Here is a 114,660-nt window from a genome sequence, read left to right as displayed (position 1 = left end):
GTTCCGGCGCTGATGGGCATCACACAGGCCCCCACGCGGGTGGACGACATGATCCTGCCGCCCGTGGCCTACGGGGTCAAGGTCATCTCCATCGGCATGTTCGTCACCGGGAACCAGCCCGTGGCATGGCGGGGCCCGATGCTGCACCGGGCGCTCGAGCAGTTCCTCACCGACGTCTACTTCGGCGACCTCGACGCCCTCTTCCTGGACCTGCCCCCCGGCACAGGCGACATCGCGATCTCCGTCGCCCAGCTGCTGCCCAAGGCGCAGATCCTCGTCGTGACCACCCCGCAGGCGGCCGCCGCGGATGTTGCCGAGCGGGCGGGTGCGATCGCCACCCAGACGGGCCAGACCGTGGCCGGCGTCGTGGAAAACATGTCCTACCTTGAAATGCCCGACGGCGGCAGGATGGAACTGTTCGGCAGCGGCGGCGGCGCCGTGCTCGCCGAGCGCCTCTCGGCCACCGTGGGTGAGGACGTGCCGCTGCTGGGCCAGATTCCGCTCGAAGTCCTCCTGCGTGAGGGTGGGGATTCCGGAGTGCCGCTGGTGCTGGGCCGTCCGGAGACGCCTGCGGCCGTGGCCTTGGCGGGGATCGCCGGCAGGCTGGCGTCGGTTCCCCGCGGCCTCAAGGGCATGCCGCTGGGTCTGCAGCCCCGCTGACAGGGCCCCGTGCCGGCGGATGCCGACACGGAAGCCCGCTGACAAGGCCCGGCCGCATCCCTGCGAAGGCACTGCGGCAGGTCCGCCGCGGGAAGTCCTAGGTCGCCTCTGAGTCGAAGGGTGCCGGTTCGCCCTCGGGCAGCCGCTCAAGCACCCGCTCGGGGCGGTGCACGGCGACGGCAGTCGCGGCAGCGGCCGCGGAGACCGTTGCGGGTGCCCCGGCGCTCATCGGCTTGGTGTCATCGTCAAGGAGCGCTTCCTTGATGATGCGGCGGGGATCGTACTGCCGCGGATCGTACTTCTTCCAGTCGACCTCATCGATGTCGATGCCGACTTCTTCCTTGATCTGTTCCCGCGCACCGGACGCCATCCGGCGCACTTCCTTGACAATGTTGGCAAGTTTCTGGGTGTATTCGGGCAGCCTGCTGGGACCAATCACCAGAAGGCCGATGATCAGCAGAAGTAAGAACTCCGGTCCATTGATTCCAAGCACTTTAGGAAGGTTACCCTCTCGCTCGGGCTGGCGACGATTCCGCGAAGTCCGTATGCCGGCCATGTCCGGCCCGTCCCTGCCTCACGGTGCCAGGTGCTCCAGGATTCTGCTCAATCCACGCTCGATCCGTTCCGGAATTCCGTTGTGCGAGGCCGGCACGGGAGCGCCACTGCTGACCCGGCTCAGAGCGGCAACGCCGTCGTCCGCCTGCTCGGCCGGCAGGTCCGAAATGTACGTGTATGTCGCCGCCGAGGTCTGGTAGATGGCCCGGTAGGGCGGGGCGGGGTTTACCCAAAGAAAGCCATTCCCGGGTTCGGGGGCGGCCGACGGCGTGCCGGCCTTGGCCGGGATGAAGCCGTCTGCCACGGCGGTGTGTCCGGTCAGCACGTTGATGGGCGAAACTTCGGCCCGTGCCGGTGCGGGGGGCGCCGSGGGCGCCCGCGTCGAGGCATGCTGCTCAAGGACCGTGGCGAAGTGCCGGCCATCCGTGAGGCGAAGTTCCAGGACCTCGTCCCCGGAGATGACGCCGGCACGGGCCCAGATGAGGTGGAATCCGAGCTCGTGCAGCTCCGGACATGTCCATCCCTGCGAGCGGAACGCGGCAAGCTCACCGGTGTTCAGCGTCCCGGAAGGGGTGAAGTCGGGCTCGCCGCCGAGGCCGAACGCGACACGGGGCCCAGTTCCCTCAGCGCCGGGGACGCCGGATCCGCTGGCGTCGAACAGCTCCGTTGCACCGAGCGGCTCACCGCTGGCGGGCAGCCCGGGGGCATCCGGGTGGGCGAGGGTGGCAGTCTCTGCGCCCTCGGCGGGGACCGCGTCGTCGCCGCCCATGACGTACGCGGTGCCGGTCATGAGGGCCAAGGCGGCGACGGCTCCGCCGACGGCAAGCACCGGCAGGCGCGGGCCGCGGCGGCGGGCGCGGTGTGGACCCGCGGCGGCGGCGTGACCGGCGACCGGTGCCGCGGTCCCTGGCCGACCCGGCAGGGGGTGTCCCGGCGGTAACCGGTCTGAGGGCCACGGACGATGGCCGGCCCCGGCGGCGTCCGCCGCGCCCGGCCGTTCCGCTGCGTCCAATACTTCCGCTGCGCCGGCCGGTTCGGGGCGTTCCGCCATGGCCCGTTCCGGCGCTGAAGGTGCCGCAGGTGTAGGAGCTGTAGCTGCTGGCGCCGTAGCTGCCGGGGCTGTTTGTTCCCGCTCCGCTTCGGCGGTCCGTTCCGCCGCCGCCCGTTCCGCGGCCAGCTGACCGGTCCGTGCCAGGAGCCGTGCAGTCAGGTCCTCACTGGCCTCGGGCACGGCGGCGCCGCGGAGCTTCTCGAGGTACTGGCGTTCGCGCTGTTGCCGGGCGCGGCATTCGGCACATGCTTCCACGTGGTCGTGGCGGCCGGCGGCCCATTTCCGGGTAGCCCCGGGCCCGCACCAGAACTTGCAGCCTGGTGCTCCCAGTAAACGTCTCAGCAGACCCATTGACCGGTTCAGAGGAGGCCGGCGATGCGCGGCATCTTGAGCCGCGGCTTGAGGGACTGCTTGGCCGGCTGCGCCGGGCGCGGGTCGCGGTGCGCGAGCTTTTCACGGAGTATTGTCCGGCCGCGGTGAATCCGGGACCGGACGGTCCCGAGTTTGATGTCCAGCGCGGCGGCGACTTCGTCGTAGGAGAGCCCTTCGAGGTCGCACAGCACGACGGCGGCGCGGAAGTCGGGCGGAAGTTCCTCGAGCGCTGCCTGGACATCGACGTCGAGGTTGTTGAATTCGAAGCTTTGCTCCGGCCCGGGCTCCCGGCCCGGCAGCCGCGACTCGGCGTCGTCGGCCAAAGCGTCAAAGCGGATCCGGCTCTTGCGACGGGCCTGGTCCAGGAACAGGTTGGTGGTGATCCGGTGCAGCCAGCCATCGAGCGTGCCGGGCTTGAAGTTCTCGAGTGAACGGAACACCCGGACGAACACCTCTTGGGTGAGATCCTCGGCGTCGTACTTGTTTCCGGTCAGCCGGTACGCAAGGCGGTAGACCTTGGCGGAGTGGTTCGTCACCACTTCCTCCCAGGTCGGCCGGACCCATTCGGCTTCCGCCGCGGTCCGGGACTGGCCGGTTGAATCTGTTGCCTCAGTTGCCGGGACAGGTGCCAGAATCGACATCGTCCACTCCCCTCGTGGATGGTACCTACGCCTGAATTGTGCCTGCTTGCACAGGTTCCTGCACCATTCATTCGACGCCGATCACCACGCGGATGAGCGGATACCCATCATTTCAAAATAAGCTGGGAATTTCCTGATCCACCGCGGTCTTCCGCCGAAGGCAGAACGACCCCCTCCGGCCGGGGCCACGGTGCTGCCGCCTCCGCGTCCCGTCCCGCCGGACACAGTACGCTGTAGGGAACACTCCCCTGCCGCCCAGAAAGCGATATCCCATGAGCGCCGATAAGTCCACGAGCTGGTCCTATGCAGAAGATCTGCCTGCCGAGGATGAGGTCCTGTTGCACGCGCGCGAACGGTCCTTCGAGCTTGGCGTGACCCCGATCGGGCCCGGCGTGGGCGCCGTGCTGACGGTGCTGGCGGCGGCGTCCAAGGCACAGACCGCCGTGGAGATCGGCACCGGCGCGGGCGTGTCCGGCGTGTGCATCCTGCGCGGGCTGGGTCCGCAGGCTGTCCTGACCACTATCGACGTCGACGTCGAACACCTCAAGGCAGCGCGCGAAGCGTTCCAGGAGGCCGGCAGCCCCGCCAACCGCACCCGCACCATTTCTGGCCGGGCCGGGGATGTCCTGCCGCGGCTTACGGACGGCGCCTATGATCTCGTCTTCATTGACGCGGACAAACCGAACTACCCCAGCTACGTCGAACAGGCCGTGCGGCTGCTCAAATCCGGCGGGCTGCTGATCGTCAATGATGCCCTCGACAAGGACCGGGTCGCGAACCCGGCCGCCCGGGAAGCCACCACCGTGGTGTTGCGCCAGATCGGCAAGTCCATCCGCGACGACGACCGTCTCGCCTCCGCCATGCTGCCCACCGGAGACGGCCTGCTGATCGCGGTGAAGAAGTAGCAGCCAGGATTCACTAGCCCGGGTCCAAGGGGCGGGTACTGACAGCAAAGGGCGGGGTCCGCAGCCTAGTGGCCGGGACCCCGCCCTGTTGCGAAGCTCTTGGCGTGACGCTATTCGGTGACGCCGACGAGGCATTCCTTGAGGTTCGTCGCCTCAGCGGCATTGAGTTCGACTACAAGCCGCCCCCCGCCTTCGAGCGGAACACGCATGATCAGGCTTCGTCCCTCTTTCGTCACTTCCATAGGGCCGTCGCCGGTGCGTGGTTTCATTGCCGCCATAAGGAATATCCCCTCCATTAGTCCCTGACATACCAGCCCGGCCGGGCTGCGTCCGCTTGGCCAATCAAGCCGTCCGGCAGCGCTCCAGGAGGCTGCCGTGACCGGCAAACTCACAAATAAACCGCTTACAAACTGTGTGCTTCTTGTCCTTGCTTATCCTCTATTATCGCGTAACAATGCGCCCGTAGCTAATCGTTGGACTTTCCAGCGCGTCCCGCCAGGCCGGGCCGGCGCCGCGAAATGGTGCTGTGCGTCACGGCGGGTAGTCCCCTCCGCCCGGCAGTTGCGCCCACGCCCACAGCCACACAATCCAGACGATCTGCAGCAGCACGAACATGACCACCACGGTGCCCCGGTAGGCGCGGGAACGCGAGAGGAGGGCGGCGCTGAGTGCGAGCGGGAACAGCGGCAGCAGCATCCTGAACGTGCTGGTCTGGGGGTGCAGGAAGACCAGCAGGTAGCCCATATAGCAGCAGCACCAGAGCCTCAGCTCGGTGCCCAGGGCGACGACCGGCCGGGACATCATCAGCAGCGTGAACGCGGCAACGAACACGAAGGGAGCCAGCACGCCGAGCGTCGGCCCGAACAGCATGATGCCGGCGTCGAACCATGGCTTGAACGGCACCAGGTCATCGCCGCGCCATGCGGTTTCGGTCTTGGTGTAGGCGCCCGGATCGCCGGTCGCGGCCCAGGCGATGGCCGGCCACAGCAGGGCACCGATGCCGCTGACGGCGGTGAGCCCGCCCAGTGACCACAGCTTGGCGTTGCCGGGGAGGGCGACGCCGTCCCGGCGTTGCACTGTGACGCCCTGTGTCGCGGGGCTCTGATTCGTGGGGTGTTGTGCCGTGGGATGCTGCACAGCGCGGGTCTGCGCAGTATGGGTTTGCGCAGTGCGGGTTTTCGCAGTGAGTCGCTGCCAGAAACGGTAGAGCAGCAACAGGCCCATCATCGCGGCAAACGGAACCCCCGTGGGCCGGGAAAGGCACATCAGGACCACAACGGGCATCGCCCACAGGTACCGGCGCTCCATGACAAGCAGCAGCGCGGCGCCGAGGAGCAGCAGGTTGAGGGATTCGGCGTAGGGCACCTGCAGCACCGGCGCCACCGGGAAAGCCGCCAGGAACACGGTCCCCCAGAGCGCCGTGCGGTGCGTGGCCCGGTGCCGGAAAATTCTGTACGCCACGAGGGCTGCACCCATTCCGGAGACCAGGGCGATGGCCGTCAGGGACCACGCCGGGCCCATGCCTGTCAGCCCGGACACCACCCGGCCCAGCACGGGAAACAGGGGGTAGAAGGCCCACGTGTTCTCCTGGACGGTGCCGGCGCCGTCGGTCGGCAGAAGCGCTGGGTACCCCGCCTGCAGCGCTTGGGCGTACCAGCGGGCATCCCAGATGTTGATGAAGTTCCAGTAGTCGGGCTTGGCGGGAAACCACGGATTCACGCCCTGGTGCAGGGCGGCGGCCATGAAGATGCAGGCGCTGACCAGCCTCGCGGCGATGTAGAGTCCGGCCACCTGCGCCCACCAGGGCCACCGCGCCATCGCGGCGCCCGCGGCGGCGATGCGGCTCCACAGGGCCGCGTTCAACCCCTGGGGCTTCCGGGCCTCAGGCGCCGCGACGGTCTCCGGGTCTTCCACGCGGCTCACGGACGCTCTTCGGTCGGCGGACGGAGGCGCTCCAGTTCCTCCCCGAGTGCCTCGATCTCCTGGTCCTTGGCGATGATCTGCTCCCGCAGGTCATCCAGGACCTGATCCACCTGGTCCATCCGGTAGCCGCGGAGTCCGACGGCGAAGCGCAGACGGTCAATGTCCGCCGCGGCCGCGCGCTCGGGCAGCAGGACCGGCGGCAGTGATGCGACCGGCTCGTCGAACCCGTCGTCAAAAGAACCGCCCGCACCGCCGTCCCGGCGGCGACGGAAGATTTTCGGTGCCAGGCCGGTGCCCAGGAGGACGGCGACGCCGATCAGCACAATCGCCAGGAAAACCAGGAAGAGACTCACTAGACCATCGTGCCAGAAGCCGGACGCCGGAGCGCTCAGGCGGACGGATCAGCCCCGCGTTCCCTTGATCTCCGCCGTGCCGGTCCCGTTGGTGGAGCCGCCGTTCGGGTTCCGGTGGCGGGCGGCGCCTTCCACGACCAGCTCGACCGCCCGCGCGGGGTCGTCCACCACCTGCACGAGGTCCAGGTCCTCAGCCGAGACCATTCCCTCCGCAACGAGGGTGTCCCGGACCCACTCGAGCATGGGGCTCCAGAAAGCGGTTCCCACCAGGACGATCGGGAAGGAAGTGACCTTGCGGGTTTGGACCAGGACCATGGCTTCGAAGAGCTCATCCAGGGTGCCGAGGCCGCCGGGGAGCACGATGAAGCCCTGGGCGTACTTGACGAACATGGTCTTGCGGGCGAAGAAGTACCGGAAGTTGATGCCCAGGTCCACCCACTGGTTCATGCCCTGCTCGAAGGGCAGTTCGATTCCGAGCCCCACGGAGACGCCGTTGCCCTGCACGGCGCCCATGTTGGCGGCCTCCATCGAGCCGGGGCCGCCGCCCGTAATCACGGCCAGTCCGGCCTCGGCCAGCCGGCGTCCGACCTCGACGCCGAGTTCGTAGTACGGGCTCCCCGGCACGGTGCGGGCAGAACCGAAGACGCTGACTGCCGGACCGAGATCGGCCAGCGCGCCGAATCCTTCCACGAACTCGCTCTGGATCCGCAGCACGCGCCAGGGGTCGGTGTGGACGAACTGTCCCGGCCCTTTGGTGTCCAGCAAGGTCTGGTCGGACATCGTGACCTTGGCGGCCTTGCGGCGCAGCTCCAGCGGACCCTTGTGGCGGATTCCGTTGGGCGCCGGTGTGCTCCGGGCCTCCCGGGCCGGCTTTCCGGCGGGGTTCTGCTCCGGGTTCTGCTCGAGGTTTTGCTTGGGGCCGTGCTGCGGATCGGTACTCATGCCCATAGGCTAGCGCGGAACTCGGCCGCCGCCGCGTCGGCGCGTCGGCGCCGCACGGCCGCAAGCGCCTGCCGACGCCGTTCGCCAAGGTCAACGGCGAATGTCCGACGCAGTCCGGCAAAGGGACCTGACGTGCAGGTATCTCTTGAATCACGATCTGCACCAAAATGAGTGATTGCCGTCATATCTGGTCAATCTTCGCTAGATTCGTACTATGACTACTCAAGTGCCCGGCGATGCCCTCGTCTCCCTGAAGGCCGTGAACAAGCATTACGGCCAGCTGCACGTCCTGAAGGACATCAACCTGAACGTCCGCAAGGGTGAAGTTGTTGTTGTCATCGGCCCCTCGGGTTCCGGCAAGTCGACGCTCTGCCGCGCCATCAACCGCCTCGAGACCATCGACGACGGCGACATCAGGATCGATGGCAAGGAACTGCCCGAGGAGGGCAAGGAACTGGCCAAGCTGCGCGCCGACGTCGGCATGGTCTTCCAGTCGTTCAATCTGTTCGCCCACAAGACCATTCTGGAAAACGTCACCCTCGGCCCCATCAAGGTCAAGGGCGTTGCCAAGTCCGAGGCCGACAAGGACGCCATGGCCCTCCTGGAGCGGGTCGGCGTCGGGCATCAGGCCCCCAAACTTCCGGCCCAGCTCTCCGGCGGCCAACAGCAGCGCGTTGCCATCGCCCGCGCCCTGGCCATGAAGCCCAAGGTGATGCTCTTCGATGAGCCCACCTCGGCTCTTGACCCGGAAATGATCAACGAGGTCCTGGACGTCATGGTCCAGCTCGCCAAGGAGGGGATGACCATGATCGTGGTCACCCACGAGATGGGCTTCGCCCGCAAGGCGGCCGACCGAGTCGTGTTCATGGCCGACGGCCAGATCGTTGAGGACGCGACCCCCGAGGAATTCTTCAACAACCCCAAGAGCAGCCGGGCCAAGGATTTCCTGTCCAAGCTGCTGACACACTGACCGACTACGTTTTCGCACCCTGGCTGCCGGACGGCGGCCGCACAATGAAAGGAATGTCATGATGGCATTTTTGACCCGAAGGAAATCCCTTCTGGTTGCCGCTTCCGCAGCACTGGCACTCAGCCTGAGCGCCTGTGGCGGCAGCTCCTCCACTACCACCAACCCGCCCGTGGCCGAGAAGCCGAGCTTTCCTGCCGATTCCACCATGGCCAAGCTTTCATCCGCGGGCAAGATCACCATCGGCACCAAGTTCGACCAGCCGCTCTTCGGCCAGAAGGGCCTCGACGGCAAGCCCGTCGGCTTCGACGTCGAAATCGGCAAGCTGATGGCTGCCAAGCTGGGAATTCCCGCCGACAAGATCGAATGGGTCGAAACTGTCTCCGCCAACCGCGAGCAGTTCCTCAAGCAGGGCAAGGTGGACATGATCGTCGCCACCTACACCATCAACGACAAGCGCAAGGCCGAAGTCGACTTCGCCGGACCGTACTACGAGGCCGGACAGGCGCTCATGGTGAACAAGGACAACAACTCCATCACCAAGCCCGAAGACGTCAAGGGCAAGAACGTCTGCTCCGTGACCGGCTCCACGCCAGCCTCGACGATCGTGGAGAAGTACGGAGCCGTCCTGGTTCCGGCCGCGACCTACTCAGCCTGCCTGGAACCGCTGCGGAACCACCAGGTTGAAGCCGTCACCACCGACAACGTCATCCTGGCCGGTTTCGTGTCCAAGGAACCGGACGCCTTCAAGCTGGCATCGGATCAGACCTTCACCAAGGAGCCCTACGGCATCGGCCTGAAGAAGGATGACACCGCCTTCCGCACGTGGGTCAATGACCAGCTGGAGGCCTCCGACAAGGACGGGTCCTACAAGAAGGCCTGGGAAGACACCGCCGGCACGGTCATCAAGACCACGCCCGCGCTTCCCACGATCGACCGCTACTAGCCGGCTGTGGCGGCTGCCGGACCGCGGATTTTCCGCGGCCCGACGGCCGCCACTCCCGTCTTTCGCCTGGAATCCCCTCAACGCAGCTGAAGGAACTTATGGACGTCATCATTGAAAACCTCCCCCAGTATTGGGACGGTTTTCTCCGAACCCTTTTCCTGTCCCTGATCTCGGGGATTATCGCCTTGGTCTTCGGCACCATCCTGGCTGCCGCCCGTGTCTCGCCCGTCGCCGCGCTGCGTGGCTTCAGCATGACGTACGTCGAGATCGTCCGGAACACCCCGCTGACCATCGCGTTCTTCTTCGCAGCAGTGGTTCTGCCCCGCCTCGGCGTCACGTTCCAGCAGTTCGAGGTCGCCGCCATCATCGCCCTGAGCGCCTACACCTCGGCCTTCATTGCCGAGGCAGTGCGCTCCGGCGTCAACAGTGTCCCGGTGGGCCAGGCGGAGGCCGCCCGCAGCATCGGCATGCAGTTCACCCAGGTGCTCTCGCTGATCATCCTGCCGCAGGCCCTGCGCACCGTGATCCCGCCGTTGATCAACATTCTGATCGCCCTGGTCAAGAACTCTTCTGTGGCCGGCGCGTTCTATGTGTTGGAACTGTTCGGCCAGGGCAAGCAGCTGGCCAATGCCAACGGCGACGCCGTCATGTGGGTTCTGGTCGGCATCGCATTCTTCTACCTGCTGATAACCATCCCGCTTGGCTACCTCGCCAGCGTCGTTGAACGAAAGGTGGCGATCGCACGATGAGCTCCGTTCTCTATGACGTCCCCGGCCCCAAAGCCCGCCGGGTCTCGCTGATCGGCTCCATCATCGGCGTGATCGTGATCGGCGGCCTCCTCGTCCTGGCAGTCGTGACCCTGGCCCAGCAGGGAATCTTCGACCCCAAACGCTGGGCGGTCTTCCAGCTTCCCGAGGTCTGGGCCCTGATCGCCGCCGGCATCGGCGCCACGCTGGCCGCCGCGCCCGTGTCGGCCGTGATTGCCTTCCCGCTGGGCCTGCTCCTGTGCCTGATGCGCATCTCGGACAACGCCTGGATCAGGGTGCCCACCCGGATCGTGCTTGAATTCCTGCGCGGCATGCCCGTTGTGCTCATGATGCTGTTCGTGCTGCTCGTCTTTGCCACCAGCTCGTTCATCGCCGTCGTGGCCGGCCTGGTCCTTTACAACTCGGCGATTTTCGCCGAGATCATCCGCGCCGGCGTCCAGTCGCTGCCCAAGGGCCAGCGTGAGGCCGGCCTGGCGATCGGCCTGACGAGCTTCCAGTGCCGGCTGACCATCGAGCTGCCGCAGGCCATCCGGCGCATGCTGCCGTCCTTGGTCGCGCAGCTCGTGGTGCTGCTGAAGGACACGTCGCTCGGCTACATCGTCGCCTACGGCGAGCTGCTCCGGGCCGTGCAGGTCATGGCGGACTTCCTGGGTCCGCAGTACCTGTTCCCGGTGTTCTTCGTGGCCGCGGCCATCTACATCGCGATCGACCTGGCGGTCTCCCGCCTGGCCATCTGGCTCGAACGCCGCGGCTCCAAGCGCGCCGCCGGCGGCGTGGCGCACGTGCCGGTCGCCGGTATTCCGGCCGCCAAGTAAGCCGTCCCACCCACAAAGGGTCCGGAACCTCACGGAGGTTCCGGACCCTTTGTGCGTTACTTGTGTCCTGGGCGTTGGTTCCTGGGCGTTGCTTCCTAGGCTTTGCTAGGCGCTCAGCCAGGTCCGCAGCGCCCGCAGGCATTCGCGAATGGCGTCCGCTTCGACGTGTTCGTTGTCCTTGTGCGCCAGCAGAGCATCGCCGGGTCCAAAGTTCACCGCGGGGATGCCCAGTTCACTGAAGCGTGCGACGTCGGTCCAGCCGTACTTGGGCTTCGGCTCCGCGCCGACGGCGGCGACGAAGGACGCCGCCGCGGGGTGGTTCAGGCCCGGCCGCGCGCCGGCCGCGCTGTCGGTGCGCACGACGTCGAATCCGTCCAGCAGTTCGCGCACGACGGCCTCGGCTCCGTCCGGGGTCTTGTCCGGCGCGAAGCGGTAGTTTATTTCCACGACGCACTTGTCCGGGATGACGTTTCCGGCCGTGCCGCCGTGGATCTTCACGGCGTTGAGGCTTTCGCGGTAGTCCAGGCCGTCAACCGTCACGGTCTGCGGCTCATACGCCGCCAGCCGGGCCAGGATCGGGGCCGCGGCGTGGATGGCATTGCTGCCCATCCAGGCCCGGGCCGAATGGGCAGCCTCGCCGTTCGTGGTCACTTCGAAGCGGCTGGTGCCGTTGCAGCCGCCCTCCACCGTCCCGTCGGTCGGCTCGAGCAGGATCGCGAAGTCCCCGCCGAGCAGGGAGCCGTGATTGCGCACCAGACGGCCCAGGCCGCTCTTCACGGCCTCGACCTCCTCGTGGTCGTAGAAGACGAACGTGACGTCCTTGCCTGGTTCCGCCCCGCCGTCGAACATGGTGGCCGCCAGCGCCAGCTGCACGGCGACGCCGCCCTTCATGTCAGTGGCGCCGCGGCCGTAGAGGATCCCGTCTCCCGGGGCCCCGGAGGGCCAATACGCCGGCACGGTCCCCAGCGAGCCCTCGGTGGTGGGCAACGGCACGGTGTCCAGGTGGCCGGCCAGGATGACGCGCTCGGCCCGGCCCAGGTTGGTGCGGGCGATGATCGAATCGCCGTCGCGGACTAGCTCCAGCTGCGGCAGCTGGCGGAGGGCATGCTCCACGGCGTCGGCCAGGACCCCCTCGTTGCCGGAGACGCTGTTGATGTCGATCAGGGCGGCCGTGAGCAGGGCGACGTCCTGGCGGAGGTCCAGATGGACCGGTGTGCGGACAGGGACGCTGGCGGTGGCACTGGCAGGGGTGCGCGGATTCGTGGGGGTCACCGTTCCACCTTATCTGTTTGCCTCCCCGTCCCACCTGAGTCGCTACCGGGGCCGTTTCCAGGCGTCAAGTGGCCCCTGCAGCGTGCCAATCGGGTGTCATGAGTTTCAGCGCCCGAGGGGCCTCTCGTTAGACTTGGGCCATGACTGAAACTGCTGCTTCCGCTGTGCCCGCCGACGCCCGTTCTGACGCCCGCTCTGCCTATGGCTACGGGGTGGCCACCGTGGCTACCCGCAACGGTGACGCCACCGTGCTGGACGTGTGGTTTCCGGCGCCGGCGCTCGGAGTCGCCGCGGAGCACCTGCATGACGTGGAGAACGCGGACCAGTCGCTGATCGACATCGCCGCCAGCGGCACTGACCAGGACCGGGGCACTGAGCAGATAGTTGTCTTTGCCCAGATCAACCTGGATGCGGCACCCGCGGACACGGCGGACGCCTACCTTCGCCTGCACTTGCTCTCCCACCGGCTCGTCCAGCCCAACACCATCAACCTTGAAGGCATCTTCGGCAAGCTTCCCAACGTGGTGTGGACCAACTTCGGCCCCGCAGCCGTAGAGGACTTCGAGTTGACCCGGGCGCGCCTGCGCAAGCGCGGCGCCGTCACGGTGTTCGGCGTGGACAAGTTCCCGCGCATGGTGGACTACGTCGTTCCCTCCGGCGTCCGGATCGCCGACGCCGACCGGGTCCGGCTCGGTGCGCACCTGGCCGAAGGCACCACGGTCATGCACGAGGGCTTCGTGAACTTCAATGCCGGAACCCTGGGTACCTCCATGGTCGAGGGCCGGATCTCGGCCGGCGTCGTCACCGGCGACGGGTCCGACGTCGGCGGCGGGGCCTCGATCATGGGAACCCTCTCCGGCGGCGGCAAGGAAAAGATCTCCCTCGGCGAGCGGGTCCTCCTCGGCGCCAATTCCGGTGTGGGCATCAGCATCGGTGACGACTCGGTGGTGGAGGCAGGCCTCTACGTCACCGCCGGCACCCGTGTGCGCGTGATCGGCCCCAAGGACGCCGACGGCGAAGACACCAGCCGGATCGTCAAGGCCGTGGACCTTTCCGGCGTTCCGAACCTGCTCTTCCGCCGCAATTCCACCACTGGTGAGGTTGAGGTCCTCCCCCGCAAGGGCCAGACGGTGGAGCTCAACGAGGCCCTGCACGCCAACTGACCGAACCGGCTGGTACGGTATGGCGGGCGGCGAAGACCGCGCCGGCGGGGCCGACCCGCCCCGACGAAAAAGCCGATGACGCAGCCCGCAGGGGCCTGAGGGAGTATTTTCGTGGCACGACGAGGGAGCTGGCGGCGCCGGATCGTCCTTCTGCTGACCCTTGCGATGGTCGCGGGCGGCATCTACACCGCGGTGGCGTTCCTGCAGCGGTCGGAGACGTTGATCACCGAACGCTGCACGGCCACGGGCAGCGGAGGCGATGACCTCTCCACCGACCAGGCGGCCAACGCTGCCCTCATCACCGCCGTCGCGGTCCGGAGGGGACTTCCGGCCCGGGCCGCCAGCATAGCGCTGGCCACCTCGATGCAGGAATCCAAACTACGCAACATCGGCCATGGCGACCAGGCCGGTCCCGACTCCCGCGGACTGTTCCAGCAGCGGCCGTCCCAGGGCTGGGGCACCACGGCGCAGGTGATGGACCCGTACCACGCCAGCAATGCGTTCTACGATGCGCTCGTCGAGGTTTCCGGGTACGAGTCGCTCGACATCACCGTTGCCGCCCAGCGCGTCCAGCGCTCCGCGTACCCGGAGGCCTACGCCCAGCATGAGGTGATGGCCCGCGCCTTCGCCTCCGCCCTGAGCGGGCAGACGCCCGCGGGCCTGGACTGCTCGCTGCGCTCCCCCGATGCCGCCGGGAATCCTGCCGCCGTCACCGCAGGGCTGACCGCTGCTCTCGGGGACGTGACGGCATCCACCGACGGCCGGACCTTGCTCGTGGAGGCCGAAGGAACCCAGGCCTGGGCTGTGGGCCAGTGGGCCGTGGCCAACGCCAAGGAGCTCGAAATCACCAGCGTGGAGGTCGACGGCCGCGCTTGGAACCGGCAGTCCCGCGACGGCTGGCAGCCTGCCCAAGTCCCGGCCGGCCAGGTCAGGGTAACCGTCGCAGACGCCCCCGGCACCTGACCGCTACCGGGGGCAGTTGCAACGGGGCAGCCGCTACCGGGGTCAGCCGCGACCGGGCGGGCTCAGACGAGGAGATCGACCACTGGCTGCACGTAGCTGCGGAACAGCTCCGGCTGGGACAACAGCTCGTGGCTCATGATGATTTTATCGGGCTCGAGATACCAGGCCCGCGGCTCCGCAAGCGGGAGCTCGATGATCGTCAGGCCGAAATCCTTTGAAGCCCGTCCCACGTCAAGCAGCCGGTCCTCCACCATGTCGGCCAGCAGCTCGTTGTTGCCGTTGGCTTCGCGCTCCGCCTCAAGGGTCCCGTATTCCGCGAGGCGTTCCCGTGCCCACGTCAAAGCGGCCCCGAAGTGGGCCTGCAGCACGCGCCGGAGGGCCGGCGAATTGCTGAACGCACGGAAGCCCGGAGGGGAGAGCTCGGGGGACATTTCCGGGTGGTCTTTCAGCAGCTGTTCCCACCAGGCCTCCCATTCGGTCTTGAGCGCAGCCGGGCCGCCAACCTCGGCGATCAGGTGGGAGTGGTCCGAGGCGCGGATCTTCGGTGCCGCATGGCAGAGCGCCGGGTGTCCCGCGGTGTCCAAACCGGCGGCGTCACGAACGTAGAGGGCAATGAGCATGGGACCAGAAGTATCCATCGTGATCCGCCAGCCTGGTCCGCCGGTGTGGTGCATCCAATTGCCTCCTTGGCAAGACGTACGATCTCAGTCTATTCCTGTTGTTATGAGGCGTTAACGGCTGGCTGCCCGGCCGCCAGCCGTCGGTTCAGGCCCTCCAGGTGGGCTTCGAGGACATCCCTGCACATCACGGCCGTCATCCACTCGGGCTGCAGGAGGGCGTGCATCGTCAGACCGTCCAGGACTGCCAGCAGCAGTTCCGCTTCGGTGACGAGCACCTGCTGGTCGAGGCCGGCCGCGTGGTCGGCGTCAACGCCTTCAGCCTCGGCCAGGCCCAGGATGAGCCCGCCCACGACGGCGGCCACCGCCCGGTGGCTGCGGTCGGCCTCGGCGGCCAGGAAAGGCCTTGTCCGGGCGGCATTCTTGAAGGCCATCCAGACGCAGGCATCAACCGCCCGTTGCTCGTCCAGCGGAAGAAACTCACCCAGCAGTGCCAGGACGGCCGCATGCTGCTCCCCCGACGCCGCCGGCGCATCGTCCAGCAGGGAGTCCGCGTCGGTGAGGCGGCCGACGATTCGGTCCACCACCACGGCGAACGCGTGGGTCAACAGCTCGTCGCTGCTGGCGAAATAGTGCCGCACCGAGCCGACGGCCAGCTGCGCTTCATCAGCAACCTCCCGCAGCGAGGCCCGCTCGAGGCCATCCGTTGCGATGATCCTGAAGACTGCGTCAACTATTTCCTGGCGCCGGATGACGGCGTCGACAACCTCAGCAAAAGGTGCGCGGCCGGCGTCGTACTATCTATCACGCGCGCCGTGGCCGGCGGGCGGGCTACAGCGAGGGGTAGTTGCGTTCCGGTTCGCCGACGTAGAGCTGGCGCGGGCGGCCGATCTTCGTGTTGGGGTCGCTGATCATCTCGCGCCACTGGGCGATCCAGCCCGGCAGGCGCCCGATGGCGAACAGCACGGTGAACATCTTCTCCGGGAAACCCATGGCCTTGTAGATCAGGCCGGTGTAGAAGTCCACGTTGGGGTAGAGCTTGCGCTGGATGAAGTAGTCATCGCCCAGGGCTTTCTCTTCAAGGCGCATGGCGATGTCGAGCAGCTCGTCGTTTCCGCCGAGCTTGCTCAGGACTTCGTGCGCCGTGGCCTTGATGATCTTGGCGCGCGGGTCGTAGTTCTTGTAGACGCGGTGCCCGAAGCCCATGAGGCGGACGCCGTCTTCCTTGTTCTTGACTTTCTCCATGTAGTCCTCGGGCTTGATGCCGTCGGCCTGGATCTGGCGCAGCATCTTCAGGACGGCCTCGTTGGCACCGCCGTGGGCGGGGCCGAAGAGGGCGTTGATGCCGGCGGAGACGGAGGCGAACAGGTTCGCGTTTGAGGAACCGACCAGGCGGACGGTCGACGTCGAACAGTTCTGCTCATGGTCGGCGTGCAGGATCAGGAGCAGGTCCAGGGCCTTGGCGATGACCGGGTCCACCTCGTACTGCTCGGCCGGCAGGCCAAAGCTCAGGCGCAGGAAGTTCTCCACCAGGTTCATCGAGTTGTCCGGGTACAGCATGGGCTGCCCGATCGACTTCTTGTGGGCGTAGGCGGCGATGACCGGCATCTTGGCCATGAGGCGGATGGTGGACACCTCCACCTGCTCGGCGTTGAACGGATCCAGCGAGTCCTGGTAGAACGTCGACAGCGCCGACACGGCCGAGGACAGCACCGGCATCGGGTGGGCGTCACGGGGGAAGCCGCTGAAGAAGCCCTTGAGCTCCTCGTGCAGCAGGGTGTGGTGGCGGATCCGCTGGTCGAAGGACTCCAGCTCGGTGGGGGTCGGCAGGTTGCCGTAGATCAGCAGGTAGGAGACTTCCAGGAAGCTCGAGTGCTGGGCCAGCTGCTCGATCGGGTAGCCGCGGTAGCGCAGGATGCCGGCGTCACCATCGATGTAGGTGATGGCCGAGGTGGTGGCCGCGGTGTTCATGAAACCGGGGTCGAAGGCGACGGCGCCGGTCTGCTTCAGCAGCTTGGAAACGTCGTAGCCTTCGTTCCCTTCTACAACCTTGATGCGCGGGAGTTCGAGTTCGCCGCCGGCATGGCGCAGGGTTGCGCTGGTGGTTTCAGTCATGGAGTCTCCTCATGAGGCATCGGGGCCTCTGTCGAAAGCTGGTCCAACATCTGGTGAAGCTGCCCGCGGATCCTGTGCGGACAGGATTTCCAAAGGCCGCGCTGCCTTCTTGTGGAAAGCCACCATTGATCGTCAGTTAAAAAGTACCTTCACTTCGCGGGTGGCACTAATCCGGGGGGCCCGCAAAAGGCCAAAAACACGCCACATGTGGTACGCGTCACAGCATTGTTACGCTTCCGGGTCCAGCCGCGAGACGGCGGCGTCGATCCTTTCGTCGCTGGCGGTCAGCGCCACCCGGATGAACCCGTTGCCGGCGTCGCCGTAGAAGACCCCGGGGCCGACGACGACTCCGCGGTCCGCGAGCCGGCCCACGGTGTCCCACGTCGCCTCGCCGGCGGTGGCCCAGAGATAAAGCCCCGCCCTCGATTCATGGATTGTCAGGCCGAAACCCTCCAGCGCGGGCACGATCCGTTCCCGCCGGCCCCGGTACAGGTCCTTCTGGGCCTGGACGTGGGCATCGTTGCCGAGGGCCACGCGCATGGCTTCCTGGACCGGATAGGGCACAATCATCCCGGCGTGCTTGCGGCTGTTGACCAGGTTTGCCATGATCACCGGATCACCGGCGACAAATGCCGCCCGGTAGCCGGCCACGTTGGACTGCTTGCTCAGCGAATAGACGGCGAGCAGGCCATCGTGGGAGCCTTCTGCGACCTGCGGATCCAGGACGCTCGGGACCGGGGCGCCGCCACGCTGGACGTCCCACTCCCCCCAGCCGAGCTCGGCGTAGCATTCATCGGACGCGACGACGGCGCCGAGCTCGCGGGTCTGCCGGACGATCCGCCGCAGCGACGCGATGTCCCGGACGCTGCCGGTGGGGTTGGCCGGTGAATTGACCCAGACCAGGCGCACGCGGGCCCGGGTGCCGGCGTCGAGCTCGTCAAGGTCGTCCGCGGCGACCTGCTCCGCGCCGGCGAAGGTGGCCCCGATGTCATAGGTGGGGTACGCAACCGTGGGCCGGACGACGACGTCGCCCGGCTTCAGGCCGAGCAGGAACGGCAGCCACGCGACGAGTTCCTTGGAACCCACCGTTGGCATCACATTCTGCGGGTCGAGCCCGGGTACGCCGCGCCGGCGCGCAAACCAGCCGGCGATGGCTTCCCGCAGGGCCGGCGTCCCGTGCACTGTGGGATAGCCGGGAGCGTCCGCGGCGGCGCGCAGTGCGTCCTGGATGAGGGCCGGCGTCGCGTCCACCGGGGTTCCGATGGAAAGGTTGACGGCTCCTGCCGGGTGCCGGGCTGCCGTGGCGAGATACGGCGCCATGGCCTCCCACGGGTAATCGGGCAGGCTCAGGCCGAAGGTGCGCACCGCAGATGTCACCGTAGCGCCGTCCTAGTTCTCTTGGTTCTGCGGCGGCAGGGCGGCGATCATGGGGTGGTCGGTGTGGGTGTTCCCAACCTTCGCGGCGCCGCCCGGGGACCCGAGTTCGTCGAAGAACTCGACGTTGGCCTTGTAGTAGTCAGCCCATTCTTCGGGGGTGTCGTCCTCGTAGTAGATCGCCTCCACGGGGCAGACCGGCTCACAGGCACCGCAGTCCACGCACTCGTCGGGGTGGATGTACAGGGAACGCTCACCCTCGTAAATGCAATCGACGGGGCACTCCTCAATACATGCCTTGTCTTTGACATCTACACACGGCTGCGCGATTACGTACGTCACGTCCCTGGCCTCTCCACGTTGGTTCCGGCGACCGGCCGGATGATTTCCAGGCCCTGAGCCGGGCTGCTGACTTCTGAGCCTATTATCTCCCAGCCTGTTCCCGCGAACCTAGCCGGACGTCACACATGCTCCGCGTCTTACGATGATCTGATGAGTTCGCCTTTGCCCTTGCCCCAGCAGTTCCTCTCCTCAGCCCCGCTCGGCACCCGCGTTGTGGTCCGGTACAGGATCGAGGGCGGCCTGACGGATGCCCTCGGCGAGCTCGTGGAACGCGCCGACGGCGTATGCACCGTCCGCACCCGCCGCTCCGACGTCGTCATTGCCCTCCCCCTTGTCGTGGCAGCCAAGGAAGTCCCGCCGCCCCCGCCTCGCCGCGCCCCACGGGTGCAGGAGCCCTGACGGGCGGTCCCGGGGTGGGCGCCTCGGTGGTTGCGCCGAGGGGACATGCCCTCCGCACCACCCGACCARTGGACATGCCCTCCCYTGCTGGCCAACCACGCACATGCCCAGCCCCGCCCACGGCSACCAATGGACATGCCCTCCCCTGCTGGCCAACCACGCACATGCCCAGCCCCRCCCCCGGCCACCAATGGACATTCCCTCTCCTTGCTGCAGGAGATGGACATTTCGGCGCCATGCTCATCGCCGCCACCCAGCGCGGGACATGTCCCGTGGTGAATCGACGGAGCAAGGGACATGTCCAGTGGTAAACCAGCAGAACAAGGGACATGTGCAGGGATAACCAACGGAACAAGGGACATGTCCAGAGGTGCATCGAAAGAGCACGGGACAATTTCCGCGGTGGCTGGGCGCGGTGCAGGATCAGAGTGCAGGATCAGAGTGCAGGACCACAGGGCCGAACCGTATCGCAAGGGCGAACGAAGCTGGACGTGGAGTCTGACTCTAGGCGGCCGCAGACAGCCGGTTCAGGGCGTCGCGGACCATGGTGATGAAATCCTCGGGGTGGTCCCTCAGCAGCGGGTACGTCACAACAAGAGTCGGGATTCCCCGGCGCGTGGTGACGTTCCAACGCCGCCGGTCTTCCTCGAAGCTGGCCCTGTCCATGTGGAATCCCGCCCCGTCGGTCTCGATGCCGAGACGGCCGTCGACCATCAGGTCCAGGTGTCCCATCCCTGGAACGTTGACCTGCGATTCAACATGGAAACCGGCCCGCCGCAGCAGGAACCGGGCCAGGCACTCAATGAGCGACTGTGACTGCGGCACAATCGCCGACACGATCCGGCGCTCCCGGGTGTCGTTCCGGCCATCGAGCCGCTGACGCAACGAACCCAGCGGGAGTCCCTTCAGCACGACGGCGGATTCGGCGATGATCAGCCCGTGAGGTTCGGGTAGGCAGCGCAAGCATTGGATGACCGTGTCCAGGAGGGTCGGGGGCGCGGGCGCCCTGTGGCAGACGAAGCCCTGGTAGCTCCTGCTGTGGGTGAGGGCAACGTGCGGCTGGGCCGGGGCTTCAAGGACCCACAGCCCGCTGAAGTGTGCCGCGGTGATACACGCCGGTTCCGCCGGAAGCGAGCGTATGGCGATCAGCTGCTCGTCTGCACCGGGCAACGCATAGACGCCGCGGGCCACCCGGGACACGGTTCCCGAGGCCATCGCGGACTTGAGCTGAAAATCGGAGACCCCCGCGGCGGCAATGTATTTGGCGCGGGCGACGCCGTCGTAATTCGAGAGCACCTCGATGATGTTGGCCATTCACCCATGGTGGAGCCGCACTCTGCGCCCTGGAAGCCGGATCCTGCACTATGTGGAAAACTGCACCAGCCGGATGGGGGCGGTGCTGGACAGGTACGACCCTGAGGGCGGGGCATGTCCCGCGCACCAACCCAGGGCCGGACATAATGCCATTGCGCCCACTCGAGCGATCGAAAAATGGGCATGTCCCGTGGGGAGCCGGGCAGGGCGGCCCGGTCCTGGCCCGTCGTCACCGGTCCTGGCCGCTCGGCCTCCTGTAGCGCCGGCACCAGGCGAGCATGGCCACGGTGATGCCTGCGATGCCGAAGACCCAGATATTGCCCGCGGCGTCGCCGATGACCAGGCGCTTGCCCGCTTCCAGGGTGGACCACCAGCCAATCAGCGCGTAGCAGAGGACTCCGCAAGCCGCCGTCGGAGTGACAGAACGGAATGCCGCCCCCAGCCACAGCTGGACCGAGCCCAGCAGCACGAGCGCAGCGACGGCGCCCCACGGGACGTCCACTCCGCCCAGGACCAGATCGTGGCGGTGCAGGGCGGTGCCGGCCAGGGCAACAAAAAGAGCTGCCGGCACGGCGGCGGCAATGCCGCCTGCCGTACCGGCAGCTCTCTTAATCACGTTGTGGCTGAAGCCCGGAGACCGGGATCAGACCTTGGCGCGGGCGCGGTTGGCCTTGGCACGCTCGTTGGTGTCCAGGATGACCTTGCGGATGCGGATTGAATCCGGGGTAACCTCAACGCACTCGTCTTCGCGGGCAAATTCGAGGGACTCTTCGAGGGTCAGGTCGCGCGGGGGCGTCAGGTTCTCGAAGGTGTCCGAGGAAGCTGCACGCATGTTGGTGAGCTTCTTTTCCTTCGTGATGTTCACGTCCATGTCGTCGGCGCGGGAGTTCTCGCCCACGATCATGCCCTCGTACACCTCGGAGGTGGGCTTGACGAAGAAGGATCCGCGTTCCTGCAGGTTGATCATGGCGAACGGGGTCACAACACCGGCGCGGTCGGCGATCATCGAACCGTTGGTGCGGTATTCGATGGGGCCGGCCCACGGCTCGTAGCCTTCAGATATGGAGGCGGCGATGCCGGCGCCGCGGGTGTCCGTGAGGAACTTGGTGCGGAACCCGATCAGGCCGCGGGCCGGAACGATGAACTCCATGCGGCACCAGCCGGTGCCGTGGTTGGCCATGTTGGTCATGCGGCCCTTGCGGGCGGCCATCAGCTGGGTGACGGCGCCGAGGTACTCTTCGGGCACGTCGATGGTCATGTGTTCCATCGGCTCGTGGACCTTGCCGTCGACGGTCTTGGTAACCACCTGCGGCTTGCCGACGGTCAGCTCAAAGCCTTCGCGGCGCATCTGCTCGACCAGGATGGCCAGTGCAAGCTCGCCACGGCCCTGGACTTCCCAGGCGTCGGGACGCTCGGTGGGGAGAACCTTGATGGAGACGTTACCGATCAGTTCCTTGTCGAGGCGGTCCTTGACCTGGCGGGCCGTGACCTTGGCGCCCTTGACCTTGCCGGCCAGCGGCGAGGTGTTGATACCGATGGTCATGGAGATGGCCGGGTCGTCAACAGTGATCAGCGGCAGCGGCTGCGGGTTCTCGGCGTCGGTCAGGGTCTCACCGATGGTGATCTCCTCGATGCCGGCGACGGCGACGATCTCGCCCGGGCCAGCGGACTCAGCGGGGACGCGGTCCAGGGCCTTGGTCGCGAGAAGTTCGGTGATCTTGACGTTCTTGAGCTCGCCATTGGCGCGTGCCCAGGCCACGGTCTGGCCCTTGCGCAGGGTGCCGTTGTAGATGCGCAGCAGCGCCAGGCGGCCCAGGAACGGTGAGGCGTCCAGGTTGGTGACGTGTGCCTGCAGGACACCGTTCGGGTTGTAGGTCGGGGCCGGGATGTGCTCGATGATGGCCCGGAAGAGCGGCTCGAGGTCTTCGTTTTCCGGGGCGCTGCCGTCGGCGGGCTGCTCGAGGGAGGCGCGGCCGACCTTAGCGGCGGCGTAAACAACCGGCACGTTCAGGATCTTGTCCAGGTCGAGGTCCGGGACTTCGTCGGCGAGGTCGGAGGCCAGGCCCAGGAGCAGGTCCATGGATTCGTGGACAACTTCTTCGATCCGCGCGTCGGGGCGGTCGGTCTTGTTGACCAGAAGGATCACGGGCAGGTGCGCGGCGAGGGCCTTGCGCAGCACGAAGCGGGTCTGGGGCAGCGGGCCCTCAGAGGCATCGACGAGGAGGACGACGCCGTCGACCATGGACAGGCCGCGCTCGACCTCGCCACCGAAGTCGGCGTGGCCGGGGGTGTCGATGACGTTGATGGTGATGGTTTCGCCGTTGGAGGACGGTCCGTTGTAGGCCACCGTGGTGTTCTTGGCCAGGATGGTGATGCCCTTTTCGCGCTCCAGGTCACCGGAGTCCATGACGCGGTCTTCGAGGTGGTTGTGCTCGGCAAAGGAGTTGGTCTGCTTGAGCATGGCGTCGACCAGCGTGGTCTTGCCGTGGTCAACGTGGGCCACGATCGCGACGTTGCGCAGGTCACTGCGCGATGCAGTGGCTACCGCGGTGTTGGTGGTGGTTTCAGACATGCGTTATTGCTCGATTCAGTGGTGAAGTCAGCTGTGGTATCGCGACATTTCCAACCGGAACGCACGACAGATAAGTCCCTTTGGCACAGGGCACCTACTACCATTCTAAACGCTAGGTCATTTATTGGCCTAAAATGCGGATCGGCGACCAGCGTCCGCGCTGTCGCCAGAGCAGGACGGGCGCACGGAAGTGGTCTATTACGTGTGAGTAAAGTCACTGGATTTTCCAGCGCCCATGCACCATCATTGCTCTGATAGCAGCAAGCAAGCCCGGAGACATTCATGCGAAACGCCTCGGCCCTGTCCCGCTTCGTCGCAATGATGATCGCCACCGGCGTCGTTCTTGGCGGCTGCGGACAGACCTCTTATTCACCTGCCCCCGACGCGGGCTCTTCCGACGCGGGATCATCAGAGGCGGGAGCTGTGGGCACGCCGCTGACCGGCGGCGGGGCCGGAGCGGCCGTCGGCGCGGGAGTGCCGGTCGCGGCCGGGTCCGCGGCGAAGACGCGCATCGGGTCCGCCATCGACCCCGCCGCCCTGCCGAGCGGCTCGACCTACCGCAATCCTGCCAACGGCCGCAACGAGATCATCGTCAAGGACACCAGCAATGTCGCCGTGCTGATTGGCGACTCGCAATCGGAACCTTCCTACGGCTGGCCCAGGCAAGGTCTGGCCGCTGCTGGGTACAAAGTCTTCTTCTGTGGCCGGGGCGGCACCGGTTTCGTGGCGTCCAACGGCAGGACCGGCAACTACATCGACGCGCTTCAGCGCGGCGACTGGAAACTCCCGTACGGCACTCCTCCCCTCGTGGTGATCGAAGGCGGCGGGAACGATGCCGCACGCGGCGCCTCCGACGCGCAGATCGTCTCCAACGCGGAACGGCTGATCGCCAGCATCCAGCAGCGTTACCCCGCGGCCCGGATACTCATGGTCGGCACACTCGGGCGCGGCGCCCACTACGGCGGAGGACGCCGGAGCGAGGTGGACGCGCTTCTGGGGCGGGTGGCGGACCAGCACGGGCTGCCGTTCGTCAGCGCAGGCGACTGGCTCACCCGGTACAACCTGACGGGCTCGATGGCGGACCGGGTCCACCTGAACCGGCAGGGCCACGCGGCCCTGGGCGCCGTTTTCGGCCAGCGGCTGCAGTCACTGGGGTTTGACTACGCTGACCCCGCCATGCTCGCCGGTTTGTCCCACTAACGCAGGTTTGTCCCACCGGCGCACGTCCCACCGGCGCAGGCACCGCCAGCGCAGGACGGCCACAGCACAACAAAGGAGCCGGTGTCCGCCTCGAGGGGAGGACACCGGCTCCTGTACTGCCAGCTGCCAAGCGCTGCTGGCGGCGGGCTTATTCAAGCCCTCAGGAAGCGGCCGCTCAGGCCACGTCCATTTCCGGCGGCAGCATGAGGCCGGCGCCGGGGATGGCGTTGAGCAGCGCCCGGGTGTAGTCCTGCTGCGGCGACTCGAAGACGTCGTCCGTCGAGCCCGTTTCCACCAGCTTGCCCTTCTCCATGACGCACACGCGGTCAGCGATCTGCCGGACCACCGCGAGGTCGTGGGTGATGAACAGGTAGGTCAGGCCGAGCCGGGTCTGCAGTTCGGCGAGCAAGTTCAGCACCTGCGCCTGTACCAGCACATCCAGTGCCGAGACGGCCTCGTCGCAGATGATCACTTCGGGGTCCAGCGCCAGGGCGCGGGCGATCGCGACCCGCTGGCGCTGGCCGCCGGAGAGCTCGTTGGGGTACCGCTGCATGGTGGACTGCGGCAGCGCCACCTGGTCCAGCAGCTCCCGGACCTTCTTCTCGCGGCTGGCCTTGTCCCCGATCTTGTGGGTCCGCAGCGGTTCCTCGATGGTCCGGAAGATGTTGTACATCGGGTCCAGGGAACCGTACGGGTCCTGGAAGATCGGCTGTACCCGGCGCCTGAAGGCGAAGAGCTCCTTGCTGTTCAGCGTGGAGGTGTCCACGCCGTCGAAGATGATCTTGCCGGAGGTCGGCGTCAGGAGGTTCAGGACCATCTGCGCCACCGTGGACTTGCCGGAACCCGACTCCCCCACGATCGCCGTCGTGGTTCCCCGCTTGACGTTGAAGGAGATGTCGTCGACGGCGGTGAAGTCCGTGGACTTGCCCAGGCCAGAACGCAGCTTGAAGACCTTCCTGAGGTTCTGGATCTGCAGGACGTCGTCGGACTTGGCCGGCTCAACCACGCCGGTCTCGCTCGGGGCGAGCATGTCGTCGGTTTCCACGCCGAGTTCCTTGGCCGCCTGGATGCGCCGGGACGCCAGCGACGGCGCCGAGGCAACCAGCCGCTGGGTGTACGGATGCTGCGGGTTCTGCAGCAGCTCCAGCGAGGGCCCGGACTCGACAACCTGGCCGCGGTACATGACCACCACCTGGTCGGCACGCTCGGCGGCGAGGCCGAGGTCGTGCGTGATCAGCAGCACCGCGGTGCCCAGCTCCGTGGTCATCTTGTCCAGGTGATCGAGGATCTGGCGCTGCACGGTCACGTCGAGCGCCGAGGTCGGCTCGTCCGCGATGAGCAGGCGCGGCTGGCAGGCGAGCCCGATCGCGATCAGCGCGCGCTGGCGCATGCCGCCGGAGAACTCGTGGGGGTACTGCTTGGCGCGGCTGCCGGCGTCGGGCAGCCCTGCCTGGGACAGGACCTTGGCGACGTCGTCGGGGCCGCTCGGGAGTCCGTTGGCCTTCAGCGTCTCGCGGACCTGGTCGCCGATCTTCCACACCGGGTTGAGGTTGGACATCGGGTCCTGCGGGACCATTCCGATGCTGTTGCCGCGCAGTTCGATCATCCGCTTTTCGCTGGCGTTGGAGATGTCCTCGCCATCGAACAGGATCTGGCCTGCCGCGACCCGCCCGTTGCCCGGGAGCAGGCCGATAGCAGCCAGCGCGGTGGTGGACTTGCCGGAGCCCGACTCGCCCACAATCGCGACGGTTTCGCCCGGCATGACGGTGAGATGGGCGTTGCGGACGGCGTTGACCTCGCCGTTGCTGGTGGTGAACCCGATGGCCAGGTCCTTGATTTCAAGCAGCGGGCGCTCAGTGGCGTACTCAGCTTCCTGGAAGTCAACAGAGGCGCTCATGGTGTCCCCTTTCATCGCTTGCGGGCTTTGGGATCGAGGGCATCACGCAGGGCGTCGCCCAGCATGATGAAGCTCAGGACGGTGATGGACAGCGCGATGGCCGGGTAGAGCAGCGGCATCGGGTTGGAGCGGAGCGAGGCCTGAGCCGCCTGGATGTCGTTGCCCCAGGACATGACGCTGGGCGGCAGCCCGATGCCCAGGAAGGACAGCGTCGATTCGGCCACGATGAACGTGCCCAGGGAGATGGTGGCCACGACGATGATCGGGGCCAGCGAGTTCGGCATCACGTGACGCATGAGGGCGCCGAACTTCGAGACGCCCAGCGACCGGGCGGCCGTGACGAAGTCGGCGTTCCGGACCTCGATGACGGCGCCGCGGGTAATGCGGGCAATCTGCGGCCAGCCGAAGATGACCAGGATGAGCACTAGGGTCCACACGGTCTTGTTCGTACGGAACATCGGCAGCTGCATCATCACGATCGCGCCCAGGATCAGGGGCAGGGCGAAGAAGATGTCATTGATGCGGGCCAGGACCGAGTCGATCCAGCCGCCGTAATAGCCGGCGACGGCACCCAGGATGCCGCCGATCAGCAGCACTCCGATGGTGGTGAAGAGGCCCACCGTCACCGAGGACCGCGTACCGAAGATGACACGGGCGTAGACGTCGCAGCCCTGCTGGGTGAAGCCCAGCGGGTGGCCCGCGGCGGGGCCCGCGTCGGAGTTGGCCAACTGGCAGGCCTCCGACGTGGGGTCGATCTGCGAGAACATTCCCGGGAAGACGGAGACCGCGACGACCACCAGGATCAGGAACGCGGAGATGAGGAAGAGCGGCTGCTTGCGCAGGTTCTTCCAGGCCTCGCCCCACAGGCTCAGCGGTGCGGCTTCGTCCTTGACCCGGTCCGTTACCTGGAGCGGGGTCTCGGAGACATCGGCCACGAAGTGCTCGGTCCGGCGGGCCGGGCGGCGGGAATCGGCGTGCCGTGCGGTGGTGGTGTAATCAGGAGTCATAACGGATCCTCGGGTCAAGCCAGCCGTAAAGCAGGTCAACGAGCAGGTTGGACAGGCAGTAGATCAGCACCAGGACGGTGACGATCGAGACCACCGTGGGCCCTTCCCCGGACAGCACGGCCCGGTAGAGCCGGTTGCCTACGCCCGGGACGTTGAAGATGCCCTCAGTGACGATTGCGCCGCCCATCAAGGCACCGAGGTCGGCGCCCAGGAACGTAATGACGGGAATCAGGGAGTTGCGCAGGATGTGCACGCGGACCACCTGGAACCGGGAGAGGCCCTTGGCGGTGGCGGTGCGGACGTAGTCGGCGTTCATGTTTTCGATGACGGACGTGCGGGTCAGGCGCAGGACATAGGCGAACGATCCCAGTCCCAGCACGATCGCCGGCAGGATGAGGTCCGGGATGGTCGCCGCGGAGCTGACGGTCGGCTTGGCCCAGCCGAGCTGGACTCCGATGGTGAACTGCAGCAGGAAGCCCAGGACGAAGATCGGGATGCCGATCACGACCAGGGACGCGACCAGGACCGTGGCGTCAAAGAGCTTGCCCTTGCGCAGGCCGGCGATGAGGCCGAAGACGATGCCGAAAAAGGCCTCGAAGATCAGCGCCATGATGGCCAGCCGCGCCGTGACGGGGAAGACCTCGCCGAGCACAGCGGCGATGGGGCGTCCGGAGAAGTCCTGGCCGAGGTCGAACGTGAAGATGCTCTTGAGGTAAAGCAGGTATTGCATCCAGAACGGCTGGTCCAGGTGGTACTGCATGCGCAGCTTGGCTGCGACCGCCTCGTTCACCGGCTTGTCGCCGAACAGGGCCACGATGGGGTCACCGGGCAGGCTGAAGACCAGGAAATAGACCAGCAGTGTTGCGCCCAGGAAGACGGGAATCAGTTGCAGGAAACGCTTGAGGATGTATGTCGACATCAGCGAGTCACACCCTCGTTGGCAGGCATCCTGTCCAGGGATGCGGCGGAGTTGTTCATCAAAGAACCTTTTCACTATGGATGCAGGCCGGCGCCGGTTTGCTCACGGCGGCAGGGCTGCGAAAAGTTCGCCCGAAAGAGCCGGACATCAAGAAAATAAATGGGGGGAAACACGACGACGGCGGAGGCCCCAGTATGGGCGGCCCCCGCCGTCGTTTTGTTGTTACTTACCGGTTACGTTGTAGTACAGCGGGACGCCGTCCCAGCCGTAGTCGACGTTGGTGACCTTGTCGCTCCAGCCGCCCTGGGCAACCTGGTACCACAGGGGGATGGCCGGCAGGTCCGTCAGGAGGATCTCCTGGGCCTTGTTCATGGCCTTGTTGCCGTCGCTGACCGACGCGGCGTTCAGGCCGTCGGAGATGGCCTTGTCGAACGTCGGGTTGGCGTAGCTGGCGTCGTTGGAGCCGGCACCGGTCTTGTAGATCGGGCCGAGGAAGTTGTACAGCGACGGGTAGTCTGCCTGCCAGCCCGCACGGATGGAGCCGGTGAGGGTCTTGGCGGTGGCGTCGTTGCGGGCTTCCTTGAAGGTGGCGTACGGCTTGCCTTCAACCTTGATGCCGAGCGTGTTCTTGAGCTGGTTGACTACTGCCTCAACCCAGGCCTTGTGTCCGCCCTTGTCGGCGTTGTAGGCAATGGTGAACGTCTTGTTCGCGTCCCACTTCTGGATGGCGTCGGCCTTGGCCCAGGCTTCCTTGGCCTTGTCGGCGTTGAAAGTCAGGTTCTCGGCTCCGGCGATCGAGTCGCTGTAGCCGTCAAGCACGGGGGCCGTGAAGTCCTTGGCAGGCTGGCGTGCGCCGTTGAAGATCACCTTGGTGATCTCTTCGCGGTTGATCGCCATGGAGATCGCCTGGCGGCGGAGCTTGCCGGCCTCGCCGCTCCATTCCGGCAGGTATTCCGGGATGGCGATGGTCTGGCTGCCGGCGTACGGCTTGTTGATGGTGCGGTCGCCGAGGTCAGTCTTGAAGTTCTTCAGCGCGCTGGTCGGGATGGTCTGCAGGATGTCCAGGTTGTTGGACATCAGGTCCTGGTACGCGGAGTCGTCGTTCTGGTAGATCTTGAACGTCACGCCGGCGTTCTTGGCCTTGCGCGGGCCGTTGTAGTCCGGGTTCGGAACGAGCTGGATCTGCACGTTGTGCTGCCAGCCGCCGTCCGCGAGCTTGTACGGGCCGTTGCCGACCGGCTTCTCGCCGAAGCCCTTCGGGTCCTTCAGGGCACCGGAGGGAACCGGAACAAACGCGGTGTAGCCAAGGCGAAGCGGCCAGTCAGATTCCGGCTGCTTCAGTTCGACGGTGAACGTCTGGTCGTCAACGACCTTCAGGCCGGACATGGTTTCAACCGTGGAGCCTTCTGCGCTGGCTTCGTCGTAGCCCTTGATGCTTTCGAAGAAGCCACCGCTGAGCTGGGCGTTCTTGGCTGCGGCGCCGAAGTTCCAGGAATCGACGAAGGACTTGGCCGTGATGGCCTCGCCGTTCGTGAACTTCTGGCCCTTCTTGACCTTGATGGTGAAGTGCTGGCCGTCCTTGCCCTCGATGGACTCGGCGAGTTCGTTGACCGGCTTGCCGCTGGGGTCGTAGCTGACCAGACCCGCGAAGATCATGTCGATGACCTTGCCACCGCCGACTTCGTTGGTGTCGGCGGGCATGAGGGGACGCTGGGGTTCGGAGCCGTCGGCGAGGATCACTTTGCTCGTGTCGCCGCCGGTACTGCCGCTACCGGTTGCGGAGCCGCTGGCACCGCATCCGGTCAGGGCGAGGGCGGCGATAGCCACCATGCCCAGTGCTTTGGAAGTGCGCGAAAAACGCATTCCGCCTCCTATGAGTTGTGGGAGTTCGTGAGGGAAAAACTTATGCTTCCCCGTAAGCAGGCACAGGGGTATCCCCTGTGACGTGGCCTACATATGGAAGTAGCCTAGCCCTAAACCGTCCAGATGTTGGAACTCTGTTGCCAAACCGTGATCCGACAATCTCATGACGACTAACGTCAAGTGGAGGGTATTTCAAGTCACACGCTACTGACTGGTAGTATTCGCCCGCAGTGTGACCTGGGTTACTCGCGCTTAACTGGAATCCGCCGGTTTTCGCCCCCGTTCCAGCCCCCTCCGGGTAAGCCTCAGCTGGCCCCTGACAGCAGCTGCGCGCGCAGTTCGCGCCGCTCGCGCTGCTTGTCCGGATCCGGCAGCGGAACCGCCGCCAAAAGCCGCTGGGTGTAGGGCTCCTGGGGATTGCGGAGGATCTGGTCGCGGGTCCCCTGCTCCACGATCCTGCCGCGCTGCATGACACAGATCCGGTCCGCGAGCACGTCCACCACCGCGAGGTCATGGGTGACGAAGAGGCACGCGAACCCCAGTTCCTTCTGCAGGTTCTGGAACAGATCGAGCACCTTGGCCTGGACTGAGACGTCGAGGGCGGAAGTGGGCTCGTCGGCGACCATCAGCTTGGGCTTGAGCGAGAGGGCACGGGCAATCCCCACGCGCTGCTTTTGCCCGCCGGAGAGCTCGTGCGGGTAGCGGTTGCGGTAATCGCGCGGCAGCTCGACCTGGTCCAGCAGCGCCTCAATCCGCCGCTGCAGGTCGGCGCCCTTTGCGGCCCGTGCCAGGAACATCGGCTCCCCGATGCTTTCCCCGATGGGCAGCCGGGGGTTCAGGGACGACGACGGATCCTGGAACACCATGCCGACATGCCGGCGCATCTCGTGGAGCTGGCGGCCGTTCCTCTTGGCGGCGGAAATGTCCTGCCCGACTACCCGCATGGTGCCTGCCGCCACCGGCAGCAGGCCGACGGCGGCCCGGCCGATGGTGGTCTTTCCGGAGCCCGACTCGCCGACGAGACCGACCACCTGTCCGGGATAGATGACCAGGTTGGCCCCTTCCACGGCACGGAACGCCGGCACCCGGCCCTGCTTCGGGTACTCGATGGCGACATCGGTGAGCTCCAGGACCGGCTCGCCCTTCGGCTTGGCCGCCTCGGCCGCGGCGAGGGCGGCGGCGTTTTCGCGCTCGCGCCGGATCAGCTCGTCTTCAGGAATGGAGAGGATCTCGACGTGGGTCGCGGCGGCGAGGGCGGCGGTGACGTCCACGTCCGCCGTGGAATCCGCGCCGCCCTGGCCCAGATGCGGGACCGCAGCCAGCAGCGCCTTGGTGTACTCGTGCTGCGGGTTGTGGAAGATCTGCGCTGCCGTGCCCGTCTCCACGATCAGGCCCTTGCGCATGACGGCGATCCGGTCGGCGAGGTCGGCCACCACTCCCATGTCGTGGGTGATGAGGACAATGGCACTGTCCAGTTTGTTCCGCAGGTTGCGCATGAGGTCAAGGATTTCGGCCTGGACGGTCACGTCGAGGGCCGTGGTCGGCTCATCGGCAATGAGCAGCTTCGGGTCGCAGGAGAGCGACTGAGCGATCATGGCGCGCTGGCGCTGGCCGCCGGAAAGCTGGTGCGGGTAAGACCGGAAGGCTTTCTCCGGATCGGGCAGTTCGACAAGTTCCAGCATGCGCAGGGCACGGAGCCGGGCTTCTTCCGGGGAAACCTCGTTGTGCAGACGCACAGTTTCTACAATCTGCGACCCCACTGTGTACACCGGGTTCAGGGCCGTCATCGGCTCCTGGAAGATCACCGCGACGTCCTTGCCGCGCACCGCGCGGATATTGGCCTCATTGCTCCCCAGCAGCTCACGGCCGGCGAGCTTGACACTTCCTGTCACACGGCTGTTACTCGGCAGCAGGCCCAGCAGCGCCATTGAACTGGCGCTCTTTCCGGAGCCGGACTCCCCCACGATGGCGAGTACTTCGCCGGCCCGGACCTCGTAGTTCAGGCCGATCGCTGCCGGGACCCATTTCTTGTCCACGCCGAAATCCACGCTGAGATCCCGGACCTCCAGGACAGTTTCGCCTTTGCCAGGCACAGGTGACGCCGGCGGATCGAGGGTGATGAAGTCAGTCATGATGGGCTATCCTTCCGCCCGGGCCGCCGGTGCACCGGGGATTAGTGCTGCGGCTCGGAATACTGAATTATTGGGGGCATGAGCTCTACGCCGCACGCCGGAAATGTTGAAGTCTTCAAAGCACGAACCAACAAGTGGTTCGCGTTGCTGTCCTGGGCGGTGGCCGCGTTCGGTGTCGTGGTCACGGTCGTCATGGCGGGTCCGGGGGCGCTGGGCGGCATCGCCCCGCTGGCTTTCATTGCCTTCATGGGCTGGCAACTGTTCTGGATGCCGTCCGTTGTAGTCCACGATGCCGGCGTCACCCTGGAGAATCCGTTCCGCTCGATTGAGGTGCCGTGGGCAGCGCTGGTGCACGTCGATACCCGTTTTGCACTGACGCTGGTCACCGCCCGGAAGAGCTACACCTCCTGGGCCGCGCCCGCCCCCGGTATCTGGGGCGGCCGCCATGCCCGCCCGGAGGACCTCCACGGCCTGCCGGCAACCACCTACGGTCCCGGCAAGTCGGTCCGTCCGGGAGATCTGAAGACCACGGATTCCGGCCAGGCTGCCATGATGGTGCGGGCCCGGTGGCATGACCTCGTGGAAGGCGGGCAGCTCGCCGCAGGCGACGCCGCCAGCACCGCGGCAACGGTGACCGTCCGCTGGGTGGCGATTGGCGCCGTCGTACTGCTCCTGGCGGCAAGCTACCTGGCGATTACCGCCGGTTAGAGCGGTCCTGCAGGGGGCCGGCATCTACTGGCCCCGTGTTCCGTCAGCCGGCCCGTCGTTGCGGGGATCCTCAGGCGCCGGGGCGCCAAGTCCGGTGACGGTACCTGCCTGCACCGCGGCGCCCCCATGATCGGCCGCCTTCTTGGCATTGAACTTCTTCTGCCGCGGGTCAAAGGCGTCCCTCAGGCCGTCGCCGATGAAGTTGATGCTGAGGCAGATGAGCACGATGAACATGCCCGGGAACCAGAAGAGCCAGGGCCGTGTGGCGAAGGCCTGCTGGTTCTGGGAGATGAGCAGGCCCAGTGACGTGTCCGGGGCCTTGACGCCGACGCCGAGGTAGCTCAGCGCCGTCTCGGTGAGGATCGCGGCGGACATGGTCAGGGTCACGTTGACGATCAGCACGCCGACGGCGTTGGGCAGGATGTGCTTGAAGATGATCCTGGCGTTGCTGGCGCCGGAAATCCGGGCCGCATCCACGAACTCGCGTTCGCGCAGGGACAGGAATTCGCCGCGCATCAGGCGGGCCAAGGCGACCCAGCTGATCAGGCCCAGGAAGATCCCGAGGGCCAGGACGCCGTTGGTGCTGGCGAAGGAGGCGAACCAGCTTCCCTGGTCCCGGCGGCCGGCGAGGGCGGCCATGACGGCGGCCAGCAGCAGCGCGGGAATGATGATGATGACGTCGGTCAGGCGCATCAGGATGGCTTCGGACCAGCCGCGGAAGTAGCCGGAGATGGCACCGACCACGACGCCGATCAGGCCGGCGATGAGGCCGATCACGATCATGATGGTGATGGACTGCTGCGCGCCGCGCATGGTCATGGCGAAGAGGTCGCGGCCGATCCGGTCCTGGCCGAACGGATGTTCGCCCCAGGCCAGCGGCCACAGCGAGGAGGTGGGTGCGCCGCCGTTGACCAGTGGCGAGACTTGCGTGTGGTTGTACTTCCACCAGCCGGGGATTCCCAGGTAGCCCACCGAGGTGAAGGCCAGAACGAAAATGAAGGCGAACACCACGAGGCCGATAATGGCGCCGGAGTGTCCGAGGAAACGCTTCCGGACGATCTGGCCCTGGCTGAGGCCCTTGGCCTCAAGGACCGGCTCAACGCCGGCCGCGGCTGATATCCGCGAGGCTTCGTCTTCGGCCATGATTACTTCCTGCTGACTTGGCTGGCTCATGCTTTTACCCTTACGCGCGGATCCAGTGCGGAGTAGGCGAGGTCCGCGATGAGGTTGAAGACCATGGCCGTGATGGCCACGCAGATGAAGACGCCCATGACCGGGTTGGGATCGGTGTGCGCGATCCCGTCCAGGAACAGGAAGCCCATGCCGCGGACCGAGAAGACGGTTTCGGTGATGACGGCACCGCCGATCAGCGCCCCAATGTCGAAGGCCACGATCGTGGCGATCGGGATCAGGGCGTTGCGGAAGGCGTGGCGCATGATGACGGTCCGCTCGCTCAGGCCTTTGGCCCGGGCCGTTCGGATGTAGTCCATGTTCATGATTTCGAGCATCGAAGCCCGGGTGAAGCGGGTGTAGCTGGCCAGTGAAATGAGGATCAGGGCCAGGGTGGGCAGGATCAGGTGGGTAAAGGAGTCAAGGCTCAGGACCCAGAAGTCGCCCTGGATGTTCGGCGTGCTGGCACCGATGGTGGCGATCGGCCGGCCGCGCACACGGCTGTTGTTGAAGTAGCTGGGCCACGCCTGCATGTACCGGTCCAGCAGGATCAGGAATCCGACCAGGAACGAGGTGATGGCTGCCGCCCGCATGGACTGCCCACGGTCGTAGCCGCCCACCAGGTAGCCGATGCCCATGCCGATCAGGACGAAGGCGACCGCCAGGAGCACGATCATCAGGAATGTGGCCTCGTTGAGCAGCGGCTGAAGGAGGAAGTAGAACACGACTCCAACGCCGACGGCGATGAGGGCCGACTGCAGGGCCTTGCGGTTTTTCAGCCCGGCGGAGAGCAGGGTCACGGCGAACGCGATGCCGACACCGGCGATGGCGATGACCACGGGGCCCAGGCCCGGGGTCTTGAACCATTCGGTGGCGGAGAAGTAAATGAGCACCGCGGTGACGAAGCCGAAGGCGACGGCGCCGGCCAGCAGCCGGCGCCGCATGGTCCCGCCCGCCGCGACGGCTGTCACCGCGCCGACGACGACGCCAATCCCGAGGGCCGCGGGCAGCGGCACGTCGGGGTTCCGCAGGAAGTCGTTGAAGCCGATGGCGCCGAATTCCTTGAGCAGGACGGCGACCCAGAAGATCGGCAGGGAGAAGAACAGGAAGGCCATGAACGTCACGCCGTAATCCAAGGTGCTGTACTGCCGCAGGGCGGTGACGATGCCCAGGGTGATGCCGATCAGGATGGCGAGCACCGTTGCCGCGGTGACGAGGGTCAGGGTCTGGACGAGCGCGAAGCCGAGGGCCTCGGTGATGGGCTGACCGGCGATGTTCTTCCCGAGGTCACAGGAGTTGGCGAACGGAACGAGGCACTGGACAGCGCCGCCGAACCATTTGAAGTACCGCAGCGGGGCCGGGGTGTCCAGCTGCAGGAGCTCGGTCCTCGCGTCCATGAGCTGCTGCTTCTGGGGCGTGGGGTTGGCGCGGAATTCCTCGAGGGGATCGCCGGACGCCGCTGTCAGGAGATATACGAGGTAGGACGCACCGAGAAGGATGAGGGCGGCAGTCACGAGCCGCCGGAAGATGTAGGTCACCATTGGAATAGAACCTCGGAATTCGGGCCCAGGGATTGCCCGGACCGGTCGCGGAGTTTGGCCGGTTCCCGCCGATGTGGCGGGACCACGGCATCGTCAGGGATGTCGCCAGAAAGGCGCCGGGACCGAAGAAGCTGTGGTCCCGACGCCTTTCCAGCAGTGTTACTTGGGGTCGCGGGCTACTTCTGCGCCCATTCCCAGAAGTTCCACCAAACGCCGGTCTGGTTCGGCATGTACTTCACACCGGTGATGCGGTCGCTGTACGCGTCCACGCCAACCGACTGGAACAGCGGCAGGCCGTAGGCCGAATCCCAGATCATCTTGTCGATCTGCGCAACGAGGCCGTCCTGCTTGCTCTTGTCGGTGGTGACAATCAGTTCGTCCATCAGCTTGTCGGCTGCGGGGTCGCTGAACTTGTTGAAGTTGGAGTCGTTGCCGGACTTGAAGATCTGCGGAACGCCGGAGACGCCGACACCCGAGTTGCTCCAGCCAAAGATGGTGGCATCGTAGCTGCCGTCACCGAGGGCCTTGCCCCAGTCAGACTTGCCGAGGCCGCCGTCGACGATCTTGAAGCCGGCCTTGGTGGCGGACTCGCTGATCAGGGAGAAAGCGTCAACACGGTTGGGGTTGTCCTTGTTGTACATGATGCGAACTTCGGGGGTGGCGCCGTTGAGGAGCTTCTTGGCACCCTCGATGTCCACACCCTGGTAGGAGGAGGAACCGTTGTTCTTGGCCGAGTCGGCGTACGGGGCCTGGTCCGGAACGAAGAGCTGGGAGTCAAGCGGTGCAGCCTTCGGATCCAGCTTCTTGACGATCTTGTCGACGATGTCCGTACGCGGGACGGCCTTCATGAACGCCTCGCGGACGTTCTTGTCGGCAAACGGGCCCGAGTAGTTCAGGTCGATGTGGTCGTACGCGAGCTGGTTGCCGACGTCGACCGTCACGCCCTGACTTTCGAGTGCCTTGAGCTGCTCCACGGTGTCCGCGGATGCCTGCGGGGCGATGATGTCGGCCTCGCCGTTCTTGAGAGCCTGGACCTGGGCGGGTGCCTCACCGATGTAGCGGACGGTGATTTCGTCCAGATTGGCTTCCGGTCCCCAGTTGTAGTCCTTGTTCTTGACCATGGTCAGGGACTGGTCCTGGTTGATGGTCTTGACGAGGAACGGGCCATTGGAGAGGTACAGGCTCGGATCAGCCGGCAGGGTCTTCGTGTCAAAGCCCGTGTTCCACATGTCCGCCATAGCCTTGAGCTGGGCGTTCGCCGGCTTGGGGGCCTTGGAATCGCCGCGGGGCATGCCCTTCAACAGGTCAATGAACGCCTTGGTGTCCGCCAGGCCTGCCTTCTTGGCCAGGACGTGGGCGGGGATGTCGATGCCGGGGCCGCCGATGGCGATTTCCCAGTCCGCGAAGGGCTTGGAGTACTTCAGCGTCATGCTGCGGCCGTCGTCACCGAGTTCCGGGAAGTCGGTGAGGGCGATACCGGTGGGGTCACCGGCGTAGGAGAAGTAGGACGTTCCTGTCTTACCTTCCGCGTCGGCGTCGTTGTAGTAACCGGAGAAGGCGGCCCACTGCAGCACAAGGTCGGCCGCGGTAACAGGAGTGCCGTCGGACCACTTCACGCCGTCGTTGATGGTGTACTTCACCGTCAGCGGATCGTCAGAGACCTTTTCCATCTTGCCGAACTTCTCATTGCGGACAACGTTGAGCTTGTTGTCGATGTAGAAGAAGCCCGAGTGCGTGGCGTAGCTGACCTTTGAGTTGATGTCAGTGTTTCCATCGGCCGTGTTCGGGTTGAACGTGTTAAACGCGTTGACCTCTACTACGGTTGCCGATCCGCCTTGCTTGCTTGCTGCCGCCGCAGTGGTCGGGGTTGTCCCGCCGCTGTTGCCCGCGCAGGCGCTGAGGGCGATGGCAGCTGCTGCCGCCACGCCCACTGCTTTGGAAATACGACCCAAGCGCATTCCGCCTCCTTGTTTCTGTGGTGTGGGTGAGACCGGCGCCGAAGGCGCCAGACAGACGTCCACACTCCCCCAGCGGCAGTGTGGCCCGTCTCACATGGCATGAAGCGTAACCCCAAAGGCCGTTCGGAGCCACCAAAGTTGACTCACCGTAAAGTTCGTTATGGAGCTGCAACATTGGGCAGGTTCCGCAGGCCCAGCTTTCCAACAAAACGTTGACGGCGGCGTAACAAAAGGATAAAAGCGCCGCACACAGGAAAAGCCCCGATCCGAGAATCGGGGCTCCTCCAGTTAATCCTTAATTACTTGGCAGAATTACCGCGCTGCCGGGCGGCGAAGAGCCTCCTTCTCATCAGTTGACCATCGCGACAGGTCGTTGGCTTGAACTTGGGACGGCGGCGGCTCGTGTCCTCACGTCCCTCAGCTGCCATCAGCCGGTTTCGAGGACAAAGAAGATAAAGGACAGGAATGCTGTCTTCTCACCGGTGAGGATGCGCGGCGGAAGGATTTCGTGCGGCGTGTCTGGAGATGGCCCTGGTTCGCTCACGGTGGCTACGCGGTATCCCGCCGACGTGAAGGCGTTGATCATCGCGTGAAGTGGTCGGTGCCAGAAAGTCAGAACCGCAGGCTCGCCATCGAACTCGTAATCCTCCGAGTACTGCCGGATGGCGAAGTAGTCCTCGGCTGGTTGGGTGATCACGCTGACCGTGGGGTGGTTGACCGACAGGATCAGACGACCGCCCGGCTTCAGCACGCGCCGCAGTTCGGCAAGCGGCGCTGACCAGTCCTCCAGGTAGTGCAGGACCAAGGACGAGACAACGTCGTCGAAGGAACCATCCGCGAAAGGGAGCGGCTTGCTGAGGTCGGCCAAGTAGAGATCTGCGGTTGCGCCCAGTCGCTGTCTTGCAAATTCGAGCATCGCAGGACTGGAATCGAAGCCGGTCATGATCGCGCCCTTCGCGCTCAGTGCCGCGGACAGGGGCCCGGAGCCGCACCCTGCATCCAGGACCCGGTGGCCGTCGACGTCGCCGGCGAGGCCAATCATCGCCGGCCGCTCGTAGTAGGCGTTGAGGAGGCTGGACTCGTTTTCCGCCGAGTAGCTCCCGGCAAAACTGTCATAATGGTCGGCTTTCACGGATCCTCGCTCTCGGGTAAACGCTCATGGTCAGTATGGTCGGCCCGATCCTAACAACCTGGCCGTAAAGCCCGTAAGCATCGCCCGTTGATAACAGATTCGGTTTCGTTCGTTGGATCAACGCGGTTGGTCTGTTCTGACGGTCGAAATGATTACCGTGAGCCAGAACGCCTGCGTCGATAGTTTATTGTCGGCGGGTGCAGCAAGACTGAGAACGTGAAGATTGTCCTGATACCGCCTCTGCTCTGCTCTTCTCTTGCGAGAACGTCGGCGACATTGCTGTTCTCGGAACAAGCATGGGAGGGTACGTCGCCCTTGAAGTCATCCGACAAGCGCCAGATCGCGTCACCGCTCTCGCACTCGTAAGCACGTCCGCGCGAGCCGACTCCGCGGAGCAGCTCCAAGCGCGGGCGCGCCAGTCCGTGCGCGTTGAAGGCGGCCATTTCGACGCTGTTGTCGACGCCGCCTTCCCCGGCGTCGTCGCAGCAGACAACGAATCCGACGATGCACTCCTAGCCGCCTGGCGCGCCATGACCAGCCCAGTCGGTGCACAAGCCTTTCTCCGACAGCAGCAGGCAGTCGTGCAGCGCGCCGATCTCCGCTCGATTCTGCCGTCCAGCGCCTGCCCGACTGCGATCATCCACGGAGCCCAGGACCGCCTCATCCCTCTGAACGCTGCCGAAGAAAGGGCAGAAGCGCTGCCCACGTCCCGGTTCACCGTCGTCGAGGGTGCCGGCCACTCCCTGTTCCACGAGCAGCCCGCCGCGCACGGGACGCCGTTAGCTCCTGGCTTGAGTCCGCCTCATAACCAACCGTCCGTGAAGCCCTCACCCGCTCGCAAAAGCGATAGCCGCCAAGAACACGTGTTCTTAGCGGCTATCGCTTTTGGCCTCAAGCAGATCAGAAACTAGACGTTGAAGCGGAACTCCACGACGTTCCGTAACGAATAAACGTCTCCGCCACCAGCGGTGCACGGTCGAGGACCTGTGGATTCAGGCCGCCGTTGGCAACCGCTGGCCCGCGATCTTTCCGCAACCCGCCCGCAGCATAGAACACAAGTCTGCTTTGAACTCCCTGCGCGGCCCTCGTCACACCGCTGCGCAGGTGGTCGGCCAGACGGGTGAACGACTCGGATGTGTTCGGGTGACCCAGCTGGCGCAGCTAGTCCGCGACAACGCCGGCATGCTCAGCGGCGCGGCGATCCTAGCTCGACGGCTTCCTTGGACGGGGCCTGGATGCGTCGGGCCACCACCAGCGATGTCGCGATCGGCGCTCAGCCCTGCGTTGGGCCTCGTCCAGATAGTCCTCGCGCGCCGCATCAAAGACCTCGTGAGGAAGACTCAGCGTTGCACGGCTCAACTGGCGTCCTACCAGCAGATCGCTGATTGCCCCCGGGATCTCCCGCATCCCCCGAGCACCTTTCACGGACCGCCTGAGCTGCACGCCCTGCTCCGTGAGCCGCATCCCCCACGATGAGTCGACCTCAGCAAGGCCGGAACCGACCAGGACCGCTATTGCCGTCTCTACCTGTTCCCGGGAAGGGACGTCGGCCTGCAGCATGTCCCACCCCGGCAGCAGCGCACGGAGCGACGAGGAGCGCCTCCCATCATGCAGCAGGGTCACGAGCGTTGCAGCGTCATCCATGTCTATGCGGTCCACGCCGTTCAGGCTAGCGCACTCCGAGCCGCCACCGCCTCGGGAACAATCACCGTCTCGGAAGAACGTTAAGTTCCCCAACACTTCGGCCGAGGATTCCCGGGAGGTACCGGAGCTGACTCAGACGTTAAAGCGGAACTCCACCACGTTCCGTCGCAGAATAACCTCTTCTCCAAGCGGCGGGGAGCCAGCGGGCAGCTGAGCTTGCTGCCTTAGCTGACTCTCCCTCCAGGGGTGCGGGCCCGCAGGGTCGTCCTGTGTCGGTTGGATGCACGGGCAGACTGGACGATCACGACGGTGGCCGCGGCCACAACTCCTACGAACGCCAGGCCCGCAGCGATTCTCGTCGCCCGCCGGGACATGGTGGCCGGGTTGACAGGCTCGGGGGCACCCGCGGGAGCTTCGATGACGGGCACGTCCCAATCGTTCCCGGAGGGGAAGATTCCGGGCGGAAGGTCTTCCGCCCGAAGGTCGCGGCGGGCCGCGAGGCGGTTCCGGACTTCCTGATTCGGAGCGGGCACGACGGCGTCTGCTGCGATCGCAGTGGGGAAATCAAGGAGGTAGGGCTCACCATAGAACGCTGAAGAGGCGACGGATTCTAACCACGTGGCCGGCGGTTCCGCAACGCCGCGCGCGGCGAAGGCGGACCGCAGGCTTTCTAGGATCTCGGCGAGGCTTTTGCCTTCGGAGTCCTTGCTGGCCTCGAAAATAGCAAGTTGAAGCTGCAGCTTCACATCCGCAGCAGGGTCCTTAACGGTGGGGTCCTGCCAGGTGGGGTCCTGCCCGGTAGGGTCCACGGTGAGTGGCTCAGCATTCACGGCGCCGGCCTTGCTTGGGTCAGTGTTCATGGGCTTCCTTTCATCGTGGTTTCCCGTCCCTGGTCCCGGGTGGCAGCTACCAGAAATTCTAAAGCGGTGTGGCGGTCAGCGTTATCCGCAGTCGCACTCGTTGCGTCCTCCGAGCGGCATTCTCTGTCTGCATTCCCAATAATCGACATAACAAACGGGAAGAAGCTGGCAGGGGGTCTGTTGCGGAAACCATGACACTCGTTCCTCCACAGTCAGTACCCGCCCCTGTTCCCCGGGGCCCTGATTGGGTAGGCTCCTTTCATGGCACGACGCAGTTTTCTTCAGTGGCCGGTTGTCCGGCAGTTGAGTACGGGCGACCTCTTGGGCCGCGGTCCGGCGGTGACATCCCCGCAGACCAGGGCCATTACTCCACGGACGGTCACCGCTGACCGCGTGGTGCAGAGCGTGTGCCCGTATTGCGCCGTGGGCTGCGGACAACTGGTCTACGTCAAGGACGAAAAGGTCGTTCAAATCGAGGGCGATCCGGATTCGCCAATATCCCGCGGCCGCTTGTGCCCCAAGGGCTCTGCCAGTGAACAGTTGGTCAACTCGCCAGGCCGTCAAACCGGTGTGCTTTACCGTGCGCCGCGCTCCACCCAGTGGCAGCACCTGGACCTGGCCACCGCCGTCGACATGGTGGCGGACCGCTTCATCGAGACCCGCCGCAGGACGTGGCAGCAAGAAGACGAGGAAGGCAGGCTGCTTCGCCGCACGATGGGGATTGCTTCGCTGGGCGGGGCAACACTCGATAACGAAGAGAACTACCTGATCAAGAAACTCTTCACGGCTGCCGGTGCGGTACAGATCGAGAACCAAGCCCGCATTTGACACTCCTCCACGGTTCCCAGTTTGGGAGCCTCGTTTGGGCGCGGTGGTGCGACGCAATCACTGCAAGACATGGCCAATGCCGACTGCATCGTCATTCAGGGCTCCAACATGGCCGAATGCCACCCGGTGGGATACCAGTGGGTTGCGGAGGCTAAGGCACGCGGAGCTAAGGTCATCCACGTCGATCCCCGCTTCACGCGTACCTCCGCCGTCGCGGACAAGCACATTCCGATCCGGGCCGGCTCTGACGTCGTCCTTCTGGGTGCCCTGATTAACTACGTCATCACCAATGACCTCTGGTTCAAGGAGTACGTCGGCGCGTACACCAATGCGGCGACGCTGGTGCATGCGGACTACCGCGATGCCGAGGACCTGGGCGGCCTGTTCTCCGGTTTCGATCCGGAAAAAAGGGCGTACGACACGTCGTCCTGGGCGTACGCGGAACAAGGTGAGGGCGCGATTCATGAGCCCGGGCCCAGCCGCGAACACGGCGCCGAAGCGTCCGCCCGTGCTGCCGCCGACACCTTCGGCAGTGGCGGGCCGCCGCTGGAGCATGCCGAAGTTCAGCGGGACGACACACTGCAAGACCCCCGGACGGTCTTCCAGATCGTCAAGCGGCATTATGCCCGGTACACCCCGGAGATGGTCCGGGACATGTGCGGCATCAAAGTGGCGGATTTCGAGTATCTTGCCCGCAGCATCACGGAAAACTCGGGACGCGACCGGACTACCTGCTTTGCCTACGCGGTGGGTTGGACTCAGCACTCCTTGGGAGCGCAGTTCATCCGGGCCGCGGCGATCCTTCAGCTATTGCTGGGAAACGTGGGGCGCCCCGGCGGCGGGATCATGGCCCTTCGCGGCCATGCCAGCATCCAGGGGTCCACCGACATCCCCACACTGTTCAACCTGCTACCCGGCTACCTGCCGATGCCCAGTGCCGGCCGCCACGACAGCCTCAGTGAATATCTGGCAGCCGTCGGGTCAAAACAGCAAAAGGGCTTTTGGGCCGACGCCGACGCCTACACCGTCAGCCTGCTGAAGGCCTGGTGGGGTGAAGCCGCGACCGCGGACAACGACTGGGCCTATGATTACCTTCCGCGGCTGACGGGGGCGCACGGCACATATGAGACCACTATGAGCATGCTCAAGGACGAGGTGGAGGGCTACTTCATCCTTGGACAGAACCCCGCAGTGGGCTCGGCCAACGGCCGGCTGCAACGGCTTGGCATGTCCCATCTGAAGTGGCTGGTGGTGCGTGACCTGAACATGATCGAGTCGGCCACCTGGTGGAAGGACGGCCCGGAGATCGAATCCGGCGAACTGCGCACCGAGGACATCGAGACCGAAGTCTTCTTCCTGCCCGCAGCCACCCATGTGGAGAAAGCGGGCTCGTTCACGCAAACCCAGCGTCTGCTGCAGTGGCGGCACCAGGCGGTGGCACCGCCCGGGGAGTGCCAGAGCGAACTGCAGTTCTTCTTCGAGCTAGGCCAACGGATCCGGGCGAAGCTGGCTGGCTCCGAGGACGAGCGGGACCGTCCGCTGCTCGACCTGACCTGGGACTATCCCACGGATGAGCACGGCGATCCGGATGCCGAGGCTGTGCTTGCGGAGATCAACGGCCGCCAACTGGCTGGACCGGACGCCGGTAAGCCCCTCTCCGCCTACACCGAACTTCGCGCCGACGGTTCCACGGCCGCTGGCTGTTGGATCTACACCGGTGTTTACGCTGGTGGCTCCAACCACGCTGCCAACCGTAAGCCTGGTCAGGAACAAGGGCCCGTGGCTTCGGAATGGGGCTGGGCATGGCCGGCCAACCGCCGGGTCCTCTACAACCGTGCGTCCGCGGATCCCGCCGGTAAGCCGTGGAGCGAGCGGAAGAAATACATCTGGTGGGACCAGGAGCAAGGAAAGTGGGTCGGCGACGACGTTCCCGATTTCCCGGTGGACCGGGCTCCGGGAAGCCAGCCCGACCCGGCCCTCGGCGGCCCTGCAGCCCTTAGCGGAGATGACCCCTTCATCATGCAGGCCGACGGCAAGGGCTGGCTGTTCGCCCCGAAGGGCCTTGTGGATGGGCCCCTTCCCACCCACTACGAGGCTCAGGAATCCCCCGTGGCCAACGCGCTCTACCCGCAGCAGCAGAGTCCGGCGCGGTTGGTGTTCCCGCACGCGGGCAACTTCAGTGCGCCAAGTGCCGGTACTCCCGGCGCCGACGTGTACCCGTACGTCTTCACCACGTACCGGCTTACTGAGCATCACACCGCCGGCGGGATGAGCCGCTGGCTTCCTTACTTGTCCGAATTGCAGCCGGAGATGTTCTGTGAGGTTTCGCCTGAACTGGCTGCCGAGCGGGGGCTTGAGCCCTACGGGTGGGCCACCATTATTTCGCCCCGCTCGGCCATAGAGGCGAAGGTGCTCATCACTGACCGGCTGAAACCCCTGGCCGTGGGCGGTCACACCGTGCACCAGATCGGGCTGCCCTACCACTGGGGCGTGGGCAGTAACGCCGTCGTCAGTGGCGACGCCGCCAATGACCTGCTTGGCGTGACGCTGGACCCCAACGTCCAGATCCAGGAGTCCAAGGTCGCCTCCTGCGATATCCGCCCGGGCCGCCGGCCGCGCGGGCAGGAACTGCGGGCAATGGTCGCCGCCTATCAGGCGCGGGCGGGACTGACCGCCGAGACCGGCAACCGCGCCATTACCAATCCGATGTTGGAGGACTAGATGGGCCAGCTGTCCGGACCGACCGACCCCACCGCCGATGCCCACTGGGAGCACAGCCATCCGCGGAAGGGCTTTTTCACCGACACCTCGATCTGCATCGGGTGCAAGGCCTGCGAGGTTGCCTGCAAGGAGTGGAACCATAACCCGCAGGACGGCAATCTGGAGCTGCTCGGGTCGTCCTACGACAACACCGGGGCGCTGGGCGCCAGCACTTGGCGTCATGTGGCGTTCATCGAGCAAGGTCAGGACCGCATTGTGGAGGCGCGGGAATCAGGCCGCGCCCTGGTGAGCCTGGGCATGCCGCGTATTGGTCCGCCGGCCACGGCATCGCCAGCTGCGACGGACCTGGCCGAGGCCGACACCACGCCCCCGGACACGGCAGACTTCAGGTGGTTGATGTCCTCCGACGTTTGCAAGCACTGCACGCACGCCGGGTGCCTCGATGTGTGCCCCACCGGAGCGCTTTTCCGCACCGAATTCGGCACCGTGGTGGTACAGGATGACGTCTGCAACGGCTGTGGAACCTGCGTCGCCGGATGTCCTTTCGGCGTCATCGAGCGCCGCGCCGATGGCTCGGTCAAGGTGGCCACCAGCAGGAACGACCAGCACGCCAAGCATCCCGCCGTCCCCAATGCGGGCATCGCTCAGAAGTGCACGCTGTGCTACGACCGGCTTGTCGCGGATGAGACCCCCGCGTGCGCCAAAGCGTGCCCTACGACGTCTATCAAGTTCGGCGACCATGACGACATGGTGGAGACGGCCAGGGAACGCGTTTCCAGCCTGCACGCGCAAGGTCTGACGGAGGCAAGGCTCTACGGTGCGAACGAAAACGACGGCGTCGGCGGAACCGGATCAGTCTTCCTGCTCCTCGACGAACCCGAGGTCTACGGACTTCCGCCGGACCCACGGGTACCCACGGCCGACCTTCCGCAGATGTACCGAAGGGCCGGCATGGCAGTAGCGGGCATGGCCGCGGCAGTTGCAGTGGCATTCCTGGGAGGGCGTGCATGACCCTCTCAGAGTTCGACAGCTTCCGGCCATCGGAACCCGCCCGCCGTCGCCGGCGGGAGGGCAAACGAGGACCGGGCCGCCGCCCGGCCAATGGCGACGGCTCCCGGGAAATGCCTATGGTTCCCGAGCCGGAATTCAGCTCGTATTACGGCCGTCCGGTTGTAAAGCCGGCACCCTGGGGTAATGATGTGGCCGCGTACCTGTTCCTGGGCGGCGTTGCCGCCGGCTCGGCTTTGCTCGGACTCGGCGGCCAGTTGAGCGGGCGGCCGACGCTGCGCCGTAACGCGCGTTTGAGCGCTTTGGCAGCGGTAAGTGCCGGGGCTGTTGCGCTTGTGAAGGACCTCGGCAGGCCGGAGCGCTTTCTGCATATGCTGCGGACCTTCAAGGTCACTTCGCCGATGAGTGTGGGCTCGTGGATCCTCAGCGCCTTCAGCGCAGGTGCGGGGGTCTCGGCGGTGGCGGAGATCGACCGGATGAGCGGATCCCGGCTTCCGCTGGGCCCGTTGCGGAGCGTGCTGCGGGCTGTCGAGGGACCGGCCGGCTTCGAGGCCGCCGTCTTTGCCGGACCTCTGGCGGCTTACACGGCAGTGCTGCTCGGAGACACCGCCACACCGACGTGGAACGCTGCCCACGAGGAACTGCCGTTCGTCTTCGTAAGTTCGGCAGCCCTCGCTTCTGCCGGGCTCGCCATGGTCACCACGCCGGTGCGCGAAACGGGGCCGGCCCGGAAGCTCGCCGTGCTCGGCGTCTTAGGTGAGGTGGTTGCCATGAAAGTCATGAAACAACGGATGGACCCGGTGGCGGCGGAACCCCTACACCAGGGCAAGGCGGGCGCCATGCTGAAATGGAGCGAGCGTTTGGCGGTCGCCGGCGGGCTGGGAACACTGCTGGGCGGCCGACACCGCGGAGCGGCTGCGGCCTCCGGACTCGCGTTGCTGACCGCGTCCGCCCTGACGCGTTTTGGTGTATTTGAGGCGGGCCTCACCTCGGCCAGAGATCCGCGGTACACCATCGAACCGCAGAAGACGCGGCTCGCCGCCCGCCGTGCGGCCGGAATCACCGACGACGCGATCACCACCGGCGGCTGAAGACGAATGGCCGGGTTTCAGCGGATCTCGATGCCCTGGCCCGCGATGGTGTGTCCGATGACTGGATGGCCCGGCAATTCACCGACGACGAGTAGCCCGCCGGAGGTCTGTGCATCGGCGAGCAGGAGAAGATCGTCCTCCGTGACGCCCGCGGCGGCACGCAGGTAGGGCCGCACCCAGTCCAGGTTGCGCCGCGTTCCGCCGGAGACAAACCCATCGCGCAACGCTTCCCGGGCGCCGTCGACGTGCGGCACCGCTTTCCGGTCCACCACTGCCCCGACCCCGGAGGCCCGGCACATCTTGTACAGGTGTCCGAGCAAGCCAAAGCCCGTCACGTCCGTGGCTGCCCGCACACCGGCCGCCACCGCATCCTCGGCGGCGTCGCGGTTCAGGCGCGTCATCGTCTTTACTGCTTCGGTGAACACTTCGCCGGTCTGCTTGTGACGGTTGTTGAGCAGTCCGACGCCGATCGGTTTGGTGAGCGTGATGGGCAGCCCGGGCCGGGCGGCGTCGTTCCGCAGCAATCGGTCGGGGTGGACGACGCCGGTGACCGCCATGCCGTACTTCGGTTCCGGATCGTCGATAGTGTGTCCGCCTATGACCGGGCACCCTGCCTCGGCGGCCACGCTCAGGCCACCGCGGAGTACCTCGGTCATCAATTCCAGCGGCAGTACGCCACGGGGCCAGCCGACGAGGTTAATCGCCATAATCGGGCGCCCGCCCATCGCGTAAATGTCGGAGAGCGCATTGGCGGCGGCGATCCGGCCCCAATCGAAGGCGTCGTCTACCACGGGGGTGAAAAAGTCAGCGGTGGACAATACGGCCAGGTCCCCACGGACCAGAACGGCGGCTGCGTCGTCGCCGCTGTCAAGCCCGACCAGCACATCGGCGCCGGGCTGGCCGGTGAGTCCGCGTACCGCTTCTTCGAGTTCTCCGGGCGGAATCTTGCACGCGCAGCCGCCACCGTGGGCATAGCCGGTGAGCCGGAGAGTTCCGGCAGCACCGGTACCGAGTTGCTGGACTGGCGTCTGGGCCTCGTTCACCCGCCTAGCGTACTCCTTCAGGCAACCCTGCTATATTGAGCCCCGGTGGCGTCCGGGTCCTGGTGGGCCCCCCGGTCTTCAAAACCGGTGCGGCCGAGCATCTCGGCCTGGCGGGTTCGATTCCCGTCCGCCACCGCCAACTTCCGGCCCGAGCGCCGCGAGCAGAGGAGGGCTGTGGACCCGGTCGATCCCCGGCGCCTGATTCCGCGCACCGATGACCTGCTGGCTCTGCCGGCCGTCTCCAAGGCCCGGAGCAGGCTGAACGAGCGCGTCATCCGCAACCTCGTTCGTCAAATCCAGGATCAGGCACGGCGTGGTGAGCTCCCGCCCGGACAAGTGGAAGGAACACTGATCGCCGCCGTAGCCGACCGCACGGCGACGACCCTTCGTCCGGTGCTCAACGCAACCGGCGTCATCGTCCATACCAACCTCGGCCGTGCTCCACTTTCTGAAGACGCGGTGGAAGCTGTTATCGCGGCCAGCGGCTACGTTGACGTGGAGCTCGACTTGGCAACCGGCAGCCGGAGCGGGCGCGGCGCCGGGGCGCGCGCTGCATTACTCGCCGCCTGTCCCGCGGCTGAGGATGCGCTGGTGGTGAACAACGGCGCCGCAGCGCTGGTGTTGGCCACGACTGCCTTGGCCGCCGGCCGGGAGGTGGTGGTGAGCCGCGGGGAACTGGTCGAGATCGGTGCCGGCTTCAGGCTGACCGACTTAATGGAGTCGACGGGGGCGAAGCTACGCGAGGTAGGTACGACCAACCGCACCCACCTACACGACTACGCCGGTGCTCTGGGGTCGAACACCGGGTGCGTACTCAAGGTCCATCCCAGCAACTTCCGGGTCGATGGATTTACCTCCACTGTCCCGTTGCACGAAATCAGCCCGCTGACCGTCGCCCACGGGGTACCTCTGGTGGCCGACCTGGGCAGCGGGCTCTTGTCGCCCGACCCTTTCCTGCCGGAGGAGCCGGACGCCGCCTCCGCCTTGGTGAGCGGAGCCGACGTCGTGATCGCCAGCGGTGACAAGCTACTCGGCGGCCCACAGGCTGGCTTGCTGCTGGGCCGCAAGGAAATCATCACGCGGTTGGCCCGCCACCCGCTCGCCCGTGCGGTCCGGGCTGACAAACTCGCCCTTGCCGCCTTGGAAGCCACGCTGGCGGGCGGCCCGCCGCCGGTTGTCCGGGCCCTGCACGCCGACGCCGGGCACTTGCAGCGCCGCACGGACCGGCTCGCCCGGGAACTCGACGTGCCCGTGGTGTCCCATGACGGTCGGGTAGGTGGCGGCGGCGCTCCGGGAGTGCCTCTGCCGGGATGGGCACTACGGCTCCCAGAGGGACTCGCAGGACTTTTGCGCACCGGTGATCCGGCTGTGCTGCCACGCGTCAACGATGGCTCGTGCCTGATCGATCTGCGCTGCATCGCCCCGGCGGATGACGACAGGATTCTCGACGCGATACGGAAAGCGCTGGCAGCCTTCAAGGCCGCGGACGCAGGCGGGGTGGGCTGAGGAGTGTACGTCGTAGCCACCGCCGGGCACGTCGATTCCGGCAAAAGCACCCTAGTTCGCGCCCTCACCGGCATGGAGCCGGACCGTTGGGAGGAAGAACGGCGCCGCGGGCTGACCATCGACCTAGGTTACGCCTGGACCACGTTCCCGTCCGGACAGAATGTAGCGTTCGTCGACGTACCGGGCCACGAACGCTTCCTGGGAAACATGCTTGCCGGAATCGGACCGGCCCCGGTGGTCTGCTTCGTCGTCGCCGCGGACGAGGGTTGGCAGGCACAGTCAAGTGATCACCGGGATGCCGTCGCTGCGCTTGGAATAGAACACGGCGTGGTCGTGCTAAGCCGTGCGGACCGGGCGTCCAGCCGTCGGATCGCGGACGTGCTCTCGCGGACCCGCACGGAGCTGGCCGGCACGGGCCTGAGGGAAGCCCCCGCAGTTGCCGTATCCGCTATTGACGGTACCGGTCTGGCCGACCTGCGTTCAGCACTCGACGGCGTCCTGGCCCGCGTGCCCGCCCCCGCCACCTCAGGGCGGGTCCGGTTGTGGGTTGACCGCTCGTTCACGATTTCCGGTTCGGGAACGGTAGTGACCGGAACGCTGGCGGCAGGAACACTCGAACGGGGTGACCGGCTCCAGCTGCTCAGCCACGACGGTTCCCGGGCCGTGGTGGTCCGCGGTTTGCAAAGCAGGGACACGGCCTTTGCGTCCGTGCAGCCCGTCAGCCGGGTGGCGTTGAACCTACGGGACGTTGCCGCCACGGACATCCGCCGGGGAGATGCGCTGCTGACCCCGGATGCGTGGCCCACGACCGGCGTCGTCGGTATTCAGCGCACGACAGGGTTGGCCTATACGGCTGTGCCCGAACAGCTCATGGTGCACGTTGGCACCGCGTCCGTGCCTGCCCGTTTACGGCCATTCGGCGCGGATCACGCCCGGCTCGTCCTTGACAGGCAACTGCCCCTCGTTCTCGGCGACCGGCTGGTGCTGCGCGACCCCGGAAGCCGGTCAGTGCTGGGTGGGGCGCGTATCCTCGACGCCGATCCGCCTGCCCTGCGGCGGCGGGGAGACGGCGCCCGCTGGGCGGAGCGGCTTTCCGGCCTCGACCCCGCCGGCGACGTGCTCGGTGAAGTCGCCGCCCGCGGAGCAGTTCGGGCAGAACACCTTCACCGGCTGGGGCTGTTGCCCGGTCCCGAGACGGCCGCGCCCCCGGAGGTCCAGGTCATCGGTGATTGGTGGGTGCATGCGCCTGTCCTCGAGGCATGGCAGGAACGGCTGCGCGCCGCGGTCCAGGCATTGCAGGAACGTGACCCGCTGGCCGCCGGAATGTCCTTGGGCGCGGCGCGGGACCTACTGCAGTTGCCCGAGGAGAGGCTGCTGTCCCACGTCATCCGCGGCGCACGGCTGGAAGCGGAGGGCGGCCACGTCCGGCTGCCTGGCAGCCGAGATTCTCTCGGCGCCGCAGAGCCAGCGATCGCCGAGGTGGAGCGCACCCTGACCGCACATCCGTTTCACGCCCCCGAAGCCCAGGAGTTGGCCGCACTGGGCTTGGGCGCCCGCGAGCTCGCGGCGGCGGAGCGCACCGGGCGTCTGCTGCGGTTGCGCGATGGGGTGGTTCTACTGCCGACGGCCCCCGCCCTAGCGATGCGCCTACTGGCCGGTCTGGAGCAGCCCTTCACCACGAGCCAAGCACGCCAGACTCTGGGCACGACCCGTCGAGTCGCAGTCCCGTTGCTTGAACATCTGGACTCTCGCGGCTGGACCCGGCGCCTTGATGCCGGTCACCGGACCGTGGCGCGTTGAGCCGCACTTTCTGGCCCCGCGCCTCTAAGGCCTCAGAGAGGTCAGGAACTAGACGTTGAAGCGGAATTCAACGACGTCGCCGTCGGCCATGATGTATTCCTTGCCTTCGATCCGGACCTTGCCACGGGCCTTCGCCTCGGCCATGGAACCGGCCTCGATCAGGTCATCGAAGGAGACGACCTCGGCCTTGATGAAACCGCGCTGGAAATCGGAGTGGATCACGCCGGCCGCCTGCGGGGCGGTGTCGCCCTGGCGGATGGTCCACGCGCGGGTTTCCTTGGGGCCGGCCGTCAGGTAGGTCTGCAGTCCGAGGGTGTGGAAGCCGACGCGGGCCAGCTGGTCCAGCCCGGATTCATCCTGGCCGTTCATTTCCAGCATCTCGCGGGCTTCTGCCTCGTCGAGCTCCACCAGATCGGACTCGAGCTTGGCGTCCAGGAAGATGGCGTCGGCAGGGGCCACGAGGGCACGCAGTTCCGCCTGCTTCTCCGGGCTGCCGAGGATTCCCTCGTCGGAGTTGAAGACATAGATGAAAGGCTTGGCCGTGAGCAGGCCGAGTTCCTTGAGGTGCTCCATCTCCAGCTTGTCGCTCTTGATGGAAGAGAAGATGGTGTCGCCGCGTTCCAGCACTGCCTGCGCCGCCAGGATGGCCGCCAGCTCGGCCGCCTCCCGCTTCTTGATCTTGACTTCTTTTTCGATCCGCGGGATGGCCTTTTCGATGGTCTGCAGATCGGCCAGGATCAGCTCGGTGTTGATCGTCTCCATATCAGAGCTGGGATCGACCTTGCCGTCGACGTGGATGACGTCCGGGTCATCGAACACGCGGACAACCTGTGCGATGGCCTCGGCCTCGCGGATGTTGGCGAGGAACTGGTTGCCGAGGCCCTCGCCCTCGGAGGCGCCCTTGACGATGCCGGCGATGTCCACGAAGGACACGGCTGCGGGCAGCAGGCGCGCGGAGCCGAAGATGCCGGCCAGCTTTTCAAGCCGGGCATCCGGCAGGTTCACGACGCCGATGTTGGGCTCGATCGTGGCGAACGGATAGTTCGCCGCGAGGACCTGGTTTCGGGTCAGTGCGTTGAAAAGGGTTGATTTGCCGACGTTGGGCAGTCCGACGATGCCAATAGTAAGAGCCACGAGCATATATTCTACCCGCACCAGCGGCCAGCCGTTGCTGCGGGCCCGTGGCTACACCTGTGGGGCGGCAGGGTGCCGGCGCGGGCGCGGGGCGGTGTGGGGGCGGTCGCGGGGCGATGTCGGGGTGTTGCGGCGGGTACATCCCACGGTGTCCCGGGATGTTCCGGGTGTTCCGGGCGTCGAAACCAAAACTGTCACAGGGGCATGCCACAGTGAAGGCATGGAAGCTTTTTCACTGATTCTCGCCCTGCTCATGCTGCTTACGGGCGCCGTCACGGGCGCCGCCGTCGTCTATGTCCTGCTGCGCCGGCGCTACCTGGCCGTGGAACAGGACTTCGACGGCGTGTCAGCCCGGCTGTCCGACGTCAGCGCCCAGTTCGCCGCCGCCGACGCCGAGAGGCGCCTGCTCGCGGCCCAGAACCGCGAGCTCGGCGAGTCCCGGAACCATGACGGCAGTTTGCTCCGTGCGCTGGCGCCCGTGGCGGAAAAGCTCACCGCCGTGCAGCAGCAGGTATCCCTGCTCGAACGCGACCGGCTGGAGCAGTACGGCCAGCTGGCCCAGCAACTGCAGGAGGCCCGCCTGTCCGATGAGCAGCTGCTTCGGTCCACGCATGCGCTGGAGTCCGCCCTGCGCTCCAACAGCGCCCGCGGCCAGTGGGGCGAGGTCCAGCTGCGCCGGGTGGTCGAGGCGGCAGGCATGCTGCGGCACGTGGACTTCCACGAACAGCTCCACAGCGGGCAGGCCCACAGCTCCGGCACGGACGGCAGCCTCCGGCCCGACCTCGTGGTGCAGCTGCCCGGCGACAAGCAGCTGGTGGTCGACGCAAAGGTCCCTCTGGCGTCGTACCTTGCCGCCCAGGACCTCGGCGCCGCCCAGGCAGGCCAGCAGTCCTCGCAGCTGCCCGGCAGCCAGCAGGCGCACCTCGCCGCCCATGCCAAGGCCCTAAAGGCCCATGTGGACGCGCTGGGCAGCAAGAAGTACTGGGACATCCCAGGCAACTCTCCGGAGCTGGTGGTCTGCTTCCTGCCGGCGGAATCGATCCTGGCCGCCGCCCTCACAGCCGACCCGGCCCTGCTGGACTACGCACTGGCCAAGAACGTCGTCCTGGCCTCCCCCGGGACCCTGCTGGCGGTGCTGAAGTCGGTGGCGTTCACGTGGCGGCAGGACGTGTTGACGGACAGCGCCCGGGAACTCTTCGAGCTCGCCCGGCAGCTCTACGACCGGATGGGCACGCTCGGCGAGAACGTCACCAAGCTGGGGTCCTCGCTGAAGACCTCGGTTGAGCGGTACAACTCCATGGTCGGGACCCTTGAGGCCCGCGTCCTGCCCACCGCGAGGAAACTCAACGCCCTGGAAACCGCCGGACTGGCCACTCCCCCCGCCGTCGAAGTCACACCGCGGGCAGTCGCAGCCCCGGAACTTCAGTCCCGCGACGAGTCAGAAGAGTCCGCGGCCTAGGTGCACTGCGCCATGGGTCTCAGCGCCCAAGGACTGTCCAGTACCAAGGACTGTCCAGTGCCTAGGACTGTTCGGGGCGGGTGCCGCGGCCCCCGAGGGCGCGGGTGACGTCGCCGGCCTGCTTCAGGGTGGCCCGGAGCTCCTTCGGCAGGGAGAACAGGAGGTCTTCCTCGGCCGTGACGACTTCCTCGACCGATCCGTAGCCGTAGTCGGCGAGGAGCCGCAGCACGTCCTTGACGAGGACTTCCGGGACGGAGGCCCCCGACGTCACGCCCACCGTGGCGACGCCCTCGAACCACGTCTCGTCAACCTCATTGGCGAAGTCGACCCGGTAGGAGGCCTTGGCGCCGTATTCCAGTGCCACCTCCACGAGGCGGACGGAGTTTGAGGAGTTGGCGGAGCCCACCACGATCACCAGATCCGCCTGGGGCGAAATCTTCTTGATGGCCACCTGGCGGTTGGTGGTGGCGTAGCAGATGTCGTCGCTGGGCGGGTCCTGCAGGGTGGGGAACCGCTGCTTGAGCAGGCGTACGGTCTCCATGGTTTCGTCCACGCTGAGGGTGGTCTGCGAGAGCCAGATGACCTTTTCCGGGTCGCGGACCGTGACCTTGTCGACCTCGTGCGGGCCGTTGATGATCTGGATGTGTTCGGGGGCCTCGCCGGCGGTGCCTTCGACTTCCTCATGGCCGTCGTGGCCGATCAGCAGGATGTCGAAGTCATCCTTGGCGAACCGGACGGCTTCGCGGTGCACCTTGGTGACCAGCGGGCAGGTCGCGTCAATGGTGCGCAGGCCGCGGTCCTCGGCGGACTGGACGACGGCGGGCGAGACTCCGTGCGCGGAAAAGATGACGAGGGCGCCTTCCGGGACCTCGTCGGTTTCATCGACGAAGATGGCGCCCTTTTCCTCCAGGGAGCTGACCACGTGGACGTTGTGCACGATCTGCTTGCGGACGTAGACCGGCGGGCCGTAGTGTTCCAGGGCTTTTTCCACCGCGATGACTGCACGGTCCACGCCGGCACAGTAGCCGCGCGGGGCTGCCAGAAGGACCTTTTTGGGACCGGCGACCGGGGCCGCGGCCAGGACGTCTTCCGGTGAACGCCGCCTGCGCGGAACGGATGGCATCGGAACGGAGACAGCGGTGGTGGTCATGCTCCCATGCTACCGGTGTTCAATCCTGCCCCGTTTGCGCGCGCCGGCGACCCGGACAGCCACTCCCGTGGCTACCAGTGCTGCTCCCGCGACGGCAGCAGCGACGATCCACTGGCCGAAGCTGGCAGAGCACGCCGCGACGAACTCGTTCTTGAACAGCTCCGCCACATCGTTGCCGCTCGAGGTCCCGGCGACCGCGGCGCCGGCGGCATCGCTGGCCAGCTTCCATACCCCCGCGAGCACCAGCGTTCCAACGCCCATTCCGACCAGCACGGTCCACCGGCGTCGGGCCGCAACGAACGCCAGAATGAAGGCGATGGCCGAGCCGACGGCAACGGCGTAGCCCATCGGGGCGTAGACGGTAACGCGTTCGATCATCTGGCGCTGGTCGGACTGCCCGATATGGATCAGCACCTGGCCGGGCGCCTCCAGCGGAAGGGTGGTCGCCGCAGTGACCTGCTTGGCCACCAGCCCGGCAAGCGGCGCGACATCCAGGGTGAGCGAGGACGTGCCGACAACCTCCGGCGGCAGCGTGCTGGGGTCCGCGAGCGTGAGGCGGTGGCTCCTGCGCAGGGTTTCAGCCCAGGCGTCGGGGTAGCCGGGCAGTCCCGTCAGCGAGCGCGCCGCGCTGTCCAGGACCGGCCGGGCCAGCTCCGTGAAGGCTTCGGGAATGCCGGCGCTGGCGGCCAGTCCGTCGACGGCGGCCGCGGCCAGCCGCTGCTGGAACGCCGGGTCCTTGCCCAGCGGCGCGGTCAGGGCGACGAAGCCCTCTTCCTGGACGATGTTCTGGTCCACCCACATGGCTGGAACGGCGACGGCTGCCATCAGGAGCCCGATGAGGACGGCGACGGCAGAGACAAAAGTGCGCAAGGGATTCCTAGGAGGTTGATGGCATCCCTCCCATCCTAGGGCGGGGCCGGGCGCGGCCATAAAGTCGGACCCCGGTGGTAGAGCTATGGATAGAGTTGACAGAGACAACTTCCGGCTGCCGGCCGGCCCACCCGCCGGGAAGCGGGCCGCCGGCAGTCCCGGTGTAAGGACATGCAGTAACCGGCACGCAGCAAAGGAACGCACACATATGCACAAGGCACTCCACCAGGCACTTCCGGCCATGGAGCCCACGCATGCCTGAGGACGCGGCGGCAGCAACCACGCTACCGGCCACCGCGGCCGAAACCAGTCCGGACAACCCCTGGCCGCTGCAGTTGCTGTCCCAGAAGCTCAAGATGCATATCGACCGCGCGCCCTCGGCGTGGGTTGAGGGGCAGGTAATCGAGCTCAACCGGCGTGGCAGCAACGCCTACCTGACACTGCGGGACATCGACGCCGAAATCTCGCTGCCGGCATCGGTCTGGACCACAGTGCTGGACCGCCAGGCCGCCCCGCTCGAACGCGGTTCCCGGGTTGTAGCCCTGATCAAGGCAGAATTTTGGCTCAAGACGGGCCGGCTGAACATGTCCGTGAAGGACATCCGGCCCGTGGGCCTCGGCGACCTCCTGGCCAGGATCGAGCGGCTGCGCCAGGCCCTCGCCGCCGAAGGACTCTTTGCCGATTCCCGCAAAAAGCGGCTTCCCCTGCTCCCGCACCGGATCGGCCTGATCACCGGCCGCGACTCTGACGCCAAGAAGGATGTGCTGCGCAATGCCGCCCTGCGCTGGCCGGCCGTCGAATTCGAGATCCGCGAAGTAGCGGTCCAGGGGAACACCGCCGTAGCCCAGATGATCGCGGCCTTGCGGGAACTCGACGCCCACCCCGTGGTCGACGTCATCGTCATCGCCCGCGGCGGGGGCGCCCTCGAGGACCTGTTGCCGTTCAGCAGCGAGGAGCTCATCCGGGCCGTCGCTGACGCGTCCACCCCTGTGGTGAGCGCGATCGGGCACGAAGCGGACCGGCCTATCCTCGATGACGTCGCAGACCTCAGGGCATCAACGCCCACCGACGCCGCGAAGAGGATAGTTCCCGACGTCGCCGAGGAGCTTGTCAGGGTCCGGCAGGCACGGGACCAGCTCCGTCGCGGAGTCACCCGGCTCGTTGAACGCGAGGGCGACCGGCTGGCCTCCCTGCGTTCGCGCCCCGTGCTGCTCTCCCCCGACGTCATGATCAGCCAGCGCCACGAGGACGTCGAACGGCTCAAGATCCGCTCGCACTCGGCGATCAGCGCCGCCGTCGTGCGGGCAGCGGACCAACTGGTCCACCTCAAGGCGCAGGTGCGTGCACTCTCGCCGCAAAAGACACTGGATCGCGGCTACGCAGTGGTCCAGCTCGCCGGCGCCGGGAACGCCCCCGCAGCGCACCGGGACGTTGTGCGCCATCCGTCCCAGGCGCCCGCCGGCACGGACCTCACGGTTCGGGTGGCCGGCGGCCGGTTCACCGCCCAATCCACCGGCGGCCGGGAACCGGCCGAGGAATAACCCAGGCGGACGGTCGTGGCCACACGGCCACCCGTCAGCGCCAACACGGCCACCCGTCAGCGCCCCAAACAGGCACCACGGTCAGCACCACAGACAGCATCACCGCGGCACAAACCGCGACAACCAAGGAGCACCCACATGGCAGTAGAATCCAGCCCGAACGCCGACGTCGAGGCCCTCAGCTACGAGGACGCCCGCGAGCAGCTGGTCGCAGTGGTGGGCAAGCTGGAGGCCGGCGGCGCCAGCCTGGAGGAATCGCTCGCGCTGTGGGAGCGCGGCGAGGCACTGGCCAAGCGCTGCGAACAGTGGCTGGAAGGCGCCCGCAAGCGTCTCGCCGCCGCCCGGGACCAGGCCGCGGACAAGAACTAGGAACCGGCACGCCGCGGCGCGCCGGTTCCCTCCGAACTAGGAGCGCTCGACCAGATCCCGTTCCATATCGACGTCGAACTCCGGATCCGGCCACTGCAGCTTCAGCCCTTCCAGGGCGTCCAGCATCAGCTGCTGGACAGCGATGCGGGCGTACCACTTCTTGTTGGCCGGCACGACGTACCAGGGCGCGATGTCAGTGGCCGTCTTCTCGAACGCCTCCTGGTACGCATCCATGTAGTCGCTCCAGAAGGCGCGCTCCTTGAGGTCGGTGCTGCTGTACTTCCACACCTTGGACTCGTCATCTAGCCTGGCGAGCAGCCGGTCCTTCTGCTCGTCCCGGCTGATGTTGAGCATGACCTTGACCACCGTGGTCCCGGCTGCCGCCTGCCTTGCCTCGAATTCGTTAATGGCCTTGTAGCGCCGCTCCAGTTCCTCGGGACTTGCCCAGCGGTGGACCCGGTGAATCAGGACGTCCTCGTAATGCGAGCGGTCAAAAACGCCCACCATCCCGGCCGCCGGCACTGCCTTCTCGATCCGCCAGAGGAAATCGTAGGATTTCTCCTCCGGGGTCGGCGCCTTGAAGGACTTGAGCTGGACACCCTGCGGGTCCATCTGGCCCATGACATGGTTGACGATCCCGCCCTTGCCTGCGGTATCCATCGCCTGCAGGACCAGCAGGACGCGCTTGGTGCCGCCGAACCGGGATTCGGCGAAAAGCTGCTCCTGCAGGGTGGTCAGCTTGCCATCGAGCTCTGCCAGGAGCGCCTCGCCGTCGGATTTCCCGCCCGGGTAGCCCGGGGTGGAGTCCGGGTCGCAGTCCTTCAGCTTGAATTTTTTTCCGACCAGCAGCGTCTCGGCGGGGTGCCGCTCGAACATCACAGCATCTGTCATGGAAAGCCTCTTTCCAGTTTCGTGCAGCCGCTGCGCGGGCGAGTCCCCGAACTCCGCTGCTGACCGAAGCCTAGTTCCCCTTGTACCGGCTCAGGAAGTCCGCCATGCGGTTGATTGCTTCTTCGAGGTCCTTGACGTTAGGCAGCGTCACCATCCGGAAGTGGTCCGGACGGACCCAGTTGAACGCCCTGCCGTGGGACAGAAGAATTTTCTGCTCGCGGAGCAGGTCCAGGACAAATTTCTCGTCGTCGCGGATGTGGTAGACCTCGGGGTCCAGCTTCGGGAACAGATACATGGCCCCGCGGGCCTGCTGGGTGCTGACGCCCGGGATGGCGTTGAGCATGTCATAGGCCTTGTTCCGCTGTTCCAGGAGGCGCCCGCCGGGCAGGATCAGGTCGTTGATGCTCTGGTAACCGCCGAGGGCGGTCTGGATGGCGTGCTGGGCCGGCACATTGGCGCACAGGCGCATGTTGGCCAGCAGGTTGATGCCCTCGAGGTAGTCCGCGGCGGCCTTTTTCGGCCCGGAGATGGCCATCCAGCCGGCCCGGAAGCCGCAGACCCGGTAGGCCTTGGAGAGCCCGCTGAAGGTCAGGCACAGGACATCGTCGCCGGTGAGCGAGGCGAGGTTTACGTGTACCGCGTCTTCGTAGAGGATTTTCTCGTAGATTTCGTCGGCGAAGAGCACCAGGCCGTGTTTTTCCGCGAGGCCGACGATCTTCTTCAGCGTCGCCTTCGGGTACACCGCACCTGTCGGGTTGTTCGGGTTGATGACCACGATGCCCTTGGTGCGCGGGGTGATCTTCGCTTCCATGTCCTCGAGGTCGGGCTGCCAGCCGGATTCCTCGTCGCAGAGGTAGTGCACGGGCTTCCCGCCGGCCAGGGCAACCGAGGCCGTCCACAGCGGGTAGTCCGGGGTGGGGATGAGGACCTCGTCGCCGTCGTCGAGCAGGGCCATGAGCGACATTGTGATCAGTTCGCTGACGCCGTTGCCGAGGTAGATGTCATCCACGTGGATGTTCTGGATCCCGCGGGTCTGGTAGTACTGCGAGACGGCGGTGCGGGCCGAAAAAATGCCGCGCGAGTCGCTGTAGCCCTGGGCATGCGGCAGGTGGCGGATCATGTCCACCAGGATCGCGTCCGGCGCTTCAAACCCGAAGGGGGCCGGGTTTCCGATGTTCAGTTTGAGGATGCGATGACCCTCCGCCTCCATCTGCTGGGCGGCCTGAAGAATCGGTCCACGGATGTCGTAAAGGACATTATGAAGCTTGGTGGACTGCTTGAATTCTGCCATTCATCAAATATGCCATATGGAGGATGTTCTTCCGCTGAGACATGACTCACACGCGGGCGCCGCAGTAACAACAACGACGCCGGTGCCCGGGCTGTAAGCCCGGACACCGGCGTCGCAGGGTCGCCAGTGGTCTACTGCTGGGCGAGGCCCTTTTCCTTCAGCCACGCGTCGGCGGCATCTTTCGGGTTCTGTTTCTGGCTGCCGCTGACGGCACGGTTGAGGTTGATGAGGTCTTCCGTGGTGAGGACCTTGGACACGTTGTTGAGGGCTTCCTTCGCCTTGTCCGTCATCTTGGCCGTGTTGTAGAGCGGCAGCACCTGCTGGGCGATGAAGTTGTTCTTCGGATCCTCCAGCACCACGAGGTCGTTGTCCGGGATGGACGGGGTGGTGGTGTAGATGTCCGCGACCTGGACCTGGTCCGAGAGCAGCGCCTTGAGCGTGACGGCGCCGCCGCCGTCGCTGAACGGCTCGAGTTTCTTGGGCACGCAGTTGTAGTTCTTCGCCAGGCCCGGCAGGCCGTAGGCGCGCTCGGCGAAGGTCGCCGGGGCGCCGATGACCAGATCGCCGCAGACCTTCGCCATGTCTTCGATGGACTTCAGCTGGTGCTTCTCGGCCGTGGCCTTGGTGACCACCATGGCGTCCTTGTCCTCAGCCTTGGAGGCATCGAGCACGGCCAGGCCCTGCGGGAGCTTGGTCGGGAGTGCCTTCGCGATGTCCTCGGCGGAGACCTCGGTGGCGTCCTTGTTTACATACAGCAGCAGGTTGCCGCTGTAGTCGGGAACGACGTCCACCGAGCCGTCCTGGACTGCTTTGATGTAGACCTCGCGCGAGCCGATGTTCGGCTTGGTGCTGGCGGTGACGCCCGCGGCGTTCAGGGCGCCGGCGTAGACCTCGGCGAGGATCTGGCTCTCGGGGAAATCAGCCGACCCGATCACCAGGGCACCGCCGGAACCGGAGGCGGCACCGCTGCTGGCCGGGGCCGAGCTCAGCGGGTTTGATGAGCCTCCGCAGGCGGACAGGGCCATGGCCAGGCCGACGCCGACGGCCAGGCCGCCGAATGCGCGCCGGCCAAGGCCTCGTTGGCGGGATTCCTTCATGACGTACCTCCTTGAACAACAGTCTCCGCGATCACGGGGTCTGTGAGATCAACCGCAGCCTGCTGGCTGCGGTTCGGCTTGGATGAGGCGCCCCGTGACAGGAACAGCCTCTGAATAAGGGCAAGGATCAGGTCGACGCTGATGGCAAGGGCGGCGATCAGCAGCGAGCCTCCCAGCATTTGCGGGAAGTCGGAGAGCACGAGCCCGTCGAACAGGTAACGGCCCAGGCCGCCCAGGTTGATGTAGGCGACCACGGAAACGGTGGCGATCACCTGGAGCACCCCGGTCCGGAACCCGCCGTACATCACCGGCAGCGCGTTCGGGAATTCCGCCCGGAACAGGACCTGCCACTCGGTCATGCCCATGGCGCGGGCGGCATCCACCACGTTGCGGTCGACGCTGGAGATTCCGGCATAGGTGCCGGCGAGCAGCGGCGGCACGGTCAGGATCACGAGCGCCCAGATCGGCGGCATCAGCCCGATACCGGCGAGCAGGACGAACAGCGTGAGCAAGCCGAGGGTGGGCAGGGCGCGCAGCGCGCCCGCGACTGACACGATCGCAACCCGCCCGCGGCCGGTATGCCCGACGAACAGGCCGATCGGGACGGCGATGGCGATGGCGATCACCATCACCAGGCCCGTGTAGAACAGGTGTTCGGCCAGGCGCACCGGGATTCCGGCGCTGCCGGACCAGTTCTCCGGATCGCTGAGCCAGGCAAAGGTGTCCGTGACGACGTTATTCACGCGTTTCCCCCTCTGGTCTTGGGACGCGAAAACCGCATCGCCGCCGCGGCGGGGCCAGTCTTGTCCGGGCCTGCGCCCGAACCGGTGCCGCCACCCGTGGCCGCCGCGGCCCGGGTCCAGGGCGTCAGCAGCCGTTCAAGCAGCACGAGGACGGCGTCCATCAGCAGCGCCAGGAGAAGGATGGCGATGATGCCCACCACCACTTCGGTGACGAAGTCACGCTGGAGGCCGGAGGTGAAGAGCATTCCGAGGTTGCCGATGCCGAGCAGTGCCGCGACGCTGACCAGCGAGATATTGCTGACCGAGACCACGCGCAGCCCGGCGAACAGCACCGGCAAGGACAGCGGCAGGTCGATCTGCATGAAGCGGGCGAAGGGTTTGAACCCCATGGCGACGGCGGCCTGCCGTAGGTCCTCGTCCACCGAGTCGAAGGCATCCAGCGTGGCGCGCACCAGCAGGGCGATGGCGTAGATGGTCAGGGCCACCACCACGTTGACCGGATCCAGGATCCGGGTCCCGAGGATGGTCGGCAGGATGATGAAAAGCGCCAGCGAGGGGATCGTGTACAGCAGCGAGGACCCGGTGAGCACGACGGATCGGAGCCCGCGGCTCTGCCGGGCGAGCTGGGCCAGCGGAACGGCTATGAGGACCCCGAACACCATCGGCAGGATGGCCAGGATGAGGTGCTGGCCGGCGAGGCTGAAGACTTCCGCTCTGTTGGCCAGGAACCACTCCATCAGAGCCCTCCGTGCCGGACGTTGCGGTCTGACTCGATGACGGCGAGGACTTCGGCGGCTCCGATGACTCCGGCCACCCGGCCGTCGTCGTCCACGGCGACGCCAAGGCCCGAGGGTGAGGACAGGGCCGCGTCCAGTGCCCGGCGGAGCGTGTCCCCCTTCCGGAACAGGGAGCCGCCGGGAACCATCGTCGGGGCGGTTCCGGTGGCGCTGCGGGGCCCGGCCCAGCCCAGGGGCCGGAGAGCTTCATCGACCACCAGCTGCCATTCATCGGAGCTGCCCTCAGCCCTGAGCTGATCGGGCGTGAGAGTGGGGACGGGGTGGATGGTGACACCGTCGGAGGGGCTGAACGCAAGGTGCCGGAAGCCGCGGTCACGGCCCACGAAGGAGGCCACGAACTCGTTCGCCGGGGCCCGCAGGATCTCCGCCGGGGCCGCGTACTGCGCCAGCTTGCCGCCGACGGCGAACACGGCCACTTTGTCGCCCAGGACGGTGGCCTCGTCGATGTCGTGGGTGACGAATACGATCGTCTTGGCCAGGTCATGCTGGAGCCGGAGGAGCTCCTTCTGGAGTTCATCGCGGACCACCGGGTCCACGGCGCTGAAGGGCTCGTCCATGAGCAGCACCGGAGGATCGGCCGCGAGTGCCCGGGCCACGCCTACGCGCTGCTGCTGTCCGCCCGAGAGCTGGGACGGGTACCGCTTGCCGAGCGAAGAGGCCAGCCCGACGACGTCGAGCAGTTCCTGGGCGCGCTTGCGGGCGTCGGCTTTGGACACGCCGTTGAGCCGGGGAACGGTGGCGATGTTGTCCAGCACGGAGCGGTGCGGCATCAACCCGGAGGACTGCATGACGTACCCCATGGACCGCCGCAGCTGCGCGGCAGGGATTGAAGTGACATCGGCCCCGTCCACGGTGATGACGCCGGACGTGGGCTCCACCATGCGGTTGATCATCCGCAGGGACGTGGTCTTACCGCAGCCGGAGGGTCCGACGAAGACAGTGATGGCGCCCTTATCGATGGACATGGTCAGCCCGTCAACGGCGGCCTGACCGCCCTGGTACTGCTTGGTGACGTTCTGGAACTCGATCATGGCTTCGGCCATTTCCGGGCTTACCTAACTGTTGGCGGCAACATTGGTCGGGCCAGCGCAGTGTTCGTCAGTGTGCTGGCCATAAAGCAGTTAGCTCATAGACTAACCAGCACCCCGGACTATGTCAGCGGCGCGGGGCTCCCATAAGGCTTCGGAAGCACAACGATTTTGGATGGGTGGCGCGCCGGAAATCCTTCCGGCGCACCACCGCCGCCCTTGGCCCACCCGGCGGTGTGCTTCAGCGGGGCCGCCGCGCACCCTTCGCGCCGCTGTTTTTTCTGCCGTGACCGCCCTTTCCGCCGCCGCCGCCGTGCGCGTTCTCGTGGTTGTCCCGTTCGGCCGACCGCTGGCTCTTGCCCGCTACGGCGATCTTCTGGTGCCATTCGCGCTGGTAGGCGCGCCGCGCGGCCGCGTCGTGGCGGCGCGCCAGGGCGGCGAGTTCGCGTTGCAGCTTCAGGTAGCTGGCCCACCGGCGGTCCTCCAGGACGCCGTCGGCGAGCGCCGCCTGCACGGCACAGCCGGGCTCCCGGCCGTGCGCGCAGTCCGAGAAGCGGCAGTGCTCGAAGAGCTCTTCGAGGTCGCCGAACATCTCCTCCATTCCTCCCTCGGCGTCGAAGACCCCGAAGCCGCGCACCCCCGGCGTGTCCATCAGGACGGCGCCGCCGGGCAGGGGAACGAGCGCGCGGGACGTGGTGGTGTGCCTGCCCTTGCCGTCGCCCGCCCGCACTGCCCCCGTCTCCTGGGCCGGGACGCCGGCGAGGGCATTGATGAGCGTGGATTTTCCGGCGCCAGAGGGCCCCAGCAGCACCAGCGTGCCGCCGGGCGGCAGATGGCCCAGCACTTCGTCGAGGCCGTCGCCGTTCTCGGCAGAGGTGGTGACGACGTCGACGCCGGCTGCCTGGCGCACGACCGTCGCCACGACGTCGTCCGCGAGGTCCGCGATGTCCGCCTTCGTGATGATCACGAGCGGTGTGGCACCGGAGTCCCACGCCGCAACCAGGGTCCGTTCGAGCCGGTTGTGCGTGAGCGGACGATCCACCGGAACGACGATCCCGACGACGTCCATGTTGGCGCCAAGGACCTGCGCCTCGGACGAGGCCTCGAAGGCACGCTTGCGGCTCAGCTCCGAGTGGCGGGGCAGGATGCCCACAATGGCGGGCTCCCCCGCCGCGTTCGGACCCAGCCAAACCCAGTCCCCGGTGGCGGGAAGCTCCCCGCCGCGCGGGTAGGGCAGGTGGGCGGTTCCGCCGCCCTCAGCCACCAGGACGAGGTTGCGGTCCACCCGGATGACGCGGCCCGGGCGGTCGCCTCCCGGCACCGGCTGGGCCGCGAACCGCTCGGCGACGCCGGCCGTGTAGCCGTAAAGGACAGGACCTTCGGGGCCAGCCTCATCGGAGGGCCCGGACGTATGAGGCACAGATGAATGAGGTTCGGATGAATTAGTAATGATGGCGCTGCCGGCGCCCCGGGATGCAGGATAAATGGTCAACGAAAACCCTTTGGTGGGGCCCCGTGGTGCGGCGCATTGCAGCTGCGGCGGTTTGGATGCCGCGCGCGGAGACTAGCGCTCGATGGCTAGGCTGCGCCGTGGGACGGGGCAGGAATAATGACATGGCGTGTATCGGTGCGCTGCGCGCTCAGAAATATCGCATTCATTGCTTCCACCTCCCCGTCGATTGCCGGCCTGCTGCGGCCGGCGGTTTCTACAGGATAGCCATGGTGCCCGTGCCTGGCCAGCGGTTTAGCCGGAAAGTTTTCCGTTCAGCGGCCGCTCACGGTACAGACGCAGCCCGGCATCCACGAGCGAGACCCGGTTCAGCTGCGCCACCTCATCCAGCGGAATCCAGGCCGCGTGGGTGGTGCTGCCGTTCACTTCGTGACGCAGTTCCCCGCCCGTGATCGTCGCCTCGTAGACCAGCCGGAGCGACTGGAAGTCCCGCACGCCGCCGTCGAGCCGGACTTCGGACGGCCAGTGCCCGACGTCGATCCCCAGCATGGCGCCGACCTCGGCGTCGTAACCGGTTTCCTCGTGGATCTCGCGGCGGCACCCGTCCACCGGGTGTTCGGCCAGGTCCAGGCCGCCGCCGGGCAGCGTCCAGCCCTCGCGGCCGTCCTGCTTCCAGTACGCCAGGAGGATCCCGGCGTCACGGATGATGACGGCGTAGGCCGCGGGCCGGGTGTCGAATTGCATGCTCATCCCCCCAGCGTAGTGGCCGGCGGATCGCCCCCGACTACTCCTGTTCCGCCACCAGCTGCAGCACCCCGAAGACCGGCTCCTGCGCCAGGACCCGGACATCGGTGATCCCCGCGGCGGCCAGGGCCGTGCGGAACGACTCCTGCAGCCCCGGCACGTTCATGCCGAGTCCGCCGCCCAGGATGACGGGGCCCCCGATGCCGAGCTGCCGGACGGTCTGCGCGGCGAGGTCGGCGAGGTCGCGCCCGGCCTGTTCCATGAGGGCCCGGCTTGGCGCATGCCCGGCGTCTGCAGCCTCCACCACGAGCCGCGCCCGCTGGGCCCAGAACCGGCGCCCGGTCTCGGGCGAGTGGAACATGGCGATCAGCTTGTTCGGGTCATCCACCCCGCAGGATGCCAGCAGGGCCGTGCTGAGTTCGTCCGGTTCCAGCCCCTGATTCATCCGGCGCAGGCTGTGGCGGACGGCCTCCCGGCCCAGCCAGTAGCCGCTGCCTTCGTCGCCGAGCAGGTAGCCCCAGCCACCGGCCCGGGCCTCCTCGCCGCGGCCATTCTTGCCCCACGCGGCCGATCCGGTGCCGGCGATGACGGCGACGCCGGTGCTGGCGCCGCCTGCGGCGAGCAGCAGCCGGGAGTCGTGGACCACCGTGATCCGGGCGCCGGGTACGTGCGGGGCAATCAGTGCCGCGAGCGCCGCGGCGTCATCATCGGTGTCGATGCCGCCGGCTCCGGCGTAGACCTGGGCGACGTCTCCCCCGCCGATCCTGGCGAAGAGTTCCGCCAGGTTCAAGGCGGCTTCCTCGGGGCTGACGTTCTGGACATTGGAGCTGCCCACCGATTCATCGGCCACGGGCGCGCCGCCTTCGAACCTGACGCCCCGGGTTTTGGTGCCGCCGATGTCCAGGCCGATCACGGCACCCGTCGTCGCCGTGGCAGATGGCGTGGTGGAAGATGGAACGGAGTCCGCCGCCGGCGGCGTGTCAGTGTTAGTCACTGGAACAGGTTACTGAATCGCTGCAAGGAGCCCGCAATGCCCCACGATCTTTTCGGCACACCCGTCATCGCGGCGCCCATGGCCGGAGGCACCTCCACAGCGGCCTTCGTCGAGGCCGTGCACCGCGCCGGCGGGCTCGGCTTCCTCGCGGCAGGCTACAAGAGCGTGGCGGCCATGCAGGCGGAAATCAGCACCCTCCGGGAGTCCGGCGCCCGGTTCGGCATGAATGTATTTGTCCCGGATCCGGCCGAACTGCCGCCCTCCGCGGCGATGCTGGCGGAGCTCGAGGAATACCGGCTTCAGCTGCGCACCGACGCCCGGCGCTACGGCGTGGAGCTTCCGCAGTTGCGGCTCGACGACGACGACGAATGGCAGGGAAAGATCGATGCCCTGCTCTCAGACCCGGTGGAGCTGGTCAGTTTCGCTTTCGGGCTGCCCGGCCCGGACGTCGTTCGGGCCCTGCAGCGGGCGGGATCGGCGGTGCTGGCCACTGTCACCACCGCGGCCGAGGCCGTGCAGGCGGCAGGGCAAGGCGTGGACGCCCTCGTCGTGCAGCACACGAGCGCCGGCGGACACAGCGCGGCGTTCCTCCCGGCCCCGGAGCCGCGACCGGCTTACGCGGCGCGGCCGGGCGGCACAACGGCGCAGCTGCTCGCCGAGGTGCGGTCCGCCGTCGACCTCCCGCTGGTGGCTGCGGGCGGCATCATGGATGCGGCCGGGCTGGACGCCGTGCTGCGTGCCGGGGCCGTCGCAGCCCAGCTCGGCACCGCGTTTCTCCGCACTGACCAAAGCGGCGCCAAGCAGTTGCACAAAGATGCCCTGGCCGATCCGCATTTCATCCGGACCCGGCTGACGCGCGCCTTCACCGGCCGGCAGGCACGGGCCCTGGAGAACGAATTCGTCCGCGACCACGCCGAGGCGCCGGAGGCCTACCCTGCCGTCCACCACCTCACGGCGCCCATCCGGGCCGCGGCCACCGCAGCCGGCGACGCGGAACGCCTGAACCTGTGGGCGGGCACGGGCTGGCAGAAGGCACACGCCGGACCCGTGGCCGCCGTCGTGCACGGGCTGCTCGCCGGCCGCTGACCGCAGCCGACCCCCGTCAGGACCCCGAAGTCGCCGGAAACGTTCCAAACCGCCGTCACCTTACGGCGACCTCGGTGCCAACCGGCGACCTGAGCGCACCAGCCCCGGCACCGGCGACCTGAGCGCACCAGCTCCAGCCCCGGCGCACCTGCCCCGGCGCTCCGGCACCGGCCCGGCTCAGCCCGCCGAGCGTTCGCGCACGAAGCCTGCCAGGAGCGCCGGACCGTCGCGGAGCACGAATTCGCGGAACAAGCGCACGGGATCGGACTCGGCATCGGCCACGGCATTCCGCGAAACCGGCTCCCGCCACGCGAGGCCGATCTCGCGGAACGCCAGGTCAGAATCCAGGGGAATCTCCACCCAGCCGGGCCCGCCGTCGTCGGCTTCGGCGCCCCGCGACGGATGGTGGCTGTTTTGTGCAACTCTGCCGGGTGCGGAGCCGCCGGGCGGCAGGATGCTGACGCCGAGCCCGGCCGAGACGAGGCCGCGGACGGTGTGCGAGTCCTGGCTCTCGAAGGCAATGCGCGGACGGAACCCCGCCTCGCGGAACAACGCGTCGGTCAGCGAGCGCATGCCGTAGCCGGACCCCATCGCCACGAAGGGCTCCTGCCGGATCTCGGCAACCTTGGCCCTGCGGCGGCCGGCCAGGGCATGCCGGTGGTGGACCACCAGGCGCAACGGTTCGCGGTACAGCGCGGCCGAACCGATTCGCTTGCTGGGTGTGGCAACGGGTGCCGTGAGCGCCACGTCGGCGGAGCCCGCGGCCAGTTCCGCGAGGCAGCCGTCCCGTGCACCCTGGCTGAGGTCAAAGGCAGTCTGCGGGTGCCTGCTCCGGAACGCACTGATGAGCAGCGGCAGCATTGCCTCGCCGAAGGTGTGCTGGAACGACACGGCGATCCGGCCGCGGACCACCTCCGATTCGTGCCTGACGCTGTCCAGCCCCGTCTGGAATTCGGCCAGGGCGGCCTCGATGTGGGGCATGAGCGCCTTCGCCGCTGGCGTCAACCGCACGCCCCGGCCGTCCCGGATCAGCAGCTCCGTCCCCACGATGGCGCTCGCCCGCGCAATGGCACGGCTCACGGTCGACTGCGGCAGGCCCAGGAGCTCGGCCGTCTCGGTGATGTGCTCCGTCCGCCCCAGTTCCGCCAGCAGCGGCAGCAGGGGCAGCAGCTGCACGAGCTGCCTGTGTTCGACGTCCATGTTCCCCTCCGGCACTGATCCATATTTGCTATCTATTCTATGGAAATCATGCATTGGAAGCATCCCTCGGGCAGGCTTTAGCCTAAAGACATGCCACGCATTTCCGCACCCACCGGCACCAGCCCACGCCCCGCGGCCAGGAACGCGGCCAAGGACGCAGCCAATCCTGCAGCTGATCCTGCAGCTAACGCTGCCGCATGGGCGGGCCATCCGAAAGGCTCCACGGCCTACCGCCGGATCCTCGCCGGGCTTGCCTTTGCCGGCGTCGCAACCTTCGCGCAGCTTTACTCCACCCAGGCGGTGCTCCCGCTGCTGGCGGCGGATCTTCGCGTCTCGGCCGCCGAGGCCGCGCTGACCATCTCCCTGGCTACGGTGGGGCTGGCCTTGACGGTGCTCCCGTGGTCCTTCCTGGCCGACCGGATCGGCCGCGTCCGGGCAATGATGTGGGGCATCTCCGCGGCCACCGCCCTGGGCCTGCTGGTCCCCCTGGCCCCCAGCTTCCCAGTACTGCTGTGCCTGCGGATGCTGGAGGGAATGGCCCTCGGCGGCATCCCGGCGATCGCGATCGCGTATCTCAACGAGGAAGTCAACAAGGCCCACGCCGCCCTCGCCGCCGGGAGCTATGTCGCCGGGACCACCCTGGGCGGCCTGGCCGGCCGGCTGGTCGCCGGGCCCGCGGGCGAACTGTGGGGCTGGCGGGCCGCGGCCCTGGCGGTCTCCGTTCTGGCCACCGGAGCGGCAGTCCTGTTCCTGGTTCTGGTGCCCCGGGCCAAGGGCTTCACCGCCGCGGCCGCGGGCGGCTTCCGCGGAGCCCTTCGCACGCTGGCCGGCCATGGCCGCAATCCCCGGCTCCTGGCCCTGTACGTCCAGGCATTCCTGCTCATGGGCGGTTTCGTGGCCGTCTACAACTACCTCGGATTCCGGCTCTCAGGGGAACCGTTCAGCCTGCCCGCCACCGCGATCAGCCTGATCTTCCTGGCCTACCTCTCCGGAACCGTCTCGGCGCGCTGGGCAGCGGGCCTGACGTCGCGGTTCGGCCGGCGCACCGTCCTGATCGCCGGCACCGCACTCATGGCAGGCGGCCTGGCCCTGACGCTCACGGAACAGCTGGCCGCGATCCTGGCGGGATTGCTGCTGTTCACGGGCGGCTTCTTCGCGGCACACAGCATCGGCTCCGGCTGGACCGGACTGATCGCCACGACGGGCCGGGCGCAGGCCGCCTCGCTGTACAACCTGGCCTATTACCTCGGCTGTCGCGCATCCCGCGCCGGCACCCGCAACCGGCACCGCTGCCGCCGGCAGGGTCACGGCATCGGGCTAGGCACCGGACCCCCGGGCTACCGCGTTGCCTCGATCGCCTGCACGAGGTCGGCGACGATGTCGGCCGGGTCCTCCAGCCCCACCGAGATCCGCAGCAGGTTCGCGTGTGGCTTGGCCGCGGCTTCGACCGGCCGGTGGGTCAGGCCCGCCGGGTGCTGGATGAGGGTATCGATCCCGCCGAGGGACACGGCGTGGGTGATCATGCCGACGGCGGCCGGGATCCGCTCGGCGTGCTCGGCGCTGGCGAGCTCGAAGGCCATGAGCGATCCCGGCCCGGACATCTGTGTGCCCACGAGGCCCTGCGGGTCGCATTCGGCCAGTCCCGGGTAGTAAACCCGCCTCACGAGCCCGTGCCCTGCCAGCGCAACAGCGACTTTTTCGGCGCCGGCCTGCTGGGCGCGGACCCGGACCGGGAGCGTTGCCAGCCCGCGGTGCAGCAGGTACGCCGGCCACGGGGTCAGGATCCCGCCGGTCACGGCCCGGATCTGGCGCAGGCGCATCGCCCATTCAGAGCCTGCGGCCACCACGCCGCCCATGGCGTCCCCGTGGCCGCCCAAGAACTTCGTGGCGCTGTGCAGCACCATGGCCGCGCCGTGCTTGAAGGGTTGCTGCAGTACCGGGCTGGCGAACGTGTTGTCCACCAGGAGCGGCACACCGTCGGCGGCGGCTGCCACGCGGGCGATGTCCACCAGCTCGAGGGTCGGGTTGGCCGGCGTCTCGAGGATCACCAGGCCGGTGTCCGGCCGGAGTGCGGCGCCGACGCCCTCCGGCGTCGTGAAGGTGACCTCGTTGCCTAGGACGCCGGAGGCCAAGAGGTAGTCGCTGCCGCCGTACAGCGGACGCACGGCGACAACGTGCTTCTTGCCCGCGGCCACAACCGCGAGGAGCACCGCGCTCAGCGCCGCCATTCCGGTGGCAAAGGCGACAGACTCGGGCGTGCCTTCCAGGACAGCGACGCCTTCTTCGAAGCGAGCCACCGTGGGGTTCCACAGCCGCTGGTAGACCGTGCTTTGCCCCTCCACATGTGAGCCGCCGGTGGCCATGTGCTCGTAGGCAAGGCCTCCGTCGTGCACGGACGGCAGGGGCGCCGTCGTGGACAGATCGATGGGCACCGCGTGGACGCCCAGTTCCGTGAGCCCGCTCCGGCCTGCGTGGACCGCCAATGAATCTTGAGAAAGCACCCTAGCTCCTTACGAATATTCACCATTGAATTCGGCAAGTATCTGGCAATAATTCGCGCTTTTGTAGGGGTTCTGAATGGAACTGTCGGATAACGCCGTTTATGATGAACGGAGAACACTACTAGGAGGATCCGTGAGCAGCACTGCGAAGAATGTTCGGCCGGGAGCCAGCGAACCGCTGGACGCGATCGACGAGCGCCTGCTCGCTGCCCTCGTCGCGGACGCCCGCATCTCGAACAAACAGCTGGCAGAGCTCGTGGGGATCGCGCCGTCGACCGCGCTGATGCGCACCCGCGCGCTGTCCGAGCGCGGCATCATCGAGGGCTTCGAGGCCAATCTGAGCCTGTCCGCGATCGGGCGTTCGGTCCAGGCCCTCATTGCGGTCCGGCTCCGGGCCCATGACCGCGAGCAGATCGACCGTTTCACTGCCCGGGTGCCCAAACTGCCGGCAGTGCTCTCGACGTTCCACACGTCCGGGTCGGTGGACTACCTGCTGCATATCGCCGTCGCCACCACCGAGGACCTCCGGGACTGGGTTCTGGACAACCTGGCCACCGACCCCGTGGTGGGCCACACCGAAACCACGCTGGTCTTCGACCACATCCAGGGCAACCACGGCCCGCTGCCCTAACGGGCCCGGCCGACGCAGTTAGACCCAGCGCAGTTAGACCCGGCGCAGGGCGCTTCGCAGCGTTACGGCCGCCAGCGTCAGTGCGGCGGCGGCGCACACCGTGACGAAACCGGCGACCGCGCTCTGCAGCCCGACGATCCCGGCTGCAAGCCCCAACCCGATCACCGGGAAGGCGCTGCCAAGGTACGTGATCACATAGACGGTGCTGATGATCTGGGCGTGCCGGGCGGCCTCCACCCTTCCGGCAACGTCGTTGAACACGGTCCGGAAGGCCACGCCCTGCCCCACGCCGGCAGTGATGCTGGCCAGAATCAGCAGCCACGGGCTGCTCCAGGCGGCGGCCGCGGCGATCAGCAGGACGGAGACGCCCAGGACGGCCAGGCCGGCGGACACGGCAAACCGTCCCCGGATGGCCAGCAGCTGGCTCAGGGCTGAGGACCCCAGCGTCAGCCCAGCCAGCAGGCCGATCAGCGGCCGCGAATCGGCGTGGACAATCTGGGCGAAATAGCCGGGGGCCAGCGAGAGGCAGAAGCCAAAAACGGTGAAGCTCAGAAAGCCCACGGACGACGCCAGCCAGAAGGCGCCGCGCGCGTCGCTGGAAACCGAAGGCCGCCGCGGTGCCAGGACCCGCAGGGTCTGGGGACCGGCGTGCAGGCTGATGGCGGGCCGCGCCTTGAGCAGGTACAGGGGCACCAGCACGGCGGCGAGGACGATGGAGTGCAGGTAGTACGGCGTCGACGTCGGGCCCGGCAGGAGGGACAGCATCCCGCCGATTGCGGGGCCGGCCGCCACCCCGCCGGCGGAGGCCAGGAGCGTGAACCGTGAGGCCCACTCCGGCCGGCTGGGCAGCAGCTCGCGCAGGGCAGCCGAGCTGGCCCCGGTGGCGAGCGCGACGGCGACGCCCTGCAGGGCGCGCCCGGCGGAGAGCGCCACGAGGTTGCCCGCGGTGGCGAAGACAAAGCCGCCGGCCAGGCCCACCAGCACTGCCAGCACGAGGGCGGCGCGGCGGCCGATGTGGTCGGACCAGTGGCCGGCGAGGACGAGGGTGGCCACGAGCGCCAGGACGTAGGCCGAGAACGCCACCGTGACATCGAGCGCCGTGATTCCGAGTTTTGCCTGCAACAGCGGGTACAGCGGCGTCGCAAGATTTGCGCCGACGAGCAGCGTGAAGATCACAACCCCGGCCATCACGAGCCGTGCGGTGGTGGAGGCGTCCCAGCCCCAGCGGTCAGCTGTGGCCGGGCGCATGCGGAGTTCGCTAAAGACTGTCATGGCCGTGCCCTTGCAAAGTGCAGGCCGGGCTTTCCCTGTTGTGGGGGAACCGCCCGGCCCGGTTGAAAGTTTGGTATGTACAGAATGCAATACCAGTGATCTGCATGGCCAAAATTTGTGTCAAAATTGAGCAAAACAGTCATTCTCTGGCTGTCCAAGTGAACCGGAGTGATGATTTGAACAGTCTGGACCCCACCGACCTGAAGATCCTGCTGGAGCTGATCCGGGATCCGCGGATCCAGATCGGCGAGCTCAGTGACGCCCTGGGCATCGCCCGGAACACTGCCCAGTCGCGCGTGCGGCGTATGCTGCGCTCCGGTGTGCTGCACGACGGCGGCCGTGAAATCGATCTGGAGGCGGTGGGGTACGACGTCGTCGCGTTCGTGACGATCGAGGTCAACCACCGGGAACTCGACGGCGTCGTGGGGGCTTTGCGGCTGATCGCCCAGGTCCTGGAAGTCCACGAGATCTCCGGTCGCGGCGACGTCTGGTGCCGGGTGGTGGCGACGGATACGCACAATCTCCAGGCGGCCCTCCGGTCGATCCTTCGGGTCAAGGGGGTCATCCGCACCGAGACCGTCCTGGCGCTGCACACCCATATCCCGTACCGGACCGAACCGCTGATCAGCCGGCTCGCCCAAGGCAGCGCGCTGGCTCCCGGCCGGTCCGCCTCGCGGCGGGCCGGGTCCGCCGAATTCCAGGTGGACAAAGGATAATGTCCCGGTGACTATCATCGACAACGCCGTCTACGTTGACGGTATCCGCAGCGCCGAGCCGCGGAACCTCGAGCAGACTTTCGAGACCCTGACCGAGCACGGGGGCATGGCCTGGATCGGCCTGTACCGGCCGACCACTGAGGAAATGGCGGCCGTGGCGGCCGAATTCAACCTGCACGGGTTGGCGGTGGAGGACGCGATCTCCGCCCATCAGCGCCCCAAACTGGAACGCTACGACGACAACCTGTTCACTGTGCTCCGGCCCGCCCGGTACCTGGACGAGACCGAAACCGTGGAGTTCGGCGAGCTCCACGTCTTCACGGGGCGCAACTTCGTGGTCACCGTCCGGCACGCCGAGACGAAAGTCGCGGGCCAGGTCCGGCGCCGGATGGAGGGCCGGCCCGATCTGCTGCGCCACGGGCCCGAGGCCGTCCTGTACGCACTCATGGACCAGGTGGTGGATGACTACGGTCCCGTGGTGGCCGGGCTGGAAAACGACATCGACGAGATCGAGGACCAGCTCTTCAGCGGCGACCCCCTGGTGTCCCGGAGGATCTACGAGCTCGCCCGGGAAGTCATCCATTTCCAGCGCGCCATCCATCCGCTCCCGGCTATGATGCAACAGCTCCGCCGGGGCTTCGAGAAGTACCGGGTGGACATTGAACTGCAGCACAGCCTGCGCGACGTCGAGGACCACGTGGAGCGGCTGATTTCCCGCGCCGATTCGTTCCGTGACCTGCTGCAGAATGCGCTCACCCTGGACGGAACCCTGACCGCCAACCGCCAGAACGAGGCCAGCGCGGAACAAAACGAACAGGTCAAGAAGATCTCGTCGTGGGCCGCGATCTTCTTCGCTCCGACATTTGTGGCCGGACTGTATGGCATGAACTTCGACAACATGCCGGAACTGCACTGGACGCTTGGCTACCCGATGGCAATCGCGCTCATGGCCGGCACGGCGGCGCTGATGTACGCCATCTTCAAGAAGAAGGGCTGGCTCTAGCCGGAGGCGCGGCGGTGCCGGACCTGGACCATGAGCCGTCGGAACGCCAGGACGAAGACGACCTCGATGAGCACCATCAGCCCGAGCAGCAGCCACTTCCCGCTGCCGATGAAAACGATGGCCCCGGTGAGGACCAGAATGCTCCCCAGCGCCAGGGAGTAGACGGCAAATCCGAGGGCTACCCTGGCGCTGCGGACGCCGGTGCGGAAGCCGAAGCCCTGCGGTTCCCCACCGGGGTACCCCGCAACCCGGTCCGGACCGGCGGGCTGGAGCTTGTCGAACTCCTCCCACGGGTCGCGGTCCTGCTGCTGATTGGTCATGTTTCCATTATCCCGCGGACCCGAAGCGCCGCACCTCTGAGACCGAACCGTTGGACACTTTCGCGCTGAAACATTTTCGTGCCGAAGCATTTTCGTGCCGTCACGACGACGGGGCCCGGACCAGTGGTCCGGGCCCCGTCATTGCATGCCTTTTGGGCTACTTGCTGTGGCCGTGCCCGCCCGAGTCGCCGCGCTTGCTGGTCTTGGCGGCGTGATCGCTTTCAAGACCGGCCGGCGCGGCACGGTGTTCGGCGGCCTTGGCCTGGCTGGCCGCGCGGTGCTCGGCGGCGTTGGCCTGGCCGGCCGCACGGTGTTCAGCGGCGTTCTGGTGTGCCCATCCGCTGTTGCCGTTCGAAGCGTGGGACGCGTCGGCTTCCGGCGCGTCGGCCGAATCCTTCGCATCGTCTTCGGCGGGTGCCGGGGCCGGAGCAGCGGGGGCCGGGGCTGCAGGCTCCTGCGCGTCCGCGACGTCTTCCGCGCCCTGGTCGTCCGCGCCCTGGTCGTCCGCGTTCTGGTCGTCCGCGTCCACCTCTGTGCCCTGGTCGTCCGCCTCCTGGTCATCCGACTCAGCCGGATCCCCGGTTCAGACGAATCAGACGATTCGTGATCGGCGGCTTCCTCGGCGGCGGCTTCCTGGTCGCCCGCTACCGGAGTCTCCGAACCGGCCGGCTCGGCCGGTTCAGAGGTTTCGGTGCCGGTCGCCGTCATGGTTGACGTCGGGTCAGCCGGGAGATTGGTGGTCGCGGTGGCCGCCGCTGCGCCGGCGCCGCCAGTGACGACGACGGAGGCCACTACTACTGCCTTGCCTGTGGTGCCCAGAGCACTGAGCCAGGCGATGATTCCTGCCACGGGAGATTTTTTTCAAAGCGGATATGAGACCGCTGCCGTCCCCCGGTCGGCAGCCAGCGCCACAGTACCGCTCGAAAACGACGAATTGTCGGCCCTTTAGCCGCTCATGCCACATCCTGAGCCAATGCTGAGCAAACACTGAGGCTCGGGGCCATCACCACGCCCTTAGGCCGCGCGTACGTCGACCTCGCCGGGTTCTGCGCCGTCGGTGCCGAAGACCAGCTGACGGGTGGCGATCTTCTCGGTGAAGAAGCGGTCGTGGCTGACCACGACGACCGCGCCGGGGAAGTGGAGCAGTGCCCGCTCCATCACCTGGGTGCTGGACATGTCCAGGTGGTTGGTGGGCTCGTCCAAGAGCAGCGCCGAGGCCCCGGACAGCAGGCACTGGGCCATGGCGACGCGGGCTTTCTGTCCGCCGGAGAGGTTCCCGATCTTCTGTTTGAGGTCGGCCTCGGAGAACTGGAACATGGCGAGGAACCTGTTGACGGACTTCTTCGTGGCGCTGAAGGCCAGGCTGTCCGGCAGCGCGTTGACCGCGTGCGAAACGGTGTCGGCGTCGTCGAGCTCTTCCAGCATTTTGTTGTAGGAAACAAAAGCCGGCCCCTTCGCCCAGACCACTTCACCGGAATCCGCCGGTTCCTCCCCGGTCAGCACTTTCAGCAGCGTGGACTTGCCGCTGCCGTTGGAGCCCAGGACCACAATCCTGTTGCCGCGGCGGATCTCAAAGCTCAGGTCTTCGAACAAGACCTTGTCGCCATAGGACTTGCCCAGTCCTTCGACCCGGCAGAGGACATCCTTCACGTGCAGGCCGCCGTAGATCTCGGTGACGATCTGGTCCACGGGACGTGGTGTCCGCGCTTTCTTGATCTTGGCCAGCTGGTTCCCCAACCCGCGGCTGGCGGCCTTGGCGGCCTCCCGGCGGTCGGCAATGCCCTCCGCTTCAAAAGCCAGGAGCTCGGACTCATGGACGAACTGCGCCTCGAGCGTCTTGAGCCGGAACTGCTTCTGGACCACGTACTCGGCGAAGTTTCCGGGGTACTCGTGCAGGTGGAAGTTTTCCACCTCGATGATGCGGGTGACCACCGCATCGAGGAACTTCCTGTCGTGCGAGACGATGATCGCGGCGCCGCGGTAGTCGCGGAACCAGTTTTCGAGCCATTCGACACCGGCCACGTCGAGGTAGTTGGTGGGTTCATCCAGCAGCAGGACGTCCGGGCCCTCCAACAGGATCTTGGCCAGGGCGGCGCGGTTGCGCCACCCGCCGGAGAGTTCGTCAATCGCGCACGTGCGGTGGGCGTCGCTGAACCCCAGCGTGGTCAGGACTGTGTCGATGCGCCGCTGGTAATCCCATCCGTCGAGGCGGTCCATGGCCTCGAACAGCTCGGCCTGGCGCCGGATCAGCCGGTCCAGCTCCGCCTCGGCGGGGTCAGCCGCAATGGCGGCGTCGATGGCTGCCAGCTCGGCCTCGGCAGCCTTGATTTCGACAAACAGTCCGTCAAGGACCGCAAGGATGGTTGCCTCGCCGTCGAGCTCGGAAAACTGGGAGAAGTACCCCACCCTGGTTCCCTGATCCACGGTGACCGTTCCCGTATCCGGGGAGACCTGGTCCAGGACGAGCTTGAGGATGGAGGTCTTCCCGGAGCCGTTCTTGCCGATCAGGCCCACCCGGTCCCCGGGCTCCAGACGGAAGTACGCCTCGCGGAGGATCTGTGTGTTGTCGAAGCGGACGCTGACGTCGTGCAGCCGGACCAGGCTCACTGCTGCGCGAGACGGTTGCGGACGATTTCGCTGACGGTCTTGCCGTCAAAACGCCCGGCCACCGTGGCGGTGACGGGCTTCATCACTGCCCCCAACTGACGCATGGACAGCTCGACGCCGTCGGCCTTGAGCGCCGCGATGGCCTCGTCCACGATCGTCTCGACTTCCGCCGCGGTCAGTGGCTTGGGCAGGTAGGCCTCGATCACCTCGGCCTCGGCGATCTCGGCCGCGGCGCGCTCGGCTTCGCCGGCCTCGGTGTAGATGCGGGCCGTGTCGCGGCGTTTGGCGGCTTCCTTTTGCAGGAGTGCGGTCACCTGTGCGTCGTCCAGCACGATTGGCGTCTTGCCCGATTTCTCCCGGGTTTCGATCTCGCCCAGGACGTTGCGCACAGTGGTCAGGGCAACCTTGTTGCGGTCCTTCATGTGGCTCACGACGTCGGCGTGCAGGCGTTCTTTCAGGGTGGTCATAGTTCTCCTCGTGTTGTTAACAAGGCTAGCGGCAGAACCCGTTGGCCCCGATCGCCGAGATGATCCGCTGGGCGTCGTCGTCCGGGAGGGCGGGGACGTCCCCGCTGAACTCAGTCTTTGCGGCAGCGATGAGTTGGTCCGCGGTCGATTGCCCCAGCAGTCGGCCGCACAGGCGGCGGGCCTTGTCGATTGCCTGGTCGTCTGGCAGGCGGGGGTTGATCTTGGCCAGCGCGGCCAGCAGGGCTTCCTGCTGGGCAGGGTCAGGCTTGGGCAGCGACGCCGGCAGGCCCGCCGCAGGGGTCCCGGCGGACGGTTCGGGGCTCGGGGAGGCGGAACAGGCCGCGGTCAGCAGAACAGACAGCAGGGCCAGGGCGATCGGGGTGGTGTTCTTCATCGGTGGTGGCCTTGTCTGCGCTGGATGTCTATCTTGGATGCCTGCGCTGGATTCGGCTGCTTTGCCGCTGGATTGCACGATGGTCTTGCCGCGCGGATTGCTGCGCCGGCGCGGCCACGGCGCCGTTCACGCAGGTTCACACCATCTCATGAAATCACCGGCGTTCCGTACGGTGACCGGTCGGGAGCGCCGAACCACGCCGCGCCCGCCACGCCGCCTGCCACTGTCCGGGCCGCAGCTTAGGCTGGTCGCATGCCGTCAACACCAGCTCCGTCTCCGGTTCCGGTTGAAGTCCTCCTCCACACCGGGCCGGCCGAGTGGTGGCAGATCGTTGCCGCGCTTGCCCCTGTTGCTGTACTTGTAGCGGCAGCCGTGGGAGCGTTCATGGCCTGGCGGACTCTGCGCCAGAAGGCCGTCGCCGACGACCGGGCCGAGTGGTGGAAACGGACCCAATGGGCGCTGGACCGTGCCCTGGACGAGGACGGGGACAGCAAAGCCCTGGGGCTGGCAGCGCTGGATGTGCTCGCCCGCAGCGAGTTGGCCCGCAACGAGGAGCTTGAACTTCTAGACATCGCGTGGGAGTCCGTGAGCGGGGCCAGGGAAAGCACAGGCAACGGGCAGCACATCACTGCGCAGGTTACCGGCCCGGCGGCCCTCTCGCATCACCGGGTTCGGGTCGCCGCCGCCAGGCTGCGGGTCAGACTGGACGACCGGCTCGGCCGCACAACCCCTCCCGGCACCGCGGCCCTGGCCAAGAAAGCGCTCTAGCCGCGCCTGGCGCTGCCCTCGAGTGGCAGCACCAGCATGACGGCCGCGCAGACGCACCCGGCGCCGCAGAGGGGGCAGAGGTAGCCGGCTGCCTGCTGGTCGTCCGCCCAGAAGGTGGGGATCGTGGCCACCTGCGCAAAACCGGCCCGCTCCAGCATCCCCAGGGAAGAGTGCTGGGGATCGGCCGAGACCCAGGACGCGGACACGGCATCGTGGCAGCCGCGGGCCTTCAGGAAGTCCAGGCTGGCCGCGAGCATGATCGAGCCGATGCCCGTCCCCCTGGCTGCGGGCGCGACGACGATGGACTTCAACTCCCCAACCCGGCGGCCGTCCAGGCCGGCGTCGACCCCGGTGATGCGCAGGCGGTCCTGCAGTACGGCGTGGGACGCACGGTCCAGGACGTGGGCGGTCGCCGCGCCCAGGAGCCCGCCGTCCCGGCCGCGGGCACGGATAAGGACTCCCCCGCCATCGGCTGTGAGTTGCGCCAGAGCTGATGGCTGAGTGAAACCGGAGCCGAGGGATTCGTTGAGGAGCGCTGCCGCTTCGCTGGCCACGGCGGGTCCCGGTGCGCCGACGTGCAGGATGACGTTCGACGCCGCCCGGGTGCCCATCGTTGCGGCTCCCATGTTTGCTCCTCATCGGCGGCCATCAGTCGGCGGGCATTAGTACGCACCATCGCATCGCCCGGAACCGGGCAGGGACGCCGAGGGCGGCCAGCAATGTCATTTCACGCACTCATTCGCGCACTCAAAGGTTCAAAAACCCTTGAAATCTGTGGAGCTAAGGAGATTCGAACTCCTGACCTCTTCGATGCGAACGAAGCGCTCTACCAACTGAGCTATAGCCCCGAAGCAACGCCGGTCCTGACGGAACGGCGTCGCCGGTGTCCCTAGGCTACAAACTATCTGCGCTGTTTTCCAGCCAGCCCCGGAAAGTCTCGGTGCCGTGTCGCGCCTCCGGCACCAGGTTCAACCCCTCGCGCAGGTAGCGGCCCATCGCGCCGGGCAGTGGGAAGCGCACGAGTTGACCCTTTGCGCGGGTGGCCCGCTGCCATTCCCGGGCAAAGTCGACCATGTCTTTGGATTCCGGGCCGCCGAGGTTCAGTACCCTGTGCCGCGGGCCCGCGGCTGGAACGGGCGCCGGTTCAACGGCGGTCTCCAGCAGCACCGCGGCTGCGTCGGCCGGCGATACCGGCTGAAACCTGGCACCTCTGACCACGGGGATGATCCGCAGCTTCGAGCCGGCGCCGAACATCATCGCGAGCAATGAGTGGAACTGGGTGGCCCGGACCACCACGGTCTCGAGTCCGGACAGCTCGTAGGCGTGTTCTTTGGCAGCCTTCGACCGGTAGAAGGAGGAGTTGCTGCGATCGCAGTTCACGATGGACAGCATGACGGCCCTGGCCGTTCCCGCGTCCTGTGCAGCGGCCAGAAGCCGCGCACCGCCGTCGGCGAAGTTCTTGCGCGCCTTCCCGGCGCGTCCTTCCAGGCAATCGATCACGACGTCGGCGCCGGCCAGGGCCGCCGATATCCCCTCTCCCGTCGTGACGTCCGCGCGGAAGTATTCCGCGCCCCGGATGTTGCCGGCGGCGCCGGCCCCTGGCGGGTTGCGGCTGAGGACGGCCACGGCGTGCCCGGCGTCGACGGCCAAGCGCACCACTTCTTGGCCCACTTGCCCGGTTCCACCGGCAACGCAGATCCTTGTCATGACCCGAGGCTACCGCAGCGAAGCCCGCCGGCGACGCTGCGGAGAAATGAAAACCCCGGGCCGCCATCGCTGGCTGCCCGGGGTAATCTCCGGAAGGACGGGTCGGATCAGGCGCGGCGCCGCTGGAGGACGTCATCCAGGTTGCTCAAGGCGCTCTGGGCCTTGCTGAGCTGCTTCGACTCAGAATCGTCGGCGGTCTGCGGATCGGACGCTGCCGGTCGCGCCGAGGCCTGTTTGAGAGACGGTTTCCCTACGGCCTTCGGCGCCTCGGGAAGGTCGAGGGGCATTGGGGCTGCACGTTCGGCCTTCGGGGCTTCGACGTAGGTGGGCTTGGGAACCTCGACGGGCTCCCAGCTGGTGCCCTCCGGTACTGCACCCGCGTCGGCTGCCATGGCCGCCGAGGCATCCCCAGAGGCGACGGCTTCAGCGAGGGCGGCCTGGCGGAGTTCCAGTGCGGTCAGCGGCTTCGGCGCGGGCTCGGGCGTGTCGCGGCCCGCTTCGGCGTCGAAGAGCGGGCTTTCCGGCCGGGCAGCGGGACGTCCGTCGGGAAGGGAAGGGGTCTGTTCGGGCGCCGACGGCCGTGCAGGGGTGCGTTCCGGGCTGCCCATGGCTGCACGGAATGCAGCGTTCATCTTCCGCCGGCGATCGCGGACGGCAAGACGGCGAAGCAGCGCCACTGCGGCGAAGGCGCCCAGTAGGGCGGTCACCGGCAGCCAGCCTGAACCGATGCCGAAAAGTCGAAGGGCTCCGGACACCACTGCCGTGAGAAGAGCCAGGAGCCCGGCTACCGCCAGCACCAACCGCCCCCATCGAATCCGGAACGCCGGGGAGCCCGCCGCAGCAATCGGGCTCACCCGAGGGGTTGCCGCTTTGCCCGCCCCAGGCCCAGGTGTGCCGCCGGCCGGGTCTGCGCGCTGTGTGCTGATCATGGGTTTCTCCTGCTGCGCCGCCATTTTCATAACCTTCCCCGCATGTGGATCTGCTGGTTCCATGTCAATGACATCCGCCAGGAATTCGCCTGCAGGCTGCAGCTGGTGGCGTCCGTTCCGGAGAACGTAAGGCGCCACCCACACGATCCAGAGCGCAACAGCAATGACAAGGATCACAGAGCTGCTAAGAGGGAAGTCCACACTCAAAACCGTATGAGGTATATGGGGTGCTGCCCCGCATTGTCAGGGGTGTGTCGCGCGCGCACCGGCGACTGGCCGGCGTCGGGGCGTCGTGGCTGGTCAGGCGGCTCTCACGGGCCTCAGGACCGGCGGGTTCTCAGCCACCGCGCGAGGAGGCCTTCAGGCACTTCCTCAGCCGTGAGCGCGAAGGTCCGGTGGTCTGCCCATTCACCGTTGATGTGCAGGAACCGGGGCCGGAATCCCTCGTCACGAAACCCAAGTTTCTCCACCACGCGCAGGCTCGGGGCGTTCTCCGGCCTGATGTTGATCTCCATGCGGTGCAGTCCAAGGGTGCCGAAGCAATAGTCGGTCGCCATGGCCACGGCGGTCGGGGCGATCCCCCGGCCGGCCCTTTCCTTGTCGACCCAATAGCCAAGCGTCGCCATCATGGCCGATCCCCAGACGATCGAGGACACCGTCAGCTGCCCCACGATCACCGGCGCCTGATGGCCTGGTGTCCACTCCGTGATTACGAACGGCAGGGCCGTGGCCTGCGCGGCCTGGGCCTTGAGCGAGCGCACCATCTGCCGGTAGTCCGGCAGGCCGCCGCCGGGGACCGGGTTCGATGCCTCCCAGGGGGCCAGCCACTCGCAGTTGCGGGACCTGAGCGCTGTCCACTCCTTGCGGTCCCGGTACCGGATCGGGCGCAACACGATGTCGCCGCTCTCCAAGGTCACCGGCCAGGTGAAGCTGCCCCCCACGGGAGTTATTTGGCGAGGCTGGGGGCCAGGCTGGACGCGAAGCCGGGCAGCCATTCGCGCAGGCCCGGGCCGAGGTCCTCACTGTCGCAGGCGAGCTGGACACAGGCCTTGAGGTAGCTGAGCTTGTCGCCGGTGTCGTAGCGGCGGCCGCGGAAGATGACGCCGTACACGCCGTAGCCCTCGCCGGTGCCGGCCGAGAGTTCCTGCAGGGCGTCCGTGAGCTGGATTTCCCCGCCGCGGCCGGGCGCGGTGCGCTCCAGCACTTCAAAGACGGCCGGGTGCAACACGTAGCGGCCAATCACGGCCAGGTTGGACGGGGCGTCCGCCACATCGGGCTTCTCCACGAGCTGGTTGATGCGGACGTAGTCCTCACCGCCGATTGCCTCGACGTCCGCGCAGCCGTAGGCACTGATCTGGGACGGGTCCACCTCGATCAGAGCGACCACCGATCCGCCGGTCTTGGCCTGGACCTCGATCATGGTGCTGAGGAGCTCATCGCGGGCGTCAATGAGGTCATCTCCCAGGAGGACGGCGAACGGCTCCTGCCCGACGTGCTGCTTGGCCCGAAGGACGGCGTGGCCGAGACCCATGGGATCGCCCTGGCGGACGTAGTGGATGTCACCGAGGTTGCTGGCGGCCTGAATGGATTCGAGCTTCGCAGTGTCACCCTTCGCCTCCAGGGTGGACTCCAGCGCGGGGACGCGGTCGAAGTGGTCCTCCAACGCCCGCTTGTTGCGGCCAGTGATCATCAGGATGTCGTTCAAGCCGACATTCACGGCCTCCTCGACGACGTACTGGATGGCTGGCTTGTCAACGACAGGCAGCATTTCCTTGGGCATGGCCTTTGTGGCCGGGAGAAACCTGGTACCAAGGCCCGCGGCGGGGATAACGGCCTTGCGGACGGAAGCGATGGGTGTATTCACACGACTAATCTAACGGAGGGACCAATCATTGCGTAATCATTATGCGAACCGCCTGCCGGGCCCGCCGGTGCAGCGCGGCCGCAAGAGGCAGAGGACGGGCCAAGATGGCGTCAAAAGAGGAAATTCGCTCCAGCCACAGGGCGGCGCGTTCCGCACTCCCGCTGGCCGCACAGGACACCGCCGCGGCGGGCATCGCCAGCCATGGGCTCGAGTGGGCCTCCGGGCTTGCCCGCCGCCAGGGCACCTTCGCGGCGTACCTCGGGGTGGGCGCCGAACCGCCCACGCTGCCACTGCTGACTGCCCTGGTCGAGGCCGGGCACCGGGTGCTGCTGCCCGTTTGCGAACCCGACATCGAGCTCAGCTGGGTGTACTGGACTCCCCAGTCCGGGTTTGTCCGCAGCCGGTACGCGCCCATCCAGGAGCCTGTCGGAGAGCGCCACGGCACCGAAATCATGCGGGACGCCACCGCAATCATCCTGCCGGCCACAGCAGTGGATTTCTCGGGCAACCGAATCGGGCAAGGCGGCGGCTACTACGACAAGTTCCTTGCCGCCCTGGCTGCCATGTCCTCCGCGTCCGGCGGGGCGGACGCCGGGGCGGCCGACGCTGCAGCCGACGCTGTCGCGTTGCCGACTGCCGCCGTCGTCTATGACACGGAGGTGCTGCCCGCAGGCAGCATCCCCGCGGAGTCGTTCGACCGGAAAGTCGACACGGCGCTGACCCCGGGCGGGATCATCCGGCTCGGCCGATCCCGGCCCGCCTGATCCGGGTTCCCGCCGAGGTGATAGAATTGGCACTCAGGCCCTGCGACTGCTAAGGACGGAACAGGTCGATAGACATATCGGCGGTGATCCGGACTCGGCGGCACGGGACCTGCTCGTTTGCCCCTGAGGAGGATTTCCAGTGCCCACGTATGCATACGCCTGCAAGGACTGCAGCCACGCCTTCGAGATCGTGCAGTCGTTCAGCGACAACTCCTTGACGTCCTGCCCCGAGTGCCAGGGCACGCTGCGCAAGAAGTTCAACAGCGTCGGCGTAGTGTTCAAGGGCTCCGGCTTCTACCGGACCGATTCGCGCGACACCAAGGGCAGCACGGTTTCCCCGGCTCCTGCAGCTCCCGCGGCCACCCCCGCGCCCGCCGCCGCGGCCAGCTAAGGCACCTGCCGGGTTGGCGCCGGCCGCCGGCTGGGCCACGGCCGGCTGATCCTGGGCATTGCCCGGCGGTGGCCCCTGCCCGCTGTGCCGTTGTCCACATAGGACGTTCCGCAGCTCCCGCCCCTCTGCGCGGATCCGTAGCGTGGCGGCATGGAACTTTTCCTCACCGCGGTTTCCCCGCCTTCGTTCAACACGGCTGCCCCGGCGGCTCCTGGGCCTTCCGCGCCTTCGTTCAGGCCGTTCCGCGCCGCATTGCCTGAAGCTGGCCCCGGCCGCTGGTCCCGTACCGGGATCCACCCAACGAGCCTTCCTGCCGCCACGTTTTCCGCCGCAGGCCTTCCGTTCCGGAGCCGGATCGGTCCCGCGAAACCCCGCCGGCATCCGCCCCGGGGCCGTCCGTCGTGGCGCCGCCTGCGCGGCTGGCTGAACCGGAACCGGCGGCTTATCGCGGCCCTCCTGTTCTGCATCCCCGCCGGACTGACAGTTCAGCAACTGGCTCCAGGGCCCACTGACACTGTCGCAGCCTTCGCCGCCGCGGCCGATCTACCCGCTGGAAAGTCCCTGGAACCCGGCGATCTCAGCAGGATCAGCGTGCCACCCGGCCTTATTCCTGCGGGCAGCCCCGGCAGCGAGACCGCATTCGAGGGAAAACAGCTGGCCGCACCGTTGCGCCAGGGCCAGCTCCTCACCGACGCCCAGATCCTGGGACCGGGCCTGCTCGCCGGAAGCCCACGCGGCTCTGCGGCCGTGCCGCTGAGGATGGCAGATCCGGCCTCCATGCAACTCGTCTCCCCCGGGCAGCTCGTCAACGTGGTGCTCACTGCCAGCAACGGCATGGAACAACCCGGCGAAAGCCAAATCCTGGCCGAAGCCGTGCCCGTGCTCTGGACGTCGGCGCAGGGCGGCAAGGCCAGCCCCTGGCCCGCCACTGCGGAGACTGACGGGCTGGTGGTGGTGGCAGCGACCGCCGAGCAGGCCCGAAGGCTGGCGGGCGCGTCTACCCAGGGCAAATTGTTTTTCGTGCTTGTGGCATCACCGCCGGGCTAACTGTCCAGCCAGCAGGGCGTTCCCGCCGGGCCAGGGCCCGGGCAATTTGCACCGACGCGGGTTACGCCCGCAGGCTCTGGGCTGCGGGCAGCCACGTCAGCCCCAGTGGGGCGGCTTCTGTTCCTGGAGCCAGGCGTCGTGATCGTAATTATCAGGCTGGTCACCCCAGCGCCGGGGGTCGTCTTCCGCCGCCTTGTTCGGCAGCACGCCCTCCGGAACGGTGGCCTGTGCCTCCGAACGGCGGGACGTCTCCTTCGCGGCCTCCTGATCCGGCCCGTCGCCGGTCGATTCCCCGGTCGATTCCCCGGTCGATTCGCCGGGGTTCGGCCCCGCGGTGTCGGCCGCGGCCCCCGCCGCGCCGGCTTCGCGGGCGCCGGTGTTGCCAGTGTCGTTCGTGTTGCCGGTGTTGCCGGTGTTGCTGGTGTTGCTGGTGATGCCGTCCGCACTCATGCCGCCGGCCTCCTTACTGCCTGTATTGCCTGTCATTGCTGATGCTGGTGCCTGCCGGCGGAATTCTTGGCCAGCAGTTTCGTGGCCGCGGAACACCTGTCCCGCGGGTTCGGCCGCCACGTGGTACTCGGCGGCCCGCGCCTCGTCTATCGCCAAATGCTCGATGCCGTCGTCGAAGAACCCGTGCGATGTCCGCAGCCTGCTGGACACGGCGGGCTTCTCCAACCCGAGGTAGCCGCCAATCCGGTCGGCGCAGGCCGACGGGTCGGTGAAGACCTCTATGGTCCACAGGGGCATGTACCGCCAGCCAAGCCGTTCCAGGAGCTGCGGCCGGAGCCTGCTCCGTTCCCGGACGCTCATCCGCCGGTAGTGGCTGGTGCCATCCGACTCGATCGCCACCGGACGGGGAATCTCCGCATCGTCCTGGCCGATCGTGGTCATCGGATCGGCGGCCGCCACCATGTTCAGGACGCCGTCGTACTGGTGCCACACACGTGCCCCGCGGGCCCGGAGCCGGTCGCCCAGGTCGGCCACGAGCGGATCGGCGCCGAGCGCCTGCTCGCTGGCCGCGGCCCGGGAGGCGGGGCTGCCAAGATCCGTGTTGCCCGCGATCTCACGGTCCAGGAGTTCGTAGAAGTCCACGGCGCCGTGGCTGAGGCGGCTGACGTCAAGGTCTTCGGGCCGGAAGCAGCTGAGCACGTGAAGGGACCGGCGGGCACGCGTCATCGCCAGGGCGAATTTTGCTCGGCCGCCTTCGGCGGAAAGCGGCCCGAGGCTGTGGAGGGTGCGCCCATGCGGGGTGCGGCCATAGCCCGGGGAAAAAATGACGTGGTCGCGGACCAGGCCCTGGGCCCGTTCCAGATCCACCACGCGGAAGGACTCGTCCCCCGCACTGAAGAAGCTGCCCAGCATGGGGTAGTTGGGCAGTTGCGCCCTGATGGCCTCGCCGATCCGGGCGGCATGGCGAAGGCTGCCGGTTACCACGGCCAGCGATGTCCGGGGGCGGAGCCGGGCGTGTTCGAAGACGAGCTCCACCGCACGGTTGACCTCGGCAACAACCGATTCGACGCCGTCATGGTCAGCGCTGGGCAGCCCCGTGCCGTCGGGGAGGTACTCCACGCTGAGGGTACGGTCCAGCCCTGTGGCGGATTGGCCCTCCGGGAGGCGGGTGAGTTCCCCGCCGTAAAAACCCTTGCTGAGCTGGCGCACCAGGTCTTCATCGACCGCACGGTACACGGTCCTCAGGTTCCAGACCGGAAGCACGGCAGAGAGTGCCCGGTACGAGCTCTCAACGCTTTGGTAGGAGCTCTCCCCCGCGGCGAGCCGTTCGACGCCCACGGTAAAGGTCCGGGGGCTGGCGGTCTGTTCGTCGCCGAAGGCGATGACCTGCCGGGACCGGGCGATCGCCGGGAGGACGGCCTGCAACGAGGTCGTCTCGGCGTCGAGGATCACGACGGCATCGAAGGTCTGCTCGATCGGCAGCAGGCCCGTCATGAGGTAGGGGCTGACGGACCACACCGGCACCAGTGTGGGCAGCAGCTCCTGCGCCTGGCCGCTCAGGGCTGCCAGGGTCACCCGGCCGTCCTTCAGCAGGCTGCGCAACAGCTCGGCCTGGCGGGGGTACGCCGAGATGGCAGCGCGCCAGCGCTCGGACAGGTTCCAGCGCAGCCGGGCAGCGCCGCTGGCGATATGGGCGTTGTCCGCGAGACGGTACTCCGCCTCAAGCTGGCGCAGGGCGTCGCCGTCGGACATGGCGAGGTAGTCATCGCCGCTGATCATGGCCTCCAGGGCCGACTGCCACCAGGCCAGCTCCAGTTCGGCGGTCACCGAACCCTCCGGGACCTCGCGCTCGGCAAGGTCGGCGAGAAGCTCGCCCAGGCCGTGCTCTCGCATGCTTTCGACGAGCAGCGTGCGCTCCGGAAGGGTTTCAAGGGTCGCGGTGTCGGCGACGAGCCGCCGCACCCGGGGCAGGAGTTCGTCGTAGGGTGCGCGGTCCAGGTCGCCGCCGGCGGCGGTGTGCTTGACAGCCAGGCCCAGTTCAGCCAGTTCCGCGGCGAGCTCCCGGTAAAGGCCGGTGATTTCAGCCAGCCCGGATGGCACGGCCGGGTGCCGCTGCGTGGTCGCGTAGCCGGACCATGCGGCGCGCTGTTCCTGCACGAGGACCAGGGAGCTGTGCAGGTCCGCGATGTGCACGCCGGGCCGGACGTACTCCTTGGCCACGCGGCGCAGGCGTGAGCGCTGCATGGACGGCATTTCGATCCCGCGTTCCCTGCGCCAGGCAGAGGACGCAGTGGCCGAGATCAGGTCGTGGACGGGCCGGTCAAAGATGTCGGGAGTGAACTTGTCCAGGCTTTCGCGGACGGCCACGAGAAGTTCGATCTGCTCGCCCCATTCGGCGAAGGTCCGGCCCAGCCGGATCTCTGCGTGTTCCGCCACGGCAGCCATGCGCCCGCGCAGCAACGGCAGCTTTTCCGAAACGGACTGCGCCACGCCCTGCGCTTCCTGCGTCTCCTTGCGGGTCAGCAGGCGCGCGCCGTGCCAGGGGCTGGTGGTCGACGCGCGGCTGAAGCTGCCGAGCTCGGCGGCGCGGCGGAGCCGGCCCGCGAGCTCCTCGCGGTCCCGGATGTTGTCCAGCACGCTGCGTTTGAGCCGGACGGTCGTCGCCGGTGCCGGCTGGATGGAGGTCAGCTCTGCAAGGGACTGCATGGCCTCATACGGCGAGCAACCCCAGCGCGCCCGTACGTTGTGCAGGGAGGCCACGTGGTCCATGAGGGCGTGACGGTGCCCGGTCAGTGTGGCGTGCAGGTTGCTCAGTTGCGGCTGCAGCGACTTCTCGTTGCGGACGATCGCCCGGACCAGCTGGCCCTTCAGCTGCAGCGGGCTGGCGCTGCCTGTCAGCTGCAAGAGGACCGAATCCAGGCCGAGGCCATCCAGCTGCCCGGAGATCTCGGCGAGGCTGGCCCGCCTGTCACCAACCACCAGGACGGACTTGCCCTCGTCAACCAGGGCGCCGATGGTGTTGATGACGGTCTGGGTCTGGCCCGTGCCCGGCGGGCTGCTGACCACCAGCGAGTCGCCCGCCCGGACGGCGTCGACCACATACTGCTGGTCCGTGTCGGCGTCGAGCAGCAGAAGCTCGTCGGCGGGGTCACGGTCGTCCGTGCTGGGGAAGCGGCCGGGTTCCAGCGCAGGCACGTCGACCAGTTCGCCGGAACCGGACCGAGCCAGCGCGGTGACCAGGGGGTTGTTCTGGTTGATCCACGGATCATCGAGGTTGCCGGAGAGGTCGGCGAAGGTGGAGACGAGCAGGTTGTGTTCGACCTCCGCGCCGTGAATCGGCTGGACGAGGGTGCCCAGGCGGTCCAGAACGGGCTGCGGGTCGTAACGGGCCGTGCTGTACGCCATCCGCGTCACCGCGTTGACGTCGAAAACGATCCCGTGGACGGTCTTGAGGTGCCGGACCAGCGCCGGGTTGATCTGCGCCTGTTCGGTGAGCTGCAGCTCGTAGTCGTCCTCGCCGGGGCGCACCGTGAGGGAGATGGCGGTGAGCATGACCGGGGCCGAGATCCGTTGCGGTTTGCCGCCGACGGCGGAGGTCCAGACGACCGTGCCGGCGGAGAAATACCCCGCGTCGATGCCGCGGTCATTGGCGAGTTCGAAAATCTTGGAGCGCAGGTTGCGCGATGCCCTGGCCGCGACAACAAATTGCTGGCGGTCGCGGATCAGGGTCGAGAGCCGGGTACGCCGCCCTGCCATCAGCTGGGCGAGCCCGGAGGGATGGGCATGAGTCAGGTCAATTGAGCCTTCGGGCGTCTTGGTGAAGCGCAGCATGGTATCTGCACCGGTGACGGGCTTGAGCCCCGACAGCCATTTCCTGAACTCCTCGGAGCCCTCGGGGTGGCCTTGACCAACTGACACTGCTGCCTTCTTTTCTGTGCTCGACTTCTCTGTGCCGGACCGCGGCGGGCTCGACTCTGGCGGGTTCGTCGTATCAACGCTCGTCTGTGTTGCGTCCGCGCTTTCCCTGGCCGCATCTTGTGTGCTCGCGGTTGCCAGGCTCGCGCGGGACGCCTTGGACCATACCGGCATGCTTTCGAGGGTAGCCCGAATCCCCCGCAGGTGCGGGGCCGCAACACTGGGCGGTTCGAAATTCAGGCTGAATTGTCAGAAACATTGTCAGGAACAAAATGAAATGGCCGGCCTCGAAAGGCCGGCCACTCAGATTGCTATTCCCACTCGATGGTTCCCGGCGGCTTGCTGGTCACATCCAGCACCACGCGGTTGACGCCGTCCACCTCATTGGTGATCCGGTTGGAAATCCGGGCCAGGAGATCGTAGGGCAGCCGCGACCAGTCGGCGGTCATGGCGTCCTCGGAGGACACGGGGCGCAGGACAATCGGGTGTCCGTAAGTGCGCCCGTCGCCCTGGACGCCCACGCTGCGGACGTCCGCCAGCAGCACCACGGGCATCTGCCACACTTCGTCATCCAGTCCGGCCGCGGTCAGCTCGGCGCGGGCGATCGCGTCGGCCTTGCGGAGCAGGTCCAGGCGTTCCTTGGTGACATCGCCGACGATCCGAATGCCGAGGCCCGGGCCGGGGAAGGGCTGGCGTCCGACGATTTCCTGCGGCAGGCCGAGCTGGGCACCGACCGCGCGGACCTCGTCCTTGAACAGGGCGCGCAGCGGTTCAACCAGTTCAAACTGCAGGTCCTCGGGGAGCCCGCCCACGTTGTGGTGGCTCTTGATGTTGGCCGCACCTTCGCCGCCGCCGGATTCAACGACGTCGGGGTACAGGGTGCCTTGGACGAGGAACTTGATCTTCTCCCCGTGCGCCGCTGCCTCGGCGATGATCGCCAGTTCGGCTTCCTCGAAGGCGCGGATGAATTCGCGGCCGATGATCTTGCGTTTGGTCTCGGGATCGCTGACGCCGGCAAGGGCGCTCAGGAAGCGCTCCTGCTCGTTGGCGACGTAGAGCTTGACGCCGGTGGCGGCCACGAAGTCGCGTTCGACCTGTTCGGCTTCGCCCTCGCGCAACAGCCCGTGGTCCACGAAGACGCAGGTCAGCTGGTCGCCGACGGCGCGCTGTACCAGGGCGGCGGCCACAGCCGAGTCGACGCCGCCGGAGAGGCCGCAGATGACCCTGGCGTCGCCGATCTGGTCACGGATCCGCTGGACCTGTTCTTCGAGAATGTTGCCGGTGGTCCAGTTCGGTTCCAGCCCGGCGCCCTTGAAGAGGAAGTTTTCCAGGACCTGCTGGCCGTAGGCCGAGTGCTTGACTTCGGGGTGCCACTGGACGCCGTAGAGGCGCCTGTCCTCATTGGCGAACGCCGCGACGTCGGCGCCCGCCGTCGTCGCCAGGACCTCAAAGCCCTCGGGGGCTTCGTGGACGGAGTCGCCGTGGCTCATCCAGGTGCTTTGGTGCTGGGGCATGCCGGCCAGGATGGAGCGGCCCTCGCCGAGGGTGGTGGTCTCGGTGGCGCCGTATTCGCGCAGGCCCGTCTGGGCCACCTTGCCGCCGAGGGCGTTGGCCATGGCCTGGAAGCCGTAGCAGATGCCGAAGACCGGGACGCCGGCCTCGAAGAGGTCGGCACCGACGCTGGGGGCGCCGTCGGCGTAGACGCTCGAGGGCCCTCCCGAGAGGATGATCGCGGCGGGGTTCTTGGCCAGCAGCTGCTCGGTGCTGTACGTATGCGGAACCACTTCCGAATACACATTCGCTTCCCGGACGCGGCGGGCAATCAGCTGCGCGTACTGGGCACCGTAGTCAACAACCAGAACCGGCCTGTGGGACGTCTGGGATGCAGTGGGAGTAGTCACCCCACTAGCCTACTTTGCGCTGCTGCCCGCCCGCACATTGAGAAGCCGGTGCGGGCCCGAATCGCGGGCCGAGGTAAGCGAACTCACATGCCCGACGGCGGCCGCCGGCGTCGAGTCACTGACCCGGAATGACTGATCAGGACGGATCAGGACGGGCGCCGGGTCAGAAGGGGTTCAGTACCGCTGGGGCGCCTGCGGGTTTGCTGCGAGTTCGGCCTCGACCTCGGCGTGGAACTTCTTCTCGACGAAGAAGGACAGGAACGGCACGACGCCGCCCAGGGCCATGACCACCAGCTTGGTGAACGGCCAGCGCATGAGCGACCACAGCCGGAAGTTGGAAATCAGGTACACGACGTACATCCAGCCGTGCACGATCAGGACCGTGATGGAGAGGTTGACGCCCCCGATCACCCCTGGCGGCTCGGCGTCGGCGAATCCGAGGCCGAACGGCTGGCCGGTGACGGCGTTGGTGCCGCCGGCGAAGAGGTACTGACCGAAGCCGTACCGGGCGATCAGTTCGGCGCAGAGCAGCAGCAGCATCGTGCCCGTCAGGTAGGCGAGCACCTTGTAGAACTTCAGGGCGGACCGGATTTGGGCCTCGGTGCCGCCGAAGCGGCGCTTCTTCCCGGCTTTCCCCGTGCCGTTGGTGGACTGCGGCTGGATGGCGGGCTGGGGCTCGATCATGATTGCACTCTCGGGTCTGTGGGTTGGGGGGCTGTGGGATGGGAGTCGGCGGGCGCTTGGGCCGCGTTGTGGTGGGCCGCGTTGTGGTGGGCCGCGTGGCGGTCGGTGGGGGGCTCTTGGCCGGCCGTTTCCTCGTCGAGCGCGTCTTCGAGGTCGCGGCGGTAGTCGTCCTTGACGAGCCGCCACCAGATGAACAACGCGAAACCGGCGAAGACCACCCATTCCACGGAATAGAAGAGGTTGAGCCAGTTGACCTGCTGCGCGGGCGGCTGCGGGCCGATCCGGAGGGGTTTGACGTCGCCGCCTGCGGCCGCGGCCCCGACGTCGGTGCCGCCGGCCAGTTCGGTCGTCGCTGCGACAAAGCCCGGGTAGCTGCTGACGTTCCAGTCGTTGATGAGTTCGGCAACCGAGACGGCGCTGGCGCGGCCGGGTCCGGGATCCGTCCGCGGCAGCGGGGACTCGGACGGCAACAGCCGCCCGGTCAGTTCGATGGTGCCCGACGGCGGCGCCACGGCGTCCGCGGGATCCGCCACCCAGCCGCGTGCGACCGGAATCCAGGTCTGGGGTGTGGCCCCGCCGCCTTTCAGGGCCGGGGCATCCTTGACGGCGAAGGCCGATACGATCCAGTAGCCCTTCGCACCGTCATTGAGCCGGCCGGGGACGAGGACCTGCTTCTGGGGGTCGTAGCTGCCGGTGGCGGAGACCATCTGGTCAGCCACGGATCCGGGGAAGAACCCACCCGGCTGCAGGACCGAGGTGAGCTGCCGCGTTTGCTCTGTTGTGGTGGGGACCGGGGCTTCGGCCTGCGTTGAACGGCCGAATTGCCACTGGCTGAGCAGCACAAAGACCCCGGAAATGGCGATCGCGAACACGAGTCCTGCGATCCAGCGGGGTTTGAGGGCAGTTTTCAGCACCCCTTAAAGGTACTTCGTCCCTGTGTAGAACAGCGAAACGGGCCATCGAGAGTGGGGAAGCCGGGTCCCAATCTTAGTGGTCGAAGAACACCAGGCTGGAATTGATCAGTTCGGCAATCACTTCGGCGTCGTAGGCGCGGCGGAGCGATTCTCGGAAGGATTCTTTCGACAGTGAGCGTGCCAGCGTCGCGAGCACTTCGAGGTGATCGGAAAAGGAGCTCGCCGGGGTGGCGATGAGCAGAATCACTGTGGCCGGGCCGTCGGCCGCGCCGAAGTCCAGCGCCCTGCCGTACTTCGTGATGCCGACCGCGATGGATGTCTGTGACACGAGCTCGCTGCGGGCGTGCGGCAGGCCGACACCGCCGGGCAGGCCGGTGGCGAGCTGGTGCTCCCGGGCATTGACCTGCTTGAGGAAGCCCACGAGATCGGAGATACGTCCGGCAGCATGCATGCGTTCCGCGAGCTGGGCAGTGGCGTCGAGCTTGTCCGTGGCGTCCATTTCGAGGATCACCATCTCGGGTGTGGTCAGCTCGGCGTCGTACCGGTCCAGTGGTTCCGCCAAGAGATGTCCCTTCGAAGTGGCGTCAGTGACGCCGGCCGGCAGTCCAATGACTAGCGTTGTAATCCTGCACTGCCGGCCGGCGCTGAGTTTTAGCGCAGCGGCACAATGTCCTCCACGCCCAGCCGTGCGGCGTCGGCGGATTCGTCGTCCGGCTGCTGTTGGCTCAGGCGCTCGGCATCAACCCGGGCGAGATAGTGCTTGATTTCGCCCTCGCGCTGCGCATCACTCCAGCCGAGAACGTCTCCCATTAGTTTAGCGACTACCGGAGCGGCGGACACACCGCGGTCCCACGCTTCAATCGAAATCCGGGTGCGGCGGGTCAGGACGTCCTGGACATGCCGGGCGCCCTCGTGCGTGGCCGCGTAGACGGCCTCGGCAGCCAGGTAGTCGTCAGCGCCCGGCAACGGTTCGGCCAGTTCCGGGCTGTCAGCGATGAGCGCCAGCACCTCCGGCGTCATGGCGCCGTAGCGGTTGAGGAGGTGTTCGATCCGGGCAACGTGGACGCCGGTCTCCTCCGCCATCCGGTTCCGCTGGTTCCACGCGGCCTTGAAACCGCTCGCCCCCAGCAACGGGACGGATTCCGTGCAGCTGGCCGGGACACGCTCGTCCATGCTGCGCGTCGCCTCGTCGACCGCGTCCTTGGCCATGACCCGGTAGGTGGTCCATTTACCGCCCGCCACCACCACGAGACCCGGCACGGGGTGCGCCACCACGTGTTCGCGGGAGAGCTTCGCGGTGGAATCGCTTTCTCCGGCCAGCAGCGGCCGCAGCCCCGCGTAGACGCCCTCGACGTCCTCGCGGGTCAGCGGGCGCTTGAGGACCTTGTTGACGTGCTCGAGCAGGTAGTCGATGTCCTTGCTGGAAGCCGCGGGGTGGGCCTTGTCGAGGTGCCAGTCGGTGTCAGTGGTCCCGATGATCCAGTGCCTGCCCCAGGGGATCACGAAGAGCACGGATTTCTCGGTCCGCAGGATCAGCCCCACCGTGGACTGGATCCGGTCGCGGGGCACCACGAGGTGGATGCCCTTGGACGCCCGCACCTTGAGCTGTCCGCGGTCTGTCACCATGGCCTGGGTCTCGTCGGTCCAGACCCCGGTGGCGTTGATGACCTGTTTGGCCCGGATTTTAAAGCTGGAGCCGTCCTCATGGTTGACCACCTTGGCGCCGACCACGCGTTCGCCCTCGCGCACGAAGTCCACAACCGACATCTGGTTGACCGCGTGGGCGCCATAGTGCGCCGCGGTCCGCACGAGGTTGGCGACGTACTTGGCGTCGTCGACCTGGCCGTCGTAGTAGCGGATGGATCCGACGAAGGCGTCGTCCTTGAGGCTGGGGGCGGCGCGCAGGGTCCCTCGCCGGGACAGGTGCTTGTGGAAGGGGACGCCGCGGCTGTGCCCGCCGGTGATGGACATCGCGTCGTACAAGGCGATTCCGGCGCCGACATAGGGCCGCTCCAGGAACGGTTTGTGGAGCGGGTACAGGAACGGGACCGGCCGGGCCAGGTGCGGCGCCAGGACGGAGAGAATGAGGCCGCGCTCGTGCAGTGCCTCTTTGACCAGGCCGAAGTCGAGCATTTCGAGGTACCGGAGGCCACCGTGGATGAGCTTCGAGGACCGCGACGACGTCCCCGCGGCCCAGTCGTTGGCCTCGACGATGCCCACACTGAGCCCTCGGGTCACGGCGTCGAGGGCGGCGCCGGCACCCACGATGCCGCCGCCCACGATCAGGATGTCGAGCTCTTTGCCGGGAGCGGTGCTGCCCCTAAGCACAGTGATTGAAGCCTCGCGGGCCGCTGGCCCGAGGGCACCTCCGGCCTCGGCAGAACCGCCGGGAAAACTGTTCATGTCACGCCTCCATCCGGATCAAACCTCGTAGGGCACCAGACTACGTCCAAGTTTCCCGGATGGGCAGGGCCCTCAACGGCCCGCGCGCGGTTTCAGTTGCCGGCGTACGGCGAGACGACGACGTCGACGCGCTGGAATTCCTTCAGGTCCGAGTAGCCGGTGGTCGCCATTGAACGGCGCAGCGCGCCGACGAGGTTGGAGGTGCCGTTGGTGTGGTGGCCGGGCCCGAACAGGACCTCTTCGAGCGGCCCGACCGTTCCCACATTGACCCTGTCGCCGCGGGGCAGTTCGAGGTGGTGGGCTTCCTGGCCCCAGTGCCATCCCTTGCCGGGGGCTTCGTCGGCGCGGGCCAGGGCGCTGCCCAGCATCACGGCGTCGGCGCCCATGGCGATGGCTTTGACGATGTCGCCGGAGGATCCCATGCCGCCGTCGGCGATCACATGGACGTAGCGTCCGCCGGACTCGTCCATGTAGTCCCGGCGGGCCGCCGCGACGTCGGAGATCGCGGAGGCCATGGGCGAGTGGATGCCCAGGGCGCGGCGGGTCGTGGTGGTGGCTCCGCCGCCGAAGCCGACCAGCACGCCGGCGGCGCCGGTGCGCATCAGGTGCAGGGCCGGGGTGTAGCCGGCCGCCCCGCCGACGATCACGGGGACGTCGAGTTCGTAGATGAACTGCTTGAGGTTCAGCGGCTCGTGGTCCTTGGAGACGTGCTCGGCCGAGACAGTGGTCCCGCGGATGACGAAGATGTCGACGCCGGCGGCCACCACGGTCTTGTAGTGTTCCTGCGTGCGCTGCGGGGTCAGGGAGCCGGCCACCGTGACGCCTGCGGCGCGGATCTCGGCGAGGCGTGAGGTGATCAGCTCGGGCTGGATCGGCGCCTGGTAGAGCTCCTGCATGCGCCGGGTGACGGCCGGGCTGTTGGTCTCGTCAGCCAGGCCCGCGATTTCGTCCAGTACGGACTGCGGGTTCTCGTACCGGGTCCACAGGCCTTCGAGGTCGAGCACACCGAGTCCGCCGAGGCGGCCCAGGGCGATGACGGTCTCCGGCGACATGGCCGAATCCATCGGCGCCGCGATGACCGGCATGTCGAACTTGTAGGCATCGATCTGCCAGGAGACGGAGACGTCCTTGGGGTCACGGGTACGCCGGTTGGGGACGATCGCAATGTCATCCAGGGAGTAGGCACGACGCCCACGCTTGCCTCGGCCAATCTCAATCTCGTAAGTCACTGCTCTAGGTTATCCCAGCGGACGCGGGGCGCCGCTTCGGCGTACTGTGGCGTCATGCTTTGGCGTAACGGACAGCGTTGGATCTTCGACGGACACATTGCCGGGCTCGGCACGGGATCGGGCCTGCGCGCGGTGGTGGGCCTGTGGACGCAGTCCCCGTTCGGGTCCTTCACCGACGCGATGGTCCAGCTGCCCTCCGGCCACCGGATCCTGCTGGCACCGAGCGTCGAAGCCGCCGATTTCATCAGCGCGGTCTATAACTTCGACGAGACCTGCATCGTGCCCCTGGCATCAGAGCATGGGGCGGGGCAGCTCGCCGTCGACGCCGGGCCGCTGCGGATCCGCGCCCGGCTCGGGTCCCGCACCCGGCTGGGCGCCGTGGCGCGGCTGGTCCCCCGGGCTCTGGCGGTGCATCCGCGCTGGCTGCGTGCGGTCAGCCCCGTTGCGGGCAGAATCATCCCCGGCGTGCGCACCGCGGGCACGGCCAAGGGCGGCCGGCGGGAATACTACGGGGTCACCGACCTGCACCGCATCGACTCCGCGACCGTCAGCTGGGACGGCGTCGACGCCGGCCCGCTCACCGCCGTCCGCCCCGCCGTCGGCTTCGGTTTCAGCAGCGTCCCGCCCGAACCCAGCCTGGCCCGGGTGCGGACGACCATCGAGGGCCCTCCGCTTACTCGCCGCTGACGTTCTCGGTGTCGGGAACGGTGAGCTGGGACTCGAACATCCGGAAGTACCGGCCGCGGCGCGCCACAAGTTCCCTGTGGGTGCCTTGTTCCACGATGCGGCCTTCCTCGAGCATGTAGACCACATCGGCCTTCTCGATCGTGGCCAGGCGGTGGCTGATGGCGATGATGGTGCTGCTGCGGTCAGCGAAGAGCCGCGTGAAGATCCGGTGTTCGGCCAGCGCGTCGATGGCCGACGTCGGCTCGTCCATCACCATGAACGATGCGCCGCGGTAGAAGTTCCGGGCCATCGCCAGCCGCTGCCACTGCCCGCCGGAAAGGCCGGAGCCCTTCCGCCCGCGCGGGTCCTCCATCCAGTTGCTGACGTGGTTGTCCAGTCCGTTGGGCAGTTTGTTGATGAATTCGAGGGCCTCGGCATCCGCGGCGGAGCGCCGGACCCGTCCGTCGTCGCGGGGCGAATCGACGTCGCCGAAGAAGATGTTTTCCGCCGCGGTGGCGAATTCATACTTCAGGAACTCCTGGCTGAGCACCGCCAGGTGCCGGTGCCAGGAGGTGACGTCGACGGCGGCGAGGTCCACGCCGTCGAGCATCACCTGCCCGGAGTCGGGACGGTACAGACCGGCCAGGATACGGATCAGGGTGGACTTGCCGGCGCCGTTCTCCCCCACGATCGCGATGTGCTGGCCCTGCCTGATGGTCATCGAAATGCCGCGGATCACCTCCAGTTCGCTGCCGGTGTACGTGAAGCGGATGTCCCGCAGTTCCACCGTCTTCGGCGCCTGCAGCAGCGGCGGGGCGTGGCCGTACGGTACGGGCAAGGCCATGAAGAGTTCGTAGTCCGTGAGGTTCGCCAGGTCCTCGTCGATCGAGCTCAGTGAGGAGACGAGGCTGTTGGCGGTCGAGAGGGCGCGGCTGACAATCTGCTGGACATAGAGGAACTGCCCCACCGGCTGGGCCCGGGCGATGATCTGGCCCACCACCCAGATCAGCGAGACCACCTCGGCGCCGTACTGCAGGGCATCGGCCGCGAGCTGTTTGGGGATGTAGCGCTTCTGGAAGTCCAGCCGGCGCTTTTCATCGGCGTCCCGCAGCCGGGAGCGCAGGCCCATCAGGTAGCCGACAATCCCGTAAAGCCGCATCTCGGCGATGTGCTGCGGTCGCAGGAGGTTGGTTTCGATCATCCTGCGCTGCCGGCGCGAATCGACCTGGGTGTTCCAGTGCGCGATCTGTTCGCGGGAGAGCTTGAACTGCAGGTAGACGCTGGGGACGATCGCAACCAGGACGATCACGGCGATCCACCAGCTGACCAGCAGCAGCGCGCCGATCGCCAGCAGCACGGAGACGAGCTGGGTGAAAATGGCGGCGATCCGGTCCAGGACGCGGGCGTAGGAGTCGGAGAAACGCTTCGCCCGGTCGTACAGGTCCACGGTTTCTTTGTCGTCGTAGCGCCAGAAGTCCAGGGTCAGGAAGCGCTCGTACATCAGGTCACCGACGATCGCGCCGACCCGGAAACTCATGAGCTGCTGGATGTAGCGGTCCACGCTGCTGAACGACCCCCAGAAGAGCCCGAGTGCCGCGGTGATGATGACGTACACGACGGCCTGCGCGCCGGCGTCGGCGTCGCCCGCGTAGGCGGCCGCCAGCGCCGTGGTGGTCAGGGCGGCGAAGTACGTCGTGACCAGCGGCAGCAGTGCCGAGATCAGCGAGCCCAGGACCTTCATGACGACGGCGGCGGGCGAGGCCCGGAAGCTCACCCGCAGCACCTGTGCCACGGCGCGGGCGTAGGGCTTGAGCGCAAACCATGGTTTCGGCGGGCCCACCCGGCGGGTCTTAGCGGGACCCGTAGTTCGGGGCTTCGACCGTCATCTGGATGTCGTGCGGGTGCGACTCCTTGAGCCCGGCCGCGGTGATGCGGACGAACTTGCCGCGCGCCTTCAGCTCGGCCACGGTCGGGGCGCCGGTGTAGAACATGGTCTGGCGGAGCCCGCCGACCAGCTGGTACGCCACCGACGACAGCGGACCGCGGTACGCGACCCGGCCCTCGATGCCTTCCGGGATGAGCTTGTCATCGCCGGAGACGTCGGCCTGGAAGTAGCGGTCCTTGGAGTAGGAGGTGTTCTTGCCGCGGGTCTGCATGGCGCCGAGGGAGCCCATGCCGCGGTAGCTCTTGAACTGCTTGCCGTTGACGAAAATCAGGTCGCCCGGGGATTCGTCGCAACCGGCCAGGAGGGAACCGAGCATCACGGTGTCGGCGCCGGCGACGAGCGCCTTGCCGATGTCACCGGAGTACTGCAGGCCGCCGTCGGCGATCAGCGGCACGCCGGCCGGGATGGCGGCCTTCGCCGACTCGTAAATGGCGGTGATCTGCGGGACGCCGACGCCGGCCACCACACGGGTGGTGCAGATGGACCCGGGACCGACGCCGACCTTGATGCCGTCGGCACCGGCGTCGATCAAGGCCTGGGCGCCTTCGCGGGTGGCGGCTTGGCCGCCGATGATGTCCACGTGCGCGGCAACGGGATCGGACTTGAGCCGGCGGATCATTTCCAGCACACCCTGGGAGTGGCCGTTCGCGGTGTCCACGAAGAGGGCATCCACACCGGCGTCGATCAGCGCCATGGCGCGTTCCCAGCCGTCGCCGAAGAAGCCGATCGCCGCGCCGACGCGCAGGCGGCCTTCGTCGTCCTTGGTGGCGAGCGGGTACTGCTCGGCCTTGGTGAAGTCCTTCGTGGTGATCAGGCCCTTGAGCCGGCCCTGCTCGTCAACGAGCGGGAGCTTCTCGATCTTGTTCGTGGCCAGCTTGTGCGAGGCTTCCTCGCGGCTGATGCCGACGTGTCCGGTCACGAGCGGCATCTTGGTCATGACATCGCTGACCAGCCGCAGCGGGAAGTCGGATTCGGGCACGAAGCGGGTGTCGCGGTTGGTGACGATGCCCAGCAGCCTGTTGCCCTCGTCCACGACCGGAAGGCCGGAGACGCGGTAGCGTGCACAGATTTCGTCCAGCTCGGCCAGCGTGGCCTCGGGGCCGATGGTCAGGGGGTTGGTGATCATGCCGGATTCGCTGCGCTTGACCCGGTCCACCTGGTCGGCCTGGTCGGCGATGGAGAGGTTGCGGTGCACGACGCCAAGACCGCCCTGGCGGGCCATGGCGATGGCCATCCGGGACTCCGTGACGGTGTCCATCGCGGCGGAGAGCAGCGGGGTCTGGACCGTGATGCGCTTGGAGATCCGCGACGACGTGTCCGCTTCCGAAGGGATCACGTCGGTGTGGCCGGGCAGGAGCAGGACGTCGTCGTACGTCAGGCCGATGAAGCCGAAGGGATCGTGTTCGGGCTGGGTCATGAGTGCGCCTCTTACCTTGGGTTACGGGGTCACGGGTAGGGGTTGCAACAGATGACCAGCCCGTCATTACGGGTCTGGCCTGTGCAGAAGGTCATGCAAAAGGTTCGTGCAGATGATTCGTGCAGAAGTCCTCAATAAATAGTAGAACCTTGGCGGCGATAGCCATATTCCGGGCGGTAATGTCCGGTTTCAATGTGAGCCGCCCCATGCCCGCACGGCTCCCCCGGCCGGCTCCCCGGCCGGCCGGGCCTGCTTCCGGGCCGGTGGGCGCCGGACGGTGGTCGCCGGCCTACTTCCAGCCGGTGGCGGCGAGCAGCCGCTGTTCGAACATGGGGATCATGGTCTGGACGTACGTCTTGGTCAGGTGGTTGTCGTCCTTGTACACGTACACGTTGCCGACCACCGCGGGGCATGTTCCGTTGGCGCAGATGAAATCGCTCATGTCCATGAGGTGCAGCCTGGGCACCTGGCCGCGGTAGGCGTCCAGCGGCGAGGACCCCGCGAGCGATTCCTGCTCCGGCACGTTGCACTCCGAGGCATCCGGGCCGTACTTCTGGACGCACTCGGGCATATTGATGGTGAAGCGGGGGTTGTCGCGGATGCCCACCACGTCCATGCCGGCGTCGGTGAAGGGCTTGATGCCCGCCAGGTACTCAGGCACTTCGGTCTCGAACGGCGCTTCCTTGTGGGTCAGGGACGCAACCGTGAAAACGGCGTCGGGGCGGTGGTCCAGGACGTACTGCGCGCTGGCCCGGTTGAAGGCGTTGCAGTCCGCGTCCCGCTCCGGGGACTCCCCGCCGAAGCGGCAGTTGCCCTTCAGGAGGGTGACAACTTCCCAGCCGTGGCTTTTCGCGATGGGGCCCAGCGCCGCCATGTACTGCTGGGCATGGGAGTCACCGAGCACCACGATCCGTTTGGTGACCTTGTCCGGCTTGTTGTTCTGCAGGCACCCCTGAAGCAGGGGGTCGCTGGGGACGTTGGCGTCCGTGCACAGCCCGTCGATGTCGGCCCACTCGTTCTTCATCGCCGCCGGCGCGGGGATGATCTTGGCTTCCGGCGTGGGCTTGCCGGCGTTTTCCGGTGCCAGGGCGGCCGCGCCGGGGGTCAGTTCCTTGGGCTGGGACGCCGCCTCGGCTTCGTCGGCCAGGAGCTGGCTCTGCCACACGGCGACGGGACCCGCCAGCAGGGCACCACAGGCGGCGATCACGACGGCGGTCCGCCAGGCGCGGCGCTTGGGCCAGTGCCATTCGCGCAGCGGCTTCTCGACGAAGCGGGTGGTGAGCACGGCCAGGACGAGGGACGCGGCAACGATGCACAGCCCCTGGAACAGGTTGGGCGCCGTGATGCCCGCCCCGGCGAGGGCCAGGACCAGCAGCGGCCAGTGCCAGAGGTAGAGCGCGTAGGAGTTATCCCCCAGCGCCACCAGGGGTTTCCAGGTCAGGAAGCGGTCAACCCCGAAGCGGCTGCCGCTTTGACCGGCGGTGATGATCGCGGCGGCGGCCAGCGTGGGCCACAGCGCGATGAATCCGGGGAACGAACGGTCCACGGTCAGCAGGAGCCCGCAGGAGAGCATGGCCACGAGGCCGGCCCAGCCGAGCACGACGCGCAGGACCGTGCCCGGTTTCAGGTACGGCAGGGCGAGGGCCAGGAGCGAGCCGAGCGCGAACTCCCAGAGCCGAGCGCCGGTATCGAAGTAGGCGTGGGCCTGGTTCGTTGCGGTCTGCTGGATGGAGTAGGCCAGGGACACGGCGAAGATGGCGCCGAAAGCCGCGGCCAACAGGGAGCGGTAACGCAGCAGGACGTGGTCCTGGCCGGTCCGGCGGCGGAGCAGGCGGGAAAGAAGGGCGGTGCCGGCAAGAACGAGCGGCCAGAGCACGAACACCTGGCCCTGGATCGAGAGTGACCAGAAGTGCTGGAGCGGGCTCGCGCCCGAATGGTCCTGGGCGTAGTAGTCCACGGCGCTGTCCGCCAGGAGCCAGTTCTGCCCGTACAGCAGGGAGGCCCAGGCCTGTTCAAGGACGTCGGGCCAGCGGCTTTGCGGCAGGATGGCCCAGGTGCCGGCGAGGACGCCGAGAACCACCACGACGACGGCGGGCAGCAGGCGCTTGAGCAGATGCAGCCAGTGGCTGAGCAGCCGCAGCGGCGCGCCGCTTTCGACTTTCCGCGTGAAGCTGAGTGTCATCAGGAAGGCTGAAATGAGGAGGAAGATGTCCACGCCGCCGGAGACCCGGCCCAGCCACACGTGGTACGTGACCACCATGAGGACCGCGAGGGCGCGAAGGCCCTGGACTTCGGGGCGGTAGCTTGTTTTTCGGGTCGCCGGAGAACCTGCATCCGCCCGTGGCGGGGTGGCGGTGGTTCGCTCGTTCGACACAAAGATCCCTTCCGGCCGGTTTCCAAAACATCAATGTTACCGAAACGTAATTTTCTTGGCCAATCACACGGGCCCGGCGGTGTCCTTCACCCGCCTGGCCGGCGGCGCCCCCAGGAGGCCGGCGGCGCCGTCGGCCGCGGGGCGGAAGCTAGGCTGGTAGGAGTCTGAGGAGGCCGCCAAGTGATCGTGCAGGTGCGCATTTGTGTTCCGGGTGAATTGTCCGGAGTTGTTCTCGAAAGTTGTACAAACCACGTCGGAGTCTCGGAAGTGGCGCTCGCGAAGGCCTCTTCCGTCACGCCGCCCGGGGACGTCATCGAGGTCTTGCTGGCCCGGGAATCCGTGGAGGGGCTCGTGGAGAAGCTGCACGCCCTCGATGTCCAGCAGCGGGGATCGATTACGGTCATCGCACCGGACCTTGTGCTCTCGGACCGCGCCGACAAGGCGGAGGCCGAGGCTCCAGGTGAGGGCGCGGACGCCGTGATCTGGGACGAGGTGTCGCGGCAGACCGGCGAGGATTCGCGCCTGACGTGGAGTTTCCTGGCGTTCCTGGTCCTGGCGACCCAGCTGGCGGCCATCGGCATCGTGACGGACTCCACCATTGCGATTGTCGGTGCCATGGCCGTGGGCCCGGAGTTCGGCCCGCTGGCTGCCCTGGCCGTGGCCCTGGTCCGGCGCCAGCGGCGGCTTGGCCGTGACGCGGCTCTGGCCCTCGGCGTTGGTTTTCCCGTCGCGATGCTGGCCGCCGCGCTGACCGCGTGGCTCTCCGTGCCACTCGGGCTGTTCCCCGCGGACGCGCTGGACCACGGTTCAGCAGTTGAATTCATCTACCACCCCGGCCCCTATTCCCTGATCGTCGCCGTCCTCGCCGGGACAGCCGGGATGCTGTCGGTCATCAGCCGGCGCTCGGCGGCGCTGATCGGGGTGTTCATCTCCGTCACCACGGTGCCGGCAGCCGGGTTCGTGGCCGTGGCACTGGTCCTGGGCGAGTACCAGAAGGCAGCCGGCTCCGCCCTGCAGCTTTTCCTGAACCTGGTCGGAATCGTCGTGGCCGCCGTCGGCGTCCTGCTGTTCTACCGGCTGGTGACCAGGCGGCTGGCACCGGACACCGCCCGCCAGCTGCGGCGCAGGGCGGACCGCTCCCAGCACTGACCCACGGGCGCCGCAGGTGCCCGCGACGGCCGGCAGTCCCGGGGCCGTCGGGCTTAGGGGCGCCGGGCCGTGGGGCCCAGGGGCCGGGGACCGTCGGGCCTAGGGGCCCCGGGACAGTCAGGCTTAGGGGCCCCATCCGGTCGCGGCGAGGAGCCTCTCGCTGAACATGGGGGCCATGCTGGCCGCATAGCTCCGGCTGAGGTGGTTGTTGTCCAGGTAGACGTAGGTGTTGCCGACCGCGCCCGGGCATTCCGTGCCGGTGCAGATCAGGTCAGTCATGTCAACGAACGCGACGCCCGGCAGCTTGGCCTCCAGCGCGGCCAAGGGATTCGTTGCCGCAAGGAGGCCCTGCTCGCGCGGCCTGCAGTCCGGCGCGTCGGCACCCTTGGTCGCTACGCACTCTGCCATGTTGAAGGTAAAGCGTGGATTGTCCCGGAGGGCCACGACCTTGATGCCCTCGTCCGTCCAAGCCTTCGCAGTGGCTTCGAAGCCCGGGATCACGGTCTCCTGTGGCGACGACGGCGCCGCCTCAGTGCCCACGATGATGATGGCGTCCGGCGGGTTGTTCTTCACTTCCGACGCGACGGCCGCATTGAAATTGTCGCAATCCGCCGAGACGTGCTGCGGCGTTATGTTGGGTTTGCAGGCACCCTTGAGCATGGCGTAGAGCCGCCAGCCCTTCTCATCGCTGAGGGGAGCAATCGAGCCCAGCCATTGCTGTGCGTGGGAATCCCCGATCACGAGGACCTTTTTCGCTCCGGTGTCGGATTGGTTGTTCTGGAAACAGTCCTTCTGAAGGACCGGGTCCTGCGGCTGCAGGTCACCGGAGCAAGAATTCGGGAGGCTGGCCCAGTCCTGCGGCAGCGTCTGCGGGGTGGGGAGCAGGACGGCGTTCGCGTCGGCCTGGTCCACAAAGCCCGGCGTCAGCGCCAAGGCGCCCGGGTTGTTCTTCGGGGCTTGGGCCAGGACTGCTTCGCTTTCAAGGTGCTGCTGGATCTGAATCCCGGTCAGCGGCACGGCGGCGGTGACCACGGCCACGCCGATGGCCACGAGGGCGCGGCGCCGCCGCAGCTCCGGCCACTGCCACTCACGCCAGGGCTTCTCAATGAAGCGGGTGGTGAGGTAGGCGAGCACCAGTGAAACAGTGACGATGACGGCGCCTGTGATCAGACCAGCCTTTTCCCTGTGCATCACGGCAAGGGCGATGACCAGAACCGGCCAGTGCCACAGGTACAGGGCATACGAAATGTCGCCCAGCCGGACCAAGGGCTTGGAACTCAGGATGCGGTCGACGCCCAGCTTGCTGCCCGACTGCCCGGCTGCGATGACACAGGCGGCCGCCAGGGTGGGCCAGAGCGCCACGAACCCGGGGAAGGAAGCCTGGACGTTGAGCAGGAGGCCACAACTGAGCATGGCGACAATGCCCAGCCAGCCAAGCCCGACCCGCCAGCCCCGCGGAAGCCGCAGGGCAGGAAGGGCCAAAGCCACGAGCGTGCCCAGGGCAAACTCCCACAGCCGGGCCCAGGTGTCGAAGTACGCCTCCGTTTGGCTCGCCTGCGTGAAGACGATCGAGTAGAGCAGCGAAACAACGAAGATCACGGCGAAGACGTAGCACAGCAGCACGCGGTAGCGGAGCCTGAAGCGCTTGGCGGCGACCGCGGCCCCCACAAAAATGAGCGGCCACAGGATGAAGACCTGGCCCTGGATCGAAAGGGACCAGAAATGCTGGAAGGGGCTGGCCTGGCTGTGGTCCGCGGCGTAGTAGTTCGTCGCCTGGGCCTGCAGGAGCCAGTTCTCGGCATAGCCCAGCGAGGCCCAGCCCTGGTTGATGATTTCCATCCACCGGGTCCGGGGCAGGAAGAGGACCGTTGCGGCAAGGATGGCCACCAGGACGGTGACGGCGGCCGGGACGAGGCGCCGGAACAGGTGCAGCCAGTGTTTGATGAGGGCCATGGACCGGCCCTGCTCGTAGCGGCCCACGAACTGCAGCGTCATGAGGAAGGCCGAGATCAGCAGGAAAACGTCCACGCCGCCGGACACCCGGCCCAGCCAGATGTGATAGGTCATGACCATCAGCACAGCGAGGGACCGGAGTCCCTGGATTTCGGGCCTGAAGGTGGATTTTCGGCCGGACTTGGCTGCGGGATCGTGCCCCGCCGCGGCATTCTGCCGGGCAGGCCGGGGCAAGGTTCCTTGCTGTGTCATAGAACTACCCCTCAACCAGATAACCAAAGCCTCCATGTTACCAAAACGTAATTTTGATGGCCAATCGCCACGGCGGCCACTGATCCCCATTGAGGCATGCCAACGTGGGAGTTTCCAGTGAACCCGCGACGCTGGAGCGGCACCTGACGGGTTAACTCTGCCAGAATCACGGCAACTTGCGGCCACGAACACGGCAGAACGGCAGCAGTGAATCGACAGAAAAAGGGACGGCCCGGCAGATGCCGGACCGTCCCCTGCGGGCAGAGCCTAGTGCTTGTGCCCTGCGTGCTCGTCTTCGTCAGCCGGCTTCTCCACCACGAGGGTTTCCGTGGTGAGGACCAGCGCCGCGATGGAGGCCGCGTTGCGCAGAGCCGCACGCGTCACCTTCACGGGGTCGATCACGCCGGCGGCGATCAGGTCTTCGTATTCGCCGGACTTGGCGTTGAAGCCCTGGTTCACGGCGGATTCGGCGACCTTGGCAACGACGACATAGCCGTCGAAGCCGGCGTTCTGGGCGATCCAGCGCAGCGGCTGGGTCAGGGCGCGGCGGACAATGCCGACGGCGGCAGCCGCGTCACCTTCGAGGGCCTGAACGGCGGGGTCCTCGTCGAGCGCCTTCAGCGCGTGGATGAGGGCGGAGCCGCCGCCGGCCACAATGCCCTCTTCGAGGGCAGCGCGGGTGGAGGACACGGCGTCCTCGATGCGGTGCTTCTTTTCCTTCAGCTCAACCTCGGTGGCAGCGCCAACCTTGATCACGCCGATGCCGCCGGCCAGCTTGGCCAGGCGTTCCTGCAGCTTTTCCTTGTCCCAGTCCGAATCGGTCCGGGTCAGCTCGGCGCGCAGCTGGGCAACACGGGCGGCGACGTCCTCGGCCGAACCGGCGCCGTCGACAATCGTGGTGTTGTCCTTGGTGACCGTGATGCGGCGTGCGGTGCCGAGCACCTCAAGGCCAACGGTGTCCAGGCTCAGGCCCAGCTCCGCGGAGACAACCTGCGCACCGGTGAGGGTCGCGATGTCCTGCAGCATGGCCTTGCGGCGGTCACCGAAGCCCGGCGCCTTGACGGCGACGACGTTCAGCGTGCCGCGGATGCGGTTGACGATCAGCGTGGACAGGGCCTCGCCCTCGACGTCTTCGGCGATGATAAAGAGCGGCTTGGAGCTCTGCAGCGCCTTTTCCAGCAGCGGCAGGAAGTCCTGCACCGAGGAGATCTTGCCCTGGTTGATCAGGATCAGGGCGTCCTCGAGGACGGCCTCCTGGCGTTCCGCGTCAGTGACGAAGTACGGGGACAGGTAGCCCTTGTCGAACTGCATGCCCTCGGTCAGGACCAGCTCGGTCTGCGTGGTGGAGGACTCCTCGATGGTGATCACACCATCCTTGCCGACCTTGCCGAACGCCTCGGCCAGGAGCTCGCCGACCTCGTCGCTCTGGGCGGAGATTGCGGCCACGTTGGCAACCTGCGTGCCTTCAACCGGGCGCGCGTTCTCCAGCAGGCGGGCGGCAACGGCCTCGACCGAAACCTCGATGCCGCGCTTGATTTCGCCCGGTGCGGCGCCTGCCGCTACGTTGCGCAGGCCTTCCTTGACCAGGGCCTGGGCCAGAACGGTGGCGGTGGTGGTGCCGTCGCCGGCAACATCGTTGGTCTTGGTGGCGACCTCCTTGGCAAGCTGCGCGCCAAGGTTCTCGTAGGGGTCGTCCAGCTCGACTTCACGGGCGATGGTCACACCATCGTTGGTGATCGTGGGGGCGCCCCACTTCTTGTCCAGTACGACGTTGCGGCCGCGCGGGCCCAGCGTGACCTTGACGGTGTTGGCGAGCTTATCGATGCCGGCTTCAAGCGACCGGCGGGCAGCGTCGTTAAACGCAAGCTGCTTTGCCATGGTTTTGTCCTTTCAAGACAGAACCCCGCGCAACTGATCCGTTCATTGCGAAGGATCGGCTGCGCGGGGGTCCAAGAGAGTTACTTTACGACGATCGCCAGAACGTCGCGGGCGGAGAGTACGAGGTACTCGGTGCCGCCGGTCTTGACTTCGGTTCCGCCGTACTTGGAGTAGATGACGACGTCGCCGACGGCAACGTCAACGGGAACGCGGTTGCCGTTGTCATCGAAGCGGCCGGGGCCTACTGCAACAACTTCGCCTTCCTGCGGCTTCTCCTGCGCGGAGTCCGGGATAACCAGGCCGGAAGCCGTGGTCTGCTCGGCTTCGAGCGGGCGGACAACAATACGATCCTCAAGAGGCTTAATAGAGACCGACACTCGGACCTCTCCTTTTCGTCAGCAAATTCGTGGACTATGAAGCGGTGATGCCAAGGCGCACAGACCGTCGTCGCGGTGCCGGCAGCGTGCCTGGCGGAACGCGCTTCATGTGTTAGCACCCTCCTAGGGAGAGTGCTAATGACGACTCTATGTAAATGGTTAGCACTCGGTCAAGGCGAGTGCCAGAAATTCGTTCCGGGTGAACATTTCCCCCCGTGGGACATGCCCATTTTTTGCTGCGGCCAGAGGACACTTGGGCCTCATGCTCACTGCCCGCGCTGAGCGATGGACATGCCCAACGGATACGGGCCGCCGGAGCGGAAATATCCAACGTGCGTGGGCTGCCCGGGAGGACATGCCCATTCTTCGTTGCGGCCAGAGGACACTTGGGCATCATGCTCTGTGCCCCTGCTGAGCGATGGACATGCCCAACGACGGCGGCCGGGCCAGAGGGCCATGCCCATTCTTCGTTGCGGCCAGAGGACACTTGGGCCTCATGCTCTGTGCCCCTGCTGAGCGATGGACATGCCCAACGAGCGTCGGCTACCCGGGAGGAAATGCCCACTCTTGAAGCTCAGCGGTGGACATACCCAACGGGTGCGGGCTACCGGGGAGGACATGTCCATTCGCGGCGCAGGAGGCTGGGCATGTCCCGTGGCCCGTGGCCGTTGGCACTGCCTGGCGGTGCGGGCGCCTGCCCATTAGCCCGCCCATTCGCGCGCCTACTGGCTGGCTACTGGTCTGCGAGGTCGTCGAAGTCCACGTCCTCGCCGTCGTCTTCGTCCGTGTTCTGGCCCTCGTCATTCCGGTGCCGGAACATCAGCACGGCGCCGGCGGCGGCCAGCAGAATGCCGGCGATGAGGAAGATGATGCCGCCGAGCCGGGCCGCGGCATAGGTCTCGCGGATGGCCCTGGCCTCGTCCGTGGCGTCCTGGACGTTCTTGCCGCCGACGGAATACACGGTGGCGTTGAAGGAATCGAGGAAGAAGATAATCACCAAAAGTGCGACGGACACGACTGCGATCACCGCTCCGGCGATCAGCGCCGGTTTTGCGTAGCGGGCCAGTCCCTGCGGGCGCCGGCGCTCCTGCCCGGCGTCGTCGTTGCCGACCGTGTCCTGCCCGGCCGTGTCCGCTGAGATGCTGTCGCCTGTGCCGCTGTCTTCCATGCCATCAAGCCTAGCCCCCGCCGTCCGGTCACAGCGCGCCCGCGGACCTCAACTACGCTGGATGGCATGACTGACGCACCGCAGGAACATATTGCCCCGATCCTCACCCCCGAGGGCTGGGAGCTGCTGGCGTCGTTGGGCCCGTACCGCGAGGACGAGGCCTTCCGCCTCACGGCGTCGCTGCGCAAGGCCGGCCACTCCCCCGAGCTGGTCTCGGCCGTGCTCACCCAGTCCCGGCTGCGGACCAAGGCCGAGGCCAAATTCGGCGAATTCGCCCGGCAGATGATTTTCACCAAGGCCGGCCTGGAACAGGCCACCCGGCTCACGGTGGCGGCACGGCACGCGCAGCGGTTCGCGGAGGCCGGGATCGGCCACGTCGCGGATCTCGGCTGCGGGCTCGGGGCGGACTCCATGGCCCTGGCATCCCTGGACCTGGTGGTCACCGCCGTGGAAATGGACGAGGCCACAGCCGCCTGCGCCACGATGAACCTGATCCCGTTCCGCAATGCCACGGTGGTCCATTCCGATGCCACGTCGGTGTCGCTCGAGGGGGTCGACGGCGTCTGGCTCGACCCGGCCCGGCGCACGACGTCCACCTCGGGTACCAAACGGATCTGGGATCCGGAGGATTTCTCCCCGCCGCTGTCCTTCGTGGAGTCACTCGCCGGCTCCGGCCGCGCCGTCGGCGTGAAGATGGGACCGGGCATGCCGCACGATTCCGTGCCGGCCGGCTGCGAGGCGCAGTGGGTCTCCGTGGGCGGGGACGTGACCGAGGTGGCCCTGTGGTTCAACGCGGTGCGGCGTCCCGGGGTGCGGCGCGCGGCCCTCGTGCTCGGGCCCCTTGGTTCCGCTGAACTCACCAGCGGCGAGGACTTCGGTGCCGGCCCGGTGGCGCCCGTGGGACCCGTGGAGGGGTACCTGTACGAGCCCGACGGCGCGGTGATCCGCGCCGGCCTGGTGGCCGACGTCGCCCTCCAGCTGGGCGGGCACCTCGTGGACGAGCACATCGCCTACATCTGCGCCCCGGGGCTGCATGACACCCCGTTCGCCAAGGCCTACAGGGTCCTGGAGGTGATGCCGTTCAACGTCAAGGCACTCAAGGCCTGGGTCAAGGATCAAGGCATCGGAGTCCTGGACATCAAGAAGCGCGGTATGGCTGTCACGCCCGAAGAACTGCGCAAGCAACTCCTGCCCGGCGGCAGCGCAAAGCACAAGGACAAGAAAGCAGCCACCCTGGTCCTCACCAGGATCGGCGAGGACCGGGTGGCCGTCTCGGTGGAGCCCGTCTAGCCCGCCAGCGGGACCCCGCCAGCGGGATCCCACCGGCGCAGTGCCCCGCCGCCGGATCTCAGCGAAGCGGCCGGGCAACTGGGCTACAGGGCTAGTGGGCCAGATGGCTACTGGGCCCGCGTGAAGTCCTCGGCTGCCCGGATTTGCTCGTCGGTCGGCCGGACGCCGGTGTACAGCACGAACTGCTCGAGCGCCTGGATCGTGGCGACCTCGGCTCCGGTGATCACGGTCTTGCCGACCGCGCGGCCAGCCTTGATCAGCGGTGTCTCGGCCGGGAGCGCGACGACGTCGAAGACTACCTTGGCGGCGTCGATGGCCTCCTGCGGGAACGGCAGCGCGGCGGCGTCCGGGCCTCCGGCCATCCCGATGGGGGTGACGTTGATGAGCATGTCCGCCGTGCCGGTACCGGACGCCGCAGAACCAAGGTCCGGGCGCCAGGCGAAGCCGTACTGTTCGGCCAGGGCGCGGCCGGGGCCCTCGTTGCGGGCCACGACGGTCACGTCCTTGAACCCGGCATCCCGCAGCGCGGCCACGGTGGCCTTAGCCATGCCGCCGGCGCCCAGGACCAGCACCGAGTAGTCCGTGGGGACTGCATTGCTCTGCAGGAGCTGCTCAATTGCGGTGTAGTCGGTGTTGTACGCCGTGAGCCGGCCTCCGTCGTTGACGATGGTGTTGACCGAGTCGATGGCCTTCGCCGACGGGTCCATGACGTCAACGAGGGCGATCACGTCCTCCTTGTAAGGCATGGACACGGCGCAGCCGCGGATGCCGAGGCCGCGCACCCCGGCGATCGCCTGGGCGAGGTCGGTGGGGGCAAAGGCCTTGTAGATCCAGTTCAGGCCCAGCTGTTCGTACAGGTGGTTGTGGAAGCGCGTCCCGTTGTTGCTGGGCCGGGCCGAGAGCGAGATACACAGGGTCATGTCTTTGTTCAGAATGGGCACAGCTCCATTAAACGCCAGGATCGCTCCGGCTACCCGCAGCCCAACGCGCAACCGCGCGCGCCGTCGCTGACCAGCGATGTTGTGAATACACTCACGCACCAGCGGCAACTTTGACACCGTCCTGGGGCCGCCCCTGCACTAGACTTGGACCACCCGTAGCCCTGCCGGCCGCCCGGCTGGCGCACTGGTGTGTGGGAAATTGCACGTGACACCGCCGGTGCCATGTCCAGAGGCATGTCCGAGGACGTTTGCCGGCGCATTTCCCCGCCAGGACCACGGCCAGCGACAGCAGAACAGTGAAGGGACCACATGAAGATCGAGTTCGCTTCATCAAGGCAGTCGACTCTTGGCGTGGAATGGGAGCTGGCGCTCGTCGACGCCGAGACCGGTGAGCTGGCCTCCGTGGCGAACCAGGTGCTGCGCGGCGTCGCGGCCCGGCATCCCGAACTCAATGAGGACGACGAGCACCCACACATCAAGCAGGAGCTGCTGCTGAACACCGTGGAGCTCGTCACCGGCATCTGCACCACCGTCGCGGAGGCCAAGGCGGACCTGAGCAGCTCGCTCGCGGCTGTCCGGGACGTGACCGATCCGATGGGCGTGGAGATCTTTTGCGCCGGAAGTCACCCCTTCAGCCCGCCCCAGCTGCAGCCCGTCACGGACAAGGCACGCTACGCCAAGCTCATTGACCGGACCCAGTGGTGGGGCCGGCAGATGGTCATTTACGGCGTCCATGTGCACGTCGGACTGGACAGCCGGGACAAGGTCCTTCCGGTGCTGGACGGCCTGGTCAACTACTTCCCGCACTTCCAGGCGCTCTCCGCGTCCAGCCCGTTTTGGGGCGGCGAGGACACCGGATACGCCTCGCACCGCGCCCTCATGTTCCAGCAGTTGCCCACCGCCGGGCTGCCGTTCCAGTTCGCCAGCTGGGAGGACTACGAGTCCTACGTCCAGGACATGTTCACCACCGGCGTGATTGACACGCTCTCCGAGATCCGGTGGGACATCCGCCCCGTTCCGGCGCTTGGCACCATCGAGATGCGCATTTGCGACGGCCTGGCGACCCTCGAGGACGTCGGGGCGATCGCGGCGCTGACGCAGTGCCTTGTCGACGAATTTTCCACCACGCTAGAAAACGGCGGCACCATTCCCACGATGCCCCCGTGGCACGTGCAGGAAAACAAGTGGCGCGCGGCCCGGTATGGCTTGGACGCGATCATCATCCTCGACGCCGACGGCAACGAGCAGCTCGTAACGGAGCACCTGCGCGAGACGCTCAAGCGGCTTGAGCCGGTGGCGGCGAAGCTGGGCTGCAGCGCCGAACTGGCCGACGTCGAGAAGATCATCGAGCGCGGCGCCGGCTACCAGCGGCAGCGCCGGGTCGCCGCCGAGCACGGCGGGGACCTGCGCGCCGTCGTCCTGGACCTGGTCAAGCAGATGCGCCAGGGCCCGGACGCCTAGCTCCGGCGCCCA

General features: G+C 67.0%; 100 protein-coding genes, 2 tRNA genes and 1 pseudogene (1 of these 103 only partly in view). 34 read left to right on the top strand and 69 right to left on the bottom strand.

The genetic code is table 11. From position 1 onward, the window contains the following. A protein-coding gene (locus AC1D0A_RS11440; protein ID WP_243182261.1) for an Mrp/NBP35 family ATP-binding protein crosses the window boundary here: on the top strand, positions 1-660 show its 3' portion. The gene continues 468 nt to the left of window position 1, outside the view; only the last 660 of its 1,128 coding nucleotides appear in the window; its start codon lies off the left edge, out of view; it ends in the stop codon at positions 658-660. A 97-nt stretch (positions 661-757) separates the two neighbouring features. Here AC1D0A_RS11440 and AC1D0A_RS11435 read toward each other — a convergent pair whose 3' ends face one another. The 3 genes from AC1D0A_RS11435 to sigE form a co-directional block, all read right to left on the bottom strand. Then, positions 758-1,153 (bottom strand): twin-arginine translocase TatA/TatE family subunit, encoded by a 396-nt coding sequence (locus AC1D0A_RS11435; RefSeq protein WP_028275671.1) that lies wholly within the window; start codon positions 1,151-1,153, stop codon positions 758-760. An 81-nt stretch (positions 1,154-1,234) separates the two neighbouring features. Continuing rightward, entirely contained in the window at positions 1,235-2,521 is a 1,287-nt protein-coding gene (locus AC1D0A_RS11430; protein WP_476945810.1) for a hypothetical protein, read from the bottom strand. Positions 2,522-2,625: 104 nt separating this feature from the next. Beyond that, positions 2,626-3,279, bottom strand: coding sequence for an RNA polymerase sigma factor SigE (sigE, locus tag AC1D0A_RS11425; protein WP_028275673.1), 654 nt, complete (start codon positions 3,277-3,279; stop codon positions 2,626-2,628). 272 nt (positions 3,280-3,551) lie between these two features. Between sigE and AC1D0A_RS11420 the strand changes: the two genes are divergently transcribed. Then, positions 3,552-4,184, top strand: a complete 633-nt coding sequence (locus AC1D0A_RS11420) for an O-methyltransferase (RefSeq protein ID WP_018773821.1) — start codon at positions 3,552-3,554, stop codon at positions 4,182-4,184. A gap of 110 nt (positions 4,185-4,294) precedes the next feature. Here AC1D0A_RS11420 and AC1D0A_RS11415 read toward each other — a convergent pair whose 3' ends face one another. From AC1D0A_RS11415 to AC1D0A_RS11400, 4 genes are all read right to left on the bottom strand, one after another. Then, entirely contained in the window at positions 4,295-4,462 is a 168-nt protein-coding gene (locus AC1D0A_RS11415; protein WP_079550332.1) for a DUF3117 domain-containing protein, read from the bottom strand. 253 nt (positions 4,463-4,715) lie between these two features. Further along, complete coding sequence (locus AC1D0A_RS11410) at positions 4,716-6,107, bottom strand: hypothetical protein (RefSeq protein ID WP_476945809.1); 1,392 nt, start codon at positions 6,105-6,107, stop codon at positions 4,716-4,718. Then, complete coding sequence (locus AC1D0A_RS11405) at positions 6,104-6,460, bottom strand: DivIVA domain-containing protein (protein WP_476945808.1); 357 nt, start codon at positions 6,458-6,460, stop codon at positions 6,104-6,106. The genes AC1D0A_RS11410 and AC1D0A_RS11405 overlap by 4 nt, the downstream gene beginning before the upstream one ends. Before the next feature lie 48 nt (positions 6,461-6,508). After that, positions 6,509-7,402 carry an LOG family protein gene (locus AC1D0A_RS11400; protein WP_476945807.1) on the bottom strand — a complete coding sequence of 298 codons (894 nt, stop codon included), beginning with the start codon at positions 7,400-7,402 and terminating at the stop codon, positions 6,509-6,511. 214 nt (positions 7,403-7,616) lie between these two features. On the opposite strand from AC1D0A_RS11400, the gene AC1D0A_RS11395 reads away from it, so the two are divergent. From AC1D0A_RS11395 to AC1D0A_RS11380, 4 genes are all read left to right on the top strand, one after another. Further along, the gene (locus AC1D0A_RS11395; RefSeq protein ID WP_243180931.1) at positions 7,617-8,372 is read left to right on the top strand and encodes an amino acid ABC transporter ATP-binding protein; all 756 of its coding nucleotides are present in this window, start codon (positions 7,617-7,619) and stop codon (positions 8,370-8,372) included. Between the two features lie 58 nt (positions 8,373-8,430). After that, entirely contained in the window at positions 8,431-9,315 is an 885-nt protein-coding gene (locus AC1D0A_RS11390) for a glutamate ABC transporter substrate-binding protein (protein WP_243180934.1), read from the top strand. A gap of 98 nt (positions 9,316-9,413) precedes the next feature. Further along, on the top strand, positions 9,414-10,064 hold the full coding sequence (locus tag AC1D0A_RS11385; RefSeq protein ID WP_028275680.1) for an amino acid ABC transporter permease: 651 nt from the start codon (positions 9,414-9,416) through the stop codon (positions 10,062-10,064). Beyond that, the gene (locus AC1D0A_RS11380) at positions 10,061-10,897 is read left to right on the top strand and encodes an amino acid ABC transporter permease (protein ID WP_476945806.1); all 837 of its coding nucleotides are present in this window, start codon (positions 10,061-10,063) and stop codon (positions 10,895-10,897) included. Before AC1D0A_RS11385 ends, AC1D0A_RS11380 begins: the two co-directional genes overlap by 4 nt. A gap of 105 nt (positions 10,898-11,002) precedes the next feature. Here the strand turns inward: AC1D0A_RS11380 and dapE are convergent, their stop codons facing one another. Then, entirely contained in the window at positions 11,003-12,100 is a 1,098-nt protein-coding gene (gene dapE / locus AC1D0A_RS11375) for a succinyl-diaminopimelate desuccinylase (protein ID WP_476945820.1), read from the bottom strand. A 209-nt stretch (positions 12,101-12,309) separates the two neighbouring features. On the opposite strand from dapE, the gene dapD reads away from it, so the two are divergent. Continuing rightward, a complete protein-coding gene (dapD, locus tag AC1D0A_RS11370; protein ID WP_476945805.1) occupies positions 12,310-13,332 on the top strand; it encodes a 2,3,4,5-tetrahydropyridine-2,6-dicarboxylate N-succinyltransferase in 1,023 nt (340 codons plus the stop codon). A 111-nt stretch (positions 13,333-13,443) separates the two neighbouring features. After that, complete coding sequence (locus AC1D0A_RS11365; RefSeq protein WP_459385321.1) at positions 13,444-14,295, top strand: hypothetical protein; 852 nt, start codon at positions 13,444-13,446, stop codon at positions 14,293-14,295. A gap of 62 nt (positions 14,296-14,357) precedes the next feature. On the opposite strand, the gene AC1D0A_RS11360 is transcribed toward AC1D0A_RS11365, so the two are convergent. The 5 genes from AC1D0A_RS11360 to fdxA form a co-directional block, all read right to left on the bottom strand. Beyond that, positions 14,358-14,969 carry a hypothetical protein gene (locus tag AC1D0A_RS11360; RefSeq protein ID WP_028275685.1) on the bottom strand — a complete coding sequence of 204 codons (612 nt, stop codon included), beginning with the start codon at positions 14,967-14,969 and terminating at the stop codon, positions 14,358-14,360. Between the two features lie 47 nt (positions 14,970-15,016). Next, on the bottom strand, positions 15,017-15,664 hold the full coding sequence (locus AC1D0A_RS11355; RefSeq protein ID WP_476945819.1) for a TetR/AcrR family transcriptional regulator: 648 nt from the start codon (positions 15,662-15,664) through the stop codon (positions 15,017-15,019). A 79-nt stretch (positions 15,665-15,743) separates the two neighbouring features. Next, a complete protein-coding gene (locus AC1D0A_RS11350; RefSeq protein ID WP_028275687.1) occupies positions 15,744-17,027 on the bottom strand; it encodes a citrate synthase in 1,284 nt (427 codons plus the stop codon). Positions 17,028-17,255: 228 nt separating this feature from the next. Beyond that, complete coding sequence (dapC, locus tag AC1D0A_RS11345; RefSeq protein ID WP_308197239.1) at positions 17,256-18,404, bottom strand: succinyldiaminopimelate transaminase; 1,149 nt, start codon at positions 18,402-18,404, stop codon at positions 17,256-17,258. A gap of 12 nt (positions 18,405-18,416) precedes the next feature. Continuing rightward, complete coding sequence (fdxA, locus tag AC1D0A_RS11340; RefSeq protein ID WP_028275689.1) at positions 18,417-18,743, bottom strand: ferredoxin; 327 nt, start codon at positions 18,741-18,743, stop codon at positions 18,417-18,419. 150 nt (positions 18,744-18,893) lie between these two features. Here fdxA and AC1D0A_RS11335 point away from each other — a divergent pair, with 150 nt between their 5' ends. Further along, the gene (locus AC1D0A_RS11335; RefSeq protein ID WP_043434852.1) at positions 18,894-19,142 is read left to right on the top strand and encodes a putative acetyltransferase; all 249 of its coding nucleotides are present in this window, start codon (positions 18,894-18,896) and stop codon (positions 19,140-19,142) included. A 504-nt stretch (positions 19,143-19,646) separates the two neighbouring features. Here the strand turns inward: AC1D0A_RS11335 and AC1D0A_RS11330 are convergent. The 3 genes from AC1D0A_RS11330 to typA form a co-directional block, all read right to left on the bottom strand. Beyond that, entirely contained in the window at positions 19,647-20,456 is an 810-nt protein-coding gene (locus tag AC1D0A_RS11330; RefSeq protein WP_476945804.1) for a type IV toxin-antitoxin system AbiEi family antitoxin domain-containing protein, read from the bottom strand. Positions 20,457-20,685: 229 nt separating this feature from the next. Further along, positions 20,686-21,072: a hypothetical protein gene (locus tag AC1D0A_RS11325; protein WP_476944561.1), complete on the bottom strand. Its 387-nt coding sequence runs from the start codon at positions 21,070-21,072 to the stop codon at positions 20,686-20,688. A gap of 27 nt (positions 21,073-21,099) precedes the next feature. Beyond that, on the bottom strand, positions 21,100-23,028 hold the full coding sequence (gene typA, locus AC1D0A_RS11320) for a translational GTPase TypA (protein WP_079550304.1): 1,929 nt from the start codon (positions 23,026-23,028) through the stop codon (positions 21,100-21,102). A gap of 282 nt (positions 23,029-23,310) precedes the next feature. On the opposite strand from typA, the gene AC1D0A_RS11315 reads away from it, so the two are divergent. Further along, entirely contained in the window at positions 23,311-24,228 is a 918-nt protein-coding gene (locus AC1D0A_RS11315; protein ID WP_476945803.1) for an SGNH/GDSL hydrolase family protein, read from the top strand. Positions 24,229-24,403: 175 nt separating this feature from the next. Here the strand turns inward: AC1D0A_RS11315 and AC1D0A_RS11310 are convergent, their stop codons facing one another. The 5 genes from AC1D0A_RS11310 to AC1D0A_RS11290 all read right to left on the bottom strand — a co-directional run bounded on the left by AC1D0A_RS11310 (position 24,404) and on the right by AC1D0A_RS11290 (position 32,046). Next, complete coding sequence (locus AC1D0A_RS11310) at positions 24,404-26,125, bottom strand: ABC transporter ATP-binding protein (RefSeq protein WP_243180945.1); 1,722 nt, start codon at positions 26,123-26,125, stop codon at positions 24,404-24,406. A gap of 11 nt (positions 26,126-26,136) precedes the next feature. Further along, positions 26,137-27,132 (bottom strand): ABC transporter permease, encoded by a 996-nt coding sequence (locus tag AC1D0A_RS11305; RefSeq protein ID WP_028275695.1) that lies wholly within the window; start codon positions 27,130-27,132, stop codon positions 26,137-26,139. Beyond that, on the bottom strand, positions 27,122-28,051 hold the full coding sequence (locus AC1D0A_RS11300; RefSeq protein WP_018773796.1) for an ABC transporter permease: 930 nt from the start codon (positions 28,049-28,051) through the stop codon (positions 27,122-27,124). The genes AC1D0A_RS11305 and AC1D0A_RS11300 overlap by 11 nt, the downstream gene beginning before the upstream one ends. A gap of 222 nt (positions 28,052-28,273) precedes the next feature. After that, a complete protein-coding gene (locus AC1D0A_RS11295) occupies positions 28,274-29,914 on the bottom strand; it encodes a peptide ABC transporter substrate-binding protein (RefSeq protein ID WP_476945802.1) in 1,641 nt (546 codons plus the stop codon). Positions 29,915-30,219: 305 nt separating this feature from the next. Beyond that, on the bottom strand, positions 30,220-32,046 hold the full coding sequence (locus tag AC1D0A_RS11290; protein ID WP_476945801.1) for an ABC transporter ATP-binding protein: 1,827 nt from the start codon (positions 32,044-32,046) through the stop codon (positions 30,220-30,222). Positions 32,047-32,124: 78 nt separating this feature from the next. Between AC1D0A_RS11290 and AC1D0A_RS11285 the strand changes: the two genes are divergently transcribed. Beyond that, positions 32,125-32,754, top strand: a complete 630-nt coding sequence (locus AC1D0A_RS11285) for a PH domain-containing protein (RefSeq protein ID WP_028275698.1) — start codon at positions 32,125-32,127, stop codon at positions 32,752-32,754. Positions 32,755-32,778: 24 nt separating this feature from the next. Here the strand turns inward: AC1D0A_RS11285 and AC1D0A_RS11280 are convergent, their stop codons facing one another. The 4 genes from AC1D0A_RS11280 to AC1D0A_RS11265 form a co-directional block, all read right to left on the bottom strand. Further along, entirely contained in the window at positions 32,779-33,897 is a 1,119-nt protein-coding gene (locus tag AC1D0A_RS11280) for an ABC transporter permease (protein ID WP_243181147.1), read from the bottom strand. 26 nt (positions 33,898-33,923) lie between these two features. After that, positions 33,924-35,465 carry an ABC transporter permease gene (locus AC1D0A_RS11275; protein WP_243180952.1) on the bottom strand — a complete coding sequence of 514 codons (1,542 nt, stop codon included), beginning with the start codon at positions 35,463-35,465 and terminating at the stop codon, positions 33,924-33,926. Positions 35,466-35,641: 176 nt separating this feature from the next. Continuing rightward, the gene (locus tag AC1D0A_RS11270; RefSeq protein ID WP_243180954.1) at positions 35,642-37,423 is read right to left on the bottom strand and encodes an ABC transporter family substrate-binding protein; all 1,782 of its coding nucleotides are present in this window, start codon (positions 37,421-37,423) and stop codon (positions 35,642-35,644) included. 427 nt (positions 37,424-37,850) lie between these two features. Continuing rightward, positions 37,851-38,555: a class I SAM-dependent methyltransferase gene (locus AC1D0A_RS11265; protein ID WP_476945800.1), complete on the bottom strand. Its 705-nt coding sequence runs from the start codon at positions 38,553-38,555 to the stop codon at positions 37,851-37,853. Between the two features lie 245 nt (positions 38,556-38,800). Between AC1D0A_RS11265 and AC1D0A_RS11260 the strand changes: the two genes are divergently transcribed. Then, on the top strand, positions 38,801-39,466 hold the full coding sequence (locus tag AC1D0A_RS11260; protein WP_476945818.1) for an alpha/beta fold hydrolase: 666 nt from the start codon (positions 38,801-38,803) through the stop codon (positions 39,464-39,466). Between the two features lie 292 nt (positions 39,467-39,758). On the opposite strand, the gene AC1D0A_RS11255 is transcribed toward AC1D0A_RS11260, so the two are convergent. Continuing rightward, positions 39,759-40,214: a hypothetical protein gene (locus AC1D0A_RS11255; RefSeq protein ID WP_476945799.1), complete on the bottom strand. Its 456-nt coding sequence runs from the start codon at positions 40,212-40,214 to the stop codon at positions 39,759-39,761. 209 nt (positions 40,215-40,423) lie between these two features. Further along, positions 40,424-41,059 (bottom strand): hypothetical protein, encoded by a 636-nt coding sequence (locus tag AC1D0A_RS11250; protein ID WP_476945798.1) that lies wholly within the window; start codon positions 41,057-41,059, stop codon positions 40,424-40,426. A 261-nt stretch (positions 41,060-41,320) separates the two neighbouring features. Between AC1D0A_RS11250 and fdh the strand changes: the two genes are divergently transcribed. The 3 genes from fdh to nrfD are packed head-to-tail and all read left to right on the top strand — an operon-like array spanning position 41,321 to position 46,707. Further along, positions 41,321-44,608, top strand: a complete 3,288-nt coding sequence (gene fdh, locus AC1D0A_RS11245; protein ID WP_476945797.1) for a formate dehydrogenase — start codon at positions 41,321-41,323, stop codon at positions 44,606-44,608. Further along, entirely contained in the window at positions 44,609-45,619 is a 1,011-nt protein-coding gene (locus tag AC1D0A_RS11240; protein WP_028275706.1) for a 4Fe-4S dicluster domain-containing protein, read from the top strand. Next, positions 45,616-46,707 (top strand): NrfD/PsrC family molybdoenzyme membrane anchor subunit, encoded by a 1,092-nt coding sequence (nrfD, locus tag AC1D0A_RS11235; RefSeq protein ID WP_476945796.1) that lies wholly within the window; start codon positions 45,616-45,618, stop codon positions 46,705-46,707. Before AC1D0A_RS11240 ends, nrfD begins: the two co-directional genes overlap by 4 nt. 17 nt (positions 46,708-46,724) lie before the next feature. Here the strand turns inward: nrfD and selD are convergent, their stop codons facing one another. Continuing rightward, entirely contained in the window at positions 46,725-47,750 is a 1,026-nt protein-coding gene (gene selD / locus AC1D0A_RS11230; protein ID WP_028275707.1) for a selenide, water dikinase SelD, read from the bottom strand. Positions 47,751-47,794: 44 nt separating this feature from the next. Here selD and AC1D0A_RS11225 point away from each other — a divergent pair. The 3 genes from AC1D0A_RS11225 (at position 47,795) to selB (ending at position 51,056) form a co-directional block, all read left to right on the top strand. Beyond that, positions 47,795-47,889, top strand: a tRNA-Sec gene (locus tag AC1D0A_RS11225). Between the two features lie 35 nt (positions 47,890-47,924). Further along, entirely contained in the window at positions 47,925-49,256 is a 1,332-nt protein-coding gene (selA, locus tag AC1D0A_RS11220) for an L-seryl-tRNA(Sec) selenium transferase (protein ID WP_243180968.1), read from the top strand. A gap of 3 nt (positions 49,257-49,259) precedes the next feature. Next, positions 49,260-51,056 (top strand): selenocysteine-specific translation elongation factor, encoded by a 1,797-nt coding sequence (gene selB / locus AC1D0A_RS11215; protein ID WP_476945795.1) that lies wholly within the window; start codon positions 49,260-49,262, stop codon positions 51,054-51,056. A gap of 48 nt (positions 51,057-51,104) precedes the next feature. On the opposite strand, the gene ychF is transcribed toward selB, so the two are convergent. Beyond that, entirely contained in the window at positions 51,105-52,190 is a 1,086-nt protein-coding gene (gene ychF / locus AC1D0A_RS11210) for a redox-regulated ATPase YchF (protein WP_028275710.1), read from the bottom strand. Positions 52,191-52,410: 220 nt separating this feature from the next. On the opposite strand from ychF, the gene AC1D0A_RS11205 reads away from it, so the two are divergent. Beyond that, positions 52,411-53,649: a DNA recombination protein RmuC gene (locus AC1D0A_RS11205; RefSeq protein ID WP_476945794.1), complete on the top strand. Its 1,239-nt coding sequence runs from the start codon at positions 52,411-52,413 to the stop codon at positions 53,647-53,649. A gap of 61 nt (positions 53,650-53,710) precedes the next feature. Here AC1D0A_RS11205 and AC1D0A_RS11200 read toward each other — a convergent pair whose 3' ends face one another. Together AC1D0A_RS11200 and AC1D0A_RS11195 are read right to left on the bottom strand one after the other, a co-directional pair. Further along, positions 53,711-54,799, bottom strand: coding sequence for a 4-hydroxy-3-methylbut-2-enyl diphosphate reductase (locus AC1D0A_RS11200; RefSeq protein ID WP_028275712.1), 1,089 nt, complete (start codon positions 54,797-54,799; stop codon positions 53,711-53,713). Between the two features lie 9 nt (positions 54,800-54,808). Then, entirely contained in the window at positions 54,809-55,669 is an 861-nt protein-coding gene (locus AC1D0A_RS11195; RefSeq protein WP_476945793.1) for a hypothetical protein, read from the bottom strand. A 254-nt stretch (positions 55,670-55,923) separates the two neighbouring features. Between AC1D0A_RS11195 and xseA the strand changes: the two genes are divergently transcribed. Further along, positions 55,924-57,210, top strand: coding sequence for an exodeoxyribonuclease VII large subunit (gene xseA, locus AC1D0A_RS11190; protein ID WP_476945792.1), 1,287 nt, complete (start codon positions 55,924-55,926; stop codon positions 57,208-57,210). Between the two features lie 138 nt (positions 57,211-57,348). Further along, positions 57,349-57,579 (top strand): exodeoxyribonuclease VII small subunit, encoded by a 231-nt coding sequence (locus AC1D0A_RS11185; RefSeq protein WP_243180978.1) that lies wholly within the window; start codon positions 57,349-57,351, stop codon positions 57,577-57,579. Positions 57,580-57,615: 36 nt separating this feature from the next. Here the strand turns inward: AC1D0A_RS11185 and AC1D0A_RS11180 are convergent, their stop codons facing one another. The 9 genes from AC1D0A_RS11180 to AC1D0A_RS11140 all read right to left on the bottom strand — a co-directional run bounded on the left by AC1D0A_RS11180 (position 57,616) and on the right by AC1D0A_RS11140 (position 66,614). Then, positions 57,616-58,470, bottom strand: coding sequence for a polyphosphate kinase 2 family protein (locus tag AC1D0A_RS11180; RefSeq protein ID WP_243180979.1), 855 nt, complete (start codon positions 58,468-58,470; stop codon positions 57,616-57,618). Between the two features lie 70 nt (positions 58,471-58,540). Next, positions 58,541-59,761, bottom strand: coding sequence for a pyridoxal phosphate-dependent aminotransferase (locus AC1D0A_RS11175; protein ID WP_243180981.1), 1,221 nt, complete (start codon positions 59,759-59,761; stop codon positions 58,541-58,543). 131 nt (positions 59,762-59,892) lie between these two features. Then, positions 59,893-60,858 carry an ABC transporter substrate-binding protein gene (locus tag AC1D0A_RS11170; RefSeq protein WP_028275717.1) on the bottom strand — a complete coding sequence of 322 codons (966 nt, stop codon included), beginning with the start codon at positions 60,856-60,858 and terminating at the stop codon, positions 59,893-59,895. Continuing rightward, a complete protein-coding gene (locus AC1D0A_RS11165; protein ID WP_223913873.1) occupies positions 60,855-61,601 on the bottom strand; it encodes an ABC transporter permease in 747 nt (248 codons plus the stop codon). Before AC1D0A_RS11165 ends, AC1D0A_RS11170 begins: the two co-directional genes overlap by 4 nt. Further along, entirely contained in the window at positions 61,598-62,338 is a 741-nt protein-coding gene (locus tag AC1D0A_RS11160; RefSeq protein ID WP_476943785.1) for an ABC transporter permease, read from the bottom strand. The genes AC1D0A_RS11165 and AC1D0A_RS11160 overlap by 4 nt, the downstream gene beginning before the upstream one ends. Beyond that, a complete protein-coding gene (locus AC1D0A_RS11155) occupies positions 62,338-63,441 on the bottom strand; it encodes an ABC transporter ATP-binding protein (protein WP_476945791.1) in 1,104 nt (367 codons plus the stop codon). Before AC1D0A_RS11155 ends, AC1D0A_RS11160 begins: the two co-directional genes overlap by 1 nt. 226 nt (positions 63,442-63,667) lie before the next feature. Further along, complete coding sequence (gene rsgA, locus AC1D0A_RS11150) at positions 63,668-64,846, bottom strand: ribosome small subunit-dependent GTPase A (protein ID WP_243180986.1); 1,179 nt, start codon at positions 64,844-64,846, stop codon at positions 63,668-63,670. Between the two features lie 324 nt (positions 64,847-65,170). Beyond that, positions 65,171-65,626, bottom strand: a complete 456-nt coding sequence (locus tag AC1D0A_RS11145) for an NUDIX hydrolase (RefSeq protein ID WP_028275721.1) — start codon at positions 65,624-65,626, stop codon at positions 65,171-65,173. 34 nt (positions 65,627-65,660) lie between these two features. Beyond that, positions 65,661-66,614 (bottom strand): N-acetylglucosamine kinase, encoded by a 954-nt coding sequence (locus AC1D0A_RS11140; protein ID WP_476945790.1) that lies wholly within the window; start codon positions 66,612-66,614, stop codon positions 65,661-65,663. A gap of 36 nt (positions 66,615-66,650) precedes the next feature. On the opposite strand from AC1D0A_RS11140, the gene AC1D0A_RS11135 reads away from it, so the two are divergent. Further along, entirely contained in the window at positions 66,651-67,700 is a 1,050-nt protein-coding gene (locus AC1D0A_RS11135) for a nitronate monooxygenase (protein WP_476945789.1), read from the top strand. 177 nt (positions 67,701-67,877) lie between these two features. Here the strand turns inward: AC1D0A_RS11135 and AC1D0A_RS11130 are convergent, their stop codons facing one another. Next, positions 67,878-68,900 (bottom strand): LysR family transcriptional regulator, encoded by a 1,023-nt coding sequence (locus AC1D0A_RS11130; protein WP_243180990.1) that lies wholly within the window; start codon positions 68,898-68,900, stop codon positions 67,878-67,880. A 237-nt stretch (positions 68,901-69,137) separates the two neighbouring features. On the opposite strand from AC1D0A_RS11130, the pseudogene AC1D0A_RS11125 reads away from it, so the two are divergent. Then, positions 69,138-70,151: pseudogene (locus tag AC1D0A_RS11125) on the top strand (MFS transporter); the annotation flags it as partial. 86 nt (positions 70,152-70,237) lie between these two features. On the opposite strand, the gene AC1D0A_RS11120 reads toward AC1D0A_RS11125, so the two are convergent. Next, positions 70,238-71,401, bottom strand: coding sequence for a trans-sulfuration enzyme family protein (locus AC1D0A_RS11120; RefSeq protein WP_476945788.1), 1,164 nt, complete (start codon positions 71,399-71,401; stop codon positions 70,238-70,240). A gap of 133 nt (positions 71,402-71,534) precedes the next feature. Here AC1D0A_RS11120 and AC1D0A_RS11115 point away from each other — a divergent pair, with 133 nt between their 5' ends. Continuing rightward, positions 71,535-72,032, top strand: a complete 498-nt coding sequence (locus AC1D0A_RS11115) for an Lrp/AsnC family transcriptional regulator (RefSeq protein ID WP_018773770.1) — start codon at positions 71,535-71,537, stop codon at positions 72,030-72,032. A gap of 33 nt (positions 72,033-72,065) precedes the next feature. On the opposite strand, the gene AC1D0A_RS11110 is transcribed toward AC1D0A_RS11115, so the two are convergent. Continuing rightward, on the bottom strand, positions 72,066-73,304 hold the full coding sequence (locus AC1D0A_RS11110) for an MFS transporter (RefSeq protein ID WP_079550251.1): 1,239 nt from the start codon (positions 73,302-73,304) through the stop codon (positions 72,066-72,068). 176 nt (positions 73,305-73,480) lie between these two features. Between AC1D0A_RS11110 and AC1D0A_RS11105 the strand changes: the two genes are divergently transcribed. Further along, positions 73,481-74,020: an Lrp/AsnC family transcriptional regulator gene (locus AC1D0A_RS11105; protein WP_243180996.1), complete on the top strand. Its 540-nt coding sequence runs from the start codon at positions 73,481-73,483 to the stop codon at positions 74,018-74,020. 7 nt (positions 74,021-74,027) lie between these two features. Beyond that, positions 74,028-75,023, top strand: a complete 996-nt coding sequence (gene corA, locus AC1D0A_RS11100; RefSeq protein WP_476945787.1) for a magnesium/cobalt transporter CorA — start codon at positions 74,028-74,030, stop codon at positions 75,021-75,023. Here the strand turns inward: corA and AC1D0A_RS11095 are convergent. The 5 genes from AC1D0A_RS11095 to AC1D0A_RS11075 all read right to left on the bottom strand — a co-directional run bounded on the left by AC1D0A_RS11095 (position 75,020) and on the right by AC1D0A_RS11075 (position 78,811). After that, entirely contained in the window at positions 75,020-75,343 is a 324-nt protein-coding gene (locus AC1D0A_RS11095) for a hypothetical protein (protein ID WP_028275726.1), read from the bottom strand. The genes corA and AC1D0A_RS11095 overlap by 4 nt on opposite strands. 157 nt (positions 75,344-75,500) lie before the next feature. After that, on the bottom strand, positions 75,501-75,872 hold the full coding sequence (locus tag AC1D0A_RS11090) for a hypothetical protein (RefSeq protein ID WP_476945786.1): 372 nt from the start codon (positions 75,870-75,872) through the stop codon (positions 75,501-75,503). Between the two features lie 485 nt (positions 75,873-76,357). Further along, the gene (locus AC1D0A_RS11085; RefSeq protein ID WP_476945785.1) at positions 76,358-77,950 is read right to left on the bottom strand and encodes an ABC-F family ATP-binding cassette domain-containing protein; all 1,593 of its coding nucleotides are present in this window, start codon (positions 77,948-77,950) and stop codon (positions 76,358-76,360) included. Beyond that, on the bottom strand, positions 77,947-78,417 hold the full coding sequence (locus AC1D0A_RS11080; RefSeq protein ID WP_028275729.1) for a GatB/YqeY domain-containing protein: 471 nt from the start codon (positions 78,415-78,417) through the stop codon (positions 77,947-77,949). Before AC1D0A_RS11080 ends, AC1D0A_RS11085 begins: the two co-directional genes overlap by 4 nt. Before the next feature lie 25 nt (positions 78,418-78,442). Continuing rightward, positions 78,443-78,811 (bottom strand): hypothetical protein, encoded by a 369-nt coding sequence (locus AC1D0A_RS11075; RefSeq protein ID WP_243181006.1) that lies wholly within the window; start codon positions 78,809-78,811, stop codon positions 78,443-78,445. Between the two features lie 252 nt (positions 78,812-79,063). On the opposite strand from AC1D0A_RS11075, the gene AC1D0A_RS11070 reads away from it, so the two are divergent. Further along, the gene (locus tag AC1D0A_RS11070) at positions 79,064-79,579 is read left to right on the top strand and encodes a hypothetical protein (protein ID WP_476945784.1); all 516 of its coding nucleotides are present in this window, start codon (positions 79,064-79,066) and stop codon (positions 79,577-79,579) included. Here AC1D0A_RS11070 and AC1D0A_RS11065 read toward each other — a convergent pair. The 6 genes from AC1D0A_RS11065 to galU all read right to left on the bottom strand — a co-directional run bounded on the left by AC1D0A_RS11065 (position 79,576) and on the right by galU (position 84,079). Further along, positions 79,576-80,205: an N-acetyltransferase family protein gene (locus tag AC1D0A_RS11065; protein WP_476945783.1), complete on the bottom strand. Its 630-nt coding sequence runs from the start codon at positions 80,203-80,205 to the stop codon at positions 79,576-79,578. The genes AC1D0A_RS11070 and AC1D0A_RS11065 overlap by 4 nt on opposite strands. Before the next feature lie 149 nt (positions 80,206-80,354). After that, positions 80,355-80,427: transfer RNA gene (locus tag AC1D0A_RS11060), tRNA-Ala, on the bottom strand. Positions 80,428-80,473: 46 nt separating this feature from the next. Then, positions 80,474-81,286 (bottom strand): SDR family oxidoreductase, encoded by an 813-nt coding sequence (locus tag AC1D0A_RS11055; protein WP_476943793.1) that lies wholly within the window; start codon positions 81,284-81,286, stop codon positions 80,474-80,476. Positions 81,287-81,393: 107 nt separating this feature from the next. Next, positions 81,394-82,392 carry a hypothetical protein gene (locus AC1D0A_RS11050; protein WP_476945817.1) on the bottom strand — a complete coding sequence of 333 codons (999 nt, stop codon included), beginning with the start codon at positions 82,390-82,392 and terminating at the stop codon, positions 81,394-81,396. Positions 82,393-82,535: 143 nt separating this feature from the next. Beyond that, the gene (locus AC1D0A_RS11045; RefSeq protein WP_243181017.1) at positions 82,536-83,156 is read right to left on the bottom strand and encodes a GNAT family N-acetyltransferase; all 621 of its coding nucleotides are present in this window, start codon (positions 83,154-83,156) and stop codon (positions 82,536-82,538) included. Positions 83,157-83,161: 5 nt separating this feature from the next. After that, positions 83,162-84,079, bottom strand: coding sequence for a UTP--glucose-1-phosphate uridylyltransferase GalU (gene galU, locus AC1D0A_RS11040; protein ID WP_028275735.1), 918 nt, complete (start codon positions 84,077-84,079; stop codon positions 83,162-83,164). Positions 84,080-84,183: 104 nt separating this feature from the next. Here galU and AC1D0A_RS11035 point away from each other — a divergent pair, with 104 nt between their 5' ends. The 3 genes from AC1D0A_RS11035 (at position 84,184) to AC1D0A_RS11025 (ending at position 86,281) form a co-directional block, all read left to right on the top strand. Continuing rightward, complete coding sequence (locus tag AC1D0A_RS11035) at positions 84,184-84,843, top strand: 5-formyltetrahydrofolate cyclo-ligase (protein ID WP_243181019.1); 660 nt, start codon at positions 84,184-84,186, stop codon at positions 84,841-84,843. A 139-nt stretch (positions 84,844-84,982) separates the two neighbouring features. Continuing rightward, on the top strand, positions 84,983-85,234 hold the full coding sequence (locus AC1D0A_RS11030; protein WP_079550223.1) for an FmdB family zinc ribbon protein: 252 nt from the start codon (positions 84,983-84,985) through the stop codon (positions 85,232-85,234). A gap of 150 nt (positions 85,235-85,384) precedes the next feature. Further along, positions 85,385-86,281 carry an RcpC/CpaB family pilus assembly protein gene (locus tag AC1D0A_RS11025; protein ID WP_476945782.1) on the top strand — a complete coding sequence of 299 codons (897 nt, stop codon included), beginning with the start codon at positions 85,385-85,387 and terminating at the stop codon, positions 86,279-86,281. 96 nt (positions 86,282-86,377) lie between these two features. Here the strand turns inward: AC1D0A_RS11025 and AC1D0A_RS11020 are convergent, their stop codons facing one another. The 7 genes from AC1D0A_RS11020 to AC1D0A_RS10990 form a co-directional block, all read right to left on the bottom strand. Further along, positions 86,378-90,649, bottom strand: coding sequence for an AAA family ATPase (locus AC1D0A_RS11020; RefSeq protein ID WP_476945781.1), 4,272 nt, complete (start codon positions 90,647-90,649; stop codon positions 86,378-86,380). 308 nt (positions 90,650-90,957) lie between these two features. After that, positions 90,958-92,547, bottom strand: a complete 1,590-nt coding sequence (gene guaA, locus AC1D0A_RS11015; protein WP_476945780.1) for a glutamine-hydrolyzing GMP synthase — start codon at positions 92,545-92,547, stop codon at positions 90,958-90,960. 174 nt (positions 92,548-92,721) lie between these two features. Further along, positions 92,722-93,231 carry a DUF3817 domain-containing protein gene (locus tag AC1D0A_RS11010; protein WP_028275738.1) on the bottom strand — a complete coding sequence of 170 codons (510 nt, stop codon included), beginning with the start codon at positions 93,229-93,231 and terminating at the stop codon, positions 92,722-92,724. Beyond that, positions 93,228-94,145 carry an SURF1 family protein gene (locus AC1D0A_RS11005; protein ID WP_476945779.1) on the bottom strand — a complete coding sequence of 306 codons (918 nt, stop codon included), beginning with the start codon at positions 94,143-94,145 and terminating at the stop codon, positions 93,228-93,230. Before AC1D0A_RS11005 ends, AC1D0A_RS11010 begins: the two co-directional genes overlap by 4 nt. A 73-nt stretch (positions 94,146-94,218) precedes the next feature. Beyond that, positions 94,219-94,707, bottom strand: coding sequence for a PTS sugar transporter subunit IIA (locus AC1D0A_RS11000; RefSeq protein WP_243181030.1), 489 nt, complete (start codon positions 94,705-94,707; stop codon positions 94,219-94,221). Positions 94,708-94,796: 89 nt separating this feature from the next. Next, positions 94,797-96,548, bottom strand: a complete 1,752-nt coding sequence (locus AC1D0A_RS10995) for a glycerol-3-phosphate dehydrogenase/oxidase (protein WP_028275740.1) — start codon at positions 96,546-96,548, stop codon at positions 94,797-94,799. Positions 96,549-96,640: 92 nt separating this feature from the next. Then, on the bottom strand, positions 96,641-97,777 hold the full coding sequence (locus tag AC1D0A_RS10990; protein ID WP_230007196.1) for a GuaB3 family IMP dehydrogenase-related protein: 1,137 nt from the start codon (positions 97,775-97,777) through the stop codon (positions 96,641-96,643). A gap of 54 nt (positions 97,778-97,831) precedes the next feature. Between AC1D0A_RS10990 and AC1D0A_RS10985 the strand changes: the two genes are divergently transcribed. Then, on the top strand, positions 97,832-98,464 hold the full coding sequence (locus AC1D0A_RS10985; RefSeq protein WP_476945778.1) for a hypothetical protein: 633 nt from the start codon (positions 97,832-97,834) through the stop codon (positions 98,462-98,464). Here AC1D0A_RS10985 and AC1D0A_RS10980 read toward each other — a convergent pair. The 3 genes from AC1D0A_RS10980 to AC1D0A_RS10970 all read right to left on the bottom strand — a co-directional run bounded on the left by AC1D0A_RS10980 (position 98,451) and on the right by AC1D0A_RS10970 (position 104,179). Next, on the bottom strand, positions 98,451-100,283 hold the full coding sequence (locus AC1D0A_RS10980; RefSeq protein WP_476945777.1) for an ABC transporter ATP-binding protein: 1,833 nt from the start codon (positions 100,281-100,283) through the stop codon (positions 98,451-98,453). The two genes, AC1D0A_RS10985 and AC1D0A_RS10980, sit on opposite strands and share 14 nt — an antisense overlap. A gap of 10 nt (positions 100,284-100,293) precedes the next feature. Next, positions 100,294-101,805, bottom strand: coding sequence for an IMP dehydrogenase (gene guaB / locus AC1D0A_RS10975; protein ID WP_018773740.1), 1,512 nt, complete (start codon positions 101,803-101,805; stop codon positions 100,294-100,296). A gap of 289 nt (positions 101,806-102,094) precedes the next feature. After that, on the bottom strand, positions 102,095-104,179 hold the full coding sequence (locus AC1D0A_RS10970) for an acyltransferase family protein (RefSeq protein WP_476945776.1): 2,085 nt from the start codon (positions 104,177-104,179) through the stop codon (positions 102,095-102,097). Between the two features lie 267 nt (positions 104,180-104,446). On the opposite strand from AC1D0A_RS10970, the gene AC1D0A_RS10965 reads away from it, so the two are divergent. After that, on the top strand, positions 104,447-105,328 hold the full coding sequence (locus tag AC1D0A_RS10965) for a DUF389 domain-containing protein (protein WP_243181036.1): 882 nt from the start codon (positions 104,447-104,449) through the stop codon (positions 105,326-105,328). A gap of 123 nt (positions 105,329-105,451) precedes the next feature. Here AC1D0A_RS10965 and AC1D0A_RS10960 read toward each other — a convergent pair whose 3' ends face one another. The 4 genes from AC1D0A_RS10960 to AC1D0A_RS10945 form a co-directional block, all read right to left on the bottom strand. Further along, positions 105,452-107,533 carry an acyltransferase family protein gene (locus tag AC1D0A_RS10960; RefSeq protein WP_476945775.1) on the bottom strand — a complete coding sequence of 694 codons (2,082 nt, stop codon included), beginning with the start codon at positions 107,531-107,533 and terminating at the stop codon, positions 105,452-105,454. A 267-nt stretch (positions 107,534-107,800) separates the two neighbouring features. Further along, positions 107,801-109,411, bottom strand: a complete 1,611-nt coding sequence (gene groL, locus AC1D0A_RS10955; protein ID WP_028275746.1) for a chaperonin GroEL — start codon at positions 109,409-109,411, stop codon at positions 107,801-107,803. Between the two features lie 80 nt (positions 109,412-109,491). Further along, entirely contained in the window at positions 109,492-109,788 is a 297-nt protein-coding gene (gene groES, locus AC1D0A_RS10950) for a co-chaperone GroES (RefSeq protein ID WP_028275747.1), read from the bottom strand. A 733-nt stretch (positions 109,789-110,521) separates the two neighbouring features. Beyond that, positions 110,522-110,956, bottom strand: a complete 435-nt coding sequence (locus AC1D0A_RS10945) for a hypothetical protein (RefSeq protein ID WP_028275748.1) — start codon at positions 110,954-110,956, stop codon at positions 110,522-110,524. Positions 110,957-111,022: 66 nt separating this feature from the next. On the opposite strand from AC1D0A_RS10945, the gene AC1D0A_RS10940 reads away from it, so the two are divergent. Further along, positions 111,023-112,246: a class I SAM-dependent methyltransferase gene (locus AC1D0A_RS10940; protein WP_476945774.1), complete on the top strand. Its 1,224-nt coding sequence runs from the start codon at positions 111,023-111,025 to the stop codon at positions 112,244-112,246. 107 nt (positions 112,247-112,353) lie between these two features. On the opposite strand, the gene AC1D0A_RS10935 is transcribed toward AC1D0A_RS10940, so the two are convergent. Continuing rightward, positions 112,354-113,187, bottom strand: coding sequence for a shikimate 5-dehydrogenase (locus AC1D0A_RS10935; protein ID WP_476943771.1), 834 nt, complete (start codon positions 113,185-113,187; stop codon positions 112,354-112,356). Between the two features lie 309 nt (positions 113,188-113,496). Here AC1D0A_RS10935 and AC1D0A_RS10930 point away from each other — a divergent pair, with 309 nt between their 5' ends. Then, positions 113,497-114,648, top strand: coding sequence for a glutamate--cysteine ligase (locus AC1D0A_RS10930; protein ID WP_028275751.1), 1,152 nt, complete (start codon positions 113,497-113,499; stop codon positions 114,646-114,648). Positions 114,649-114,660: the final 12 nt, after the last annotated feature.

It is taken from the genome of Arthrobacter sp. P1_D4, from assembly GCF_056406115.1.
This window is presented reverse-complemented; position numbering and strand designations above follow the sequence as displayed.

Coding starts and splice junctions, on each gene's coding strand:
- AC1D0A_RS11175 (WP_243180981.1), bottom strand. CDS start 59,761: ATGGCAGAATTCAAGCAGTCCACCAAGCTTCATAATGTCCTTTACGAC.
- AC1D0A_RS11420 (WP_018773821.1), top strand. CDS start 3,552: ATGAGCGCCGATAAGTCCACGAGCTGGTCCTATGCAGAAGATCTGCCT.
- typA (WP_079550304.1), bottom strand. CDS start 23,028: ATGTCTGAAACCACCACCAACACCGCGGTAGCCACTGCATCGCGCAGT.
- AC1D0A_RS11335 (WP_043434852.1), top strand. CDS start 18,894: ATGAGTTCGCCTTTGCCCTTGCCCCAGCAGTTCCTCTCCTCAGCCCCG.
- AC1D0A_RS11240 (WP_028275706.1), top strand. CDS start 44,609: ATGGGCCAGCTGTCCGGACCGACCGACCCCACCGCCGATGCCCACTGG.
- AC1D0A_RS11010 (WP_028275738.1), bottom strand. CDS start 93,231: ATGATCGAGCCCCAGCCCGCCATCCAGCCGCAGTCCACCAACGGCACG.
- AC1D0A_RS11070 (WP_476945784.1), top strand. CDS start 79,064: ATGCCGTCAACACCAGCTCCGTCTCCGGTTCCGGTTGAAGTCCTCCTC.
- AC1D0A_RS11205 (WP_476945794.1), top strand. CDS start 52,411: ATGGAAGCTTTTTCACTGATTCTCGCCCTGCTCATGCTGCTTACGGGC.
- AC1D0A_RS11350 (WP_028275687.1), bottom strand. CDS start 17,027: ATGACTGAAACCACCAGCGCAACCCTGCGCCATGCCGGCGGCGAACTC.
- AC1D0A_RS11385 (WP_028275680.1), top strand. CDS start 9,414: ATGGACGTCATCATTGAAAACCTCCCCCAGTATTGGGACGGTTTTCTC.
- AC1D0A_RS11130 (WP_243180990.1), bottom strand. CDS start 68,900: ATGGACGTCGAACACAGGCAGCTCGTGCAGCTGCTGCCCCTGCTGCCG.
- AC1D0A_RS11145 (WP_028275721.1), bottom strand. CDS start 65,626: ATGAGCATGCAATTCGACACCCGGCCCGCGGCCTACGCCGTCATCATC.
- AC1D0A_RS11415 (WP_079550332.1), bottom strand. CDS start 4,462: ATGGCGGCAATGAAACCACGCACCGGCGACGGCCCTATGGAAGTGACG.
- AC1D0A_RS11075 (WP_243181006.1), bottom strand. CDS start 78,811: ATGAAGAACACCACCCCGATCGCCCTGGCCCTGCTGTCTGTTCTGCTG.
- AC1D0A_RS11330 (WP_476945804.1), bottom strand. CDS start 20,456: ATGGCCAACATCATCGAGGTGCTCTCGAATTACGACGGCGTCGCCCGC.
- AC1D0A_RS11390 (WP_243180934.1), top strand. CDS start 8,431: ATGATGGCATTTTTGACCCGAAGGAAATCCCTTCTGGTTGCCGCTTCC.
- AC1D0A_RS11080 (WP_028275729.1), bottom strand. CDS start 78,417: ATGACCACCCTGAAAGAACGCCTGCACGCCGACGTCGTGAGCCACATG.
- AC1D0A_RS11065 (WP_476945783.1), bottom strand. CDS start 80,205: ATGGGAGCCGCAACGATGGGCACCCGGGCGGCGTCGAACGTCATCCTG.
- AC1D0A_RS11285 (WP_028275698.1), top strand. CDS start 32,125: ATGAGCTCTACGCCGCACGCCGGAAATGTTGAAGTCTTCAAAGCACGA.
- AC1D0A_RS11290 (WP_476945801.1), bottom strand. CDS start 32,046: ATGACTGACTTCATCACCCTCGATCCGCCGGCGTCACCTGTGCCTGGC.
- sigE (WP_028275673.1), bottom strand. CDS start 3,279: ATGTCGATTCTGGCACCTGTCCCGGCAACTGAGGCAACAGATTCAACC.
- AC1D0A_RS11035 (WP_243181019.1), top strand. CDS start 84,184: ATGGCGTCAAAAGAGGAAATTCGCTCCAGCCACAGGGCGGCGCGTTCC.
- AC1D0A_RS11095 (WP_028275726.1), bottom strand. CDS start 75,343: ATGACCAATCAGCAGCAGGACCGCGACCCGTGGGAGGAGTTCGACAAG.
- AC1D0A_RS11395 (WP_243180931.1), top strand. CDS start 7,617: ATGACTACTCAAGTGCCCGGCGATGCCCTCGTCTCCCTGAAGGCCGTG.
- AC1D0A_RS11380 (WP_476945806.1), top strand. CDS start 10,061: ATGAGCTCCGTTCTCTATGACGTCCCCGGCCCCAAAGCCCGCCGGGTC.
- AC1D0A_RS11200 (WP_028275712.1), bottom strand. CDS start 54,799: ATGACCACCACCGCTGTCTCCGTTCCGATGCCATCCGTTCCGCGCAGG.
- AC1D0A_RS11025 (WP_476945782.1), top strand. CDS start 85,385: ATGGAACTTTTCCTCACCGCGGTTTCCCCGCCTTCGTTCAACACGGCT.
- AC1D0A_RS11315 (WP_476945803.1), top strand. CDS start 23,311: ATGCGAAACGCCTCGGCCCTGTCCCGCTTCGTCGCAATGATGATCGCC.
- AC1D0A_RS10995 (WP_028275740.1), bottom strand. CDS start 96,548: ATGAACAGTTTTCCCGGCGGTTCTGCCGAGGCCGGAGGTGCCCTCGGG.
- AC1D0A_RS11250 (WP_476945798.1), bottom strand. CDS start 41,059: ATGAACACTGACCCAAGCAAGGCCGGCGCCGTGAATGCTGAGCCACTC.
- AC1D0A_RS11110 (WP_079550251.1), bottom strand. CDS start 73,304: ATGACAGTCTTTAGCGAACTCCGCATGCGCCCGGCCACAGCTGACCGC.
- AC1D0A_RS10940 (WP_476945774.1), top strand. CDS start 111,023: ATGACTGACGCACCGCAGGAACATATTGCCCCGATCCTCACCCCCGAG.
- AC1D0A_RS11135 (WP_476945789.1), top strand. CDS start 66,651: ATGCCCCACGATCTTTTCGGCACACCCGTCATCGCGGCGCCCATGGCC.
- dapD (WP_476945805.1), top strand. CDS start 12,310: ATGACTGAAACTGCTGCTTCCGCTGTGCCCGCCGACGCCCGTTCTGAC.
- AC1D0A_RS10945 (WP_028275748.1), bottom strand. CDS start 110,956: ATGGAAGACAGCGGCACAGGCGACAGCATCTCAGCGGACACGGCCGGG.
- AC1D0A_RS11305 (WP_028275695.1), bottom strand. CDS start 27,132: ATGACTCCTGATTACACCACCACCGCACGGCACGCCGATTCCCGCCGC.
- groL (WP_028275746.1), bottom strand. CDS start 109,411: ATGGCAAAGCAGCTTGCGTTTAACGACGCTGCCCGCCGGTCGCTTGAA.
- AC1D0A_RS11160 (WP_476943785.1), bottom strand. CDS start 62,338: ATGGAGTGGTTCCTGGCCAACAGAGCGGAAGTCTTCAGCCTCGCCGGC.
- guaB (WP_018773740.1), bottom strand. CDS start 101,805: ATGACCCAGCCCGAACACGATCCCTTCGGCTTCATCGGCCTGACGTAC.
- AC1D0A_RS11170 (WP_028275717.1), bottom strand. CDS start 60,858: ATGAAGGAATCCCGCCAACGAGGCCTTGGCCGGCGCGCATTCGGCGGC.
- AC1D0A_RS11310 (WP_243180945.1), bottom strand. CDS start 26,125: ATGAGCGCCTCTGTTGACTTCCAGGAAGCTGAGTACGCCACTGAGCGC.
- AC1D0A_RS10985 (WP_476945778.1), top strand. CDS start 97,832: ATGCTTTGGCGTAACGGACAGCGTTGGATCTTCGACGGACACATTGCC.
- AC1D0A_RS11155 (WP_476945791.1), bottom strand. CDS start 63,441: ATGGCCGAAGCCATGATCGAGTTCCAGAACGTCACCAAGCAGTACCAG.
- AC1D0A_RS11185 (WP_243180978.1), top strand. CDS start 57,349: ATGGCAGTAGAATCCAGCCCGAACGCCGACGTCGAGGCCCTCAGCTAC.
- AC1D0A_RS11300 (WP_018773796.1), bottom strand. CDS start 28,051: ATGTCGACATACATCCTCAAGCGTTTCCTGCAACTGATTCCCGTCTTC.
- xseA (WP_476945792.1), top strand. CDS start 55,924: ATGCCTGAGGACGCGGCGGCAGCAACCACGCTACCGGCCACCGCGGCC.
- AC1D0A_RS10960 (WP_476945775.1), bottom strand. CDS start 107,533: ATGACACAGCAAGGAACCTTGCCCCGGCCTGCCCGGCAGAATGCCGCG.
- AC1D0A_RS10930 (WP_028275751.1), top strand. CDS start 113,497: ATGAAGATCGAGTTCGCTTCATCAAGGCAGTCGACTCTTGGCGTGGAA.
- AC1D0A_RS11275 (WP_243180952.1), bottom strand. CDS start 35,465: ATGGTGACCTACATCTTCCGGCGGCTCGTGACTGCCGCCCTCATCCTT.
- AC1D0A_RS11280 (WP_243181147.1), bottom strand. CDS start 33,897: ATGGCCGAAGACGAAGCCTCGCGGATATCAGCCGCGGCCGGCGTTGAG.
- AC1D0A_RS11180 (WP_243180979.1), bottom strand. CDS start 58,470: ATGACAGATGCTGTGATGTTCGAGCGGCACCCCGCCGAGACGCTGCTG.
- AC1D0A_RS11295 (WP_476945802.1), bottom strand. CDS start 29,914: ATGCGTTTTTCGCGCACTTCCAAAGCACTGGGCATGGTGGCTATCGCC.
- AC1D0A_RS11270 (WP_243180954.1), bottom strand. CDS start 37,423: ATGCGCTTGGGTCGTATTTCCAAAGCAGTGGGCGTGGCGGCAGCAGCT.
- AC1D0A_RS11360 (WP_028275685.1), bottom strand. CDS start 14,969: ATGCACCACACCGGCGGACCAGGCTGGCGGATCACGATGGATACTTCT.
- AC1D0A_RS11055 (WP_476943793.1), bottom strand. CDS start 81,286: ATGACAAGGATCTGCGTTGCCGGTGGAACCGGGCAAGTGGGCCAAGAA.
- AC1D0A_RS11400 (WP_476945807.1), bottom strand. CDS start 7,402: ATGAGTACCGATCCGCAGCACGGCCCCAAGCAAAACCTCGAGCAGAAC.
- nrfD (WP_476945796.1), top strand. CDS start 45,616: ATGACCCTCTCAGAGTTCGACAGCTTCCGGCCATCGGAACCCGCCCGC.